This window comes from Massilia sp. 2TAF26 (assembly GCF_052115005.1).
In the GTDB taxonomy this organism is placed as follows: domain Bacteria; phylum Pseudomonadota; class Gammaproteobacteria; order Burkholderiales; family Burkholderiaceae_D; genus Telluria.
In genome coordinates, this window is record NZ_JBFRFV010000007.1 from 112,952 (window position 1) to 225,293 (window position 112,342).

A 112,342-nucleotide genomic window follows, 5' to 3' on the forward strand; every position below is an offset into this window, starting at 1 on the left:
ATGGTCTCGACGCCGCCGCGTCCCGGCAGCGCGTCCGCCGGGCGCTGCACCGGCAGGGTCTTCTCGCCGTCGAGCTGGAGCAGGGTTGCCTGCAGGGTGCGCACCGGCACCGCCACGCCCACCTGCTGGCGGATGCGGATGCGGTCCTGCGCCCCTTCTCCGCCGTTGGCGTCGACCTCCCACTGCAGGGCTTTGGCGCCGGCCTGCACGCTCCAGTTCCAGCCCAGCTCGCGGGCCTCGCCCGGCGCCAGGGTCACGCTCAGGGGCGCCAGCGACTGGCCCTTGCCCGCATCCGCGCCCACGCTCGCCCCCAGGCGCACCGTCAGCTCGCGCTGCGAGGCATTGCGCACCGTGAAGCCGGCGCGGAAGCTGTCGCCCTCGCGCACGCTGGCGGGGAGCCCCGACAGCAGCATCAGGTCCTGGGTGGTGCGGATGTCGGCCGAGCCGGTGCCGAACAGGCCGGCCCCGCCGCTGGCCACGGCGACGATGCGGAAGCTGCCCAGGGTGTCGTTGAGCGGCACCTGCACGCTGGCTTCGCCGTTGGCGTCGACCGCCACCTTGCCCTTCCACAGCAGCAGGGTCTCGAACAATTCGCGGGTCGCGCTGCGCCCGCCGCCGCCGCCGTGCGGGAAGGCCTTGCGGCCGAAGTGGCGCTTGCCGATCACCTGCATCTGCGCGGTCGCCGTCTCGACCTGCAGGTTCCGTTCGCGCATCATGGTCTCCAGCAGGTTCCAGCTGGTGTTCGGCATCAGCTCCAGCAGGCCGGCGTCGACCGCCGCCAGCGCCACCTCGGTCCCGGCCGGCAGCCTGCCGCCGCCGGGCGCCTCGACCTTCAGCGTCACCTTCGCCTGCTCGCGCACCTTGTAGACGCTGCGTTCCGGCATCACCTTCACCTTCAGCTCGTGCCCGGCCCAGCCGACGCGCAGCGGCGCGTAACCGAGCTTGTAGGCCGGCTTGCCGAGATCGACCAGCGCGGTGGGCTGCACGCCGCCCACGCGTCCGCGCACCACCAGGGCCGACACGAAGACGTTCGGCGCATAGCTGTCCTTGACCGGGATGCCGACCGACTGGTCGCGACCGGACAGCTGGCGCACATAGGCGTCGAGGATGCCTTCGCGCTCCACCGTCACCAGCACGCTGGCCTTGCGGAAGGGGCTGCGCACCTGCAGGGTCGCGGTCTCGCCGGGTTCGTAGCGCTTCGTCGACGGCAGCAGGTCGATGCGGTCATGGTCGCCGGCGGCAAACCACTGTTCCTCGGCGCCGCCGATCCAGATCTCGCGCCGGGTCGCGGCCACCCTTCCCTGCGGGTCGCTGGCGCGGGCACGCAGGATCAGGTCGCCCTCGGCCGGAGCGGACACCTCGCAGGCCAGCAGGCCCTGCGCATCGGTCTTGCCGCCGCAGGCCTCGCCCAGGCGTTTGATCTCGCTGCTGTGCTCATACGCGTAGAAGCCGCCGACCAGGCGCCGGCGGTGCGAGGTGGTCCGGCGCACGAAGAAGTCGACGCCGACCGCGACGCCGGACACGGGCTTGCCGGCGGCGTCCAGCACCACGGCCTGGAACTTGACCGCATCTTTGGTCTGCATCCAGCCGTTCGGCCTGATGCCGACCACGTAGGCCGAGGGCCACAGCGGCACCCGCGCCGCCACGGTCGAGGTCTCGCCGTTCGGATCCTGGAAGGACAGTTCCGCCAGCAGGCTTTTCGGCTTGTCGAGCGGCGGCAGCCTGTCCACAGCGATGCGCGCGCCGCCGGCACGGTCCAGGGTCAGCGACTGGGTGCGCGCGGCTTCGAGCTGCCCGTCTCCTTCCTCGCTGCCGGCGTCCTCCTCCTCGTCGCCGCCGCCCATCGCCACCACGCCTTCCTTGACGTCGCCCAGCCCCAGGCCGAATTCCTCATAACCGGGGAACTGCACGCCGGTCTCCTGCACCACGCTGCGCAGCTTGACCGGGACCTGGGCCGCCGGACCGCCGAACAGATAACCCACCTGGGCATCGAAGGTAACCGCGTTCGGCGCCACCTGGGCCTGGTCCGGCGATTTCAGCACCGCTTTCATGGTCGGCACGCGGAACTGCTCGACGCGGAAGGAGCCGGACACCTGGCCGCCGACCAGCACTTCGTACACGCCCAGTTTGGCGTCCTGCGGGATCTTCCACTCGCCCTGGGCCGCGCCGCCGGCATCCCAGTCGAGCGCGAATCCGGTCTTCTCGCCGCTGCCCTGGTGGACGATGAAACCGCGGACCGGGTACGCGGTCTTGTCGACGCCGAGTTCCTGGGCGCGCCAGTCCTGGTTCGAAGCCGGCGGCCTGTCATTCACCTTGACCATGGCGAAGCCGGCGCTCGTGTGGCGGCGCAGGAAGTGCTTCATGTGCACGGTCTCGCCGGCGCGCAGCAGGGTGCGGTCGAAAACGGTGGCGGCGATGCGGCTGTCCTCGAAGCGGCCGCCGGTCGGCAGGTTGAAACGCCAGTTCTCGATGCCCTCATGCCAGTCCGACAGCGTGAAGCTGAAGTCCTCGCCGCGGCGCGCGCTGACGAAGTAGCCGTCCATGCCCTTGCAGCGCGATGCCGGCAGTTCCTTGCGGATGCGGGCGATGCCCTGCGCATCGCTGGTCCCGCTCCACAGCAGGCGCGCCGCGCAATCGCGCACCTCGACCCGGGCGCCGCCCACCGGCCTGCCCTGGTCGAGCGAGGTCACCCATACCAGCGAGGATTGCGCGCCCAGCTTGAAGTGGGCCGCCATATTCGTGACCAGGGCGCTGCTGCGGACCCAGGCGCTGCGCCCTTTCGGATTCAGGGCCGCACCCAGGCGCGGGCTTTCCAGCTCCACCACATAAAAGCCCGGCTCGCGCAGCGGAATGCCGATGACTTCGAAGGCGCGCCGTCCGTTCGGCTTGGGCAGGATGAAGCGCTGCAGGGTATCCGGCCTGGCCCCGGCAAATACCGACGTCTCGAGCTGCTTGCCGGAGGGCTGGTCCGGCGTCCAGCCGGTGCCCGGCCGGGACAGCTTGCGCAGCCAGGCGATGATGTCCTGCTCGCGGCCGCCCTTCAGCTGCAGGGTGGCGCCACTGCCGTGCAGCTTGCCCGCCAGCCTGGGTTCGACGTTGCGCACCGTGACCGGCAGCATGCGGTCCCCTTTCGCTTCGAGGATGCCGAAAGGCGCCGCGAACTTCACCAGCGGCGGCGCCTCGCCGGTGCGGATCGGCAGCGGGAAGCGCGCACGGTTCACCAGCGGCCGGCCGGCATCGTCCTTCAGGCCGTCCGGAAGGTGCAGGCTCAGGCGCGCCTGTTCCGGGAAGGGCCCGGGCAGGCTGACCATGCTCACCGTGGCGCCGCGCTCTTCGTCCTTGCCGAAGGCCACCGGATGGCGCTTGCCGTTCGCCTCTTCCAGGTAGATGCCGCGCGCATCGGCCACGGCGATCGGCGCGCTGAATTCCAGGCGCATCGGCAGGAAGGGAATGCACTGGGCCCGCGCGCTGACCCGGTCGCAGCGCAGCCTGGCGCTGAAGTCGGGCCGGGTCTTGTAGGCCAGCATGTGGTCGGCGCTGGTGGCGGCGCCGTTGGCGGCGGCGATACCCTTGCCCCAGACCAGGGCCACCTTGGTATCGGCCGGCAGGGTGCGCTGGCATTGCAGCACCAGCAGGCGATCGAGCTTGCCCGCGCGTTCGTCGGCGCGCAGCCGGGCCGGCGTATAGGGCTTGCCGCGTTCCTGCCCGCCATCGCCATCGCTGCGCAGGGTGTTCTGGACCATCCAGCGGCTCGCCAGCAGCGCCTGTTCGCGCGCCTCGCCGCCCAGGATGCTCACGCCGATCTTCTCGGCGATGCCGTCGGCCTGGCACCAGGCATGGCCGCTGACGGACGGCGCCGTGGCGGGGGCCGACAGCGCCAGCACGAAGGCCTGGTGCTCGTCGATCGCGCTGCTGCCGTCGTAGGGCGCGGCGTGGAGGACGGCCGGCCCGCCGGTGGCGAGCACGAATTCGCGCCGGCCCGCCTGCGCCTGCCCTGCCAGGTCGCGCAGGTCGGCGCGCAGCTGGAAGCGGCAGCGCACGGCGCCGGGCAGGTCGCGTTCGAAGTCGTAGGCCCAGGTGCGGTCGTCGACCCAGCGTCCCTTGCCGGGCACCGGACAGTCGACCTCGAAAGGCGCCGGCGCGCGCAGGTCGCCGAAGGGCACCATGGGGACGGAGAAGCGCGCCGTGGCCTGGCGCACCTGGCTGACGGTCCCTTCCGGAGAAAACATCTCGATGCCGGGCGGCGCCGTCTGCGCCAGCGCGGCGGTGGCGGGCCACCAGCACAGCCCCCCCAGGTACAGCCCCCTCAGCAAGCTCACGCCGCGCATCTTTTTCCTCCTGTCCGAAGCCAGCCGATCTTGCCATAAAGGCTAACCCTGTCAACAACATTTACAACCGTAAAAAAAGACAGCCTATGCACGCTATGCATGAATGGCTATAAAATGCGTCTGTTATATTTCCTGTACGCATATACGACGACAGGCATCCACCGAAGACACCATGCACATCCAATTGATCCTGAACCTGGCCATTGCCCTCGCCGTCTGCGCCCTGCTGTTCTTCATGCAGCAGCGCCATGTCTCCTTCACCAAGCGGGTGTTCACCGGCCTCGGCCTCGGCATCGTGCTGGGCGCAGGCTTCCAGGCCGTGTACGGGCTCGGTTCGCCGGTCATCGCCGATACCGATGCCTGGCTCGACGTGCTCGGCACCGGCTACGTCAAGCTGCTGCAGATGATCATCATCCCGCTGATCATGGTCTCCATCATCCAGGCCATCCTGAAGCTGCGCGACGCCTCCTCGCTCGGCAAGATCAGCGCGCTGACGATCGGCACCCTGATGATCACCACCGCCATCGCCGCCGGCATCGGCATCCTGATGGCCAAGCTGTTCGGCCTGTCCGCGGTCGGCCTGACCTCGAGCGCGGCCGAAGTCGCGCGCGGCGCCTACCTCGAAGGCAAGCTGGCCACCGCCCAGCAGCTGTCGGTGCCGAACACCATCCTCTCCTTCCTGCCGGAGAACCCCTTCCTCGACATGACCGGCGCGCGCAAGACCTCGACCATCGCCGTGGTCCTGTTCTCGATCTTCATCGGCGTATCAAGCACCGGCATCGCAGGCAAGAAGCCGGACGTGTTCGAGTCCTTCAGCCACTTCGTGCACGTCGCCCACGTGATCGTGATGCGCATGGTGACCCTGGTGCTGCGCCTGACGCCCTTCGGCGTGTTCGCCCTGATCACCCAGGTGCTGGCCAGCTCCAGCCTCCAGGACATCCTCAACCTGATCGGCTTCGTGATGGCCTCGTACAGCGCCCTGATCCTGATGTTCTGCGTGCATCTGCTGATCGTCGGCGGCGTCGGCCTGAACCCGGTGCGCTACGTGAAGAAGATCTTCCCGGTGCTGGCCTTCGCCTTCACCTCGCGCACCTCGGCCGGCAGCATCCCGATGAGCGTGCAGACCCAGACCGCGCGCCTCGGCACGCCCGAGGGCATCGCCAACTTCGCCGCCTCCTTCGGCTCGATGATGGGCCAGAACGGCTGCGCCGGCATCTACCCGGCCATGCTGGCGGTGATGATCGCGCCGACCGTCGGCATCGACCCGTTCACCAGCAGCTTCCTCCTGCCGCTGATCGGCATCGTCACCATCGGCTCGGTGGGCGTTGCCGGGGTCGGCGGCGGCGCCACCTTCGCCGCGCTGATCGTGCTGTCGGCGATGAACCTGCCGGTGGCGCTGGCCGGCCTGCTGATCTCGATCGAGCCGCTGATCGACATGGGCCGCACCGCCCTCAACGTGAGCGGCTCCATCACGGCCGGCACCCTGGCCAGCCGCGTGCTCGGCCAGACCGACATGCGCGTCTTCAACAGCGACGCCGCGGTCAATCTCGACGGCGACGAACAGGTCGCCTGACCCCGCCTCCCCCGCATGCCGGCCGGCCGCCGGCATGCGCGGCCTCGGCTTTCCCGAAGCAAAACCGTTTTCCTGGCGTGCACTTGTTGACAGCAAACCTCCTGTCGACGGGCCTCCGCACGCGACGTTTTCGGGCGGAATCGTGCGCGAAGGTCCCGACGAATCCGTCTATGATGCCCACATGTCAAAATCACAAATAGGTTGGTGATGGACCAAAAGTGGCCTCAGGAAATCTGGCTGGTCAGGCATGGGCAGAGTGCGGGCAACGTCGCGCGCGATGCCGCCGAAGCCGCGGCCGGACTGCACATCGACATCGCCGAGCGCGATGTCGACGTGCCGCTCTCCGAGCTCGGCCGGCAGCAGTCGGAAGCGCTGGGCGCCTGGTTCGCGGCCCTGCCTCCGCACGAGCAGCCCAGCGTCGTGCTGCACTCGCCCTATGTGCGCGCGGTGCAGACGGCCGCCATCCTGATGCAGCGCCTGGACCGCGACGAACTGCTCGCGGTGCACGCCGACGAACGCCTGCGCGAAAAGGAATTCGGCATCCTCGACCGCCTGACCGTGCTCGGCATCAAGGAGCAATATCCCGACCTGTATGAACAGCGCCGCCACGTCGGCAAGTTCTATTTCCGACCGCCCGGCGGCGAGAGCTGGTGCGACGTCATCCTGCGCCTGCGCAGCGTGCTCGACACCCTCACCCGCGAATACTGCCGCGAGCGCGTGCTGATCGTCGGCCACCAGGTCATCGTCAACTGCTTCCGCTATCTGCTGGAGCGCATGGACGAAGCCGCCATCCTCGAACAGGATCGCGCCGGCGACGTGCCGAACTGCTCGGTCACCTCCTATTCCTTCGACCCGTCGCTGGGCAAGCGCGGCAAGCTCGCCGTGCGGCTGGTCAATTTTGTCGCGCCGCTCGAAGCTACCGGAACCCCCGTCACCACCGGCAAGGATGTGCCGACGGCGGCCAAGGCTTAAGGCGACCTCCACCATGACGCTGCACACCCATGCCCGGCCGCGCGACCTCGATGCAAGCCTGCTGCGCAGCTGGCCGCTGCCGATGCCGTCTTTCGATGCCGACAAGGAGGAGCGCGGCCACGTGCTGATCCTCGGCGGCTCGCGCGAGATGCCGGGCGCCGTCATCCTGGCCGCCGTCGCCGCCCTGCGCGCCGGCGCCGGCAAGCTGACGGTCGCCACCGGCAACAGCGTGGCCCAGCTGGTCGCGCTGGCGATTCCCGAATCCCGCGTGCTGGGGCTGGCCGAGAACGAAGCCGGCGGCTTCACGGTCGAAGCCGTGGCCGCCCTCGATCCGCTGGCCGACCGCATCAACGCCATCCTGATCGGTCCCGGCATGCAGGACGAGGCCGCCACCGCGCGCCTGGTGCATGCCCTGCTGCCGCGCCTGCAAGGCACGGAAACCAGCATCATCCTCGACGCCGATGCGATGGGCGCGATCCTGCATCCGCCGTCCGGCGCCAACCCGCCCTTCCGCTTCGGCGTTCCTGTCCTGGTGACGCCGCACGCGGGCGAGATGGCGCACCTGACCGGCATCCCGAAGGAAAGAATCGCCGACGGCGACGACCGGCTCGCCCTGGAGATGGCGCTGCGCTGGAACGCGGTGGTCACGCTGAAGGGTGCGCGCACCGTGATCGCCACGCCGCAGGGCGAGCGCTGGCAGCACGAAGGCGGCAACGCCGGGCTCGGCACCTCGGGCTCGGGCGACGTCCTGGCCGGCATCATCGCCGGACTGGCGGCACGCGGCGCCGAGCTCGCCCAGGCGGCGGGCTGGGGCGTGGTCCTGCATGCGCGCGCCGGCGACCGGCTCGCGGCGCGCCTGGGCAGGCTCGGTTATCTGGCGCGGGAACTGGCGGACGAAGTCCCCGCGCTGCTCGAACAAGCCGCCGGCGATGCTGCCGACGCGGCATCACGGCCATCCGGCAGTTTCGCCGGGGGGAAGGGCTGAACCCTGACGGTTCGGCTCTTATCTGAAAGAAGTGTGCAATTCGGCGCACCGGCAGAACCATGCAGGGAAGCCGGAGTCGAATTCGTACACCACACGGGGCCGCGTATTGCGTCGGCTCCCTGAGGTTCCCTGACGGGACTAAAAGTTCCGCTGGAAACCAAACTGGCGTCGTCGACCCTCCAGCGCCTCACCCTGGAGACGGCGGCAAAAAAAGTAGACGTGAACGAGGAGTAAAACAAATGAAAGCTCTTAGCAACGCATCGAAGATTCTGTTTGCCGCAGCCCTGATGGCAAGCCTGGCGGCTTGCAAGAAAAACGACACCACCAGCACGACCGGCACCGGCGACACGTCGGCCACCGCGCCGAGCAGCACTTCGGGCACCAGCGGCACCGGCAGCACCGGCGCAGCAGGTAGCACCGGCACCGGCGCAACCGGCACCATGGGCGATACCGGCACCGGCGCAACCGGCACCGGCACCACCGGCACCGGCACCACGCCGCCGGTCGACAGCACCGGCACCGGCACGGGCACAACCGGCACGGGCACCACGGGCACCGGCACCACCGGCACCGGTACGACGGGCACCGGCACCAGCGGCCACTAATCGGCCATTGAGCGGCCACCCAGGCGGCGGAGGCAAAGCGGCTCGAGTGCCAGCCGTCCGCCGGACACGACGAAAAAAGGCCTGCGCGAGCAGGCCTTTTGCATTGAGACACGACGCTTGCGCCGGCGAACCGGCGCAGCGGATCAGGCAGCCACCGGACCGCGGCGGCCGGTCGCGAAGCGTCCCACCTTGACGATCATGCGGAACACGAAGCGCACCAGCACGATGGTCAGGATCGCTTCGACGAAGGTCATCACGAAGGCCGGCAGCGCCGAGAAGCGCGCCACGCGGCGGTGGAACTTGGCGCCCATGCGGTCGCGGGCGATCTCGATGCTGTCGTAGAAGGTCGGCACGACCAGCAGGGTCAGCATCGTCGAGGTGATGGTGCCGCCGATGATGGAGATCGCCAGCGGCTGGTAGAACTCGCCCGAGTCGCCGAGGGCGAGCGCCACCGGCAGCATGCCGGCGATCAGCGCGAAGGTGGTCATCAGGATCGGCCGCAGGCGGGCGCGGCCGGCGGCCATCAGGGCCTCCTCGCGGTCCATGCCTTCGGCTTCACGGGAACGCGCCGCATCCAGCAGCAGGATCGCGTTCTTGGCCACCAGTCCCATCAGCATGATGATGCCGATGAAGCTCATCATGTTCAGGGTGCCGCCGGTCAGGATCAGCGCCAGGACCACCCCGATCAGCGACAGCGGCAGCGACATCATCACGCCCAGCGGCGCGGTGAATGAGCCGAACTGCATCACCAGGATCAGGTACATGAGGCCGATGCCGGAGATCAGGCCGATGCCCAGGTTGGTGAACACCTCGTTCATGATCTTGCTCTGGCCGCCCACCGCCAGGCCGTAGCCCGGCGGGAAGTCCATGGTCTTGGCCAGCTTCATCGCGTCCTGCATCACTTCGCCATTCGAGCGGCCCTGGGCGTTGGCGGTGACCGTGACCACGCGCTTGCCGTCACGGTGCGAGATCGAGGCCGGACCCTTGCCCATCGTGATCTTCGCGATCTGGTCGAGCGGCACCATCATATTCGTGCCGGCCACCGGGATCGGCAGGCGCTCGATGTTGTCGGTGCCGACGCGGTCGCTCGGGTGCAGGCGCACCGCCACGTCGCGGCTCTGGCCGGTCGGGTCGACCCAGTCGCCGACCTCGATGCCGGCGAAGGCCACGCGCAGTGCGCTGGCGGCGTCGCCCACCGAGATGCCCATCGAGTTGGCCAGGCCGCGGTCCATTTCGATCTGCAGCTCGTCCTTCGGATCCTGCTGGGACAGGGTGACGTCGACCGCACCCGGTATCTGGCGCAGCTTCTCCATGTAGCGGGAGGTCAGTTCCATCAGCTTGCGCGAATCGGGACCGGTGAAGTCGAGCGACACCGGCTTGCCGTTGCCGGACAGGTCGTCCATCACGACATACTCGGCGCCCACCAGGCGGCTGACCTTGTCGCGCAGGGCCGTCGCAACCTCGGACGCGCTGCGCTTGCGTTCGCGGCGCTTGCCGATGTCGACGTAGATCGAGCCGCCGTTCACGTTGATCGAGCTGTTGGTATCCTTGGTTTCCGGCAGGGTGCGGGCGATCGCGGCCGCCTCTTCCATCTTCAGGCGCGCATACTCGACCGAGGACGAGGCCGGGGTGCGGACTTCGATCTTGATCTGGCCCTGGTCCATCTTCGGCTGGAAGGCCACGCCGCCCTTCCACATGTGCAAACCGATGGCGGCCGCCAGCGACAGCAGCGCGATCACGGCCATCGAGCGGCGGTGATGCAGGGCCCAGGCGATGACGTTGCCGTAGCGGTCAGCCTGGTGGTCGAACCAGGTATTGAATTTCGCCAGGTATTTTTCCAGGCCGCGCTTCGGCGCATGGTGGTGGCCCGGCGGGTCGCCCCAGAAGGCCGACATCATCGGGTCCAGCGTGAACGAGATCAGCAGCGACACGGCAACCGAGCAGGTCACGGTCAGGGCGAAGGGACGGAACCATTCGCCGGCGATGCCGCCCATGAAGGCGACCGGAATGAACACGGCCATGATCGAGAAGGTGGTCGAGGCCACGGCCATGCCGATCTCGGCGGTGCCGTTCAGGGCCGCGGTACGGCGGTCCTCGCCGTTCTCCATGTGCCGCACGATGTTTTCCCGCACCACGATCGCGTCGTCGATCAGCACGCCGATCGCCAGCGACAGCCCGAGCAGGGTCATGAAGTTGAGCGTGAAGCCGCACAGCCAGACCGCGATGAAGGCCGCCAGCACCGAGGTCGGCAGCGACAGCGCGGTGATCAGGGTCGAGCGCCAGGAGTTCAGGAAAGCGTACACCACGAAGATGGTCAGCACGGCGCCGAATACCAGCGACTCGATGACGTTGTTCAGGCTGTCCTGGGCCGACTTGCCGCCGTCCCAGGTGACTTCCAGCTTAGTGCCGGGCGGCAACTCCTTCTGCACCTCTTCGATCATCGCGTTGACCTTCTTGGCGATGGTCACCGTGGACGCTTCGCGGGAGCGCACGATGTAGATGCCGACGTCGGGCTTGCCGCTGCGGATCGACAGATTGTCGACGTCGGCGAAGCCGTCCTTGATGTCGGCCACCTGGTTCAGGCGCACCACGGTATCGCCGTTGCGCTTGACCACGACCTGCGAGAAGTCCTCGGGCCGGTCGATGCGGCCGACCAGGCGGATGCCCTTCTCGTCCAGCGGACCGCGCACCTTGCCGACCGGCGCATTGGTGTTCTGGCGTCCCAGCGCATTCGTGACATCGGTCACCGAAACATTGAATTCACGCAGCTTTTGCGCATGCAGCAGCACCGACAGTTCGCGCTTGAGCGAACCGCCGACCTGCACGTCGGCCACGCCGTCGATGCCGCGGAAGCGGTCGGCCAGCACGTCCTCGGCCAGGCGCGACAGTTCGGCGTGGCTCTGGGTGGTCGAGGTCAGCGACAGGTTCATGATCGGCTGGGCCGAGGGATCGACCCGGCGCAGCACCGGCTCGCGCATCTCGATCGGCAGCTTGTAGCGCACCGCGGCGATCGCGTTGCGCACGTCGTCCGCCGCCTCGATCAGGTTACGCTTGAAGTCGAACTGCAGCACGATGGTGGCGCTGCCCTCGTTGGCGTAGGCGCGCGCTTCGGTCACGCCGCTGACGGCCTGCATCTGCTTCTCGAGGCGGTTGACGATCTCGCGTTCGCTGGTCTCGGGCGAGGCGCCCGGATACGGGACGGTCACGACCAGGATCGGAATCTGCACGTCCGGCTCGTTGTTCACGCGCAGCTTGGACAGGGCGTACAGGCCCATGCACATCATCGCGATGATGAGCACGATCGTGGCGACCGGCTTCTTGACGCTGAAATTGGAAAGGAACATGGAGGCTTATCCTTATTGTTTCCCTTGGGCCTGGCCGTTGCCGGCGCTCGCAAGCGCTTGCGCCTTGGCGGCCGCCAGCTCGATCTTCTGGCCGTCCTTCAGGCTGGCGCTCGGGTGGCGCAGCACGGCATCGCCGGCCGCCAGGCCGCCCTTGATCTCGAAGTCGCCGGTGCGCGGATCGCGCGTGCCCACCGTCAGGTCGGCCCTGGCCAGGGCATTGCCCTTGAGCTTCCAGGCATAGGTCTTGTCGCCGGCCTTGACCATCGCCGATTCCGGCAGGGTCAGGGCGTCGCTCATTTCGGCGTCGACGCGGCCTTCGGCGTACAGGCCGGCCACGCTCGGCTGCTTGCCGCCGTTGAAGCCGACCAGCACCTCGACCTGGCGGGTGACGTCGTTGGCGGACGGGTCGATGCGCTTGACGATGCCGCTGAACTGTTGCTCACCATAGCCGTTGACGCGGAACATGACCGGCTGGCCGACTTTCACGGCGGCGATCTTGTCGGCCGAGACGCGGCCTTCGAAGCGCATCGAGGTCGGGTCGATGACTTTCAGCAGTTCCTTGCCGATGGCGGCCGTGTCGCCGGCCGACACCTTGCGGTCGGACACGATGCCGTCGAAGGGTGCGCGGACCACGGTGCGGCCGACCTGCTGGCGGGCCGTCGCCACGCGCGCGCGCGCGGCCGAGACTTCGCTCTGGGCGGTGTTGCGGCGCACTTCGGCGTCGTCCAGGGCCTGGGCCGAGGTCATGCCGGAGGCGCGCAGGGTCTTCAGGCGGTCCAGTGCGCGGGTCGACTGCTCGAAAGCCTGGTCGGCCGCGCGTGCGGAGGCTTCGGCCGACATCAGGGTGTCGCGGATCGAGGTCTCGTCGAGCTTGACCAGTACGTCGCCGCGCTTGACCGGCTCGCCGTTTTCCTTCAGCACCTGCAGCACGACGGCCGAGACTTCCGCGCGCAGGTCGGCCTTGCGTTCCGGCTGGATCGAGCCGGTGATCACGGGTCCCGAAGCGAGCGCATTGCTCTGCACCGTCAGCACGTCTTCCGGCGACACCAGCAGCTGCACGGCCTTGCCATCCTTCTTGGCATCGGCCTGCGCAGTCGCGGTTTCCGGCTTGGCGGGTTCCTTGGGACCTTTACCGCAGGCGGCGAGCGCCGAGGCAATGGCAAGGACGAGTAGGGTTTTGCGCAGCATTTCGTGGATCTCCCGGGTGGACTCGTACGCTGTAAATATAAGAATATGAAAAACCAGCGCGCAGTATCCGTGAGGCGGTTTGGGCCGTCAATCGGGGATCGGCAGAGCGTGGTTTTCGTGGGATGAACTGCGTATTCGTGCGACGAACTGCAGTTGGCAGAGATGAAATGCGTCCGGAAGTGGACAGTGGGCGGACAGGCGGACGTCCGGGTGAAACGTTGCGGAAGCTCGACGAACTTGGGTCCCCGCCTTCGCGGGGACGACGGCTCGAGCATTGTCGTCCCCGCGAAGGCGGAAGAGTGTCCCCGGCACTCTTCCGCCAAGTTGACTCTAAGCTTTTATTTCACAAACAAGTGATAAACCACATTCCCCATCAAAACCCCGGTAACGATCCCGCCCCCGATCTCGACCAGGGTATGCCCCATGCGCTCGCGAAGCGTACGGTGGCCGCTGTCCCCGCTCCCTGCGGCCAGGCGGTTGATGGCGGCGGCCTGGCGGCCGACGTGCTGGCGCAGGCTGTTGGCGTCGATCATCACGATGAAGCACAGGGTGACCGCCACGCCGAAGGCCGGGTGGCCGATGCCCTCGCGCAGGGCGATCAGGGTCGCCATGCTGGTCACGGTGGCGCTGTGGTTGCTCGGGAAGCCGCCGTTGCCGACCAGGTTGAAGGCCCAGCGCCGCTGGCGCGCGCTATTGATCAGGAATTTGATCGGTCCGACCACCAGCCAGGTCAACAGCGGGGTCAGCAGGTAAGTGAAATCCATGTGAGTTCCGAAGGTTAGTACAAAAATAATGCCGGGCAACATTATCGCAGAAGCTATGCGCCTGCCACAGTGAGAAACTTGTAATATCCTGTCCAGTGTGGTTTATCAGACAACGCAGCATACAGGGAGAACTCGATGCAACATTTCAAGCTGTCATTCGTGGTGACGGTCGTCCTGCTGGCGCTGGCCGCCTGGTGGGGCTACAGCCACGGCGGCACCGGCGGTCTGCTGCAGGCCTTGTGGATCGCGGCGGTGCTGGGCGTGCTTGAAGTCTCGCTTTCCTTCGACAACGCGGTGGTGAATGCCTCCGTGCTGCGCAACTGGAACGCATTCTGGCAAAAACTTTTCCTGACGGCCGGCATCCTGGTGGCCGTATTCGGCATGCGCCTGCTGTTCCCGCTGCTGATCGTCTCGGTGGCGACCGGCCTCGGCCTGATCGACGTCTGGCACATGGCCACCAGAACACCCGACGAGTACGCGCGCATCCTGACCGCCCAGCACGCCGAGGTGGCGGCCTTCGGCGGCGCCTTCCTGCTGCTGGTCTTCCTCAACTTCCTGTTCGACGAGGAAAAGGAACTCCACTGGCTGGGCTGGATCGAAGAAAAAGTCGGCCAGTTCGGCAGCGAAGGCCTGGCCGTCCTGCTGACCCTGCTGGCCGTGTTCGGCTGCATGAGCCTGATGCCCCAGCAAGCCAAGCTGCCGGTGCTGATCGCCGGCGTGGTCGGCGTCATCGTCTACGTGGGCGTGAACTGGTTCAGCGGCCTGCTCGAAGAGGAGGAATCGGACCCGGCGGTGGGCAAGCTGATTTCGCAGGGCAGCATCGGCGGCTTCCTCTACCTCGAGGTGCTGGATGCCTCGTTCAGCTTCGACGGCGTGATCGGCGCCTTCGCCATCACCAACGACGTCGTCATCATCATGCTGGGCCTGGCGATCGGCGCGATGTTCGTGCGTTCGCTTACCGTGTTCCTGGTGCACAAGGGCACGCTGGAAGAATTCGTCTACCTCGAGCACGGCGCCCACTACGCGATCGGCATCCTGGCCCTGATCATGTTCGCCAGCGTCGAATACGAGATTCCGGAATGGTTCACCGGACTGTCCGGCATCGCCTTCATCCTGGTCTCGCTGTGGTCCTCGATCCGCTACAAGCGGCGCGAGGAACTCGGATCGGCCTGAATTCAACCCAAAACGAAAGGAAACCATATGGCGATCAGTCTGCAAAAAGGCGGCAACGTCAACCTGTCCAAGGAAGACCCGACCCTCAAGAAAGTCATCATCGGCCTGGGCTGGGATCCGCGCGCCAGCGACGGCGCCACCTTCGACCTCGACGGCAGCGCCTTCCTGCTGCGCGGCGACGGCAAGGTGCGCGGCGATGCCGACTTCATCTTCTACAACAACCTGCAGTCCACCGACGGCTCGGTCAAGCACACCGGCGACAACCGCACCGGCCAGGGCGAAGGCGACGACGAACGCCTGCTGGTCGACCTGACCCGGGTGCCGCCGGAGATCGAGAAGATCGCCTTCTCCGTGACCATCCACGAAGCCGACCAGCGCCGCCAGAACTTCGGCCAGGTGGGGCGCGCCTTCATCCGCTGCCTGAACGCCGAGGGCGAGCGCGAGATCGCGCGTTACGACCTGTCCGAAGACAGCTCGACCGAGACCGCGATGATCTTTGGCGAACTCTACCGCTACGGCAGCGAATGGAAGTTCCGCGCCGTCGGCCAGGGCTATAACGGCGGCCTGGGTCCGCTGGCACGCTCCTTCGGCGTCAACGTCTGAGCTTCAGGGTCTGAAACACCGTCCGGCACGCCTGCCGGACATGAGCTTTTGACAATTCGCGCGCTCATCGTCAGAATGGGCGCCGGATTCACTTACCCTCACGACCATGCCATCGACCTTCCCGCGCCGCACCAGCGTCCTCCTCGCCTCCGTCGTCGTTGCCGCCATCGTGCTGTTCGCGCTCTACATGGCGATCGTGCTGCACTGGTCGTATTCCGAAGGCGAACGCGCCGGCTACCTGCAGAAACTGTCGCGCAAGGGCTGGCTGTGCAAGACCTGGGAGGGCGAGATCCTGCTGTCCAGCATGCCGGGCGCCATCCCCGAGCGCTTCGCCTTCACGGTGCGCGACGAAAACGTGGTCAAGCAGTTGCAGGCGGCCATGGGCCAGCGCGTCCAGCTCAGCTATGCCCAGCACGTCGGCCTCCCGACCAGCTGCTTCGGCGAAACCAGCTATTTCGTCGAGAAAGCCGTGGTCGGCGGCCAAAATCCGGTATCGCCGAACCCCGGCAGCTGATACGAAAAAAGAATCACAGAGCCATCTTCCCAAGCTTTTCGATATATCTGTGGCAACGCGGCAAGCAAGAGGGCGCAGGATGAAAGAGTGGGCTGCGGGAATGGCGCTGGCATGGGCGGCGATGGATGCGGCGCAGGCCTCCACCATCGTCGACTACGCGCTGCTGCGTCCAGAAGGACGGCGCCACTACCTCGTGGTCGAACCCGACCGGCTGGCGCGCGACAACCGCCCCACCGTCATCCTGCTGCACGGACATGGTGCCTCGGCCGCCTTCATGGTCGGCCTCGCTTCCTTCGGCACCTATCGCTCCCAGGACTGGATCCGGCTCGCCGAACGCGAGCGCGTGATGCTGATCGCGCCGGACGGCATCAAGGGCAGCGACGGCAAGCAGGCCTGGAACGATTGCCGCCTCGATGCCGCCAGCAACGCCACCAGCGACGACGTCGGCTTCATCGCCGCCCTGATCGACACCGCGGTCAACGAGCTCGGCGCCGATCCCGAGCGCATCTACGTGTACGGCAGCTCGAACGGCGGCGGCATGGCCTACCGCCTCGGCATCGAACTGGCGCCGCGGCTGGCGGCGATCGGCGTGCAGAGCGCCCTGATGGCGATGCAGACGCGCTGCCGGGCGCCCGCGCATCCGATCTCGGTGTTCGCCTCGCACGGCACCGCCGACGAGATCGCGCCCTACAATGGCGGCCGGGTCGGCCACTGGCTGCTGCGCGACCGCGGCAGCGGCATCAGCGCCGAGGAATCGGTGGCCGTGTGGCGCCGCCTGGCCGGCCTGCCGGAGACGCCGCTCAGCTTCCGCATGCCGCACCTGCAATCGTCCGACCCGACCTCGGCCACGCGCTATGTCTGGGGCAACGATCCGGCGCGCGTGCAGATCCAGTTCATGCGTATCGACGGCGGCGGCCACACGGCTTCGTCCAAGGTCGAGGAACTGCCGTGGATCCTGCGCAAGATCGTCGGCAATATGAACCACGACGTCGATACGGCCGAAGAGGCCTGGAACTTCTTCAAGGACAAACGGGTCAACGGCCCCCGCTGACCGGCATCCTCAGCTCGCAGGCGAAGCTGCCGTCGGCCTCCATGCGCCAGTTGCGCGGATAGTATTCCACGCAGGGCCTTGTGTCGCAGGTATAGCCGCTGGCCGGCAGCCATTCGCGCAACAGGGTCTGCCAGGCGGCCGGGATCTCCCAGGCCTGGCCGGCGAACTGCGCCACCGCATAGGTCCCGCCCGGCAGCACCGTGAGCGCGGTCCCGGCCGGGGCGGCATAGTCCTCGCCGACCTCGACGCCGGCATCGTAGCGGCAGTCCTGCGGCGGGGTGGTAGTGGGATCGTCGAGGGCGATGCCATAGGTGGGCTCGCCCAGCAGGCCCTGCCGCTCCAGCCAAGGGGTGACGGTCTCGCCCCAGAAGCGGCCGATCTCCGGGCCGTAGGGGCCGATCTTGCGCAGGGTGGCGATCCGCACCGGCGGCAGGGTGACGATGGCGACGTCCATTCCGGTTCTCCTCGTTCGTGTGAAAACCGCGATTCTAGGTCAGGACCTGTTCCGCCTGAACTGGAAGATCCGACAGGTAGGTAGGGGCACCCCGTGCCCACCCTACGCGCACTCAGCTCTCGCCGCGCTGCTTGGCGACCGCCTCGGCCAGCCGCGCCGCCGCCTGCTGGGCCGACGGCAGTTGCGAGAAGCGTCCCAGCACTTCGCGCGCCAGGTCGGCCGATTCGGCGCGCTGCTTGGCCTCGGCCTGGCGGGCGTCGATCTGTTCGCGCAGCGCGCCCAGTTCCGCCACCTGCTCTTCCTGGCGCACCGATTCCAGTTCCACCAGGCGGCGCTTGGCATCGGCCATTTCCTGGGTCGCCTGCAGCGACTTGCGCTGCATGTCGGCGGCCTGCTGGGCGTGTTCCAGCAATGCGCGCTGGGCGTCGCGCTTGTCCATCGCGGCGCGGGCGGCGGCCTGCTCGGCCTGCTCGCGGGTCTGCGCCAGTTGGGCCCGTTCTTCCTCGGCCTTGGCGCGCGCCTCGGCAGCAAGCACGGCCGCGTGTTCGGACGCCAGGCGGGCCGCGGCGGCCTCGTTGGCGCGGGCGTCGGCAGCGGCCTGGTGGCGCTGGGCCGACAGCTTCTGTTCCAGCAGCAGCAGGGCTTCGCGGGCGGCGTCGGCCCCCGCCTGCTCGGCGGCCAGCAGCTCCTCGGCCAGGGCCTGCTGGCGGGCTTCGTGTTCGGCGCGTTCGGCCTGGGCCCGTGCCAGCTCGGCGGCGCGCTCCATCCGCAGGTGCTCGGCAGCGGCGGCCGCTTCCTCATGCGCGGCCTGCTGTTCGGCATGGAGTGCCGCCTGGCGCTGGGCTTCCACCGCCGCCTGGCGGGCCGCCAGCGTACCTTGTTCGGATTCAAGCTGGGCGCGCAGCAGCGCCGCTTCTTCCTGTTCGGCGGCAATGCGCGCCTGGGCGGCGGCGGCCAGTGCGCGTTCCGCTTCCTGGCGCTCGTTCAGGGCGGCCAGCGCTTCTTCCTCGACCCGCAGGCGTTCGCGCTCGGCGCCGGCCAGCGCCTCGGCTTCCAGGGCGCGGCGCTCGGCCAGGCGGGCCGCTTCGCGCTGCAGCGCGGCCTGTTCGGCTTCATGCGCCAGGCGGGCCTGTTCGGCGCCGTTTTCCGCCGCGCGCGCCTCGGCCGCGGCGCGCGATGCCGCTGCGCGCTCATCCAGCAGCGCGCGTTCGCGTTCCTGCTGTTCGGCTTCCAGTGCGGCCGCCTCGACCGCCCGGCGGTCGACCTCGGCCCGCAAGCGCGCCTGTTCGGCGGCCGCGCGTTCGGCATCCAGGCGGGCCTGGGCCTGGGTTGCTTCGTCCTCCTCGGCCTGGGCGCGCGCGAGCGCCGTCTCGCGCAGCTTGCGGTCGGCTTCGATGCGCGCTTCGGTGGCGGCCAGGATCCGGCTTTCCGCATCGCGCCGCGCCGCCAGCGCGGCCAGCGCCATCTCTTCCATGCGCTCGCGGTGCACGGCGGCGTCGCGCAATTCCTTCTCGGTCTGCAGGCGCATGCGCAGCGACTGCGCGGCGGTGCGCTCGTACTCGGCCTGGGCCTGGGCGATAGCCTCGCGCTCCTGTTCGATGTGGGCCAGGGCGCGCGCTTCTTCCAGCGCCCTCGCCTCGGCGGCGGCGCGCGCGAAGCTGGACGCCAGCGCGACCTGGTCGGCGCGCTCGCGCTGCAGGGCCAGCTCGAGCGCCTCGGCTTCGGCTTCGGCCAGCTTTTCCGCGGTCTGGCGCGCGGCCTTCTCGGCGCGCTCGCGTTCGCGCGCCAGGATCGCCACGCGCGCATCGGCGCTGGCGCTGTGGCTGACTTCTTCGCGCGCGGCGTGCACGGCGGCGACCCGCTCGGCGGCCTGCAGGCGCGCCTGTTCGGACTGCAGCGCCAGCTCTTCGGCTTGACGCGCCACGCGCTCGGCGATCTCGGCGTCGGCCCGGGCCTGTTCCTCGGCGCGGCGGCGTGCCTCTTCCTGGGCCCGCGCGCGCGACTCGGCGTCGAGGCGGATCTGGGTATCGGCTTCGACGCGGGCGCGCAGCTCGGCGGTTTCCTGGCGCATCGCGTCGAGGCGCTCGGCGGCGGCCCTGGCGGCGGCGCGCAGGGTGTCGATGCGGTCGCGGTTGGCCTCGATCGCCTCTTCCGAGGCCTGGACATTCGCCAGCGCGGCGGCGGCGGCTTCGGCGTCGATCGCGGCGCGCTCCTCGGCCAGGCTGCGGGCGCGGGCTTCGGCATGGGCGCGGTTCTCGGCCGCCACCGCCGCCTTGGCCTCGGCCTCGACCCGCGCGATGCCCTCCTGGATGGCGCGCTTCTCGAGCTGTTCGCGCTGCGGCTCGACGCCGGGTGCGGCGTGCTCCTGGGACGCGGGCATCAGGTCGATCGTGAAATCGGCATCGTCGTGGTGGTCGGGGTGATCGGTCATGGGCTGCTCATCGGTGCGGGCGGACTGGGGCTCAGCGTGATTATGCGTCATGGCTGGAAAACGCGTCACGCCGAACTGAAGCGTGAAACCGCTGCAATTCAGCGGATTGTTTCAAACAGGCCAGAGCGGCGGCTCGTCCATCAGCGCAACCTGCTCGCGCAGCTCGAGGATGCGGTCCTGCCAGTAGCGCTGGGTATTGAACCAGGGGAAGGCGGCGGGAAAGGCGGGGTCGTCCCAGCGCATCGCCAGCCAGGCCGAATAATGGATCAGGCGCAGGGTGCGCAAGGCTTCCACCAGGTAGAGCTGGCGCGGGTCGAATTCGCAGAAGTCTTCGTAGCCGGCCAGCACGTCGGCGAGCTGCCCCACCATCTCCTGGCGCTCTCCCGACAGCAGCATCCACAGGTCCTGCACGGGCGGGCCCATGCGGCTGTCGTCGAAGTCGACGAAATGGGGACCGTCGGCGGTCCACAGCACGTTGCCGGCGTGGCAATCGCCGTGCAGGCGGACCGTCGCGACCTCGCCGGCCCGGTCGAAGCAGCGCGCGACGCCGTCCAGCGCCTGGTCGATCACGCTGGCGTAGGCGGTCAGCAGCTCGTCCGGAATGAAGCCGTGTCCAATCAGCCAGGCGCGCGGTTCGCGTCCGAAGGTGTCGAGGTTCAGCGCCGGACGCTCCATGAAGGGCTTGCGCGCACCCACCGCATGGATGCGCCCGATGAAGCGGCCGATCCACTCAAGCACCTTGGGGTCCGACAGCTCGGGCGCGCGGCCGCCGCGGCTGGGGAAGACGGCAAAACGGAAGCCGCCGAAGTGGTGCAGCGTGCGCCCGTCCAGCACGGTCGCCGGCACCACCGGTACTTCCTGTTCGGCGAGTTCCTCGGTAAAAGCGTGCTCTTCGAGGATGGCGGCATCGCTCCAGCGCTCCGGCCGGTAGAACTTGACCACCACCGGCTGGCCCTCTTCCAGGCCGACGCGGTAGACCCGGTTTTCGTAGCTGTTCAGGGCCAGCAGGCGGCCGTCGCCGTGCAGGCCGACGCTCTCGACCGCGTCCAGCACCATCAGCGGATCGAGCCGCGAGAAGGGGTGAGTTTCCGATTCATATTCCATGCCGCCATTGTAAGGCCGGCAGCACACCGGCGCACCCCTCGCCCATGATTTTGCCGAATTTATGCACCAGCACGCTTCATGACAGCAAATCTTTTCTGCAGAGAATCGAATCCCATGAAAATTTGCCGACTTTATGAATGATGATCATCGCAATGTGTGTGTGGATGCACCGAGCCCCTGATCGGTCAGGCTTACCATGGGCTAAGCGGGCATTAAGCCTGCGCTCGACAATAGCGGGCAACATGGACCTGGTTTTCCGTTTGCGCCGGACGGCATGAGCAGCTGTCCGGCGCTTTTTTCCGCCGGTCCGGGGCCGCAGGCGTTACACTGGCGGCTTCAACGAAACAGAATCACCCTGGACCACACATGCAACTCGAACAGCCCCTCACCGACAAAGAATTCGACGATCTCGACAACTTCCTGCTGTCCGACCGCAGCCCGGAAGGCGCGATGACGATGGACACCCTGCACGGCTACCTGACCGCCATCGCGATCGGCCCGGAATCCATCATGCCGGCCGAGTGGCTGCCGCGCGTGTGGGGCGAGGAAGGCGCCGCGCCCAAGTGGAAGAACCCGAAGGAAGAGCAGCGCATCGTCAACCTGATCATGCGCTTCATGAACGAAGTGCTGATCACCTTCGAGGTCGCGCCCAAGGAATTCGAGCCGCTCTACGTCGAGCACGAAGTCGAGGGCGAAACCCTGATCGACGCCGAAGCCTGGTGCTGGGGCTTCTGGGAAGGCATGGACTTGCGTCCCGGCTCCTGGGACGAGATCTGGGACTCGGAAGCCGGTCCGCTGATGCGCCCGATTTACCTGCTGGGCGCCGACGAGATCGAGGAAAGCGAGCTGGCCGAGGTCGAGGATCCGCGCCTGGCCCACAAGCTGGCCCTGGACATCGAAGCCAACCTGCCCGGCATCCACCGCTACTGGCTGCCGCGCCGCAAGGCCGCCGTCGAGACCGTGCGCCGCGAGGAGCCGAAGGTCGGCCGCAACGACGACTGCCCCTGCGGCAGCGGCAAGAAATTCAAGAAGTGCTGCGGGGCCGAGCAGGCCTGAGCGCTTTCCCCTCAGCTTCCACCTCCACCCGCCCCGTCATCACGGGGTGCAGGCTGCAGAGGTAATCGAAGGATACTCCCCGGCGCACCGTGTGGCGCCAGCTCTGCCCCGGCTTCAGGTCGCCCGACTTGATGCCGGCGGCCGCCGCGGTGACGTTGTGGACGAAGATGTCCTTGTTCACCCAGGTGATGGTGTCGCCGGGCTGCACGGCCACCACCTTCGGCGTGAAGGCCATGCCCTCGATGACCACACGATGATCAGCCGCGCCGGCGGCCGCGGCCCAGGCCATCAGGCCCAGCGCCACCACCACGGATTTCATTTCAGTTCCGCCTGGATGTGCTTCGCATGCTCCAGGTGGGCCACGAAGGCCGGCCGCACCTTGGCCAGCAGCGCCTTCAGCTCGGCATTGGACGCGTTCGGGATCAGGGTCTTGTCGAGCGCATCCAGCACCGTCTCGTGGTAGCTCACCTCGTTGTCGACATAGGCCTTGTCGAAGTCGTGGCCCGACATGCCTTTCAGGCGGTCGCGCGTGGTTTCTCCGCCCTGAGTCAGGGATTTGCTGGTGTCGTTCGCTTCCGGCGTCACGTGCAGTTTCTTGACCAGCGCCACCGCCTGCTTGTTGACGCCCGAATGGTCGGCCACCATCCGTTGGGCAAAGGCGCGCACGTCCTTGTTCCTGGTCTTCGATTCGGCCAGCTTGCCGGCATCGATGTCGACCGTATTGGCGGCAACCACGATGGCGGCGATCTGCGCATCGTTGGGATTGGCGGCGTGGGCGAGCGGCATCAGGGGCAACAGCAGCAGCGGAAGTAACTGGGCGAGCATCGTCTTCATGGCAGTCTCCATTGATATTGGGAAGTGGAACATGCCATTCGATGCAGCAAACCCGCGCCGCGTTCCCGGAATCTTCAGCTCACTGCGTCCTCGCCCAGCCGGCGCATGACGCTGGCGACGATGCGGTCGCAGCGTTCGCCGTCGAAGCCGAAGGCATCGTCGAGCGCGAAGTCGAGCTCCCGCGCCAGCGCCTCGCGCAGCATGGCCCGCGCGCGGAAGTAGCGGCTGCGCACGGTGGCTTCGGGAATGCCGAGCAGCTGTCCGGTTTCGTCGACGCTGAGTTCCTCGACCGCGCGCAGCACGAACACGGTGCGGAAGGCTTCCGGCAGCGCATCGATCTTGGCTTCGATCAGGCCCCGGGCCTGGGCGCGCAGCGCGGCCTGCTCCGGCTGCCCGGGCTCGCCCGCTTCGCGCGCGGCGCAGAACGCGTCCATGGCCGGCTCGGCGCCCAGTTCGATGACCTCGGCCATCCGGCCCGCGCTGCGGCGGCGCATCAGGGCGGCGTTCATCACGATGCGGGTCAGCCAGGTGGCGAGCGAGGACTCGCCGCGGAAGTCCGGCAAGGCGCGGTATGCCTGGATATAGGCGTCCTGCAGCGCATCCTCGGCCTCGGCATCGTCGCGCAGGATGCTGCGCGCCACGCGGTAGAGCCGCCGGTTATGGCGCCGCATCAGGCGCGCGAAGGCGGCCTGCTCCCCATCCACCACGCGCTGCCGGATGGCGGCGTCCGAATCGTCGTCGACTGCTGGCTGCATGGCGTTCTCCCTGACGTGATGCCGATTAAGAAGCAAAGTGCTGCCGATTGGATGCAGGCCGCTGCCGCGGCGTTCCCGTGTTTCCGTTCAGGCCGGGGCGGTCAGGCGGCTTTCGTACATTGCCGCCAGCATATCCGACTGGCTGACGATGCCGGCAAAGACGCCGCGTCCGTCCACCACCGGGATATGGTGCAGGCCCTGGTTGGTCATCAGCGGCACCAGCTCGGCGATCGGTTCGTCGATGCCGACCGTCTTCACCTGGCGGTGCATGATCTCGACCACCTTGCCCGGCCGGCTGCGCACGCCCAGCAGGTGGTTGAACAGGCCGCGCAGGCGTTCGCCGAGGGTCTGGTAATCGTCCAGGCCCGCATGATGCAGGAAATCGTTCTGGCCGACCATGCCGACCACGCGCTGCGCCTTGTCCAGCACCGGCAGCGCATGCAGGCCGTGCTGTCGCAGCAGGCGCCAGGCTTCGGCCAGCGGCATGCCGGGGCGGACCGTCACCGCGTCCTTCGACATGATCGCGCCGCAGGTGACGACGCCGAAGCGCCGGCCGTAGGCCTGGACTTCGGTCTCGAGCAGGATCTCTTCGAGGTCGTCGCGGCTGATGTCCAGCACCTGGCCGTAGCGCGCCAGCGCGGCGTCCAGGTCTTCTTTCGTGAAGCCGAGGCGCGCGGTCGGCACCGGGTCGCGGGTCGCGTGCACGTTCTTCAGCATCGACTGCTGGGTGTGCGGATAGCGGCGCCCGGTCAGGTTGTTGAAGACCAGCGCGACCAGCACGATCAGGGTCGAGTTCAGGCACACCGGCACGAAGGCGAAGCCGAAGCCGGCCGCGTGCACGGCCGGGCCGCCCAGCACCGTGGTCAGCGCCACCGCGCCGCTGGGCGGATGCAGGCAGCGCAGCAGGAACATCACGAGGATCGCCAGCGAACCCGCCAGCGGCGCCGCCAGCAGCGGATTGCCGATCGCCTTGGCGCAGGCGATGCCGACCAGGGCCGAGATGGTATTGCCGCCGATGACGGACCAAGGCTGGGCCAGCGGACTGGCCGGCACGCAGAACAGCAGCACGGCCGAGGCGCCCATCGGCGCCACCAGGGCCGCCGGCAGGGTGGCGCTGCCGAGCAGTTGCATGCTGAGCCCGGCGGTGAGCAGCAGGCCGATCAGGGCGCCTGCCACGGAGCGCATCCTTTCGGGACGCGGTACGGAATTACGTTGCGGCACGAAGGCGCGCATCCATTGCAAAGTCTGGTCCAAGATAAAACTTCTACAAAAAAAACATCACAATATGATATATTATTCGGCTTCTCCTTGCCACGCCCCCTTCAGTGAAAGCAGTGAAAGCTCCCCCCTCCCCGCTTGCCAAGTCCGACTTCGCCGCGCTCTCCGAATTCCGCTACCAGATGCGGCGCTACGAGCACTTCTCCGAAAACGCCGTCCAGGCCGAGGGCATCACGCCCCTGCAATACCTGCTGCTCCTGCACATCAAGGGCTTCAAGGGACGCGAATGGGCGACCGTCGGCGAGCTGGCCGAGCGCCTGCAGGCCAAGCCGCACGGGGTGGTGGCGCTGGTCTCGCGCTGCGAAGCCGGCGGCCTGGTCGAACGGCGCGCGAACGCCGACGACCGCCGCCGCGTCGAAGTGCACCTGCTGCCGCACGGCGAAGCCATCCTGACGCGCCTGGCCGAGATCCACCGCGCCGAACTGCGCGCCCTGCAAGGCGTATTCACGATTCCCAACCTCGATTGAGTCCCACGATGTCCGCTCACCTTCATTTGCCCGACCGCCGCGACTTTTCCGGCGACCTGCGCCTGCTGCTGATCGCGGCGATCGCCGCCGTCATCGGCGGCCTCGCCGTGCTTGCCGCACACGTGCTGCTGCTCCTGATCCGCTTCTTCACCGACCTGTTCTTCTACCAGCGCTTCTCGCTGGCCGATCTCTCGCCCGCCAACCACGGCCTGGGCGCCTGGGTCATCATCGTGCCGGTCATCGGCGGTATCGTGATCGGCCTGATCGCGCGCTACGGCACCGAGCAGATCCGCGGGCACGGCATCCCCGAGGCGATCGAGGCGATCCTGTTCAAGGACAGCGCGATGTCGCCGAAGGTCGCAGTGCTGAAGCCGCTGGCCTCCGGCATCGCGATCGGCAGCGGCGGCCCCTTCGGCGCCGAAGGCCCGATCATCATGACCGGCGGCGCGATCGGCTCCCTGATCGCCCAGCACTTCCACCTGACCGGCGGCGAGCGCAAGTCGCTGCTGGTGGCCGGCGCCGTGTCCGGCATGACGGCGGTGTTCGGCACCCCGGTGGCGGCGGTGCTGATGGCGGTCGAGCTGCTGCTGTTCGAACTGCGTCCGCGCAGCCTGCTGCCGGTGGCGGTGGCCTGCGCGGTGGCCGGTTTCCTGCGCCCGCTGGCGATGGAAGCGGGGCCGCTGTTCCCGCTGCAGACCATGCCGGTGGCGCCGGTTGCGCTGCTGTCCTGCGTGGCGGCCGGCATCCTGTGCGGCGCACTGTCGTGGACCATGTCGACCATGCTGTACAAGGTCGAGGACTGGTTCCACCGTCTTCCGATCCACTGGATGTGGTGGCCGGCGCTGGGCGCCCTCGCGGTCGGCATCGGCGGCTACTTCCAGCCGCGCGCCCTGGGCGTGGGCTATGACGTGATCGGCGACCTGCTGCACAACCACCTGGCGCTGGGCGCGGTCCTGGCCCTGCTGGCCGTCAAGTTCGTGATCTGGCTGATCGCGCTGGCCTCCGGCACCTCGGGCGGCGTGCTGGCCCCGCTGCTGATGCTGGGCGCCGGCCTCGGTTCCCTGCTCTCGCCCTGGCTGCCGGGCGCCGAACCGGCCCTGTGGCCGCTGGTCTTCATGGCCGCCACCCTGGGCGGCATGATGCGCGCGCCGGTGATGGCGGTGGTGTTCGCCTTCGAGCTGACCCACGATTCGAATGCCCTGCTGCCGCTGCTGGCCGCCGCCGCCGGCGCCTACGGCTTCACGGTGCTGACCATGGGCCGCTCGATCCTGACCGAGAAGATCGCCCGCCGCGGCCACCACATCTACCGCGAATACGGTATCGACCCGCTCGAGCGCCACAGCGTGGCCGAAGTCATGACCAGCCAGGTCCAGAGCGTCGATGCCGATGCCACCGTGGCCGAGGTGCTGGCGTCCCACTTCGGCCCCGGCCAGAAGCACCGCGGCTTCCCGGTCACGCGCGCCGGCCAGCTGGTCGGCATGCTGGACCGTGATGCGCTCAACGGCCAGGCGCCTGACACCCCGGTGGGCCAGCTCTTCGGCATCAACAGGCCGCCGGTGGCGCTGGCCGGCGAGACCTGCCGCATCGTCGCCACCCGCCTGGCCGTGCACGGCATCGAACGCCTGCCGGTGGTGGCCAGCGCCGGCGAGCCGCGGCTGCTGGGCATCGTCAGCCGCAGCGACCTGATCAAGGCGACCGCCGGCCTGCATGCCGAGGAACACGAACGCCGTGTGCTGCGGCGTAATCCCTTGTCGCGGCGGCAAGCATAACGCGGAGCAATCATGTACGATAGGCAATACGCACACCGCGCCATTGCCTATCCATCTTGAGGACAAGAACTTGATGAAACCGCTCAAGCAGACCCTTTCCGCCATCGCTGCCGCCGCCGCGCTGGTGTCCGCCGCCCACGCTGCCGCGCCGATGGTCAAGACCCCGGCTCCCGGCTACTACCGCATCATGGTCGGCGACTTCGAAGTCACCCCGATCAATGACGGCACCTTCGACCTGCCGGTCGACCAGATCCTGCACCAGAAGCCGGAACTCACCCGCGCCGCGCTGGAAAAGAACCACCTGAAGTTGCCGCTGGAAACCTCGGACAATGCCTTCCTGATCAACACCGGCAGCAAGCTGGTGCTGGTCGACACTGGCGCCGGCGCCCTGTTCGGCCCGACCGTGGGCAAATTCCTGCAGAACCTGAAGGCCGCCGGCTACCAGCCGGAACAGATCGACGAGATCTATATCACCCACCTGCACGGCGACCACGTCGGCGGCCTGTCCCACGACGGCCAGCGCAACTTCCCGAACGCCGTGGTCCGCGCCGGCAAGCCCGATGCCGACCGCTGGCTGAGCCAGGCGAACATGGACAAGGCCCCGGCCGACGAGAAAGCCGACTACCAGGGCGCGATGGCCTCGCTGAACCCCTACGTCAAGGCCGGCAAGTTCAAGGCGATCGAGGCCGACGGCCAGCTGGTGCCTGGCGTATCGGCGCTGGCGGAACACGGCCACACCCCGGGCCACACGACCTATGTGGTCGAGAGCCGCGGCCAGAAGCTGGTGCTGATCGGCGACCTGATCCACGTGGCGGCCGTGCAGATGGACAATCCGCAAGTGACGGTCGCCTTCGACAGCGACGAGAAGGCGGCCTACGCCGCCCGCAAGAAGGTGTTCGACGACGCCGCGAAAAAAGCTTACCTGATCGGCGGCGCCCACCTGCAGTTCCCGGGTTTGGGCCACCTGCAGACCCAGGGCAAGGGCTACCGCTGGGTGCCAGTCAACTATACGCAGATGCGCTGATCAGGAGCCGGCCACGCCGGCCAGGATCGCTGCCAGCTTGTCGAGGTCGACCGGCTTGACCATGTGGTGGTCGAAGCCGGCTTCGAGGGCGGCGCGGCGGTCCTGTTCCTGGCCGTAGCCGGTCACCGCCACCAGCAGCATCGCGTGGGTGCGCGGATCGGCCCGCAGGCGGCGCGCCAGCTCGTTGCCGTCCATTTCCGGCAGGCCGATGTCCAGCAGGGCCACGTCCGGACACTCCCGCCACGCGCGCTCGAGGGCGCGCAGCGAATCGTTCTCCACCATCGCCTCGTAGCCGCAGGCTTCCAGCAGCATCGCCAGGGTGGCCGCGGCGTCGACGTTGTCGTCCACCACCAGCAGGCGCAGCGGCTGTCCCTGCTGCTGCGGCGCGGCGGCACCCGGCTCCTCGCTGTGCGCCGCGGACTGCATCAGCGGCAGGGTCACGACGAAGCTGCTGCCGCGGCCCGGTCCGGCGCTCGCGCATTCGACGGTGCCTCCATGCAGCTCAACCAGGTGCTTGACCAGCGCCAGGCCCAGCCCCAGTCCGCCCTGCGAGCGGTCGGCCGAACGCTGGCCCTGGGCGAACAGCTCGAACACGCGGTCGCCCAGTCCCGCTTCCATGCCGATCCCCTCGTCGCGCACCTCCAGCTCGAGGTGCTCGCCACGGGTCCGGGCCTCGACGTCGATGCGGCGCTCCTCCGGCGTGTACTTGGCCGCGTTGTTGAGCAGGTTGGCCAGCACCTGCACCAGGCGTGCCTTGTCGCCGAGGACCGTGGCCTCGGGATCGTCGAGCCGCACCGACAGGGCCTGGCGGCGGGCCTCGAACAGCGGGCGCACCTGCTCGATCGCTTCGTCGACGATGGTGTGCGCCGCCACCGGCGCCCGCGCCAGGGTCACCAGCCCGCGCGTGACGCGCGACACGTCCAGCAGGTCGTCCACCAGGCTGGTCATGTGCTTCACCTGGCGCCCGATGATGGCGCTGCTCTGGCGCACCCGGTTCTCGTCGAGGCGGCCGATCTTCAGCAGGTCGGCGGCGGCGCTGATCGGCGCCAGCGGGTTGCGCAGCTCGTGCGCCAGCATGGCCAGGAATTCGTCCTTGCGCTGGTCGGCCGCACGCAGCTTTTCCTCGGCCTTCTTGCGGTCGGTGATGTCGAGGAAAAAGCTGACGAGGCCGCCGTTGCTGGTCGGGTAGGCCCTCACCTCGTAGGTGCGCACCTCCCCTCCCGGCAAGCGATGCCGGTATTCGGCGCTGCCGGCAATGCGCTGGGACATGGCCCGGCGATACATGCGTCCGAGCTCGCTATCCACGGATTCGGGCCAGATCTCCCAGTGATTGCACCCGATCACCTGCTCGGCGGTGCGGCTGCCGAGACGCAGCCCCTCGGCGTTCATCTCGAGGACGGTCCAGTCAGATGAGAGCAGGCCAAAACCCTCGGCAATCGAATCGAGGATGATCTGGCTGCGGTCGCGCTCCGCGCGCAGGGCTTCGTGGGCGCGCGCCAGGTCGACCGCGGTCCACAGGCGCTCCGACAGGCTGCGCGCCAGCGCGATCTCGGACTCGCTCCAGCGGTGCGGATGCTTGTGGCCCAGCGCCAGGAAGGATACCAGGCGGCCCGACTTCACCAGCGGCACCAGCAGGCTGGCGGTCACGCCCATGGCCATCAGGTAGGCCTTCTGGTGGGCGGCGGTGCGCGGATCGATGCGCACGTCGGTAATGGCGATGATCTCGCCGGCGCGCCCTGCCCTGGCCACGTCTTCGCCGAAGGCGTCGATCGCGAAGGTATTGCCGGACAGGTTGGACCTGCCGTGGCGCGTCCAGTCGCGCGGCACGTAGAAGGTGTTGCGCTCGTCGTCGACCTCGCCGTACATCACCCGCTCCACGCCCAGCTCCTTGCCAAGCAAGGCGCTGGCGGTGGCGATCGCCTCCTCGCTGGAGCCCGGCGGCCGCAGCGCGTCGGACAGCGCCAGCTCGAAGGCGGCGCGGCGTTCGGCCTCGACGCGGGCGGTGGTCTCGATGCAGGTGCAGTACATGCCCATCACCCTGCCCTCGCCGTCGTGCAGGGGCGAATACGAGAAAGTGAAATAGGTCTGCTCGGTATAGCCCTTGCGCTCCATGGTCAGCGGCATGTCCTCGAGGAAGGAGGACTGGTCCGCCAGGGCGCGCCCGGCGATCGGTCCGAGGTCGTGCCAGATCTCCCACCACACACGGTGGAACGGCTCGCCGAAGGCGGACGGATGCTTGTTGCCGAGAACCGGGATATAGGCGTCGTTGTAGAGGAAGACCTGCTGCGCCCCCCAGGCCAGGAACATCGGAAAGGTCGAGCTGAGGACCATCGACACGGCCGTGGCGAGTTCGGGCGGCCAGGAATCCGGCGGGCCGAGCGGCGACGATTGCCAGTCGTGCGCGCCGAGCAGGCGCCGCGTCTCGCTGTCGCCCAGCCCGGCGGTAATGCGCAGAATGTCAGCCATGATCGATTATTCCATAATTCATGGCGAGACGATTCACGATTTCAACATTGTGTCATGCCCTCTGTGGGCGATTCACAACTTACAGCTTGATGAAGTGCTCGCGGTAGTAGCGCAGTTCTTCGATCGACTCGACGATGTCGGCCAGCGCGGTATGCTTTTGCGCCTTCTTGAAGCCCGATGCCAGTTCCGGCTTCCAGCGGCGGCACAGTTCCTTCAGGGTCGAGACGTCCAGGTTGCGGTAGTGGAAGAAGGCTTCCAGCTTCGGCATGCCGCGCGCCATGAAGCGGCGGTCCTGGCAGATCGAATTGCCGCACATCGGCGATTTATTGGCCGGCACCCACTGTTTCAGGAAGGCGATCAGCTGCTCTTCGGCCTGGGCTTCGTTCACGGTCGAGGCTTTCACGCGGTCGATCAGGCCCGACTTGCCATGGGTGCCCTTGTTCCAGGCGTCCATCTTGTCCAGCGTCTCGTCGCTCTGGTGGATGGCGAACACCGGGCCTTCGGCCAGGATGTTCAGCTCGGCGTCGGTGACGACCACCGCGACTTCGATGATGCGGTCGTTGTCCGGATCGAGGCCGGTCATTTCCATGTCGAGCCAGACGAGGTTCATGTCGTTCGGGCGCGGGGTAACGGTCGGGGTTTGGGTTTCCTTGGCTTGTGACATAATCTGTTCTTTGGTAGGTGACTCTAGTCAGTCGGGGTCAGAGCACAGGCGCTAAGTTCGTGCTCTGACCCCGAAAAACAGGATTTTCTCACAGGCACACGATGCTTTCATTCGCGTTTTCGGTTTTGTTCGTCATTTTTTTCATGCTGACCCTGGTGTTGCGGTATTGGCTGGCCAGCCGGCACGTCCGCCACGTCCTGCGTCACCGTGATCGGGTGCCGGCCGAATTTGCCGACCGCATCCCCCTGCACGCCCACCGCAAGGCCGCCGACTACACGGTCGCCAAGACCCGCTTCGGCCTGATCCACGCGGTCTGGAGCGGCCTGGTGCTGATCGGCTTCACCTTGCTGGGCGGGCTGCAAGCGCTGTCGACCGCGCTGCTGCACCTGCTGGGCCCGGGCATGGCGCACCAGATCGGCCTGGTCGTCGCCTACGCCGCCATCGCCGGCCTGCTCGACCTGCCCTTCACTTACTGGTTCCAGTTCGTGCTGGAGCAGCGCTTCGGCTTCAACAAGATGACGCTCAAGCTGTGGCTGGCGGACATGGTCAAGAGCACGCTGGTCGGCGCCGTTATCGGCCTGCCGCTGCTGTGGGTGGTGCTGTTCCTGATGGAGCGCACCGGCCCCCTGTGGTGGCTGTACGCCTGGCTGGTGTTCAGCGGCTTCCAGCTGCTGATGATGGTGATCTACCCGACCGTCATCGCGCCGCTCTTCAACAAGTTCACGCCGCTTGCCGACGACAGCCTGAAAAGCCGCATCGAAGGCCTGATGGCGCGCGTCGGCTTCGCCTCGAAAGGCCTGTTCGTGATGGACGGCAGCAAGCGCTCGGCGCACGGCAACGCCTACTTCTCCGGCTTCGGCGCCAACAAGCGCATCGTCTTCTTCGACACCCTGCTGGAACGCCTCGCACCCGCCGAGATCGAAGCCGTGCTGGCCCACGAACTGGGCCACTTCAAACTCAAGCACATCATCAAGCGCATCGTGGTCGCATTCGCGCTGTCGCTGGTCTTCCTGGCCCTGCTGGGCTGGCTGAAGACCCAGGTATGGTTCTACACCGGCCTGGGCGTCATTCCGCTGCTGGGCCAGAACAACGATGCGATGGCGCTGCTGCTGTTCATGCTGGTGCTGCCGGTATTCACCTTCCCGTTTGCGCCGCTGACCTCGATCACCTCGCGCAAGCACGAGTTCGAAGCCGATGCCTTCGCCGCCAGCCACAGCGATGCGCGCGACCTGGTCTCGGCCCTGGTCAAGATGTACGAGGACAATGCCTCGACCCTGACGCCGGACCCGCTGCACTCGGCCTTCTACGATTCGCATCCGCCGGCCTCGATCCGCATCCGGCACCTGGCTGAAGCGGGTGCGCTCTCCGGCACGGCCGGCATGGAGCCCGCATGAACAAGGCGCTGCCCCTGAACCAAGGCCACTGCATCCACGGCGCTGCGGCGCTGGACGATGCCGCCGCTGCCAGTTTGCTGGCGCAAGTGCCCGACTGGCATGTCGACGGCCACCGCCTGGTGCGCGAGTTCCTGTTCCGCGACTACCACGAGACCATCGAGTTCGTGAACGCGCTGGCCTTCATGGTGCATCGCGAAGACCACCATCCGGACCTGCAGGTGGGCTACCGCCGCTGCACGGTTTCCTGGACCACGCACTCCGCCGGCCACCGCCTCAGCGAAAACGACTTCATCTGCGCTGCGAAAGCCGACGCGCTGTACGCCGGACGGGCCGGCGCATGAGCAAGGGCATGAACAAAAACGAGGCCCTGACCGGCACCATCGTCGCGGCGCACGGCCGCCACTACCTGGCCGAGGTCGATGGAGAATTCCTGCAGTGCGTCACGCGCGGCAAGAAGACCAACGTCGCGGTCGGCGACATCGTGCATCTGAAGCGCACCTCGAACGACCAGGCGGTGATCGAGAAGATCGCCGAGCGCACCACCCTGCTCTACCGCTCCGACCAGTACAAGTCGAAGCTGCTGGCGGCGAACATCACGCGCCTCTTCATCGTCGTCGCCACCGAGCCGAGCTTCGCCGACGACCTGGTCTCGCGCGCCCTGGTGGCCTGCGAGGCGGCCGGCGTCGAGGCCCACCTCATCCTCAACAAGGTCGACGTCGAAGAGCTGCTGGCGCGCGCCCGCGAGCGCGCCGCGCTGTACGCCAATCTCGGCTACCCGCTGCACGAAGTCTCGGCCAAGGCCGATCCGGAAGGCACCGTGGCGACCTTGATGCCGCTGCTGCTGGGGGAGTCCTCGATCTTCATCGGCCAGTCCGGCATGGGCAAGTCCTCGATGATCAACCTGCTGGTGCCGGATGCGGACATCGCGGTGCGCGAGATCTCCGAAGCCCTGGACACCGGCAAGCACACGACGACGTTTACCCGGCTGTACCGCCTGCCCGGCGACAGCGGCGGCAACATCATCGACTCGCCCGGCTTCCAGGAATTCGGCCTGTATCACCTGACGGAAGGCATGCTGGAACGCGCCTTCGTCGAGTTCAAGCCCTTCCTGGGCGGTTGCAAATACTACAATTGCCGCCACCTGGCAGAGCCGCAATGCGCCATCCTCGGGGCGGTCGCGGAGGGCAAGATCGCGCCGATCCGCCACGCGCTGTATGCGCAATTACTACATGAGTCTGAACAGACCTTGTATTGATGGCATATAATTCAGAAGATCCCCGTATTCCCGACCTAACATGGCTGTCCAGACTCCCATCAAGCACTTCCTGCAATTCTCCGACTTCACCCGCGACGAGTTCGAGTACGTGATCGAGCGCGCGGCCGTCATCAAGCGCAAGTTCAAGGCCTACGAGGTCTACCACCCGCTGGTCGACCGCACCCTGGTGATGGTGTTCGAAAAGAGCTCGACCCGTACCCGCCTGAGCTTCGAAGCCGGCATGCACCAGCTGGGCGGCGCCGCGATCTACCTGAACACCCGCGACAGCCAGCTGGGCCGCGGCGAGCCGGTGGAAGACGCCGGCCAGGTCATGAGCCGCATGTGCGACATCATCATGGTGCGCACCTTCGGCCAGGACATCATCGAGCGCTTCGCCGCGAATTCGCGCGTGCCGGTGATCAACGGCCTGACCAACGAGCACCACCCCTGCCAGGTGCTGGCCGACGTGTTCACCTTCTTCGAGCACCGCGGTTCGATCACCGGCAAGACGGTGGCCTGGATCGGCGACGCCAACAACATGCTGTACTCGTGGCTGCAGGCGGCCGAGGTATTCGGCTTCCACCTGAACGTGTCGACCCCGAAGGGCTACGACATCGATCCTTCGCTGGTCACCACGAAGAACTTTACCTTCTTCGAGAACCCATCGGATGCCTGCCAGGGCGCGCACCTCGTGAACACCGACGTGTGGACCAGCATGGGCTACGAAAAGGAAAACGCCGAACGCCTGAAAGCCTTCGACGGCTTCATGGTGGACGGCGCCAAGATGGCGCGTGCCGCACCCGACGCGCTGTTCATGCACTGCCTGCCCGCCCACCGCGGGGAGGAAGTGGCGGCCGAAGTCATCGACGGCCCGCAATCGGTGGTGTGGGACGAAGCCGAGAACCGGCTGCACGTGCAGAAGGCGCTGATCGAGTACCTGCTGCTGGGCCGTATCGAGGACAAGTGATCCATCCACCAAGCTGATTTTTTACCGCAACGAAGTCTGATCGTCGGCGCGGGCCTGGTGCCCGAGCCGGCTGACCACAACATCCCTCCACGCCTCACATCACTGGAACTCCCATGAGCGACATTAAAAAAGTAGTCCTCGCCTACTCCGGCGGCCTCGATACCTCGGTCATCCTGAAATGGCTGCAGGATCACTACAACTGCGAAATCGTTACCTTCACCGCCGACCTGGGACAAGGTGAAGAGCTGGAACCGGCGCGCGCCAAGGCCATCAAGTTCGGCATCAAGCCGGAAAACATCTACATCGACGACGTGCGCGAAGAATTCGTGCGCGACTTCGTGTTCCCGATGTTCCGCGCGAACACCGTCTACGAAGGCGAATACCTGCTGGGCACCTCGATCGCGCGTCCGCTGATCGCGAAGCGCCTGATCGAGATCGCCAACGAAACCGGCGCCGACGCCATTTCGCACGGCGCCACCGGCAAGGGCAACGACCAGGTGCGCTTCGAGCTGGGCGCCTATGCGCTGAAGCCGGACGTCAAGATCATCGCCCCGTGGCGCGAATGGGACCTGCTGTCGCGCGAGAAGCTGCTGAAGTACGCGGAAGACGCCGGCATCGAGATCGACATGAAGCACAAGAACGGCGGCGCGCCCTACTCGATGGACGCCAACCTGCTGCACATCTCCTTCGAAGGCCGCCACCTGGAAAACCCGAGCGCGGAAGCCGAGGAATCGATGTGGCGCTGGACCGTGTCGCCGGAAGCGGCCCCCGACCAGCCGGAATACCTGGACATCGAATACGAGCGCGGCGACATCGTCGGCCTGAACGGCGTCAAGATGACTCCGGCGCAGGTGCTGACCGAGCTGAATCGCCTGGGCGGCAAGCACGGCATCGGCCGGCTCGACCTGGTTGAAAATCGCTACGTCGGCATGAAGTCGCGCGGCTGCTACGAAACCCCGGGCGGCGCCATCATGCTGAAAGCCCACCGCGCGATCGAATCGATCACCCTGGACCGCGAAGTGGCGCACCTGAAGGACGACCTGATGCCGCGCTACGCTTCGCTGATCTATAACGGCTACTGGTGGGCCCCGGAGCGCGTCGCGCTGCAGACCCTGATCGACCACACCCAGCAAAGCGTGAACGGCTGGGTCCGCGTCAAGCTCTACAAGGGCAACGTGATCGTCGTGTCGCGCGACTCGAAGACCGATTCGCTGTTCGACATGAACATCGCGACCTTCGACGAAGACGGCGGCGCCTACAACCAGGCGGATGCCGGTGGCTTCATCAAGCTGAACGCGCTGCGCATGCGGATCGCGGCCAAGGCTCGCGCCAAGCGCGGTCAGTAGTCCCCCGCCACCGTCGTCCCCGCGCAGGCGGGGATCCAAGTTCTGCGTGAGCAGTCGAAATGCAAGCAAACTTGGGTCCCCGCCTTCGCGGGACGACGGGCACTCGTCAGAAGTGGAAGTTGGCCGTCACACTCCCCCAACGCGGCGCCCCCGGCGTATACCGGTACCCGCTCTTGTTAATCGCCGCCACATAGCGCTTGTCGAACAGGTTGACCACGTTCACGCGTAACTCGATCCCGCGCTTGATCGCATACGACGCCATCGCATCCGCCACCCAGTAATCGTCGGTATAGGCCGGCGTGCCGACCGCGCCGTCGGTGCCGCGCAGCAGGCGGCCGGAATAGCGGACGCCGCCGCCGATCTTGAAGCCGGACGGGAAGCTGTAGGTGGTCCAGCTGGTGAAGGACGACTTCGGCGTATAGCTCAGGGCATTGCTGCCGATCGCCGTGACCAGCTTGCCGGATTCGACGCTGGTGTCCAGCCAGGCATAGCCGGCGCTGACCGACCAGTTGCGCGTGATCTCACCGATCGCGCTCAGCTCCACGCCCTGCACGCGCTTGCGGCCGGTCTGGTAGTACTTCAGGTCGACCGGGTCCTGCTCGACCTCGTTCTTCACCTCGGTGCGGAACACGGCCGCGTTCAGGCCAAGGCGCTTGTTCATCAGTTCCCATTTGGCGCCCAGCTCGGTAGTGGTGCTCACCTGCGGGTCGAAGATCGGGTTCGAGGCGCTGTTGGCGCCGGTGCTGAGCGCCAGGTTCGAGCCCGGCGGCTGCCTGGAGTTGGCCCACAGCGCGTACACGCTGGTGTTGGCAGTCGGCTTGTACAGCAGCGAGAGCTTGCCGCTCACCAGGCTGTCCGTCAGCTCGACATGGGTCAGGACCGGGGTGCCGACCGGCAGGGTCGGGTTCGCGGCCGCGGTCGACAAGGCGACCGCGTCATAGGTGGTATCGAAATGATCGACCCGCACCGAGGCGCCGAGCAGCCAGCGCTCGCCCAGCCGGATGGTGTCGAGCAGCCAGGCTGCGGCGGTCGCCGTCTCGCCCTGGGTGCGGGCGCCGCTGCGGACCAGGTTCAGCCCAGTCACCGGCGAGGCCGGATCCGGGTGATAGAGATTCGCCGGCAGCAAGGTGCCGCCACCCGTATGGCTCCAGTTGCTCTGCTTCTCGTTGGCGAGGTCGAGACCGCTCACCAGGGTGTGGTGCAGCCGGCCCGTGTCCAGCTCCGTGGTCAGGGTGGTCTGGTTGGCCAGCACCGTGTTTTCCTGGTCCTTGATGGTGCGCGTGGTGCGGGCCAAGGTCCAGCCGGAGGGGGCGGCCTGGACCGGCGTCACGATGTTCGCGGTGTTGCCCATGAAGGCGCTGAGAAGGTAGAACTGCCTGGTCTTGCCGTAGCGGCTGGTGTTCCGCAGGCGCATGCGCGGGCCGAACTCGTGCTCGACGATGGCGGTGAACATGTCGGCCCGCACCCGGTCGAAGTCCGACAGCGCACCGTAGAAGTTTTGCGGATCGACGGGGGCCGCCCCAGCCAGCCACGGACGCTTGGGATCCGGGCTGCCGTAGCCGGGCAGCCCGATGGTCGGCACGCCGCCGTCGGGGCGGTTGTCCTGCTTCACGTGCAGGTAGTCGAGATAGAGCCGGGTCGGGCCGCGCAGGCCGAAGGCGAGCGAAGGCGCGATCGCCCAGCGCTTGTCCTTGACCTCCTCACGCGCCGGGTTGCCGTTGTCCTGGTCGAGCAGGTTCAGGCGCATGGCGATGCCGCGGCGGCCGTCGAGCACGCGGTTGATGTCCGCGGTGCCGCGCAGGCGGTCCGCGCTGCCGGCGCTCAGGCTGGCGTCGCCGAAATTCCTGAGCAGCGGCTGCCTGGTGGCGAGGTTGATCGAACCGGTCGGCGCGCCGCGTCCGGTGTCGGTGCCGGCCGGGCCTTTCAGCACGTCGATCTGCTCGATGTTGAAGACGTCGCGCGAGATCGAGCCGATGTCGCGGATGCCGTCCACGAACACGCTGCCCGAGCTGTCGAAGCCGCGCATGTAGATGGCGTCGCCGGTGCTGGTATTGCCGTTCTCTCCGAGGAAGAAGGTGCCGACGCCCGGCGTGTTGCGCAGCGCCTCGGCCAGGGTGACGGCGCCCTGCTGCTCGATCAGCTCCTTCTTGATGACGACGACGGTCTGCGGCGTGTCCAGCAGCGGCTGGGTGTACTTGTCGGACGCAGCCTGGGCCGCCTTGAAGTCGTTCTCGCGTTCGCCGTGAACGTGGACGCGCTGGGGCGAGCGGCCCTCGTCGGCGGCGGCAGTGGCGGCGCCGTCCGCGGCCTGGGCGGCGAGCGGCAGCATCATCGCCAGGGCGGCGCTGGCGGCGGGGCGGAGGACGGAGGGATGCTTGCGGCTGGTGATCGGGCTCTTCATGGTCTTTGCTTGTTTTGCTATGGAAGGGGTGTTGGAACGCCAGGGACTTTAACAACAATTCCATTTTATGTAAACGCGAATCATTATCATTTGCGTTAACAAACCAAGATTCCACGAAGCGTTCCAGGACGCGGCGCGCGCGCTACCATTTGTGTTCAACCTCCGGCCGACATGAGCGATACGAGCGACACCCCTGCCTGGCCTGCATGGCCGGCACCAACGCAAGGGAACCGCGCTGCGCGGCCCTGCGCCAGTCCGGCGACGGCTCGTTTGCCTGCGGCGTCTACGAACAGCCCGATCCCTGCCGCGAGGTGCAGATCGGTGACGACAAGTGCCTGCAGGCGCGGCGCCGGCATGGTTTGCCGGCCTTGCCCTCGGACGCCGGTTTGTTGCGCTAGCGCACTTTTGTTTCCACCTGAGCTCGGCTAAATGTTACATTTGAGGCTGGGCCTTATTTTCTTGGAGATTCCGGCGTTCGCGACTTCGGGGTCAGAGCCCAACCGAGAGAACCGGGCTCTGCCCCCTACGGACCTCTAACCCCTGCGGATATGTTGCGAAACCTGAGCATCAAGAAAAAACTGACGATCGGCTTCGGCGCCATCGTCGCGATCATCCTGTTCCTGCTGATCCTGGCCTATAACAATTTCGCGCGGCTGTCCGAGGCGAATGCGTGGGACCGCCATACCCTCGAGGTGCTGCTGGAGACCAACCACATCGCGACCTCGGTGCTGCAGGTGCAGAGCGCGACCCGCGGCTATCTCCTGACCGGCAACGACAACCTGGTCGCGCCGATCCGCAGCGAGTACGAACGCGCCCGCAGCCACGTGCGCCGCGCGCTGGCGCTGACCGCCGACAATCCGGCCCAGAAAGAGCGCCTGCACCAGCTCGATCCCGTGCTGGTCGCCTGGATGGACAAGGCGATCGCGCCGCAGATCGAGTTGCGCCGCCGCGCCGCCGGCAACCCGGCGGCGGTCCAGGCGCAGACGGAAGCCGCGGTGCTGGCCGGCACCGCCAGCGTGGCCGGCATGCGCGAGATCCTTGACGATATCGCCGCCGAAGAGAACCGCCTGCTGGAGCAGCGCAGGGAAGACACGAGCGCGCTGCGCCAGTCGATGCGCGCGCTGCTGAGCGTGGGCGCGCTGATCTGCGTGCTGCTGGCGATCCTGATCGGCACCGTGCTGGTACGCGCCGTCTCGCGTCCGCTGGCGGCCCTGGCCGATGCCGCCCGCAGGCTGGGCGACGGTGTCCGCGGCGCGCGCGCCGAGGTGCTCTCGGGCGACGAACTGGGCCAGGTGGCCCTCGAATTCAACCGCATGGCCCAGTCCATCGAAGACAGCCACGCCAAGGAACTGGCCGACGGCCGCGAACTGCGCGCCAAGGTCGACGCCCTGCTCGGCGTGGTTTCGAAGGCCGCACGCGGCGACTTGACCGGCAACGTGGAGATCCGCGGCGAGGATGCCATCGGCCGCCTCGGCGAAGGCCTGGCGACCATGCTCGGCAACCTGCGCAGCCTGCTGACCAATGTGCAGCACGCCGGCATCCAGGTGGCCAGCTCGGCGACCCAGATCGCCGCTTCCGCTCGCCAGCAGGAAGCGACCGGCATCGAGCAGGCCCAGACCAGCGTCGAGGTGCTGGCCACCACCAAGGAAATGTCGGCCAACACCTCCCAGCTGCTGCGCACGATGGAGGAAGCGACCCAGGTGGCCGACTACACCACGAACGCCACCGCCGACGCCCAGGACAAGCTGAAGCACATGGACCACACCATGCAGCAGATGGTCAATGCCACCGATTCGATCGGCGCCAAGCTGGCCGCGCTGTCCGAGAAAGCCAGCAACATCAACAGCGTGCTGACCACCATCACCAAGGTGGCCGACCAGACCAATATCCTGTCGCTGAACGCCGCGATCGAGGCCGAGAAGGCCGGCGAGGCAGGCCGCGGCTTTTCGGTGGTGGCCACCGAGATCCGGCGCCTGGCCGACCAGACCTCGGTCTCGACCTGGGACATCGAGCAGATGCTGAAGGAGATGCAGTCGGCGGTGTCGGCCAGCGTGATGGGCATGGACAAGTTTGCCGAAGAGATCCGCCGCAACGTCGGCGAGGCGCGCCACGTGGCCGAACAGCTGTCCGGCATGATGGACCAGGTGCGCAAGCTGTCGCCGCGCTTCGACCTGGTGCTGCAGGGGATGCAGTCGCAGGCCGTCGGCGCCTCGCAGATCTCGGGCACCATGATGCAGCTGTCCGACGCCAGCCAGCAGACCGTCGAGTCGCTGAAGGCCACCAGCGAGGCCGTGCACCGGCTGCAGTACGCCGCCGGCGACCTGCAGCAGTCGGTCGCCACCTTCTCCGTGAATGACTGAGACCCGCGCATGAAGGTGCTGGCGTTTCACATCGGGCGCGAACGCTATGCCCTGCCCCTCACCGCCGTGCTGCGGGTGCTGCCGGTGGCGCGCCTGAAGGCGCTGCCGGGGGCGCCGCACTACGTGCCGGGCCTGCTGGACCTGCACGGCGAAGTCATCCCCGTGATCGACCTGTCGCGCCTGGCCGGCACGCCGCCCGATGCGGTGCGCTACGACACCCGCATCCTGCTGGTCGAGGTGGCGGCGGCCGGACGGCTGCGGCGCCTGGGCCTGAAGGCCGAGCGCGTGACCGGGGTGGCGGACATCGGCGCCGAACTGGGCGACGGCGGTGTGCTGGCCGCCCCCTGGCTCGGCGGGCTTGCGGCCGGCGGTACCGAACTATCCGGTCGCGCCGCCGGCATGCTGCAGCTGATCGATCCGGAGCGCCTGCTGGCGCCCGAGGTCGAAGCCCTGCTGTTCGGCGAGGCCTGCGCATGAATCTCGGCCAGCTGCTGAAGGACAGCACCGGCCTGGTGCTGCCGCCGGACGCCGTCGAACGCGCCGTACGCGAGCGCATGCTGCGCCTCGGCCTGGACGCGCGCCAGGACTATGCGCCGCTGCCCGGCACGCCGGAATTCGACGCCCTGGTCGACCTCGTGATCGTGCCCGAATCCTGGATGTTCCGCGATCCGGACGTGTTCGACACCGCGCTGCGCTTCGTCCGCCGCCGCCTGCTGAGCCATCCGGGCCGGCAGCTGCGCCTGCTGTCGATTCCCTGCGCCGGCGGCGAGGAGCCGTATTCGATGGCGATGACGCTGGCATCGAACGGCATCGCGCCCGCGCAGTGCCGGATCGACGCGGTCGACCTGTCGCGCGCATCGCTCGATCGCGCGCGCCTGGGCCGCTACACGCGCAACGCCTTCCGCAGCGCCGACCTGGCCTTCCGCGACCGCTGGTTCCGCCAGGACGGCGACGACTACCTGATCGACGATGCGCTGCGCCGCTACGTCCGTTTCAGCCAGGGCAACCTGCTGCGCCCGGCCACCCTGCCCGACGGCGGCGCACGCTACGACCTGGTGTTCTGCCGTAACCTGCTGATCTATTTCGACGATGGCGGCCGCGCCGCCGCGGCCGCCGTCATCGAGGCGCTGCTGGCCGACGACGGCCTGCTGCTGTCCGGCTTTGCCGAGGCCCCGGCCTTCTGCCGCCGGGGATTTTCTCCGCAATCGCTGCGCCATCCCTATGCCCTGCACAAGGAGAGCATGGCGACGGTGCGGCGGCGCCCGCGTCCCGCCACGCCGATGCCGCCTGCGCCTGCGCCGGCGCGGCAGACCACGGCGCCGGTGAGCCCGCCGGCGGCGACCTCCCTGGCGGCGCTGCTGGCCGAGGCCCGGCGCCTGGCCGACGCCGGCCGCCTGCCGGACGCGGAGCGGGCCTGCCAGGAAATCCTTGCCTTCCAGCCCGAGCTGGCCGAAGCCTGGTTCCTGCTCGGCCTGACCAGCGAATGCGCCGGCCAGCCGCGCGCGGCCGAACGCCACTGGCGCCGCTGCCTCTTCCTGCAGCCCGAGCACTACGAGGCGCTGTGCAGCCTGGCCCTGCTGATCGAGCAGCGCGGCGATGCGCATGACGCCGCCCTGCTGCGCCGGCGCGCCGCCCGCGTGCATGCGCGCCGGCGCGACCCGGGGGCACGGCGATGACGCAGCTGTCCATGCCCGGCGAGTCGTCCGCCGACTGCTGGCGCCGCATCGGCGTGTCCGGCGACCGCAGCTGCGCGGAGCTGGAGCGCCACGTCCACTGCCGCAATTGCCCGGTCTACGCGGAGGCGGCCCAGCGCAAGCTCCAGCGCGCGGTCGAACCGGATTACCGCGAGACCTGGGCGCGCGAACTGGCCCGGCCCGAACCGGCGCCCGCCGCCACCGATGCCGCCGCGATGGTGTTCCGCATCGGCGCCGAATGGCTGGCGGTGCCGATGGCGCTGGCCGCCACGGTGGCGCCGCCGGCGCCCGTGCACCGCCTGCCGCACCGCTCCGGCGGCGCCCTGCTCGGCGTGGTCAACGTCGGCGGACGGGTGCTGCCGGCGGTGTCGCTGGCGGCCCTGCTCGGCATCGACACCGCCGGGGTGCCGGCGCCGGCCGGCCGCCACAGTTTCGAGCGCCTGCTGGTGCTGGGCTTGCGCGGCCAGCGCGTCGCGGTGCCGGTCGCGGAGATGCACGGCATCCTGCGCCACGCATCCGCGGCCCTGCGCGCGCCGGCCGCCACCCTCGGCCACCTGCCGGCGGCGCTGGTCGCCGGCGTGATCGCCGACGGCGCCAGCGAGGCCGGCCTGCTGGACGCCGCCATGCTGGAACGTGAAGTATTGGGGACGCTGCGATGAGCATCGACCAGGGATTCGGCGACGACCTGAGCGGCTTTTCGATGCTCGAGCTGTTCCGCATGGAGGCCCAGGCCCAGGCGCGTGTACTCACCGACGGCCTGCTGCGCAGCGAGCGCGGCCAGGACCCCGCCACGCTGGAAGCGATGATGCGCGCCGCGCATTCGACCAAGGGTGCCGCCGCCATCGTCGGCATGGAGCCGATGGTGAAGCTGGCGCATGCGATGGAAGACGTGTTCATCGCCGCCCAGCAGGGCCGGCTGGCCCTCGATGCGGCCGGCGTCGACGTGCTGCTGGAGGCGGTCGACCTGATGCGCCATCTGGCGGCGCTGTCCGAGGCCGAACTGATCGACGCCGGCCCGCATCGCGGCCGGGTCGAGGCGGCACTTGCCGCACTCGACGCACTGCAGGCCGGCGCCCGGGAGGCACCCGCGGTCATGCCGCTGGCGCCGATCGCCGCGCAGGTGCCCGCCGCTGTGCCCGCCGCAGTTCCCACCGCTTCCGCTCCGGCACCGGCGCCATTGCCCGCCGCCGCGCCGCCCCTCGACCCCGGCAACGAACTCCTGACCCTGGCCGGCCAGGCGCGCCTGCACGCCGGCCAGCTGCGTCCCTGGATCGATGCCCTGCAGCGCCACAAGCGCCAGCAGCACGGCATGTTCGCCGCCCTCGAACAGCTGCGCGAAGCGATCGTGGCCGGCGGCGACCCGCGCCTGCTGGAACTCGCGCGCGTGGTCGACGAGCGCGCGCGTCCCCTGCGCGACAGCCTGCAGCGCAGCATCCTCGATGCCGAGCACTACGAGCGGCAGGCGACCGGCGTCGCCACCCGCCTGGTCGACGAAGTGCTCGAACTGCATATGTGCCGCTTCGGCGACGGCCTGCACGGCCTGCCGCGCATGGTGCGCGACCTCGCGCGCAGCCTGGGCAAGGACGTGCGCCTGGACGTCACCGGCGCCGACACCCTGGTCGATCGCGCCGTGCTGGTGCGCCTCGAAGCGCCGCTGGGGCAGCTGCTGCGCAATGCGGTCGACCACGGCATGGAGCCGCCTGCCGAACGCGCGGCCGCCGGCAAGCCCGCCACCGGCACCATCCGGCTTGAAGCGCGCCACCGCGGCGGCATGCTGTCGATCGAGGTGAGCGACGACGGCCGCGGCGTCGATCCCGAACGGATCCGCCGCGCCGCCGTCGCCCGCCGGCTGGCCGCTCCCGGCTTCGCCCAGGCGCTGTCGAGGCCGGAGCTGATGGAATTCCTGTTCCTGCCCGGCTTTTCGCTGAAGGAGGACGCCAACGAGATCTCCGGCCGCGGAGTCGGCCTGGACGTGGTGCACGAAGCGGTGCAGGCGCAGAACGGCACGGTGCGGGTGGAGTCCACGCTTGGCCGCGGCTTCCGCACCGCCATCGTGCTGCCGGTCACCCAGTCGATCGTGCGCGCGCTGGTGGTGGACGTGCTGGGCGAGCCCTATGCCCTGCCGATCGCGCGCGCCGAACGCGTGCTGCGGGTGCCGGCCGGCGCGGTGCAGACCCTGGCCGGCCGCCAGTACCTGGAGGTCGAGGGCGTCCACCTGGGCCTGGTGGCGGCCGGTCGCGTGCTCGAGCTGGGCGACGCCACGCCCGGCGCCGAGCTGGCGGTGGTGGTCATCGGCGGCGCGCGCGAGCGCTACGGCCTGGTGGTGGACGAAGTGCGCGGCGAGCAGAGCCTGACGGTGCAGCCGCTCGATCCGGTGTTCGGCAAGCTGCGCGACGTCGCCTCCTGCGCCCTGCTCGACGACGGCGCCCCGGTGCTGATCCTCGACGTGCCCGACATGCTGCTGTCGATCGCGCGCCTGCTGGAGACCGGCGAATCGCTGCAGCCGGTGCCGGCCGGCGCCGGCGCGCGCCAGGATGGACGCCAGGCCGCGCGCCGCATCCTGGTGGTCGACGATTCGCTCACCGTGCGCGAGATGCAGCGCAAGCTGCTGGCGGCGCGCGGCTACCGGGTCGACGTCGCCCTCGACGGCGTCGACGGCTGGAACAGCGTGCGCGCCGGCGCCTACGACCTCGTGATCACCGACATCGACATGCCGCGCATGGACGGCATCAGGCTGCTCGAACGGATCCGCCAGGACCCGCGCCTGCAGCGGCTGCCGGTGATGATCGTGTCCTACAAGGACCGCCCGGAAGACCGCGCGCGCGGACTCGAAGCCGGCGCCGATTACTACCTGGCCAAGGGCGCCTTCCACGACGCCACCCTGCTCGACGCCGTTCGCGATTTGATCGGCGGGCCCTTGCCGGGAGAAGGGTCATGAGGATCGGCATCGCCAACGACGTGCCGATTGCGGCCGAGGCGCTGCGCCGGGTACTGGCCGCCAGCGGCGAGCACCAGGTGGCCTGGATCGCGCGCACCGGCGTCGACGCCGTGCGCCTGTGCGCCGACCTGCGGCCCGACCTGGTGCTGATGGACCTCGAGATGCCGCTGCTCGACGGCGTCGAGGCGACCCGCCGCATCATGGCGAATGCGCCCTGCGCGATCCTGGTCGTCACCGCGCGGCCGCAGGACAATGTCGGCCAGGTGTTCCGCGCCCTCGGCGCCGGCGCCCTCGACGTGGTCGCGACCCCGGTGCTGCTCGGCCAGCCGGGCGGCGAGGCGGAGCTGCTGGCCAAGATCCGCACCATCGGCAAACTGGTCGCCGGCCGCCCCGCCCCGGTGCCGGCCGGGGTGCCGCACGTGGCGCACCTGGTGGCGATCGGCGCCTCGACCGGCGGACCGGCTGCGCTGGCGCGCCTGTTCTCGCTCTGGCAGCCGCCGCCCGACACCGCGGCGGTGGTGGTCCAGCACATCGACAGCAGCTTCGCCGCCCAGCTGGTGCGATGGCTGGGCGAGCAAAGCCCCGCGAAGATCGCGCCGATCGCCGACGGCGACCACCTCGAAGGCGGCATGGTGCAGGTGGCGACCACCGCCGACCACCTGCGCCTGGCACCCGGCAATCGCCTGCGCTACGACGCCGAGCCGCGCGACGAGATCCACCGCCCCTCGATCGACATCTTCTTCCATTCGGTGGCGCGGCACTGGGGACGCACGGCGGCCGGGATCCTGCTGACCGGCATGGGCCGCGACGGCGCCGCCGGCCTGTTCGCGATGCGCGCGGCCGGCCACACGACCATCGCCCAGGACGAAGCCAGCAGCGCGGTGTACGGCATGCCGCGCGCCGCCGCCGAGATGAACGCTGCCCAGAAAATTTTGCCGTTAGACAATATTTCAAAGTGGTTATCGGATAGAATTGGCGGCGCGTAATGACGCACGCATTTCCATCAATTCAAATTCAGCCGATGTCCGCAGTCAGTCCCATCCACACCGAGCCAGACCCCGCCAGCTACCAGATACGCGTGCTGCTGGTCGACGACCAGCTCATCATCGTCGAAGCCGTGCGGCGCATGCTCGCCGCCCATCCCGACATCGCCTTCCATTACGTCACCGACGCCCAGGCCGCGCACGCGGCCGCGCTGGCCCTGCGGCCGACCGTGATCCTGCAGGACCTGGTGATGCCGGGCGCCGACGGCTTCCAGCTGCTTGCCGGCTACCGCGCCGACGCATCCCTGCGCGAGGTGCCGGTGGCGGTGCTGTCGGCCAAGGAAGAAGCCAGGCTGAAAGCGCATGGCTTCGCGGTCGGCGCCAGCGACTACCTGGTCAAGCTGCCCGATGAGCTGGAACTGGTGGCGCGCATCCGTCACCACTCGCGCGGCTACATCAGCCTGCTGCAGCGCGACGCCGCCTACCGCTCGCTGCGCGCCAGCCAGGAAGAGCTGACGCACGCCAACTTCGAACTGCGGAAGCTGGCCGCGCTGGACGGCCTGACCGGCATCGCCAACCGCCGCCGCTTCGACGAAGCGATCGACACCGAATGGCAGCGCGCACGCCGCCGGCAGGCGCCGCTCGCGCTGCTGATGTGCGACGTCGACCACTTCAAGCACTACAACGACAGCCTCGGCCATCCGGCCGGCGACCTGTGCCTGAAGAAGACGGCCGCCGTGCTGACCGGGCAATTGAAGCGTCCGGCCGACCTGGTGGCGCGCTACGGTGGCGAGGAATTCGCGATCCTGCTGCCTGAAACCGGCCTGGAAGGCGCCCTCAAGCTGGCCGAGGACTGCCGCCGCCACCTCGAACAGCTGGCCCAGCCGCATCCGGCCGCCCCCTGCGGGACAGTGACGATGTCGATCGGGGTGGCCAGCGCCTTGCCGGGCGAAGGCGGCAGCATCGAGGCGCTGATCGCCGCCGCCGACGGCGCGCTGTACGAGGCCAAGCGGGCCGGGCGCAACCAGGTGGCGGCCGCCGGCTGAGCGAGGCGCGCGGCGCTTGGGCCGGCCCTTTGCTACCATCGCCCGGTGACCATCCGTGGAGCGACGCCATGCAGGACCTGAACAGCTTTCCGGTGACGCGCAAGTGGCCGGCGCGGCATCCGGACCGGCTGCAGCTGTATTCGATGCCGACGCCGAACGGCGTCAAGGCCGCCATCATGCTCGAGGAAACCGGCCTGCCCTACGAGGTGCACCGGGTGGGCTTCGAAAAACAGGAACAGACCTCGCCCGAATACCTGGCCCTGAACCCGAACAACAAGATCCCGGCGATCATCGACCCGAACGGCCCCGGCGGCCGGCCGCTGCCTTTATGGGAGTCGGGCGCCATCCTCCTCTACCTCGCGGACAAGACCGGCCAGCTGGTTCCGCTGGACGCCGCCGGCCGTTACGAAACCATCCAGTGGGTGATGTTCCAGAACGGCGGCATCGGGCCGATGTTCGGGCAACTGGGCTTCTTCCTGAAATTCGCCGGCAAGGACTGGGAAGACAAGCGTCCGCGCGACCGCTTCGTGGATGAGGCGAAGCGTCTGCTGGGCGTGCTCGACAAACGGCTCGACGGGCGCGACTGGATCATGGGCGAGCACTATACGATCGCCGACATCATGAGTTTTCCCTGGGTGAACGCCTTGCATTCCCTCGATGGCGCCCGCGAGCTGCTCGGCTTCGACAACTTCCGCCACGTCGGCCGCGTGCTGCAGGCCTTCCTGCGGCGCCCGGCGGTGGTCAAAGGGCTCAAGATACCGGCGGCGCCCCCGGCCTGACACACTCAGATCATCACCGGTTCCGGCTCCAGCAGCACCCCGAAGCGCTCCTGCACGTCCGCCTGGATCGCCCGCGCCAGCGCCAGCACTTCCTCGCCGCTGGCGCCGCCATTGTTGACCAGCACCAGCGCCTGCTTCGGATAGACGCCGGCGCGGCCCAGCGATCTGCCCTTCCAGCCGCATTGGTCGATCAGCCAGCCGGCCGCCAGCTTTTCGCTGCCGTCGGCCTGCAGGTGGTGGACCAGGTTCGGCCACTGTTCCAGCAGGCGGGCGCAATGCTCGCCCGGCACCACCGGGTTCTTGAAGAAGCTGCCGGCATTGCCGATCTCCGCCGGGTCGGGCAGCTTGCGGCGGCGGATCGCGATCACGGCCTCGGCCACCTGGCGCGGGCTCGGGCCGGTCACGCCGTCGAGTTCACGGGCCAGTTCGGCATAGCGCAGGTTCGGCGCCCAGGCTTTCGGCAGCGCGAAAGTCACGTCCAGCACCGCCAGGCTGCGGCCGTCCTCGTGCTTGAACACGCTGTCGCGGTAGGCGAAGCGGCAGGCCGCGGCATCCATCGTGCGCGTGCTGCCGGTCGCAAAATCGAAGGCGGTGAGCGAATGGAAAACGTCCTTGACCTCGGCTCCATAGGCGCCGATGTTCTGGATCGGCGAGGCGCCCACCGTGCCCGGGATCAGGGACATGTTCTCCAGGCCGCCCAGTCCCTGTTCCAGGGTCCATTGCACGAACCCATGCCAGTTCTCGCCGGCGCGGGCGCGCACCAGGACGGCGTCCGGCGTTTCGCCGACGATTTCCTTGCCCATCAGGGCCATGTGCAGCACCAGTTGCTCGATTTCGGCGCGGGTGATCAGCAGGTTGCTGCCGCCGCCCAGGACCAGGCGCGGCAAGGCGGCGAGTTCGGGGTCGGCGGCGAGCGCCGCCAGCTGGGCGGGGTCGATCACGCGCAGGTAGCGCCTGGCGCGGGCACCGATGCCGAAGGTGTTGAAGTGCTGGAGGGAGATGTCGTGTTCGATGGGCAATGCTTGCATGGCTGGGTCCGGAGTTGGCCCGCTGATTATAGTGGGAAACAGGCGCCCCGATGCCAACGGTCCGTTACAATATCGGCATTCGTCACCCGATAAAAAAAGGAACACACAATGCCATCGTTTGATGTGGTCTGCGAAGCAGACATGGTTGAAGTCAAGAACGCCGTCGAAAACTCGAGCAAGGAAATCGAGACGCGCTTCGACTTCAAGGGTACCTCGGCCAAGGTCGAGCAGAAAGACAAGGAAATCACCCTGTTCGGCGATTCCGACTTCCAGATCTCCCAGGTCAAGGACGTCCTGCTGAACAAGATGACCAAGCGCAAGGTCGACGTCCGATTCCTGGACGAAGGCAAGATCGAAAAGATCGGCGGCGACAAGGTCAAGCAGGTGCTGAAGGTGCGCAACGGCATCGAGTCCGAGGACGCCAAGAAGATCACCAAGCTGATCAAGGAAAGCAAGATGAAGGTCCAGGCCTCGATCCAGGGCGAATCCGTGCGCATCACCGGCAAGGATCGCGATACCCTGCAGGAAGCGATCGCCATGCTGCGCAAGGATGTGACCGACCTGCCGCTGGCCTTCAACAACTTCCGCGACTGACCCGGAAGACCGGGCCGTTACCGCACGACCGTGCGCTAAATGGCCCTCTGTAAAGCCCATCTCCTGCGGTAAAATGGCGGGCGATTAGTCTATGGTTGTTAAGGAATGCAATGAAACGTGTAGATGATTTCCGCCTGCGTTTGGGCAACAAGGAATACGTGCCCATCATGATCGGCGGAATGGGAGTCGATATCTCGACTTCCGAACTGGCGCTGGAGGCAGCGCGCCTCGGCGGCATTGGCCATATTTCCGACGCGATGGTCCCGGACGTTTCGGACCGCAAGTTCGATACGAGCTTCGTCAAGGAAAAGACCAAGCTCTACAAGTTCAACATCAACAACATGGACAAATCGGTGGTCCAGTTCGACCTGGACCGCCTGGCCGAGGCAACCCGTCTGCACGTGGGTGCAACCATGGACGCGAAGAAAGGCGATGGCCTGATCTTCGTGAACTGCATGGAAAAGCTGACCATGAACGCGCCGAAGGAAACCCTGCGCACCCGCCTGTCGGCGGCGCTCGACGCGGGCATCGACGGCATCACCATGTCGGCCGGCCTGCACCTCGGTTCGTTCGAACTGATCAAGGACCATCCACGCTTCCGCGACGCCAAGCTGGGCATCATCGTCTCGTCCGTGCGTGCGCTGCAATTGTTCCTGCGTAAGGTTTCGCGCCTCGACCGCCTGCCGGACTACGTGATCGTCGAAGGCCCGCTGGCCGGCGGCCACCTCGGCTTCGGCATCGACGACTGGCAGCAGTACGACCTGCACACCATCATGGACGAGATCCATGCCTTCATGCGCGCCGAACAGCTGAACATTCCGCTGATCGCCGCGGGCGGCATCTTCACCGGCAGCGATGCCGTGGGCTTCCTGGAAAAGGGCGCCGGCGGCGTGCAGGTGGCGACCCGCTTCACCGTCACCCACGAATGCGGCCTGCCCATTGATGTCAAGCAGGAATACTTCCGCGCCAGCGAAGAAGACATCATCGTCAACGGCGTCTCGCCGACCGGCTATCCGATGCGGATGCTGAAGCAGACCCCGGCGATCGGCTCCGGCATCCGCCCGGGTTGCGAGTCCTACGGCTACCTGCTGGACGCGACCGGCAACTGCGCCTACATCAACTCGTACAACCGCGAGGTGCAGGCGAATCCGGACTCGAAGAACATCCGCGTGTTCGACAAGACCTGCCTGTGCACCCACATGCGCAACTTCAACTGCTGGACTTGCGGCTCGACCACCTACCGCCTGAAGGACACCACCCACAAGCTGGGCGACGGTCACTACCAGATCCTGTCGGCCGAGCACGTGTTCAAGGATTACCAGTTCAGCGTCGACAACCAGGTCGCCCTGCCGGTGCGTGCCGAGGCCGCCGCCTGATATTCTGGGCGGAACGGTTCCCCGGCACGGCTGTCCAACGGCGGTTGGCCTTGCATGGGGAGCCGCATGTTCGATACCGATCCGCCCGCCCACGCCGTCTTGCTGACGGACGACGCGGGCAGTATCATCACCTGGAACCGGGGTTGCGAGACCCTGTTCGGCATGCCGGCCGCGAGCGTACTCGGCCGTCCCATCACCAGCCTGTTCGTCGCCAGCGCGCGTGACGCCTGGACCGCCGGCTGGGCCGCCCTGACCCAGCGTCCCGAAGGCGCCCAGCTGAATGCCGACCTGCGCTGCAGCGACAGCCGCATCTTCGCCGCCACCCTGGCGCTGGCCCCGCAAATCGACGCCGCCGGCCGGCCGCTCGGCTGTGCGGTCGCCGTCACCACCGAGGTCGAACGCGACGCGCCGGAGTCAGAACACGTCGCACGCACGCCGCTGTCGGCCGTGGTCGACCTGTTTCCCGGCACCTTCTATGCCCTCAACCGCGACGGCCGTTTCGTGCTCTGGAACCACAACCTGGAACGCCTGAGCGGCATGGCGCCGGAAGAACTGGCGGCCGCGCGCGCTTCCGACCTGCTCGACCTGCCGCAGCGCCCCCTCCTCACGGACGCCCTGCGCCGCGTGCTGGACGAAGGCGCCGAGATGAAACTCGAAGTCGACTACGTTGCCAAGAACGGCAAGGACATCCCGGTGCTGCTGTGCGGCACGCGGGTGCTCTGCAACGGCGGCGAGTACGTGTTCGGGGTCGGCATCGACATCGGCGAGCGGCGCCAGCGCGAGGAAAGGCTGCGCCTGCGCGAACGCGCGCTGCACGCGGCCAGCAACGGCATCGTGATCGCCCGCAGCGACGGTCCCGACAACCCGATCGAGTATGTCAATCCGGCCTTCGAGCGCATCAGCGGCTATAGCGCGGAGGAATCGCTCGGGCGCGATCCGCGCTTCATGGCCGCGCCCGGCATGGATGCGGGTGAACGGACCGAAGTGCGCGAGGCGATTGCGGCCTGCCGCCCGGTCAACGTGGTGCTGCGCAACCTGCGCAAGAACGGCGAGCTGTTCTGGAACGACCTGAGCATCACCCCGGTCCACGACGAGCATGGCACCGTGACCCATTTCATCGGCGTCATCAACGACGTCACCGCGGCCATGCAGCGCACCGCCCACCTCGAGCACGAGGTCAACCACGACCCGCTGACCGGGCTGGCCAACCGCAACCTGCTGTGGGACCGGCTGGACCAGGCGGTGCACGTGGCACAGCGCCAGAAGTCGCTGGTGGCGACCGTGCTGATCGACCTGAACAACTTCAAGACCATCAACGACACCCTCGGCCACGAAGCCGGCGACGTGGTGCTGAAGGTGGTGGCGCGGCGCCTGCAGGCCTCGGTGCGCGACAGCGACACGGTGGCGCGCATGTCGGGCGACGAATTCGTGCTGGTGCTGGCCAACCAGCCCTCGCTGCGCTTCACCCTGCGGATGGTCGAACGGCTGCGCCAGAGCTTCGCGATCCCGGTGTCCTTCAACGGCCGCGAGATCCCGGTCGGCGCCAGCGTCGGCGTGGCCCTCTATCCGCACGACGGCACCACCGCGACCGAGCTGGTGCGCGCGGCCGACGTCGCCATGTACCACGGCAAGGGCAACGGCCACAACGACGTGCACTTCTTCTCCGCCGATATGCGCTCGAGCAACGACGCCAAGCGCAAGATCGAGGAAGGCCTGCACCACGCCCTCGACAAGGACGAGCTGTTCCTGCTCTACCAGCCGCGCGTCTCGCTGCGCACCGGCCAGGTGATGGGCTTCGAGGCCCTGCTGCGCTGGAATCATCCGGACCATGGCGTGCTGCCGCCGGGACGCTTCCTGACCGAGGCCGAGGAGATCGGCGTCATCGTCCCGATCGGCCGGCGCGTGCTGGACCAGGCCTGCGCCTTCGCCGCCCAGCTGCGCCAGACCGGCGTGCGCAAGGTGCCGGTCACCGTCAACGTGTCCTACCGCGAGTACAGCCAGGGCGACTTCGTGGAGTGCCTGTGCGCCCTGCTCGCGCGCCACGACCTGCCGCCCGACAGCCTGCAGCTCGACCTGCCGATCGACGGCCTGCTGCGCAATCCCGGCCTCGGACGCGAGCTGTCACGCCAGCTGCGCGCGCTCGGCGTGGTCGTGTCGGTGGACGGCTTCGGCGCCGGCCTGTGCGACCTCGGCTACCTGCAGCAGCTCGAAGCCAGCCAGGTCAAGCTCTCGCGCACCACGGTGCACGGCATCGCCGAAGGCACCGGCGCGCTGGTGAAGAGCCTGATCGACATCGGGCACAACCTGAACATGGAAGTCGTGGGCGAGGCCGTGGAGACGCGGCCGCAGGCGGAATTCCTGAAGTCGCACGGCTGCGACGAGTTCCAGGGGCGGCTGTTCAGTGAGCCGCTGGGGGCGGAGGCGGCGCAGGAGATGTTGCGAAGTTACCAGCCGGCGTAAGCTCGTTCACGCAGCATCCGCTCGTCGTGCCGGGCATTGCCCGACCCGGCTCCCCGCAAAGGCGGGGACCCAAGTTCTGCAAGAGCTGTCGTAACGCTCGCAAACCTGGATTCCTCGTTCGACACCTGGGCAAGTTCCCGCATTCTCGTGCCCGCCTCCGCCRTATTCCAGCATCCGCATGCCGATAGTCGTGTTCGAGCTGCGGTTCAGGGTCGACTTGCACCCGATCTGCAGTCCACTCCCCTGTTCCTGCAGGCTGTCGCACGGGGCTGGCATTGGCGGCGGCAAGGAATTAATTTGCAACATCCCAACACTGATGCTGGGGCAAAAGCAGTTACACTCGCCAATTACCCTTAATCAAGAAGAGCTCCATGCAGACCCGGCGTTCGACCCAGCAGTATTTCTCCAATACCCTATCGTGGCTGTATCACGCATTCGATTCGGTCGCCACCTGGGTCACGCAGTTGTCGTGGTGGAAATTCTTCCTGTTCGCCGCGCTGATGCTGGTTGCCGGACAAATCCTGCAGGACGAGCTGTTCTCCGGCGGCGAGGAAGAAAACGTGCGCGCCGAGCGCAACGCGCGCAAGGCCGAACCCGCCATTACGATCGACGACAGCGGCATCCACATCAATCCTCGCACCAAGCGCAAGGGCAACGAGGAAACGCCGGACAAAGCCACCGAGCAGGCCGACAGGATTGCCGAAAACGCCCTCAAGCAGGCGGAAGAAGCCAGCAAGGCCGCCGCGGAGGCGGACAAGGCTGCGGCTGCGGCAGACAAGGCCGGCGAAGCCGTCCCACCGACGCCGCCCCAGCCGCCGGCGCCGGCCGGCCGAGGCAAGGGGGACAGCCGCTCGACCACAAAGCTGATCCGTGGTGCGAACGGCGAGGAAGTCCATATCGACCTGCCGCCGCAGATCGGCGAAGAGCTGTCCAACGCGATCGAGGCGGCCGTCGACGACGCCGCCGAAGCCAAGGCCAGGAGCTACCACAAGCAGGCCTCGACCTGGTTCACCAGCTTCGTCTGGCTGCTGGTGATGGCCCTGTTCGGCACCAAGGCCCTGATGGGCGGCAAGAAGCGCGCCGAGGCAGAAATGCAGAGCGCCACCGCGGTTGCCGAACGCGAATCGATGCAGCGCCAGCTGTCGGAAGCCCGGATGGCGGCCATGCAGGCCCAGGTCGAGCCGCACTTCCTGTTCAACACCCTGGCCTCGGTCGAGCACCTGATCGAGACCGATCCGCCGCGCGCCTCGGCCATGCAGCGCACCCTGATCCAGTACCTGCGCGCCGTGATCCCGCAGATGCGCGACGCCAACCTGACCACCAACCTCGGCCGCGAGGTCGACATGGTCACCTCCTACCTCGACCTGCTCAAGATGCGCATGGAAGAAAGGCTGACAGTCGACCTGCAGGTGCCGGAGGGCCTGCGCAGCGCGGCCTTCCCGCCGATGATGCTGCAGTCGATGGTCGAGAACGCGATCAAGCACGGACTGGAGTGCAAGCCCGAGGGCGGCCACCTGGCGGTGACGGCGGAAATCGTCGACAGCAAGCTGCGCGTGACGGTGGCCGACGACGGCGTCGGCTTCGGCGTGGTGCCGAGCAAGGGCACCGGGCTGGGCCTGTCGAACATCCGCGAGCGCCTCAAGCTGCTGCACGGCGAGGCCGGCCAGCTGCACATCGCCGCCAACATCCCGAGCGGGGTGATCGCCACCATCGAGGTGCCCTACCAGCTGGCATCAAAATGATTGCCTGCTACCCGATTTCGTTGAATAATCGTCACTCTGCCTTTACTTCTTTTTGCCATGCCTACAGCAATCATTGCCGATGACGAAAGACTGATGCGCGACCTCCTCCGTACCCGCCTGTCCCAGGTGTGGCCGGAACTGGAGATCGTCGGCGAGGCCAAGAACGGCGACGAAGCCGTTCAGCTCGTGTCCGCGCTCAAGCCGGACCTGACCTTCCTCGACATCCGCATGCCCGGCAAGTCGGGTATGGAAGCGGCACGCGACATCGGCGACGCCAGCCAGATCGTGTTCGTCACCGCCTACGACCAGTACGCGGTCGAGGCCTTCGAGCGCGGCGCCGTCGACTACGTGCTGAAGCCGCCCGAGCCGGAGCGCCTGAAGATCACGGCCGAACGCCTGAAGGAGCGCCTGTCGGCGCCCGCCAGCACCGGCGCCGCCGCCAGTGCCAACGTCAGCGATACCGTCACCGCCATGCTGTCGCAGCTGGCCGAGAAGATCGCCGCGCCGAAGCCGAAATACCTGCAATGGATCCAGGCCAGCATCGGCCAGGACCTGCGCATGATTCCGGTCGAGGAGATCCTGTTCTTCCGCTCCGACGAAAAATACACCTGCGTGCAGACCGAGAAGTTCGAGGCCCTGATCCGCAAGCCCGTGCGCGACCTCGCCGATGAACTGGACCCGTCCCTGTTCTGGCAGATCCACCGCGCGACCCTGGTGAACGTCAACGCGATCGAAGGCGTGACCCGCGACATCCGCGGCCGCCACCTGGTGCTGATCAAGGGCCGCCCCGACAAGCTCGAGGTCAGCCGCAGCTTCCTGCATCTGTTCAAGCAGATGTAAATCAAGCCGTACTCAAGCGCCGCCGCGTAAGGTAGATGCCGGGCCCGCATTTGCGGGCCGCTTTTTACGGGCATCCATGAAACGACAGCGCCTTTGCTCGGCCGCCTGGGCCCTCACCTGCTCCCTGGGCTGCTTCGTGAGCTGCTTCCTGACCGGGCTCGCGGCGGGCTACCGGCTGGGCTTCCAGTCTCACGAAGACCTCGATACCGTGCCGGCCGGCCGCCAGATCGTCCGCGACGCCAACGATGCCATCGTCTCCGTCGACGGCCGCTACCGCATCGTCATGGCCAATCCGGCCGCCGCCACCCTGTTCGGCACCACCGTCGGCAACATGGTCGGCACCCCGCTGGCGCGCTACGTCGAATCGGCCAGCGCCGACCCCGACGAACCGCTCGAGTACTTCCGTGCCGGCAGCGGCCGCGCCGGCCGCCGCGCCACCGACTATGCCGCCACCGGCCTGCGCGCCAACGGCGTGCGCTTCCCCATCGAGGGCTCGATCTCGCGCGCCAACGAAGGCGCGCCCTTCTACACCGTGGTCATGCGCGACGTCTCGGAGCGCAAGCGGGTCCAGGAAAAGCTGACCCGCTCGCACGACCAGCTGCGCCAGCTGTCGGCGGCCCTGCAGACCATCCGGGAAGAAGAGCGCACCCACATCGCGCGCGAGCTGCACGACGACCTCGGACAGATCCTGGCCTCGCTGCGCATGGACCTGAGCCTGCTGCAGCAGGCCGCCGGCACCCCGGCCGACAGCCTGCGCCTGATGGCCGGCATGGAACAGAACCTGCTGACGGCGATCGCCTCGCTGCGCCGCATCGCCACCAACCTGCGCCCGCGCGCCCTCGACGAAGGCGGCCTCTACTTTGCCCTGAAGGGCCTGTGCGAGGATTTCGTCGAGCGCTACTGCATCCCCTGCACCCTGCTGGCCGACGAAGCCGAGCTGCGCCTGGACGATACCGCCAGCACGGCGATCTTCCGCATCGTGCAGGAAGCGCTGACGAATATCGCGCGCCACGCCCAGGCCGGCGCCGTCACCATGAACCTGTTCCGTTCGAACAGCGAGCTGCTGGTCACCATCCACGACGATGGCCGCGGCATCCGTCCCGAGGACATGGAAAAGGCCGAATCGCTGGGCCTGATCGGCATGCGCGAGCGGGTCTGGGCCATGAACGGCGACATCAGCATCACCTCCGACGAGCCGCCCGGCACGCGGATCGACATCGTCCTGCCGGTCCACGATCACCTCGTATAATCTTTCATTCTGTCATCAAACCGACATATCTCTTCGATAAGATGCGACCCGTTTCGTCACCTGTTTCGTCATCTAACTGGAGAGTTCTGAATGCAAGTCAAACGCCTGGCAGCCGCCCTGGTAGCCCTCACCCCGCTGTTCGCAGCCGCCCAGACCAACGTGACCCTGTACGGTGTCCTCGACGCCGCCATCTCGTCGCAGGACACCGGTGGCCCGGAAGGCCGCACCACCGTGGTCAACTCGGGCAACCAGTCGAGCAGCCGCTTCGGCTTCCGCGGCACTGAAGACCTGGGCAATGGTCTGAAGGCCATGTTCAACCTCGAAGCCGGTACCTCGATCGACACCGGCGCCGGCGACTCCGCCCTGTTCGGCCGCCGCGCAGTGGTCGGTCTGGAAGGCGGCTTCGGCAGCCTGACCCTGGGCCGCGAATACTCGCCGATCGCCGCCATCGCCGCCGCCACCGACGCCTTCGGCCAGGGCTTCTACGGCAGCAACCTGTCGGCCTTCACCACCAACCGCCTGACCCGCCGCCTGGCGAACTCGGTCAACTACAAATCGCCGTCGTGGAATGGCCTGAAAGTCCTGGCCGCCTACTCGGCCGGCGAAGTGACCACCGCCAACACCCCGTCGGGCGACCTGAAAGGCGTCGGCGTCGAGTACACCCTGGGCGGCCTGTATGTGGGCGCGGCTTACCACGAGATCAACCGCCTGGCGATCGACAAGGACAAGGAATCGGCAATCGGCGCCGCCTACAAGTTCGACCAGCTGGGTGGTTTCGAAGTCAAGGCCAACTGGATGGAAGCGGACCGCGAAGGCGCCCCCGCCAAGTACAAGCAATACAACCTGGGCGGCTCGATGCCCTTCGGCGCGCACCGCGTCTACGCTAACTTCCAGCAGCAGAAGCAAGGCGCCGCCAAGGGCAACAGCTGGGCCCTGGCCTACACCTACTCGCTGTCGAAGCGCACCAACCTGTACGCCAGCTACGCCAGCCTGGACAACAACAACAGCGGCGTGTTCGGCCTGAGCTCGTCGTCGGTCACCATCGCCCCGGCCGCCACCGCGCTGGGCAAGGATCCGGACGTGTTCTCGCTGGGTCTGCGTCACAGCTTCTAAGCCGCCAGGGCTGACAAGGAACGCGGCGCGGGGAGCGATCCCTGCGCCGCGTTTTTTACGCTTTCAGAATGTCGCCGTCGACGCTGACCTCGACCTTGTCGGGATAAAAGCTGAACCAGCGCGGAATCATGAGCGCATCGCCCATCGGCGTGGTGAGATTCCAGGCCATATCCGCGATGTGCCTGCCGTCGACGTCGGCATGCCAGTGCTGGCCGTCGCCCTTGTAGGGGCACTGCGACACGGTCGCGCTTTTCACCAGCGCCACGCGCAGGGCATCGGGCGGAAGATAGAAGCGCGGCGCCATGGAGGTCTCGTACAGGATCGCCGGCGCCGAGGATTCGGCGAGCACGGTGCCGCCGGCGGACACCACGACGTGCTGCGAAGAGCGCTGCACGTCGAAGCGGTGATAGGGGTCGCGCGGGTGGGCATAGCCGAGGTCGTCGTCGAGATACCAGGCGTCCACCTTTTCCAGGTCGAACACCAGGTGATCCCGCAGGGGCGCGGCGGCGCCGGGCGGCGCCTCGAAGGACCTGGCGGCGGCTTTCACGTCGCCTTGGGCGCTGCGGATCGACCAGGAGCGGACCACGCCGAGCCTTGCGTCTTTCGATTCGCCCTCCTGGGAGAGAAGTTCCGTCCGCACGTCCGCACGGGGCAGGCACAGCTGCATCACGCGGCCGGTCTGGTGCAGGGCCAGGCATCTGCGGCTGTCCGCCACGATCTCTTTACCCTGCCGGATGCGCAAGCGCTTCGGAAATGGTTCCCAGAACAGCAGGGGCGTTGCGGGTGGTGTGACGTCGAAACGCCCTGCAGGCTCCCTGCCGAAGGGGCCGCTACCGATGGTAAGCGCCATGCCGATTCTCCACAGTTGATATCGGCATACAGTAATCCCGATCGCAAAAACCGGGAATACGATTCCTTACTTCAAGCGGCCGGTCAGCACCCAGAAATATTCCCAGCGCGCGATCCTGAGCGCCTTTACAGCAGTGCCCAGGCGCTTGCGCAGCGCGCTGTCGGTCGGGTAGCTCTTGGGACGCTCGATCCGGCTGCCGTCTTCGGTGGCGACCACCTCGTAGGTATTGCCCTGGGCATCGGTGCGGGCCACCGGATTGCTGGTCCCTTCGACATAGACGTCGTCCAGCAGCACCAGCAGCGCATCCTTGGCCGCCGCCTTGCGCAGCTTGCCCAGGAAGGCATCCTGCTCCTCGCGCTTCAGGCGCGACCAGCAGAATTCGGCCACCACCGCGGTATAGCCGGCGGCGCCCTCGGGCAGGGCCGGCACCTGGCCGTCCTCGCCGTTCAGTTCCAGCACCGTGTGGCCGGCCGTCAGCTCGGCCACCTGGTCGCGCACGTCGGCCAGGTCGGCGTCGCGGTCCGACATCTCGGCGTCTTCTTCGTCGTACTCTTCGTACGCTTCCTGGTCTTCCTGGTCTTCGTTGTCGTCGTGTTCTTCGTGATTCATGATTTACAGCTCGTAATTATCGGCGGTCCCGCGCATCGCCGACTCGACCATCTTGCGGTTGAGCGTCGGCGCGAGCAGCTCGATGAAGGTATAGATATAGCTGCGCAGATAGGCGCCCTGCTTCACCGCCACCCGCGAGACGTTCATCCCGAACAGCTGGCCGACCGGGATCGCGCGCAGGTTGCGGTCGCGCTCGGGATCGAAGGCCATGCCGGCGATGATGCCCACGCCCATGCCCAGTTCCACATAAGTCTTGATGACGTCGGCGTCGATCGCTTCCAGCAGCACGTCCGGTTTCAGGTTGCGCAGTTCGAAGGCGTGATCGATCTTGCTGCGGCCGGCGAAGGCGGCATCGTAGGTGATCAGCGGATAGCTGGCAATCTCTTCCAGCGAAATCGCCTTCGAGCGCGTCAGCGCGTGTTCGTGCGGCACCACCAGCACGTGCTCCCACTGGTAGCACGGCAAGGTGATCAGGCCGTCGACGGCGGCGATCGACTCGGTGGCGATGGCCATGTCGGCCTGGTCGTTCTTGACCATGTCGGCGATCTGGCGCGGATTGCCCTGCAGCAGGGACAGCCGCACTTTCGGGAACTTCAGCATGAAGGCCTGCACCACCTTCGGCAGCATGTAGCGCGCCTGGGTATGGGTGGTGGCGATGGTGAAGCTGCCGCTGTCCTGGGCCGCGTACTCCTTGCCGATCCGCTTCAGGCTGTCGATCTCCTGCATGATCAGCTCGACGGATTCCAGCACCAGCCGGCCCGGCTCGGTCAGGCCGCGGATGCGCTTGCCGTGGCGGGTGAAGATGTCGACCCCGAGCTCTTCTTCGAGTTCGATGATGGCCTTGGACACCCCGGGCTGGGACGTGAACAGCGCCTTGGCGGCGTCGGTCAGGTTGAAGTTTTGGCGGACCGCCTCGCGGACAAAGCGTAATTGGTGTAGGTTCATTGCCCTTTTTGTATTGATAAAAGCCGTAGACGCATTTTACAAGGATGCTTATGCCGCTGGCTCATATAAGCAAATAAATTCTCAGTAGTTTGGAATAAGACGCCATTTTATTAAGATTCCACATAGTCTACCGGGCCCCTCGTCATCCTTGAGGCGGGCGGCCGTAACCAGGATCCATGCCATGTACCGTTACGACCAATACGACCATCTCATCGTACGCGAGCGCATCGCCCAATACCGCGACCAGGTGAGGCGCCGCCTCAGCGATGAGCTGACCGAAGAAGAATTCCTGCCGCTGCGCCTGCAGAACGGCCTGTACATGCAGCGCCATGCCTACATGCTGCGCATTGCCGTGCCCTACGGCCTGCTGTCCACCAAGCAACTGCGCATGTTCGCCCACATCGCCCGCACCTACGACCGCGGCTACGGTCACTTCACGACGCGCCAGAACATCCAGTTCAACTGGATCGAGCTGGAGCAGACCCCGGACATCCTGACCGACCTGGCCTCGGTGGAAATGCATGCGATCCAGACCTCGGGCAATTGCATCCGCAACACGACCACCGACCAGTTCGCCGGCGTGGCCGCGGACGAGATCGTCGATCCGCGCCCCTTCGCGGAGATCATCCGCCAGTGGAGCACCTTCCACCCCGAGTTCGTCGCCCTGCCCCGCAAGTTCAAGATCGCCATCAACGGCGCCGTCGCCGACCGCGCCGCGATCGCCGTGCACGACATCGGCCTGACCGCGGTGCGCAATGCCGCCGGCGAAGTCGGCTTCAAGTTCATGGTTGGTGGCGGCCTCGGCCGTACGCCCATCATCGGCAGCACGATCAACGAATTCGTGCCCTGGCAGGACCTGCTGACCTATACGCAGGCGGTCATGCGCGTGTACAACCAGTTCGGCCGCCGCGACAACAAGTACAAGGCCCGCATCAAGATCCTGGTGAAAGCCGTCGGCGCCGAGGAATTCGCGCGCATGGTCGAGCAGGAATTTGCCGACCTCAAGGGTGGCCCGGAAACCCTGACCCGCGAGGAACTGGACCGCGTTGCCGCCTACTTCAACCCGCCGCCGTATGCCGCGCTGGACAACATCGACCCGCGCGCCGGCCATGAATCCAACCGCGCCTTCCAGAACTGGCTGCAGCGCAACGTCAAGCCGCACAAGATGGCGGGCTATGCCTCGGTCGTGCTGTCGCTGAAGAAGACCGGCGTGCCACCGGGCGACGCCACCGCCGAGCAGATGGATTTCGTCGCCGACCTGGCCGACCGCTACAGCTTCGGCGAACTGCGCGTGACCCACGAGCAGAACCTGGTACTGGCCGACGTCGAGCAAGCCAGGCTGTACGAGATCTGGGAACAGGCCAAGGCCAAGGGCCTGGCGACGCCGAACATCGGCCTGCTGACCGACATCATCTCCTGCCCGGGCGGCGACTACTGCTCGCTGGCGAACGCGAAATCGATCCCGATCGCGGCCGCCATCGCCCAGCGCTTCGACGACATCGACTACCAGCACGACATCGGCGACATCGAACTGAACATCTCGGGCTGCATCAACGCCTGCGGCCACCACCACGTCGGCCACATCGGCATCCTGGGCGTGGACAAGGACGGCGCCGAGTGGTACCAGGTGTCGATCGGCGGCGCCCAGGGCAATGCAGCGGCGCTCGGCAAGATCATCGGCCCCTCGTTCTCGGCGGCGCAGATGCCGGAAGTGGTCCAGCGTCTGCTCGACGTCTATGTGCGCGAGCGCGTCGAGGGCGAGCGCTTCGTCGACGTCGCCCAGCGTCTCGGTGTCAACCCGTTCAAGGAACATGTATATGCCACGCCGATCCCGGCCGGCGAACTGGCTGTCGGAGAAGATGAATATGCCTAAGCTGCAGCACCACGAACAGATCATCAAGGGCCGCGAAGTCGTCGCCGACGACTGGACCGTCCTGCGCCTCGACGAGGGCGAAACGCCCGAGAGCGTCGCGGTCCCGGACGGCAAGATCATCGTTCCCCTGGCGGTCTGGGAAGCCCAGCGCGCGACCCTGGCCGCGCGTCCGCAGCTCGGTCTCTGGTTCGCCCCCGACGAGCAGGCCCACAGCGTCAAGGACGAACTCGGCAAGTTCGCCGTGATCGCCGTCGACTTCCCGAAGTTCAGCGACGGCCGCGGCTATTCGATCGCCTTCAACCTGCGCAAGCGCCTGGGCTATACCGGCGAGCTGCGTGCGATCGGCGACGTGCTGCGCGACCAGCTGTTCCAGATGGTTCGCTGCGGCTTCGACGCCTATGCGACGCGCCAGGACCGCTCGATCCACGATGCGCTGAAGGGCCTGACCGTGTTCTCCGAAACCTACCAGGCATCGGTCGACCAGCCGCTGCCACTGTTCCGCCGCCACCAGCGCGATGTGCCGCCCGAGCACAGCGACGTCGGCGCCGGCATCTGAAGCACCAACAGGAAGACACCATGAGCGACCTGCACGCGCGCGTCACCGAAACCCGCGCCATCCTGGAACGCATCGCACGCGATTTTTCGCCGGCCGTATTCGCCTCCAGCCTGGCGGCCGAGGACATGGTCCTGACCGACCTGATCCTGAAGGCAGCTCTTCCGATCGGCATTTTTTCGCTGGAAACCGGCCGCCTGCACAAGGAAACCCTGGACGTGCTGGACAAGGTCAAGACCCATTATGGCGTCGAGATCGCCCTGTTCCGGCCGCAGCCGGAAGCGGTCGAGCAGTATGTGGCGCAGAACGGCCTGAACGCCTTCTACGATAGCGTCGAGATGCGCAAGGAATGCTGCCGCGTGCGCAAGGTCGAGCCGCTGGGGCGCGCCCTGAACGGAAAAAAAGCCTGGATCACCGGCCAGCGCCGCGCCCAGTCGACCACCCGCGCCGAGCTGGCCGTGCAGGAAGACGACGCCACCCACGGCATGGCCAAGTTCAACCCGCTGGCCGACTGGTCCGAGCAGGATGTGTGGGAATATATCCGCACCAACGACGTTCCCTACAACAGCCTGCATGACCGCGGCTACCCGTCGATCGGCTGCGAACCCTGCACCCGCGCGATCCAGCCGGGCGAAGATATCCGCGCCGGCCGCTGGTGGTGGGAGAATCCGGAATCGAAGGAATGCGGACTGCACCTGGTCGACGGCAAACTGATTCGTATCAAGTCAGTGGCCGCCTGAGCCGCAGACAAACACAAGACATTGAAAAGCACAGCCATCATGACGAATTTTATTGACATCTCGGGGGCGCCTAGCCCGGGAGCGCTCGGCGACGTGAATTCCCGCCACCTGGACGCCCTCGAATCGGAAGCGATCCACATCCTGCGCGAGGTTGCGGCCGAGTGCTCGAACCCGGCCCTGCTGTTCTCGGGCGGCAAGGATTCCGTGGTGCTGCTGCGCCTGGCCGAAAAGGCCTTCCGTCCGGGTAAATTCCCCTTCCCGCTGGTCCACATCGACACCGGCCACAACTTCGACGAAGTGATCGCCTTCCGCGACGCCCGCGTTGCCGAACTGGGCGAGCGCCTGATCGTCGGCTCGGTCGAGGACTCGATCAAGAAGGGCACGGTACGCCTGCGCAATCCGCAAACCGATTCGCGCAACGCGGCCCAGGCGGTCACGCTGCTGGAAACCATCGCCGAATACGGCTTCGACGCCTGCATCGGCGGCGCCCGCCGCGACGAGGAAAAGGCGCGCGCCAAGGAGCGCATCTTCTCCTTCCGCGACGAATTCGGCCAGTGGGACCCGAAGGCCCAGCGCCCCGAGCTGTGGGACCTGTATAACACCCGCGTCCACCCGGGCGAGAACATGCGCGTGTTCCCGATCTCGAACTGGACCGAGCTCGACGTCTGGCAGTACATCGCCCGCGAAAAGCTGGCACTGCCGCCGATCTATTACGCCCACGAGCGCCAGGTGATCCCGCGCAACGGCCTGCTTGTGCCGCTGACCCCGCTGACCCCGGCCCGCGAAGGCGAGCAGGTCGAGACCCAGACCGTGCGCTTCCGCACCGTCGGCGACATCTCCTGCACCTGCCCGGTGGCCTCGACCGCGGCCACCCCGGCCGACATCATCGCCGAAACCGCGATCACCCAGATCACCGAGCGCGGCGCTACCCGCATGGACGACCAGACCTCGGAAGCGTCGATGGAAAAGCGGAAAAAACAAGGATACTTCTGATGAACGCCCGTATTGTTTCACCTGCAAACCAAGAACTGAACCACGCCGCCGACCTGTCCGGCCAGGCCAGCCTGCTGCGCTTCATCACGGCCGGCTCCGTCGACGACGGCAAGAGCACCCTGATCGGCCGCCTGCTGTACGACAGCAAGGGCATCTTCGCCGACCAGCTGGCCGCCGTCTCGCGCTCGAAGCACAAGCGCACCGTCGGCGACACCATCGACCTGTCCCTGCTGACCGACGGCCTGGAGGCCGAGCGCGAACAGGGCATCACGATCGACGTCGCCTACCGTTACTTCGCCACCCCGAAGCGCAAGTTCATCATCGCGGACACGCCCGGCCACGAGCAGTACACCCGCAATATGGTGACCGGCGCCTCGACCGCGGATGCCGTGATCATCCTGGTCGACGTCTCGAAGGTGAAGCTGGGCGACGATGGCAGCGTCGAGCTGCTGACGCAAACGAAACGCCACTCGACCATCGCCAAGCTGCTGCAGATCGAGCACGTGATCGTGGCCGTCAACAAGATGGACCTGGTGAACTACGACCGCAGCGTCTACGACCGCATCGTCGGCGCCTACACCGAATTCGCCAACAGCCTCGGCCTGCAGGACATCACCGCGATCCCGCTGTCGGCGCTGGCCGGCGACAACGTGGTCGAGAAGACCGACAACATGCCGTGGTACGAAGGCCCGACCCTGATCGAGCTGCTGGAATCGATCAGCGTCTACGACGAAACCCACGACGCTCCCTTCCGCTTCCCGGTGCAGCTGGTGGCGCGCCACAACGGCCACGAAGCCAACGACTTCCGCGGCTACATGGGCCGCATCGAGTCGGGCAAGGTCTCGGTGGGCGACAAGCTGGTGGTGCAGCCGTCTGGCGTCGAAGCCACGGTCAAGGAGATCCAGACCTTCGACGGCGGCCTGAAGACCGCGGTGGCCGGCCAGTCGATCACCCTGCTGCTGAACGAATACGTGGACATCTCGCGCGGCGACGTGCTGGCCGGGGCCGCACAACCGGCCACCCTGCTCAAGCAGGTGAAAGCCGACGTCTGCTGGATGGCCGACGAGCCGCTGGACGTGCGCCGCAAATACTGGATCAAGCACGGCACCCGCCAGACCATGGCCAAGGTGAAGGCAATCGAGAACATCCTCGACGTGAACACCCAGCAGCGTCATGCGGCGGAAGGCTTGAAGCTGAACGACATCGCCCGCATCGAGCTGGCCGTGCAGCAGCCGCTGGCTGCGGATGCGTATGAGGATATTCGTGCGACCGGGGCTTTCATCCTGATCGATGAAGTGACCCATCAGACGGTGGCTGCGGGTATGATTCGCTTGAGCGAATAATTTGCAACGACGGCTACCAACTGGAACCAAGAGAAAACATGGCAGTGCTGGGAAAGGTATATCTGATCGGAGCCGGTCCCGGCGCGGCTGACCTCATCACCGTACGCGGCGCACGCCTGCTGGCCCAGGCCGACGTCGTGCTGTACGACGCCCTCGTCACGCCCGAGATGCTGGAACTGTGCGCCGAGGCCGAGAAGATCTCGGTCGGCAAGCGTTCCGGCCAGCGCTCCACCGCCCAGGTCCATATCAACGAACAGCTGGTCGAATGCGCGCGGCGCTACCGGATGGTGGTGCGCCTGAAGGGTGGCGATCCGATGCTGTTCGGGCGCGCCGACGAGGAGTTGCGCGCCCTCGAGGAAGCCGGCATCGAAGTCGAGGTCGTCCCCGGCATCACCACGGCGGTGGCGGCGGCGGCGGCCACCCGGCAGCCGCTCACCAAGCGCGGGGTGGCGCGCAGCGTCGCCTTCTTCACCTCGAGCACCGCGCCCGACCAGCCGGAACATGCCGCCCTTCCCGAGACCGACACCATGGTGCAGTACATGGGCGGACGCGAAGCCGCCGCCACCGCCGAGCGCCTGCTCGGCCAGGGGCGCCGCCCCGACCTGCCGGTGGTCGTGATCGAAAACTGCAGCCGCCCCGACCAGCGCATCCTGCGCCTGACCCTGTCCGACCTGGCCCACGGCCTGGACATGGCCCACGGCCCGGTGCTGGTGATGATCGGCGAAACCCTGCAACGCCGGCCCCACCAATCCCCAGATTAAAAACTGCCAGGGCAAGGCGCATTCGCCGCAGCGGCGGACCGCGAAGACAATACGCTAGCACGGCGAGCCAAATGCAACGCCACCATACAAGTCCCCCCGACTAAAAACTCCCAGGGCAAGGCGCATTTGGCGAGGACAGTACGCTAGTACGACGAGCCAAATGCAACGCCGCCATGGGAGTTTTTAGCCGTGCCAGGGCGTGTAGTCGATGCCGTTCTGGATAGCGCCGATCACCTGCGCCTGGTTCTCCGCGCTCTCGCTGAAGTCGACCAGCACCTGGGCGCGCGATACGAGCTGGATCGAATGCAGCCAGAAATCGTAGCCGGCGGCGTCCGGCGTGCGGTGCAGCACGTTCGCATACAGCGCTTCCACGTATTGGGCATCGTTCGGGTTGGCGCCGTATTTATCGTGGAATTCGGCGCTCTCGATGAAGCTGTTCGCCACCTGCATCAGGGTATGGCCGCCGTCCATCGAATCGATCCAGTAGCCCAGGCCACCCTTGTCCGGCGTGCGGTTGAAGGCGGCCTGGTAGAGGCGATAGGCCTCGCCGGCATTGCCCTGGATGTCCAGCGCCAGGGTCTTGTCGCTGAACTGCACGCGCTCGACATTGGCCAGCATGGTCGTGCTGCCGTTCACGTAGTCGTACACCGAGACATTCGCACCGTCGGTCCACAGCTTGTAGTTGGTGCGCGTGTTGGCGAAGACCGCCGTGTCGATGCCTTCCTTGCCGTCCAGCAGACCGCCGCCGCCGCTTGCCGCCAGCATGTTGTTGCCGGCCGTGCCGGTCAGGTTCGATGCCGCCGGCAGGCTCGGCGTGATCGCCACCGGCGTACCCGGGGTGGTCGCGGCCGGCGCGCTGGGGACGGTCACGACCGGGGCAGGTGCCGGCGGCGTGCTCACCACCGGCGTCGCCGGGATCACCGGCGTGGTGACTGTCGATGCCGGGTCGCCGGCGGTGTCGCCGGCATGCGAATTCTGTGCGCTGTCCTGCACCGGCGCGGCCGGCGTCCCCGAGTAGACGCGCGCTTCGACCGACACGCCGCCCGCCTGGCTGTCGACCCAGGCCGCGGCAAAGCCGCCGTTGGCCAGCGCCACCAGGTCCGGACTGGTCTGGTCGCCGGCGCGCATCTGGTTGATCCCGAATTCCTGGACGTCGACCGGGCTGCCGTCGGCGCCGAAGCGGCGGCCGAAGATGCCGCTGCCGTCGTAGTCGCCGCTCTGCGACTGCCAGGCGACCACGAAGCCGCCGTCGGGCAGCGCGGTCACCGCGGCGTCGTAGCGGCCGCCGCCGGACTGCATGTTCGCCTGCGTCGCCGCGCCCAGCGCGTGGCCGGTGCTGTCGTAGACCTTGAAGAAGATGTCGCTCATCGAGTAGCCGAGCGGCTCGTTGACATAGCTGTCCCAGGCCACCACGAAGTTGCCGTTTGCGAGCGTGGTCAGGTGCGGCAGCGGGGCCGCGGTCGCCAGGCTGGCCGCGTAGCCGTCGCCGTTGACGACGAAGGCCTGGTTCGAGGCGCTGGTGGCGGCGTACACATTGCCGTCGTTGATCTCGCCCCAGGACACCACATAGCCGCCCTGCTTCAGCGCCGACAGGCTCGGGCTGAAGGCCGAGGACAGCGCGCCGTAGTCTTTCTGCGCGCCGGCCAGGGAACCGCCGGCGGCGGCCAACTGCACGTGGACTGCGCCGCCGCTGCGCCAGCCGACCGCGAAGGAACCGTCGGCGAGGGTGGTCAGCGCCGGCATGGCGGCATCAAAGCTGGCGCTCCCGTCCAGCACGTGTTCGGCGCCGGCGCTGCCGTTGGCCTCGATCACGCGGTAGGCGATGCGGGTGGCGCTGCCGTCGTTCACGGAATAGGCGACCACGAAGCGGCCGTTGCCGAGCGCCGTCACCGCCGGCTCGCCTTCGAGTTTGGCGTCGCCGCTCGGCGTCAGCGCGAAGGCCGCACCGGTGGCGGCGCCGCTGGCATCGCGCATCTGCGCCCACAGGCCGGCCCCCAGACCGCCCGCCACCGGAGCGCCGGCCGCGGTGTCACCGCCCTGCCAGACGGCGACGAAGCCGCCGTTCGACAGTGTCGCCAGCGACGGATTGGCGGCCCAGGCATTGCTGGCCGCGCCGAGTTTCAGGTCGTTGCCGAAGCCCGTCAGGTCCTGCGTAATGCCATCCTGCACGGTATAGCTCAGGATGCTGGCGACGCCCTCGCCCGCTTTCGGATTGCCGTTGGCGTCGAGCTGGTAGCGGTCGTAGTAATGCACCGTCACCGTCGCCGACAGGCCGGTGGCCGGGAGCTGGGCGGCATCGGCGATCACCAGGCGCGCCGAGGAGTCGGTGGCCGGGTTGTAGGCGATCGAGAACAGGCCGGGAGTCGACTGGCTGTCGATCACCCAGCGTCCGCCGGTCGGCGAACCGGTGTCGATCGGGGACAGCTGGTCGACCACCGCGCCGGCCTGCATGGTCGAGAACATCGTGTCGTTTTCGCCGGTGAGGCCACCGGGCGCATTGTCGACGATGACCGTGTTGTCGCTCGAGACCACGCTGCCGTCAGCCAGCTTGTAGTGGGCGCTGAAGGTGTTCGACGAGGTCGTGTCGGTGCTGCCGTCGAGGAAGCGCCACAGGGTGCCGCTCGCCTGGACATAGCTGCCCTGGCCGTCGACCGGCAGCGTGTACGGGTTCCAGGTCTTGCCGTTGTCGTAGCTGTACTGGAGCTGGCCGCGCGACAGCTGCTGCCCGGCGGCGCTGGCGATATCGAATGCAACCGCCGTCACGGCGGAAGACGATGCGCCCGATGCCACGGTGGTGCCGGCATAGGTCCAGGCAGGGCTGCCCCAGGTCGGGCGGACGTAGATGGTGGTCGAGGGGGAGGTCATGGGAATCAGGAGCGGGGCGATATCCGCTATGATTCCCTACGGCAAATTTAAATTCAATGAGGAAATTGTTTTCCGTGCGGGAAGTTCACCGAAAACCAACGAAAGATTAGCCTGGAAACAACTCAGTTAGCGAAAAAGATTGCATCGACTACAAGTCAGTTAACGAACAGCATAGATGGATCAACCAGGAAGGGCGCCCACGCAATAGGCCGCCATGGCCGCCAGCACGTCCGGGTCTTCGCCGACCGCGGGCACTGTCGAAAAGCTTACGTCGGGATGGGCGGCGCGCAGTTCCTCGACCAGGCGCGGGAGGTCGCGCAGCAGGTGGCCGCCCTGCCCCAGGAAGATTGGAACGATGGTGATCTCGCGTATGCCGCGCGCGGTGAGCAGCGCCGCCTCTTCCGGCAGGCTGGGCGTCATCAGCTCGAGGAAGGCCAGCGAGACCGCGACGTCGGGCCGCTGCCCGGCGGTGAGCTCGCGCAGCCGCTGGAAAGGCGCGGCCCAGGAAGCGGCGCGGGCGCCGTGGGCGAACAGGATCAGGGCACGATCGGAATGCGGTTCCACGATGGTCTCCCTAACGCCGCTCGACCCAGCGCAGGGCGCCCAGCGCGAGCAGCAGGAACAGCAGGCTGGGCGCGACCGCCGTCATGAAGGCCGGCCAGGTCGACAGCATGCCGATGTGCGAGAACAGGTTGTCGATCAACATGAAGCTCACGCCGATCATGATGCCGACGAAGATCTTGAAGCTGACCCCGCCGCTGCGCACCTGCAGGTAGCCGAAGGGCAGCGCCAGCGCCATCATCACGAAGATCGACAGCGGGCCGATCAGCTTGCGCCAGAAGGCGATCTTGAAGCGCTCGGTTTCCTGGCGGTTCTCGGCCAGGTGGCGCGTGTAGACGGCCAGTTCGTTGGCCGACATGCGCTCCGGATCGGAACGCGACACCGACAGGATCTTCGGCGTGATCTCCGATTCCAGGTCGAGGGTCGGGATCTTGCGCGTGGAAACGGCGGCGGTGTCCTGGCCGAAGCTGTTCTGGATGGTCTGGCCGTTCGGCAGCGGCGCGCCCGGTGCGGGCAGCGTGCGGCTGTTGGTGAACTGGGTCTCGGTCACGTTCTGCAGGCGCCAGGTGTGGTTGCCGCCGAAGACGGCACTGGCGGCCGTGATCAGCGCACGCATGCGCATATTGTTATCGAACTCGTAGAGGCGCACGTCCTGCAGCTGGCCGTCCGGGAGGATCTGGCGCGCGTTGAAGAAACGCGAACCGGTCACCGGGCCCTTCGGTCCGCCCTCGTGGATGGTGTCCTTGGTCCACATGCCGGAGCGGAATTCGGCCGACACGGTGGCGCCCTTGGCCGACAGGCGCAGGCGCTCGGCCAGCGGCGCCGTGCGCGGCGTGACCAGCTCGCCGAAGATGAAGGTGACGACCACGAACACGACGCCGATCTTGAACAGGATCCAGGCCGTCATCCGGGTCGACATCGATGAGGCGCGCATGATCGTGAATTCCGAGGTCTGGGCGAACTGCGCCATCGTGTAGATGGTGCCCAGCAGGGCCGCGATCGGCATCACGCGGTACATATTACCGGGCACCAGCATCAGCACGTAGAGCAGCGCGTGCTGGATCATGTAGCCGCCCTTGCCCACCGCCGGCAGTTCGCCGGTCAGGTCCATGAAGGCGGCCAGGGCCAGGAAGGCCACCAGCACGAAGGCCACGGCCTGGGCGATGTTGACGAAGAAGTAGCGCTCGAGGATCTTCATTTCGCGCCCTCCTTCGCGACGCCGCTCTGCAGGAGGCGGCGGCGCTTCCAGGCGTTCGCCAGCAGCAGCGGATGCCAGCGGTGGTGGATGTTGAGGCGCCAGGCGAACAGCCCCAGCGCGGCCAGCAGCACCAGCGCATGCAGCGGCCACCAGCCCATGCCGAAGGCGAGCTTGGCCTGCTTGACGGCCTGCTCGGCGGCCTTGGTCAGGTTCAGGTAGGTGAAGAAAATCAGCAGCGCCAGGATCAGGTTGGTCGAGGCGCCGGCGCGCGGGTTGACGAAGCCGAGCGGGATCGCCAGCAGCATCAGCACCAGGCACATGATCGGCGCGGTGATGCGGTACTGGAGTTCGGCATCGGCGTACTGGTTGCGCGGCATCGCCATCAGGGCCGGCGTCGACAGGCTCTCGACCTTGAGGTCGCCCATCACCGGGGCCTGGCTCGAGACCCGCATCCGGTAGCGTTCGAATTCCATCGACTGGAAGTCCGGCTTGCCGGGCGTGCCCTGGTAGCGCCGGCCGTTCTTCAGCACCAGGTACTGGCCGCCCTTGCCGTCCGGTTCGATCTGGCCTTCCTTGGCGACCACAGTGGTGTTCACACCCTGGTCGATGGTATTGACGAACACGTTCTGCACCACGGTCGAGGAACGCCCCGCGGAGCTTTCGACGAAGAACACGCGGTCGGCGGCGACCGATTCGCGGAACTGGCCGGGCGCGACGCGCTGCAGGTCTTCGCGCTTTTCGAAGCGTTCGGTGAACTCGTTGCTCTTGAGCTGGGCCCAGGGCATGGCGACCAGCGACAGTCCCGCCACCAGGATCGCGACCGGCAGGCCGAAGATCAGCACCGGCGCGATCCAGCGCGTGAGCGACTGGCCGGAGGCGAACCAGACGACCATTTCGGAGTCGCGGTAGCTGCGCGTGATCACGACCAGCACCGAAATAAAGCTGGTGAGGATCAGGATTGTTGGCAGATAATTCAGCACCGCAAAAGCGATCAGCGCAAGCACGTCGCCCGATGCGACCTTGCCTCCCGCGGCCCGGCCGAGGATGGTGATCAGGGTCCAGGTGACGAGGATGGAAAACAGGACGGTGAAGGTTGCGCCGGCGACGCTGGCCAATTCACGCTGTAGGGCGCGTCGGAAGATCATTCGATAGTTATAATTGCAGGTTAGGCACTGACGCGCGCATCGCCGATTCGCATGCCGCGGCCTCGAATAGACAAACGGAGAACCAAATGGACTTTAGCATAAAAGCATTCGACACAAAAAACACGCTGGCCGCAGCCAAATCCGGCTGCGTCGCAGTCGCAGTGTTCGAAAACAAGAAACTGTCGGAGGCCGCCAAAGCCCTCGACCTGAACGGCGAGATCGCTGCCGCCGTCAAGTCGGGTGATATCTCCGGCAAAGCCGGCACCACCCTTCTGCTGCGCGGCGTTGCCGGCGTTACCGCGGCCCGCGTGCTGCTGGTCGGCATGGGCGCCGACGAAGCCGTGAGCGAGAAGAGCTTCACCGGCGCCGTCAGCGCCGCCCTGAAGACCTTCGCCACGCTGGGCGCGCAGGATGCCATTATCGCATTCCCACTGGAGAATGTGAAAGACCGCGACCTGGCATGGGCAATCCGCAGCATCGTGGTTGCCGCCAACGAGGCCGAATTCCGCACCGACGCGCAAAAGAGCAAGAAGGATCCCCTGCCTTCCGGCGTGCGCAAGCTGGCCATCGCCGCCCCGCAGGCGAACGCGCAGCTGAAGACCGTGCTGGCCCAGGCCCAGGCGATCGCCAACGGCATGAACCTGACCAAGGAACTGGGCAACCTGTCGCCGAACGTCTGCACCCCGACCTACCTGGCCAACACCGCCAAGAAGCTGGCCGCCGACCACGGCTTCGACATCGAAGTCCTGGAGCGCAAGCAGCTCGAGGCGCTCAAGATGGGCAGCTTCCTGTCGGTCACCCGCGGCAGCGACGAAGCGCCCAAGTTCATCGTCCTGAAGCACAACGGCGGCAAGAAGAACGAGGCGCCGGTGGTCCTGGTCGGCAAGGGCATCACCTTCGACACCGGCGGCATCTCGCTGAAGCCGGGTCCGAACATGGACGAAATGAAGTACGACATGTGCGGCGCCGGCTCGGTGCTGGGTACCTTCCGCGCGATCGGCGAGATGGGTCTGAAGCTGAACGTGGTCGGCATCGTGGCCGCCTGCGAGAACATGCCGTCGGGTCACGCCACCAAGCCGGGCGACATCGTCACCGCGATGAACGGCACCACCATCGAGATCCTGAATACCGATGCCGAAGGCCGCCTGATCCTGTGCGACGCCCTGACCTACGCCGAGCGCTTCAAGCCGGCCGCCGTGATCGACATCGCGACCCTGACCGGCGCCGTGATCGTCTCGCTGGGCCACCACACCTCGGGCCTGTTCACCCGCGACGATGATCAGCACAACGCCCTGGCCGACGAGCTGATGGACGCCGGCAAGCAGACCGGCGACACCGCCTGGCGCCTGCCGATCGGCGAGCAGTACAACGAGCAGCTGAAGTCGAACTTCGCCGACCTGGCCAATATCGGCACCCCGGGCGGCGCCTCGATCACCGCGGCCTGCTTCCTGGAGAACTTCACCCGCAACTACACCTGGGCTCACCTGGACATCGCCGGCACCGCCTGGAAGTCGGGCGCGGCGAAAGGCGCCACCGGACGTCCGGTGCCGCTGCTGACGACTTTCCTGTTGAACCGCGTGTAATTGCTACGCCGCCCCACGCGACGTCGCCCCCCGCGCAGGCGGGGGCCCAAGTTCGTAGTGCCCTGGTTACGTTTGAAGCTGGCGGTATGCGTATAAACTTGGATCCCCGCCTGCGCGGGGACGACGCACTTTCTCAGAAAATGGGCGTAGCGGAATCCCCCACCCCATGCTCCCCTTCGCCAGGCTTAGCCGGGCGCATGAACACCGTCAGGGTGGGAGCATAGGCGTAGTTGTTCTCGACATAGTCGCGCAGGCCCGCGGTAAAGAGGATGTTGCCGACCAGGCGGTTGGCCTTGTAGTGGGCGCCCCACCACTCATCGGCGCTGCCGACGCCGTCGCGCTTGCAGTAGACGGCCAGCGGCTTGCTGCTGCGGGTCACCGTCACCCGTCCGGGCGCGACCACGAACCAGCGGCCGATGTCGTTCGCCAGCAGGCAGCCGACGCCGGTCACTTCGCGATGATCGAGAATGGCGTGCACCTCCACCTGCTGCTCGGGGGAGTCGCCGTTGATGCCGCCGCTGCCCACGCAGCCCGCCAGGCAGGCGCCCAGCGCAAGCAATGAAACTTTCTTCATGTACCGTCCGCGGCAAAGCGCGGCAGGCGCACGCCGTCGACCTCGACCGTTTCGAAAAAGACGTGCTTCGGCCGGACCCAGGTCCTGCCGTCCTCGCCACGGTAGACGATCACCGGCGTATGATCCGCCTCGAGCACGGCCTCGCAGACCAGCTCGTAGACCCCGCCCTTGTAGTGGCGGTAGCGCATCAGGCCTGTTCTGCGACCTGGCGGCTCTGGTTCTGGCTCTGGCTCTTTTTCTTCAGGCTCTGGATGACCCGCACGATGCCTTCGACGCCGGCACTCTCGTCGAGCGCACTGAAGGCATCCAGGACCTCGTTCAGCACGCGGTTGCGCACCGCGGCCTCGTCGGCCAGCATGACCGGGGCCTTGTCCTCGGCCGGCGCGAATTTCTGCACCTGCTGGGCCTGCTGCGCCTCGAGGGCCTTGCTGCCGTGCGTCAGCGCGGCCTGCCAGATCAACCAGCGGCGCTGGGTTTCATATACCAGGTACTCTTCCGGCTTATCCTCACGGCGCCGGACAATGTGGCCATCGCGTTGGGCCCATGCTTCGAATGCTTGACGCATTGCTGTCCTTTACAAAAGCTGTGTGCAAATCCTGCTTGCGGATCCGCGATCGTTACACACCTGCCAGTGGCCGGAGCGGTTCCGGCCCGGGCAACCCTAACAAAGCAATGAATTGCCAGGAGATACTTGACTTCAAAGAAATGTGCAAATACTACACTAAAATTGGCCTACTGCAACTTTTTCTTCCCGAATGAAAAAAGATACGAAATCGTTCCGCGTCTTGCCCCGATTGTTACATCTTGTCACAGTCAGGCCGTGTTTGCCAGACCTGTCATATGTTTTTCTTATCGAGCAATGATTTTACGTCATCACCATTGCATTTTCTACAAATTATTGCAATTGCGCATGGTTTCAAAAGGAAACCCTCCACAAATACAACAGGTAGCTGAAATTGCCTTACCGTCTCGCAACCGAGGTAAAGCAACATTCATTCCTCCTTGAAGAAATTTCATAAAATCAAATAGTTAGCGTTTTCCCTTTAAAGGATTTCCGCTGTCCTGTAAGTAATTCCGACAGGCATCGACTAAAGACGTTCTCATAAGCCGGTTGAGCTATTAAGATGCAGGTCTGTTTGATCTTTCGACGCCCACATTAATGAAAATTGCCACCTGGAACGTAAACTCCCTCAAAGTGCGCCTGCCGCACCTGCTGCAATGGCTTGCCGCCAATCCGGTCGACGTGCTCTGCATCCAGGAAACCAAGCTCACCGACGACAAATTCCCCGTCGCAGAGATCAACGCCTCCGGCTACGAGGTCGCCTTCACCGGCCAGAAGACGTATAACGGGGTTGCCATCCTCTCCCGCCATCCGCTGAGCGACGTGGTGCGCAACAACCCGCACTTCCCGGACGAGCAGCAGCGCCTGATCGCCGCCACCGTGCAGGGCGTGCGCATCATCTGCGCCTATGTGGTGAACGGCCAGGCGGTCGGCTCCGACAAGTACGCCTACAAGATGGCCTGGCTGTCCGCCCTGCGCGAGTGGGTGAAGGAAGAGATGGCGGCGCATCCGGACTTCGCGATCCTGGGCGACTACAACATCGCGCCGGACGACCGCGACGTCCACGATCCGGCCGAGTGGGAAGGCCAGATCCACTGCTCCGAACCGGAGCGCGAAGCCCTGCGCGCGCTGTTCGGCCTGGGGCTGACGGACGCCTTCCGGCTGTTCGAACAGCCGGAAAAGCAGTACAGCTGGTGGGACTACCGGATGATGGCCTTCCGCCGCAACCGCGGCCTGCGCATCGACCACATCCTGCTGTCGCCGGGCCTGGCGCAGCGCTGCACCGCCTGCACGATCGACCGCGAACCGCGCAAGTGGGAGCAGCCTTCGGACCACACCCCGGTCATCGCAACGCTCGACTGAACAGCGGCGGTATCTCCTCGGCGGCGGCCGGCTTCGCGAACAGGTAGCCCTGAAGATAAGCGCAGCCGTGCTGGCGCAGCAGGTCCATCTGGCCCTCGGTCTCCACGCCTTCGGCCACCACCGACAGCTGCAGGCTGCCGGCCAGCGCCATGATGGCGGCGACGATCGCCTGGTCTTCGCTGCTCGATTCCAGGTCGCGCACGAAGGCGCGGTCGATCTTGATCTTGTGGACCGGGAAGCGCTTCAGGTAGGCCAGGCTCGAATAGCCGGTGCCGAAGTCGTCGATCGACAGGCGGATGCCCATCTTCGAGATCTGCCCCAGCGTCTCCAGGGTCTGCTGGCCGTGCTGCATCAGCGCGGTCTCGGTGATCTCGAATTCGAGCAGGCTCGGGTCGATGCCGGTATCAATGAGGATGCGGCGGATCGATTCGATCAGGCCGCGCTGCATGAACTGGCGCGCCGACAGGTTGATCGCCAGCGGCACCGCCGGCAGCCCCGTGCGCTGCCACGCCACCGCCTGTTCGCAGGCGGCGCGGATCACCCACTCCCCCACCGGCACGATCAGACCGTTCTCCTCCAGCATCGGGATGAAATCGTCGGGCGCGACCAGGCCGTGGCCGGGACGGTGCCAGCGCAGCAGCACTTCCAGGCCTCTCACGCTGCGCTCCCGCATGCAGACGATGGGCTGGTAGAACAGCGTGAATTCATGGCGTTCGAGGGCCCCGCGCAGGCTGGTCTCGAGTTCGAAATGGCGCGCCGCCGCCACGTTCATGCGCTCTGCGAAGAACTGGTAGTTGTTGCGGCCCGAGGCCTTGGCGTGGTACATCGCGGCGTCCGCCTTGCGCATCAGGGTCTCGACGTCTTCGCCGTCGTCCGGGCACAGGCAGATGCCGATCGAGGGCGAGATATGCAGGCTGCGGCCTTCGAAGCGCACCGGCTCGGCCAGCGCGCCGATGATCTTCTCGCCGACCAGCGCGCATTCCTCGGCCGCGCGCACGCCCGGCACCAGCACCACGAATTCGTCGCCGCCCAGGCGCGCCACGGTGTCGACCGCGCGCACCACCTTGCACAGGCGGTTCGCGACTTCCTTCAGCAGGTGGTCGCCGGTCAGGTGGCCGAGCGAATCGTTGATTGTCTTGAAGCGGTCCAGGTCGATGAACATCACGGCCAGCTTGCGGCCCTCGCGGCGCGCCGCCAGCATCGCCCGGTCCAGGCGTTCGGAGAGGAGCGCGCGGTTCGGCAGCCCGGTCAGGGCGTCATGATAGGCCATGTGGTGGACCCGTGCCTCGGCCTGGCGGCGCTCGACGATCTCGGCCTGCAGCAGCCGGTTTGCGCCGGCCAGTTCGGCGGTACGCTCGTGGACCCTCACTTCGAGTTCGTCGCGCGCGCGGCGCAGGGCGTCGGCCGCCTCGCGCTGGTCGGTGACGTCGTCGATCAGCCAGACGCTGCGGCCGCTGCTCTCGGCCAGGTCGAAAGGCCGGCCCGACAGGCGCGCCCAGAAGCGCGTGCCGTCACGCCGCATCAGCTGGTATTCGGCCATGTGCACACGCCCGGCCGCGAAGTCGGAGCGGGTCTGGCGACGCGCCTCGTCCCAGCTGGCGGCGTCCGGATAGAGCGCGCGCACCGAGGTGCCCTCGATCGCGGCGCCGGGATAGCGGAACAGCTCTTCCATCTTGCGATTGCAGCGCAGCGTGCGCCCGTGCTCGACCACCGCGATACCCAGCACCGCGTTGTCGAGGATGGCCTGGTTTTCCAGCAGGGCGTTGCGCAGCGATTCCTCGTCGCACTTCTGGCGGGTGCGGTCCTCGATCATCCAGATCGTACCCTTGGCCGGCTCCTCACGGTTGATCGCATAGCCGATCAGCCTGGCCCACATCGGCGTGCCGTCCTTGCGCACCATGGTGCTCTCGGCCTCGAAGGGCTTGCCCTGCCCGAGCACGCTGTAGGCCGCCACGCCCAGCGCGTCGAAAGACTGGTCGTCGGCATACAGGATCCGCGTCAGCCGTTCCAGGGTTTCGCCCTCCCGGTAGCCGAACATGCGGTCGAAGCTGCTGTTGGCGCGCGTGATGACGCGTTCGCGGGTGAAGAAGATGCCGATCGAGGCGTTGGTCATGATCGCCTGCACCTCGATCAGGGCCTGGTGCGCCTCGGTGACGTCTTCCAGGATCCAGATCGTGCCGGCCTCGCGCGAGGTCATGTCGACCGCCTTGGCGCGGATGCGGCACCAGATCAGCGAGCCGTCGCGGCGGCGCAGCTGGATCTCGGCCTGTTCGAACAGCTCGCCGGCGGCCAGGACCTGGATCGCCTTCTCCATGAAGGCTGCGTACTGCGTCCGCGAGAAGAAGAACTCGACCGGGTCGCGTCCGACCAGCTCGCAGGCATCGTAGCCCAGCATCTGGGCCATGCGCGGATTGCAGGACTTGACCATATGCGGCAGGGTGACGACGATGCCGACCGGGGCGTGTTCGAGCACCGCGGCCTGCTCCAGGCGGGCGCGCTGGTCGGCCTGGCCAGTGCCGGGCAGTTCGCCGAACACGAAGGTGGCGCCGGCAATGCCGGCGTCCGGCGGCAGCGGCCGCGCCCTCACCTCGACCGGCACTTCGCGCGCGCCGGCAGCCATCACGCCGCTCCAGCGCCGTTCGCCGCCCGGCGCCAGGGCGGTCTCGTGCAGCGCCTGCGGGACGCTGCGCTCGCAGAACAGCGCCGGCAGCGTGCGGCCCTCGATCGGCGCACCGAGCAGCCGCTCGAGCGCCTCGTTGACCGCCCAAATCATCCCCTGCGCGTCGCAGGCGCATGCCGGCGCCGCGAGCAGCGCCAGCGCTTCGGCCACCAGGGCCGGTTTGCTCGTTACACGATCCATCCCTTGTTCCAGTCTCCGGGTCCGTCCATGGGACCTCTATTTCCCATGGGAATCATAAACCACAAATCACCGGAAATATCAAACTGGCAAAAAAAAGGCCCGCCGTGTTGTACGGCGGGCTCATCGGCTGAATGCGCTCCTGGAGTCGCTCTTAGAAAGCGTCGCCGGGGATGCGTACCCAGCCCTCCATCAGCACACGGGCGCTGCGGCTCATCACGGCCTTTTTGACGACCCAGTCGCCATCCACCTGCCCGGCCTGGGCGCCGACGCGCAGGGTGCCGGACGGGTGGCCGAAACGCACGGCCTCGTGCGCACGGCCGCCGGCGGCCAGGCTGACCAGGGTGCCGGGAATCGCCGCCGCGGTGCCGATCGCCACCGCCGCCGTGCCCATCATCGCGTGGTGCAGCTTGCCCATCGAGAGCGCACGCACCAGCAGGTCGATGTCGTCCGCTTTCACCTGCTTGCCGCTCGACGCCGTGTAATCGGCGGGCGGCGCGACGAAGGCGACCTTCGGCGTGTGCTGGCGGCGCGCGGCTTCCTCCACGTGCGCGATAAGGCCCATGCGCATGGCGCCGTGGGCGCGGATCGATTCGAACATCGCCAGCGCCTTCGGGTCGCCGTTGATGTCGTCCTGCAGCTCGGTGCCCTTGTAGCCGACATCCAGAGCGTTCACGAAGATGGTGGGAATGCCGGCGTTGATCATCGTGGCTCTCAGGGTGCCGACACCGGGCACCTCCAGCTCGTCGACCAGGTTCCCGGTCGGGAACATCGAATTGCTCCCCCCTTCGCCGCCCTCGCCCTCCTCGGCCGCCGGGTCCATGAACTCGAGCTGCACTTCGGCCGCCGGGAAGGTCACGCCGTCCAGCTCGAAGTCGCCGGTTTCCTGGACCTGGCCATTGGTGACCGGCACGTGGGCGACGATGGTTTTCTGGATATTGGCCTGCCAGATGCGGATGGTGACGCTACCGTTTTCCGGAATGCGACCGGCGTCGATGAAACCGTTGGCGATGGCATAGGGGCCGATCGCCGCCGACAGGTTGCCGCAGTTGCCGCTCCAGTCGACGAAGGGCTTGTCGATCGAGACCTGGCCGAACAGGTAGTCGACGTCGTGGTCCGGGCGCGTGGCCTTGCCGACGATGACGGTCTTGCTGGTGCTGGAAGTGGCGCCGCCCATGCCGTCGATCTGCTTGCCGTAGGGGTCGGGGCTGCCGATCACGCGCATCAAGAGCTTGTCGCGCGCCTCGCCGGGGACTTGCGCCGCTTCGGGCAGGTCCTGGAGGCGGAAGAAGACGCCCTTGCTGGTGCCGCCACGCATGTAGGTGGCGGGGATTTTAATCTGTGGGACTTGGGCCATATGTGTTAGCTCCAAAACCGTCATTCCCGGCATTGCCGGGAATGACGGGTTCAATATCATGCAGCGACTTTGGTGGTCGCCAAAAAGTCCTGCGCAAACCGCTGCAGCACGCCGCCGGCCTCGTAGATCGACACCTCTTCCGCCGTATCCAGGCGGCAGATCACCGGCACCTCGACCGTCTCGCCGTTCTTGCGATGGATGACCAGCGTAAGCGTCGCGCGCGGCGTGCGCTCGCCCACCACGTCATAGGTCTCGGTACCGTCCAGGCCCAGGGTCAGGCGGGTGGTGCCCGGCTGGAATTCCAGCGGCAGCACGCCCATGCCGACCAGGTTCGTGCGGTGGATGCGCTCGAAGCCTTCGGCCACGATGGCTTCCACGCCCGCCAGGCGCACGCCCTTGGCCGCCCAGTCGCGCGAGGAGCCCTGGCCATAGTCGGCACCGGCCACCACGATCAGCGGCTGCTTGCGTTCCATATAGGTCTCGATCGCTTCCCACATGCGCGTGACCTGCCCTTCCGGCTCGATGCGGGCCAGCGAGCCGGCGCGCACGCTGCCGTCGGCATTGCGCACCATTTCGTTCTTCAGCGTTGGATTGGCGAAGGTTGCGCGCTGGGCCGTCAGGTGGTCGCCGCGGTGGGTCGCGTAGGAGTTGAAGTCCTCTTCCGGCAGGCCCATCTTGTGCAGGTATTCGCCGGCCGCGGAGTTCATCATGATGGCGTTCGACGGCGACAGGTGGTCGGTGGTGATGTTATCGCCCAGCACCGCCAGTGCGCGCATGCCTTTCATGGTGCGCTCGCCGGCCAGCGCGCCTTCCCAGTACGGCGGACGGCGGATATAGGTGCTCATCGGGCGCCAGTCGTACAGCGGCGACACGGCTTCTTCCGTCGTCTCCTGGCGCGCGAACATCACGTCGTACACATTGCGGAACTGCTGCGGCTTGACCGACTGCTCGACCACGGCGTCGATCTCGGCATCGCTCGGCCAGATGTCGGCCAGCCTGATCTCGCGGCCGGAGGCATCGACGCCCAGCACGTCCTTCTCGATGTCGAAGCGGATCGTGCCGGCGATCGCATAAGCCACCACCAGCGCCGGCGAAGCCAGGAAGGCTTGCTTGGCATAGGGGTGGATTCGGCCGTCGAAGTTGCGGTTGCCGGACAGGACGGCGGTCGCGTACAGGTCGCGCTCGACCACTTCTTTTTGAATGACCGGGTCCAGCGCGCCCGACATGCCGTTGCAGGTGGTGCAGGCAAAGGCGACGATGCCGAAGCCCAGCTTTTCCAGTTCCGGCAGCAGGCCCGCCTCTTCCAGGTAGAGCGCCACGGCCTTCGAGCCTGGCGCCAGCGACGATTTCACCCAGGGCTTGCACAGCAGTCCGAGCCTGTTTGCGTTGCGGGCAATGAGACCGGCGGCGATCATATTGCGGGGGTTGTTGGTGTTGGTGCAGCTGGTGATGGCGGCGATGATCACGGCGCCGTCCGGCATCAGGCCCGGCTCATTCTCGACCTTGCCGGCGATGCCCCGGGCCGCCAGTTCCGAAGTCGGCACGCGATTGTGGGGGTTGGAGGGTCCGGCGATGTTGCGCACCACGGTCGACAGGTCGAAATGCAGGGTGCGTTCGTACTCGACGTTCGCCAGGGTGTCGGACCACAGGCCCGCTTCCTTCGCATAGGTCTCGACCAGCTTCACCAGTTCGTCGTCGCGGCCGGTGAGCTTCAGGTACTTGATGGTCTGCTCGTCGATCGAGAACATGGCGGCGGTGGCGCCGTATTCGGGGGCCATGTTCGAGATCGTGGCGCGGTCGCCCAGGGTCAGGTTCGCCGAACCCTCGCCGAAGAATTCAAGGTAGGCGGAGACGACTTTCGACTTGCGCAGGAATTCGGTCAGCGCCAGCACGATGTCGGTGGCGGTGATGCCGGGCTGCGGTTTCCCGGTCAGCTCGACACCGACGATGTCCGGCAGGCGCATATAGGAAGCACGGCCCAGCATGACGCTCTCCGCTTCCAGGCCACCGACGCCGATCGCGATCACGCCCAGCGCATCGACCATCGGGGTATGCGAGTCGGTGCCGACCAGGGTGTCCGGGAAGGCCACGCCATCCTTTACCTGGACCACGGGGCTCATGCGCTCGAGGTTGATCTGGTGCAGGATGCCGTTCCCCGGCGGGATCACGTCGACGTTCTGGAAGGCCTTCTTGGTCCACTCGATGAAGTCGAAGCGGTCTTCGTTGCGGCGGTCTTCGATGGCACGGTTCTTGGCGAAAGCGTCCGGATCGAAGCCGCCGCACTCGACCGCCAGCGAGTGGTCGACCACCAGCTGGGTCGGCACCACCGGATTGACCAGGGCCGGATTACCGCCTTGCAGGGCGATGGCGTCGCGTAGGCCGGCCAGGTCGACCAGGGCGGTCTGGCCCAGGATATCGTGGCAGACCACGCGCGCCGGGAACCATGGGAAATCGAGGTCCCGCTTGCGTTCGATGAGCTGCTTCAGCGAAGGCACCAGGGCCTGCGGCTCGCAGCGGCGTACCAGGTTTTCGGCCAGCACACGCGAGGTGTAAGGCAGGCCGTCCCAGGCGCCCGGCTGGATTTCCTCGACTGCGGCCTTGGCGTCGAAGTAGTGCAGATTGGTCTGGGCGGCATCCTGTCCGCGCAGGGGTTTGCGATATTGGCTGTTCATGATGGATCAGGTGAAACCAGAGATAAGAGCAGGTGCTGCGTGGCGCAGTACCGGCCTTCGTGAAAGATGGCATCCGGCTGGACGCCGAATTGCTGGAAGCCGAGGCTGTCGTACAGGCGACGGGCCGGCGCGTTGTCCTCGTTGACCACCAGCGTGAGCTGCCGGATGTGGCCGAGCGAGCGGGCAAAGGCGATCAGATGCGCCGTCAGCAGTCGCCCGATGCCGGCGCCCTGATGCTCGCGCCCGACCATCAGGCTGTTCAGGCTGGCGACGTGACGCAGCCGCCTGCCCTCCTTGGCGCGCAGGCAGATGGCGCCGACCAGAAGTTCACGGTCGAAAGCGCCGAACCAGTGGTAGTCCGGCCTGGCAAGGCGCTCCGCATGCCAGGCGAGGGATTTGCCGAGCGCTTCTTCGTAGTCGGGACCGTGCGCGAACTGGAACTCGCGCAGGCTGGCCAGGCGCAGCTCGCGGTAGGCGGCTGTGTCGCTTGGGGTGAGTCGGCGGATAGTCGGATCGTTCATGTCATCCTTCGTCATCCCCACGAAAGCGGGGATGACGGCAGTGGTTTACTTACGCTCCGCCAGCGGCACGAACCTCAGATCCTCCGGACCGACATAGTTCGCGCTCGGACGAATGATCTTGTTGTCGATACGCTGCTCGATGATGTGTGCCGACCAGCCCGAGGTACGCGCGATCACGAACAGCGGCGTGAACATCGCGGTCGGCACGCCCATCATGTGGTAGGACACCGCCGAGAACCAGTCCAGGTTCGGGAACATCTTCTTCACTTCCCACATGACCGTTTCCAGGCGCTCGGCGATGTCGAACATCTTCATCGAACCGGCGCTCGCCGACAGATCGCGGGCTACTTCCTTGATCACCTTGTTGCGCGGGTCCGAGATCGTGTACACCGGGTGGCCGAAGCCGATCACGACTTCCTTGTTGGCGACGCGGTTGCGGATGTCGGCTTCGGCTTCGTCCGGGTTCTCGTAGCGCTTCTGGATCTCGAAGGCGACTTCGTTGGCGCCGCCGTGCTTCGGACCGCGCAGCGCGCCGATCGCGCCGGTGATGGCCGAGTAGATGTCGGAACCGGTGCCGGCGATCACGCGGCCGGTGAAGGTCGAGGCATTGAACTCGTGCTCGGCGTACAGGATCAGCGAAGTGTGCATCGCTTTCACCCACTCATCGGATGGCTTCTGGCCGTGCAGCAGGTGCAGGAAGTGACCGCCGATCGAGTCGTCGTCGGTCTCGACTTCGATGCGCTTGCCGTTATGGCTGAAGTGGTACCAGTACAGCAGCATCGAACCCGTTGACGCCATCAGGCGGTCGGCGATGTCGCGCGCGCCCGGGATGTTGTGGTCGTCCTTTTCCGGCAGGGTGCAGCCCAGCACCGAGACGCCGGTGCGCATCACGTCCATCGGGTGCGAGGCGGCCGGCAGGGCTTCCAGCGCGCTCTTCACCGCTTGCGGCAGGCCGCGCAACATCTTCAGCTTGGCCTTGTAGCCTTTCAGTTCGGCGGCGGTCGGCAGCTTGCCGTGCACCAGCAGGTAGGCGATCTCTTCGAATTCGGATGTGTCGGCCACGTCCAGGATGTCGTAGCCGCGGTAGTGCAGGTCGTTGCCGGAGCGGCCCACCGAGCACAGCGCGGTGTTACCGGCGGCGACGCCGGACAGGGCGACCGACTTCTTGGGTTTGAAAGTCGGGGTCTCGGTTTGGCTGGTCTGATCGGTCATGGTCTTGATATCTCCGTATTCGATGAATTATTTGGCTTTGTTCTGGGCAAACAGGGCATCGAGCTTCTGCTCGAAGCTATGGTAATCGATGCGGTCGTACAGTTCGGCGCGGGTCTGCATGGTGTCGACCACGCTCTTCTGGGTGCCTTCGCGGCGGATGGTCTCGTAGACGTTCTCGGCGGCCTTGTTCATGGCGCGGAAAGCCGACAGCGGATACAGCACGATGTCGACGTCGGCACCTTTCAACTCTTCGACGCTGAACAGCGGGGTCGCGCCGAATTCGGTGATGTTCGCGAGGATCGGCACCTTGACCGCCTTCTTGAACTGGGCGTACATCTCCAGGCTGGTGATCGCTTCCGGGAAGATCATGTCGGCGCCGGCTTCGACGCAGGCGACCGCGCGCTCCACGGCCTTGTCCAGGCCCTCGACGGCCAGCGCATCGGTGCGCGCCATGATGACGAAGTTGTCGTCGGTACGGGCGTCGACGGCGGCTTTCACGCGGTCGACCATCTCGCCCTGGCTGACGATCTCCTTGCCCGGCCGGTGGCCGCAGCGCTTGGCGCCGACCTGGTCTTCGATATGGCAGGCGCCGGCGCCGGCCTTGATCAGCGAGCGCACGGTGCGGGCCACGTTGAAGGCGGACGAGCCGAAGCCGGTGTCGATGTCGACCAGCAGCGGCAGGTCGCAGACGTCGGTGATGCGGCGCACGTCGATCAGCACGTCTTCCAGGCCCGAGATGCCGAGGTCGGGCAGGCCCAGGGAGCCGGCAGCCACGCCGCCGCCCGACAGGTAGATCGCGCGGTAGCCGGCGCGCTTGGCCAGCAGGGCGTGGTTGGCGTTGATCGCGCCGATCACCTGCAGCGGATGTTCTTCCTGCACGGCCTGGCGGAATTTGGCGCCTGCGGAGAGTTGGCTCATGTCCTCTTACCTTTCAATGATGCGTTGACGGGAATATGCCCTCACTAATGCAAACGGCGTGCCAAGCCAATCGCTGGCGCCTTGCCCCGTGTTTTCAAGCACTTGCGCCGTTTCGCCCTGCGTGTTTCGGCATCGATGTTTCACGAACGTTTCATTTTGAAACATCGTTGCGCAACACGCAAGCCTGGATCCTGTTCGCACAGCTGAGTTGCTCAGGCGTAGAATCCCCTGCGCAATTCCTTTTTGACAAAAACAACCAAGAGGATCTATGTGCGACATTCGTAAGGCCGGCCTGCTCGCCGGCATCGCCCTGCTCTGCTTCGGCGCCCATGCCGAACCGGTCGACGCCAACACCATCAACCGCATCGCCGACGAAGGCTATAACCGTGGCCAGGTCGTGAACCTGGCCGCCTACCTGAGCGACCGCATCGGCGGCCGCATGACCAATTCGCCGTCGATGCGCCAGGCGGAAAAGTGGACCCAGCAGATGTTCACGAGCTGGGGCCTGAAGAATGTCCACGCCGAAGGCTACGATTTCGGGCGCGGCTGGTGGATCGAATCCTCGAGCGTGCGCATGGTGGCGCCGCGGCCGCTGGCCCTGACCGCGATCCCGGTGGCCTGGACACCGGCGACCCGTGGCACCGTGAGCGCGACTATCGTGGTGGCGCCGGTCCGCAACGTGCGCGACCTGGCCCAGTACAAGGGCAAGGTGAAAGGCAGGATCGTGCTGGTCAGCTATCCGGAGGTGCCGAAGGACGACACCAGCGCCACCTTCAAGCGCTACGACGAGGCCGAACTGGGCAAGTTGTCGACCTACGACCAGCCGCACTACGATCCGGACCAGTCGTTCGACCTGTACAAGAAATACTTCGAGCAGGCGCGCGAGATCGACCGCTTCATGGCGGCGGAAGGAGCGGTCGCGCTGGTCAAGATGTCCTACCGTAACGGCGGCCTGGTGCAGGGCGAAGGCTACTTCCACCGCAAGGGCGACACCGTCTCCCTGCCCGAAGTCGAGATGGCGGCCGAAGACTACCGCCGCCTGGCGCGCCTGGCCAAGGTCGGCGAAGTGAAGCTCGAACTGAACAGCAATGTCCACTTCGACGACCGCGACACGAACGCCTACAACATCCTGGCCGAGATCCCGGGCAGCGATCCCCAGGCCGGCTACGTGATGGCCGGCGCCCACCTCGACAGCTGGGTGGCCGGCGACGGCGCCGCCGACAACGGCGCCGGCTCGGTGGTGGTGATGGAAGCGGCGCGCATCCTCTCGCAGCTGGGCGTGAAACCCAAGCGCACCATCCGCTTTGCGCTGTGGTCGGGCGAGGAACAAGGCCTGCTGGGCTCCCTCGCCTATATCAAAAATCACATCGCGACCCGCCCGCGCCCGAGCAATCCGGAGCACGCCAAACTGCCCGAATTCATGTGGGAGACCTACCCGGTCACGCCGCTGCCCGGCTATGACGAGATGGCCGCCTACTTCAACCTCGACAACGGCTCGGGCAAGATCCGTGGTATCTATGCCGAGGGTAACTTCGCGGCGATACCTGTGCTGAAGAACTGGCTCGCTCCCTTCGACAGCCTGGGTGCGAACAAGGTCGTGGCCAAGAAGACCGGCGGCACCGACCACCAGATCATGGCCGGCATGGGCCTGCCCGCCTTCCAGTTCATCCAGGACCCGCTCGACTACGGTTCGCGCGTGCACCATTCGAACCTCGACACCTTCGACCACCTGCGCACCGAAGACCTGCGCCAGGCCGCGGTGATCATGGCCACCGTGCTGCTGCAGGCGGCCGAGAGCGACACACCGATGCCGCGCAACGTGCTGCCGAAGCAGCCGACGCCGACCGATCCCTTCCACTACCGCGATCCGGCCAAGGAATGAGGATGAGGCGCGCATACGCATCGCTTGCCTGCGCGCTGCTGCTGACCGGTCCGGGTGCGAACGCCCGGGCCGACGGCATCGCCAGCCGCGCCGAGGCGGTGAAGATCGTCGCCGACATGCGCCGCATCGTCACCCCGCAGGGCATCGAAAGGAATCAGGCGGTCAGGATCGGCGGCATCGAGCAGTGGATCAGTGTGCGCGGCGCCGACCGCCGCAACCCGGTGCTGCTGATGCTGCACGGCGGCCCGGGCTATGTGGCGATGCCGACCAGCTGGTACTTCCAGCGCGGCTGGGAAGAGTATTTCACGGTCGTGCAATGGGACCAGCGCGGCGCCGGCAAGACCTATGCCGCCAACGATCCGGGCAAGGTAGCGCCGACCATGACCCGCGCCCGCATGCTGGCCGACGCCGAGGAGATGGTGGCCTGGCTGCGCAAGGAATTCGGCAAGCAGCGCATCTACGTGATGGGGCACTCATGGGGCAGCTCGCTCGGTATCGAACTGGCGCAGCGCCATCCTGACTGGCTGCACGCCTATATCGGCATCGGCCAGATCACGGATGCGCCGGAAAGCGAGCGGCGCGGCTGGCGCTTCGCGATGGATGCGGCGAAGAAGGAGAACAATCTCGAGGCGGTGCGCGAGCTGGAATCGATCGCGCCCTACGCCCAGCCGGGCAAGCAGGTAGCACTGAAGGACCTCTACCTGCAGCGCAAATGGCTGGGCCGCTACGGCGGCGCGGTGTATGGCAGGACCGGCTTCGACGCCGAGGCGGCCGCGGTGAAGCTGTCGCCGGAATACACGGATGCGGATTTGAAGACCATCTGGGACGCCACCGAATTCTCGTCCAGCCGCCTGCTGGCGGAGACGATCTCGATGGACTTCAGCGGCTACACGACATTCCGCTGCCCGATCCTGATCTTCAACGGACGGCACGACTACAACGTGTCCTCATCGGCCACCGCGGAATGGTTCGGGAAGGTGAAGGCGCCGTCGAAGCGGCTGGTGTGGTTCGAGCATTCGGCCCACGAGATCTTCAACGAGGAGCCGGGGAAGACCCTGGTGTCGCTGGTGCGCCATGCGCGGCCGTTTGCGGAGAAGGCGGGCGACGTCGCGCCCTGACGCAGCTTCAGCGGCGCTGCTGGAAGACCAGCGTGTTTCCGCTCGGGTCGTCGACGTAGAATTCGCGGGTGCCCCAGGTCTGCTCGAGCGGGCCGGCGTGCACCGGCGACTCCGGCCGGGTGGGCGGATTCAATCCGCGCGCGACGAAGCCTGAAAACAGGGCATCCACGTCCTCGCACAGGACGATGACGCTGGAATGGCCGAAGCGGCCTTCCCCGGGCGTCAGGTTCAGGTGCAGCTCTTCCTTGCCCCTGGCCAGGCCCGCGTAGCACGCGGATTCCCCGGGCCAGCTGAAGCGCAGCTCGAAATCGAGCACGCGCGTATAGAAGGCGATGGCTTCCTGGATGTCGCGCACGACCAGTATCGGTATCATCTTCCCCGCCCCTTCCCAAATAAAGAACCCGAAGGCCGGAAACCGGCTTTCGGGTTCAGTGTACAGCAGCGGCGGATCAGTGTGCCGATGCGGCGGCGGCGCCGATACCAGTCTCCGAACGCACTTCCTGCGCCTCGAAACCAGCCTTGTCGATCGCCGCGCGCGGGCTCTTGTCGGTGATCGAGAACAGCCACACGCCCACGAAGCCGACGATCATCGAGAACAGGGCCGGCGAGGTGTACGGGAAGATCTCGGTCTTGTTGTGGAAGACGTCGACCCACACCGATTTCGACAGCACGGTCAGGCCCACGGCCGTGATCAGGCCCAGGAAGCCGCCGATGGTGGCGCCGCGGGTGGTGCACTTGCTCCACAGGACCGACATGAACAGCACCGGGAAGTTGGCCGAGGCGGCGATCGCGAAGGCCAGCGACACCATGAAGGCGACGTTCACGGTTTCGAACACATAGCCCAGGCCCACGGCGATGATGCCGAGGATGATGGTGGTGATCTTCGAGACGCGCAGTTCGCTGCCCGGGGCCGGCTGGCCCTTCTTGATGACGGTGGCGTAGATGTCGTGCGAGACGGCCGAGGCGCCCGACAGGGTCAGGCCGGCCACCACCGCGAGGATGGTCGCGAAGGCCACGGCCGAAATGAAGCCGAGGAAGACGTCGCCGCCGACCGCGTTCGCCAGGTGCACGGCCGCCATGTTGTTACCGCCCAGGAGCTTGCCTGCCGCATCCTTGAAGGCCGGGTTGGTACCGACCAGCACGATCGCGCCGAAGCCGATGATGAAGGTCAGGATGTAGAAGTAGCCGATCCAGGTGGTGGCCCACAGCACCGACTTGCGCGCTTCCTTGGCGCTCGGGACGGTGAAGAAGCGCATCAGGATGTGCGGCAGCCCGGCGGTGCCGAACATCAGCGCCATGCCGAAGGAGATGCCGGAGATCGGGTCCTTGATGAAGTTACCCGGGCCCATGATCGAGTCCTTCTTGGCGTGCACTTCGACGGCCTTGGCGAACAGCGCTTCCGGGCTGAAGTTGTACATGGCCAGCACCGAGAACGCCATGAAGGAGGCGCCCGCCAGCAGCATCACGGCCTTGATGATCTGGACCCAGGTGGTGGCGGTCATGCCGCCGAACAGCACGTACACCATCATCAGGATACCGACCAGCACCACGGCGATGCTGTAGTCCAGGCCGAACAGCAGCTTGATCAGCTGGCCGGCGCCGACCATCTGGGCGATCAGGTAGAACAGCACGGTGACCAGGGTGCCCGAGGCGGCGAACATGCGCACCGGTTTCTGGGCGAAGCGGTAGGCGGCGACGTCGGCGAAGGTGAAACGGCCCAGGTTGCGCAGGCGCTCGGCCATCAGGAAGGTGATGACGGGCCAGCCGACCAGGAAGCCGATCGCATAGATCAGGCCATCGAAGCCGTTGGCGAACACCGCGGCCGAGATGCCCAGAAAAGAAGCGGCCGACATGAAGTCGCCGGCGATGGCGAGACCGTTCTGGAAGCCGGTGATGCCGCCGCCCGCAGTGTAGAAGTCGGACGCCGAGCGGGTGCGCTTGGCGGCCCACTTGGTGATGAACAGGGTCAGGATGACGAACACGGCGAACATCGTGATCGCGGTCCAGTTGGTGGCCTGCTTGGTGGCCTGGCCCAGGTCGGGCGCGGCGATGGCGGCGTTGGCGGCCGCCAGGACGGCCAGCGCGCTGGCGTTACGGATCAGGTTCTTCATGCTGCGCGCACCTTGTTCGGCTGGTTGGTCTGTGCGGGCTGGCCGGCGGCGGCATTGCGCTGGATGGCGTCGGTCAGGGCGTCGAATTCCTTGTTCGCGCGGCGCACGTAGATGCCGGTGACGACGACCGTGAACAGGATCACGAACAGGCCCAGGGGCACGCCCCAGGACATCACGCCCGCACCGATGCGGGAACCCATGAATTCCTTGTCGAAGGCGTTCAGCAGGGTGAAGCCGTAATACACGACCATCACGGCCCAGGTCAGCATCCAGCCGTAGCGGGAGCGGGTCTTGACCAGCTTCTGGTAATTCGGGTCGTTCTTGACCCGTTGAACAATGTCTTGATCCACTTTTGTCTCCAATACTTTTAGTGATGCCTTTTATGCAGGCTGTTTGCGATCCTACGGGCCGGTCCTTACCCGATTCTTACGGCATGGGTCGGATTCCACTACACTTGCGATATGAGTCATCCCACCCGCACCCTGCACGAGGGCCTCGACAAGCCTGTGATCTGGACCGTTTCCGTGTCCCGCCTGTCCGATCTGTTCCGCGACATCACCCTCGAATACGACCACCTGGCCCAGATCGAGCCGCTGCACCTGGGCTTCGACGACGCCGCGCGCCATATCCGCGAACGCATGGCGCTTGAGCACTGCGACGTCGTGATCGCGGCCGGCTCCAACGCCGCCTACCTGAAGGGACGGGTCTCGGTGCCGGTGGTGGCGGCGAAGGCCAGCGGCAGCGACGTGATGCAGGCGCTGGCGCGGGCGCGCCGCCTGTCGCCGCGGGTCGCGGTGATCAGCTACCAGCAGCCGATGCCGGAATTGGCGGAGTTCGCCGCCACCTTCGGCCTGTCCATCGTCCAGCGCACCTATGTGACCGAGGAGGATGCGCGCGCCGCCATCGACGAGCTGAAAGCGGACGGGATCGGGGCGATTGTCGGCGCCGGCCTGATTACCGACCTGGCCGAGGAAGCCGGCCTGAAGGCGGTGTTCGTGTATTCGGCGGCCTCGATCCGCCAGGCCTTCGACGATGCGCTGGAGATGGCGCGCCTGACCCGCCTGGAAGCGGGGCGCGGACGGCGCGGCAGCCCCGATCCGCGGCGCGCGCGGCGCGGCCTGAACGACCTGCGCGGCGACTCGCCGGCGATGGAGAGGCTGCGCCAGGCCGTGGTGCTGTACGCACGTTCGCCGGCCACGGTGCTGATCCAGGGCGAGACCGGCAGCGGCAAGGAGCTGGTGGCCCAGGCCATCCACCGCGAGAGTCCGCGCCGCGGCGCCCTGCGTCCCTTCGTCGCCGTGAACTGCGGCGCGATCGCCGAGTCGCTGCTGGAATCCGAGCTGTTCGGGCACGAGGAAGGCGCCTTCACCGGTGCGCGGCGCGGCGGGCGCGCCGGCCTGTTTGAAGCGGCCAACGGCGGCACCCTGTTCCTGGACGAGATCGGCGAGATGCCCCTTAGCCTGCAGACCCGCCTGCTGCGCGTGCTGGAAGAACGCGAAGTGATGCGGGTGGGCGGCACGCGGCCGGTGCCGATCGACGTGCGGGTGATCAGCGCCACCCACTGCGACCTCGACGCCCGCGTGCGCGAGGGACGCTTCCGCGCCGACCTGTTCTACCGCCTGGCGGTACTGCGCCTGGCGCTGCCGCCCCTGCGCGAGCGCCGCGCCGACATCCCGCAGCTGGCCGAATGGTCGCTGAAGAACGCAATGGCGGCCCTCAGCGCTCGTCCGCATCCGAACCAGGCCGCCGAGATCGCCGCCTGTGCGCCGCTCCTGCAGGCCTATGCCTGGCCGGGCAATGTGCGCGAGCTGCGCAACCTGATGGAGAGGCTGGCGCTGTTCCTGGCGGCCGAACCGCTGCAGGCCCTGACGCCGGCCTTCCTGCTGTCGGTAGCGCCGGAGCTGGGCCAGGCCCTGCCCTCGCCGGCTCCGGCCCCGTCCGCTCCCCCGCCCGCCGCGGCCGTTCTTCCATCGCCGCATGAAAGCGTGGCCGAGGTGCTGGCCCGTTTCGGCGGCCAGCGCGACGCCGCAGCCCGCCACCTGGGGATCAGCCGGACCACGCTGTGGCGGCGCCTGAAATCCGGCGCCTGACTTTCCTCAAAAGAGTTAATCTTCCCCAAGCCGGGACGCCAACAGGCGTCCTATGCTCGTCTTTTTTTGACGACCTGGCCACCTTGGAGGAGATATGGAAACCGCGCAACCCGCGTCATCCGCTGCAATCTTTTCGCTGATCGGCAACACCCCGCTGGTCGAGGTCACCCGGATGGACACCGGCCCCTGCCAGTTATTTCTCAAGCTGGAGTCCCAGAATCCCGGCGGTTCCATCAAGGACCGCATCGGCCGCGCCATGATCGAGGCCGCGGAAAAGGATGGCCGCCTGCAGCCGGGCGGCACGGTGGTCGAGGCCACCGCCGGCAATACCGGCCTCGGCCTGGCCCTGGTGGCCCGCATCAAGGGCTACCGCGTGGTGCTGGTGGTGCCGGACAAGATGGCGGCCGAAAAAGTCCTGCACCTGAAGGCCCTCGGCGCCGAGATCCACCTGACCCGCTCGGACGTCGGCAAGGGCCATCCCGAGTACTACCAGGACTATGCCGCGCGCCTGGCCCGCGAGATTCCCGGCGCCTGGTTCGCCGACCAGTTCAACAATCCGGCCAACCCCTGGGCCCACGAGACCACCACCGGTCCCGAGATCTGGGAACAGATGCGGCATGAGGTGGACGCCATCGTGGTCGGGGTCGGTTCTTCCGGCACCCTCACCGGCCTGTCGCGCTACTTCGAGAAGGTGCAGCCGGCGCTCGAATTCGTGCTGGCCGACCCCGAGGGTTCGATCCTGGCCGAGTACGTGCGTACCGGGCGCGTGTCCGAGGTGTCGGGCTCGTGGGCGGTCGAGGGCATCGGCGAGGATTTCATTCCGGCGATCGCCGACCTGTCGCGGGTGCGCCGCGCCTACTCCATCGGCGACGAGGAAAGCTTCAACACCGCGCGCGCCCTGCTGCGCCAGGAAGGCTTGCTGGCCGGTTCCTCGACCGGCACCCTGCTGGCGGCCGCCCTGCGCTACTGCCGCGAGCAGACCACGCCGAAGCGCGTGGTCACCTTCGTGTGCGACACCGGCACCCGCTACCTCACCAAGGTCTACAGCGACGGCTGGATGGTCGACCAGGGCCTGCTGCACCGGCCGCGTACCGGCGACCTGCGCGACCTGATCGGGCGCCGCTTTGACGACGGCGAAGTCGTCACCGTGTCCCCGACCGACCCGCTGCTGACCGCCTTCAACCGCATGCGAAGCGCCGACCTGGCCCAGCTGCCGGTCATCGACAAGGGCCGCCTGGTCGGACTGATCGACGAATCCGACCTGCTGCTGCACGTGACGCAAGACCAGCAACACTTCCAGGCCCCGGTATCCGGCACCATGACTTCCGAGCTGCAGACCCTGCCGCCTTCGGCCGGCATGCAGCAGTTGCGCGAGATTCTCGACCGCGGCCTGACCGCCGTGATCGCGGAAGGCGATCATTTCTACGGGCTGATCACGCGCTTCGACCTCCTCAACCACCTGCGCAGAACATTGAAATGAAATGAGTGAAATGAACGATAGAGAAAGCAAGCGCCATCTGGCCACCCGCGTCATCCACGGCGGCCAGGCGCCCGACCCCGCCACCGGCGCGGTGATGCCGCCCATCTACGCGACCTCGACCTTTGCCCAGGAAAGCCCGGGCGTGCACAAGGGCCTCGACTACGGCCGCTCGCACAACCCGACCCGCTGGGCGCTGGAACGCTGCGTGGCCGACATCGAAAGCGGCGGCGCGGCCTTCGCCTTCGCGTCCGGCCTGGCCGCCATCTCCGCGGTGCTGGAACTGCTGCCCGCCGGCTCCCACATCGTGGCCGGCGACGACATGTACGGCGGCACCTACCGCCTGTTCGAAAGGGTGCGCCGCCACAGCGCCGGCCACGATTTCACCTACGTCGACCTGACCGATCCGCTGGCCGTCGCCAATGCCCTGCGTCCGGAAACAAAGATGGTGTGGGTGGAGACGCCGACCAACCCGATGCTGAAGCTGGCCGACCTGCACGCCATCGCCACCCTGTGCCGCGAGCGCGGCGTCCTCAGCGTGTGCGACAACACTTTCGCCAGCCCCATCGTCCAGCGTCCGCTGGAGCACGGCATCGACATCGTGGTGCACTCGACCACCAAGTACATGAACGGCCATTCGGACGTGATCGGCGGCGTCGCCGTGGTGGGCCTTGAGCCGCGCCACCAGCAGCTGCGCGAGCGCCTCGGCTTCATCCAGAACGCGGTGGGCGCGATCCAGGGACCGTTCGACAGCTTCCTGGTGCTGCGCGGGATCAAGACCCTGGCGCTGCGGGTCGAGCGCAGCTCGGCGAATGCGCTGGAACTGGCGGGCTGGCTGGAAAGCCAGCGCAAGGTCAGCCGGGTGTTCTATCCCGGCCTGGCCTCGCATCCCCAGCACGAGCTGGCGCGGCGCCAGATGCACGGCTACGGCGGCATCATCTCGATCGACCTCGATACCGACCTGGCCGGGGCGCGCCGCTTTCTGGAACATTGCGAGATCTTCACCCTGGCCGAGAGCCTGGGCGGGGTCGAGAGCCTGATCGAGCACCCGGCCATCATGACCCATGCGACCATCCCGCCGGAGCAGCGGGCGCTGCTCGGCATCGGCGACGGCCTGATCCGGCTGTCTGTCGGCATCGAGCACATCGACGACCAGCGCGCCGATCTGGCGCGGGCGCTGGCCGCCGTTTGAGCACTCAATGAGTGCTCAATGAGCGCTCAGCGCTTCAGGGCCGGAATCGCCGCCGGTTTCAACGGCTTCACCGGCTCTTCCTTCATCTTCTTCTCCAGCAGCTCGAGGGCCACCTCGAGCTGGCGGTCGCGCCCGTTGAAGGTCTCGAAAGGCAGGTTGTCGACCTCGACATCCGGGGTCACGCCGACGCCTTCGATCAGCCACTCGCCATCGGTCGAGAACTGGCCGTTCTCGGCGACCCGCGCCATGCCGTTATCGAGCAGGCCGTTGCCGTCGCTGAGCCAGACGCCGGCGCCGGCGGTGCGCTTGCCGACCAGCGGGCCGAGCTTCAGGGCCTTGACGCCGGCGGCGAAGGTCTCGCCGTCCGAATAGGTCAGCTCGTCCGTCAGCACCACCAGGTGGCCGCGGAAGGTGTTCTGCATGTTCGAGTAGGGCTGCTTGCCGTTCGAAGACCAGAAGGCCCAGGCGCGCCGCAGCAGCTTTTCGATGATCCAGCTGTCGATGTTGCCGCCGTTATTGCGGCGCACGTCGATGATCAGGCCATCCTTGTTGATGTTGGCGTAGAAGTCGCGCGCGAAGGCGTTGATGTCGCGCGCCACCATCGCCCGCAGGTGCAGGTAGCCGATCTTGCCTTTCGAGGCGCTGTCGACCTGCTGGGCCCTGCCCTGCTCCCAGTCGGCGTAGCGCAGGCTGGCATGGGTCGCCATCGTGACCGGGGTGACGATGACGGCGCGCAGTTCAGCTTTACCCCGCGCATCCTTGGCGCCCGGGCTCTTCACGTTCAGCAGCACCTGCTTGCCGGCGGTGTCCAGCAGCAGGTCGGAAATGTCGCGCGCTTCCAGCAGCGACTTGCCGTTGACGGCCGTGATGATGTCGCCTTCCCTGACCTGGACGTCCGGCGCGGCCAGCGGACCGGCCTCGGACGGCAGCTCCGGCTCGCTGCGGTAGACGTGGTCGACGCGGTAACCGTCGGCCACCCGGGTCAGCACCGCGCCCAGGCTGGCGGGCGTGCCCTCGGCGGGCGCGCGGCGCACGTCGCCCGGACGGATCTGCGAGTGCAGCGCGCCGACCTCGCCGATCATCATGCCCAGCACGTCGTCCAGTTCGGCGCGGTCGGTCACGCGCTCGACCAGCGGCGCATAGCGCGTACGCGCGGCGTTCCAGTCGATGCCGCGCATGTTGGCGTCGTACAGGAAGTCGCGGTGCATGCGCCAGGCGTCGTTGAACATCTGCTTCCATTCCATGCGCGGGTTCGAGCTGACCGCCCAGTCGTCGACCTTGACCTTGGACTTCGTGAGATCCGCGGGCGCCTTGGCGGCGGCGTCGACAATCAGCATGTCGCCCGGCGCGCCCTTGGCGAAAGTCCGGTAGAAGACGTGCTTGCGGTCGGTGGACAGGCCGAATTCGCGCACATTGGCGGCGAAGGTTTCGGGTTGCGGGCTGCTGCGCGAAATGGCGAGGGTCTTGAGGGTGCCCTTGGCGCGCTCGTCGTCGCCGGCGTCCAGCAGGTAGAGACGCTTGTCGTCGACGGCGAGGGCGCTGTAGTTGCCCGGTGCGAGCGGCACTTCGTACAGGCGCTCGCGCAGGCCCTCGTACACGATCGGAGGCAGCGGCGCCGCCGGTTTGTCGGCACCCGCCCTGGCTTCCGCCGCCGCTGCGGCGGCGGCGACTGCCGCGCTCTTGGCGGCATCCGCCTCGTCCGCGCCGGGCGACTTCACGGCCGCCTTGGCCGCCGCCTCCGGCGACTTCTCTTCCGGCTTGGTCAGCTCGTCTTCCGGCTTGAACGGGAAGCGCACCCCGGGCTGCAGCGCCAGCGCATACACGCCCACGCGCTTGTCGAACACCGGGCCCATATTGCGGTCGCCCCAGGGCGAGGCATTGCCCAGGTTGAAGTGGCGCGCGGAGAGGAAGTACAGCCACTTACCGTCCGGCGAGAAGGCCGGCGAGCTGGCTTCGTAGCGGTCGGTGGTGACGAAGCTGAGCTTGCGGCTGGCCAGGTTCAGCATGCCGATCTGGCTGCGCCGTTCGCTGCTGCCGTCGCGCACGAAGGCCAGGTTGCGGCTGTCCGGCGACCAGACCACCTGGTCCGGACGCTCGAGGCCGGCCTGGCCGGCATCGTCGATGATGACGTTGGCCTTGCTGGCCAGGTCGAGCAGCCAGGTGCGGCCCTTCTTGTCGGTGTGCGCCAGCCATTTGCCGTCCGGGGACGGGTAAAGGCCCAGGCGGTGGCTGGCGCCGTCCGTGGTCAGGCGTTCGCCGTGGCCGGAACCGTCGGCCGCATAGCGCCAGATCTCGTTCTCGCCGCTGGTGTCGGCGATGGCATAGATCCACTTGTCGTCGTGGCTGAAGACGGCGCCGCGGGCACGCGCGCCTTCCGGCACCGCGATCTCGACGCGGCGATGGCTGCCGGTGCCGGCGATCGTCACCCTGCCGCGGGCGGTGAGGACGATGCGATCAAGCTTGCTGGCGACCTCGATGCCGGTCAGGGCGTCGAGCGGCGACTTCACGCGGCGCAGGCGCTGCTGGTCGAAGTCGGACACCAGGCTGGCGTGGACCAGCGAATCGCGCCCGCTCGCGATATCGAACACGTGCAGGTCGGCGCCCAGCTGGTAGGCGATGCGTCCATCGCCGAGCGAGGCGGTGCGCACGTCCCATTCCTTGTGCTGCGTGAGCTGGCGGCGGTCGCTGCCGTCCGGGAGCGAGGTCCACAGATTGTCGGCGCCGTTCGCATCGCTGATGAAGTACAGGCGGCCGTTCCACCACATGGCGTGGCGGTTGTTGGCCCGATTGTCAAGAGATTCGCCCTTGAACAGCGGCTCGGCCTCGGTCTTCGAACCCAGGTCGAAGCGCCACAGCCGGGCATGGGCGCCGCCGCGGTAGGATTTCACGTTGTCGCGGGTCTCGGACAGGCCCATGCGCGTGAAGTAGACGGTGCGCCCCAGATCGTCCAGCACGGCGTCGTTGGCGTCGGCGAGCGGCAGCACGCGGCGCGTGAGCTTGACCGGATCGAGCACGGCGACCACGCGGCGCTTGCTCGGGCCGACCGGGTTGTCGATGGCGACCAGGACTTCGCCCTGGGCCGTCCAGCCGAGCACGCTCACGCCGCCATTCTCGAAGGTGATGCGCTTCGGCAGTCCGCCTTCGATCGGCATCACATAGGCTTCCTGGGCGCCCTCGTAGGAAGCGACGAAGGCGACCAACTTGCCGTCCTGGGAAATGGCGGCATGGGTTTCGCTCGACGGGTGGGTGGTCAGGCGGGTCGCCTTGCCGCCGGCGATGGATGTGCGCCAGAGGTCGCCTTCGGCGGTGAACACGATGGTATCGCCGCGCACGGCGGGGAATCGGACATAGGGATCGGCGGCGACCGCCTGCTGGCCGATGAGGGCCAGCGACATTGCGAGGAGGGTGCGGGACACGTTCATGTTCACTAGGCAAGTTTGCTAAAGAACATGAGTTTGCCATAGCGAAACGCTTAGTTGGCGTGCATACGTGCAAAAAAGAGTGGCGTTGACCTCAGGCCGGCAACAGCCGCGCCTCCCTGCCCTGCTCCCTCACCTTGAAGGTCGAGACCACGCCGGTCAGCTGCTCGGCCTGGGCGCGCATGGTGCCGGCGGCGGCCGCGGCCTGCTCGACCATCGCCGCGTTCTGGCGGGTCGCCTCGTCCATCTCCGCGATCGTGCGGCGCACCTGGGCGATGCCCTCGGCCTGCTCGGAGCTGGCGGCATCGATGGCGGCCAGCAGGTCGGCCACCTGCTGCACGCGCTCGAGGATCTGGCGCATCGTCAGGCCGGCCGCGCCGGCAATCCCGGCGCCCGATTCGATGGCGCCGAGCGATTCCGCGATCAAGCTCTTGATTTCCTTGGCGGCCGCGGCCGAATGCTGGGCCAGGCTGCGCACCTCGTTCGCCACCACGGCAAAGCCGCGGCCTTCGGCGCCGGCGCGCGCCGCCTCCACCGCCGCGTTCAGGGCCAGGATATTGGTCTGGAAGGCGATCCCGTCGATCATCGCGGTGATGTCGCCGATCCTGGCGGCCGACTGGCGGATCGTCGCCATGCGCTCGACCATCTGCTCGACCGCGCCCGCGCCTTCGCGCGCCACGCCGGATGCCGCCAGGGCCAGTTCGCTGGCATCGTGGGCGTTCACGTGATTCTGCTGCACCGCCTCGGTCAGCTCGGCCATCGAGCGCACGGTGGCATGCAGGCTGCTGGCCTGCTGCTCGGTGCGCTGCGACAGGTCGCGGTTGCCGGCGGCGAGGTCGGCCGAGGCGTCGTCGATCATGCGCGCGCTGTCGAGCACTTTGACGACGGTGGCGGAGACGCCGCCGGTCATGTGGTTGAGGGCGTCGAACAGGCGCCCGATCTCGTCGCCGCGCGCGTGGCGGATGGTGGCGCTGAGGTCGCCGCGGGCGACCCGTTCGGCCAGCCGCACGGCGTCCTGCAGCGGCGCGACGATGCTGCGCGTGAGCAGCCAGCCGGCCAGGCCGCCGAGCAGCAGCGCGGCGCCGCCGACGCCCAGCAGCAGGACGCGGCTGAACAGCGAGGCGCTTTCCGATGCCGCGGCCAGCGCGTGGGCCTGGCGGGTCTGGTGGGCCAGCAGCGCCCCCAGCGCCCGGGTATAGGCATCGAAGGTGGCGGAGAGGCTGGTGGATGCGAGCTGTTCGACCTCGACGGTCTTGCCGAGGTCCTTGGCCTGGAAGACCTGTTGGCGCACCTTCATGTAGGCGGCCTTGTCGGCGGCGGCCTGCTGCTGCAGCTTGCGCTCGTCCGCGCTGGTGGCCAGCGCCGCGATGCGCGATTCGAGTCTGGTGGCCTCCTGCTCGCCCTGGCCGAGCTGGGCCTGGAAATAGTCGCCGACTTCGAGGCTGTCGCTGCGGGCGATGGCGACGGCGCGCATGCCGTTCAGGCGCGCCACGCCGAGCAGTTCGGAACTCAGCTGCTGGCCGGCCAGGCGGTTGTTGACGAGATCGCTGGTCAGGGCATCGGCGGCCTGCATGCGCCACAGGGCGACGGCGCAGATGACGGCGATGGCGGCAGAGACGACGGCGAAAGCGCCGAGGATCTTGGTACCGGTCTGGAGCTTGGCAAGTCGCATGGGAGCAATGCTGGTTAAATTGCCGCCCAGTATAGGATTGCATTATGACAATCCGATGACGAAAAAAAAAGCCCGCACGCGGCGGGCTTCCTGTGGCGGGGCGAACCCCGCGCACATTGTTACGTACTCGTTACTCGATCTCGACCGTTTCGACCGGCTCCGGCGGCGGCGGGACGTCGCCTTCCGGGAACTCGAGGAAGACGTCGTCCTTCTCGTTCAGGTCCACCGTCACGCGTCCGCCGTTGACCAGGCGGCCGAACAGCAGCTCGTCGGCCAGCGCCTTGCGGATCATGTCCTGGATCAGGCGCGACATCGGACGGGCGCCCATCTGCGGATCGAAGCCCTTCTTCGCGAGGAACTTGCGCAGCTTCTCGCTGAAGATGGCTTCCACCTTCTTCTCGTGCAGCTGCTCTTCCAGCTGCATCAGGAACTTGTCCACGACGCGCAGGATGATTTCCTCGTCCAGCGCGCGGAAGCTGATGATGGCATCCAGGCGGTTGCGGAACTCCGGCGTGAACATGCGCTTGATGTCGGCCATCTCGTCGCCTGCCGCCTTCGAATCCACGAAGCCCACCGAGCGCTTGGTCAGGCTCTCGGCGCCCGCATTCGTGGTCATGATGATGATCACGTTGCGGAAGTCCGCCTTGCGGCCGTTGTTGTCGGTCAGCGTGCCATGGTCCATCACCTGCAGCAGGATGTTGAAGATGTCCGGATGGGCCTTCTCGATCTCGTCCAGCAGCAGCACCGCGTGCGGCTTCTTGGTGATGGCCTCGGTCAGCAGGCCGCCCTGGTCGAAGCCGACATAGCCCGGCGGCGCACCGATCAGGCGCGACACCGCATGGCGTTCCATGTACTCCGACATGTCGAAGCGCACCAGCTCGATGCCGAGGATGAAGGCCAGCTGCTTGGCCACCTCCGTCTTGCCGACGCCGGTCGGTCCGGAGAACAGGAAGGAGCCGATCGGCTTGTCCTGTTTGCCCAGGCCCGCGCGGGCCATCTTGATCGCGGCCGACAGCGCCTCGATCGCCGGATCCTGCCCGAACACGACGTTGCGCAGGTCGCGGTCGATGGTCTGCAGCTTGCTGCGGTCGTCCTGGTTGACGGTCTGCGGTGGAATCCGCGCAATCTTCGCGATGATGTCCTCGATCTCGGTCTTGCCGATGGTCTTCTTCTGCTTCGACTTCGGCAGGATGCGCTGGGCCGCGCCCGCTTCGTCGATCACGTCGATCGCCTTGTCCGGCAGGTGACGGTCATTGATGAAGCGCGCCGCCAGTTCCGCCGCGGTGGAGAGTGCCGACGACGAGTACTTCACGCCGTGGTGCTCCTCGAAGCGCGACTTCAGGCCGCGCAGGATCTGCACGGTCTGCTCGACCGAAGGCTCGTTGACGTCGACCTTCTGGAAGCGGCGGCTGAGCGCATGGTCTTTCTCGAACACGCCGCGGAATTCCGTGAACGTCGTCGCGCCGATGCACTTCAGCTGGCCGTTCGCCAGGGCCGGCTTCAGCAGGTTCGAAGCGTCGAGCGTGCCGCCCGAAGCCGAACCGGCGCCGATGATCGTGTGGATCTCGTCGATGAAGAGGATGCCGTTCGGCATATCCTTCAGCTGCTTGAGCACCGCTTTCAGACGCTGCTCGAAGTCGCCGCGGTACTTGGTGCCGGCCAGCAGCGCGCCCATGTCCAGCGAATACACGACGGCATTCTGCAGGATGTCGGGCACGTCTTCCTGGACGATGCGCCATGCCAGGCCTTCCGCGATCGCGGTCTTGCCGACCCCGGCCTCGCCCACCAGCAGCGGGTTGTTCTTGCGGCGGCGGCACAGGATCTGGATCACGCGATCCACTTCCTCTTCGCGGCCGATCAGCGGATCGATGCGGCCATCGGCGGCAGCCTTGTTCAGGTTCTGGGTGAACTGGTCCAGCGGGCTTTCCTTGGCCTGGCCTTCGACCTGGGCCTCTTCCACGCCTTCCGACGCCTTCTGGCTGTCGATCTGCTGGTCCTTGCGCACGCCGTGCGAGATGAAATTGACCACGTCGAGACGGGTCACGCCCTGCTGGTGCAGGTAGTAGACGGCATGCGAGTCCTTCTCGCCGAAGATCGCCACCAGCACATTCGCGCCGGTCACTTCCTTCTTGCCGTTCGAGGCGGATTGCACGTGCATGATCGCACGCTGGATCACGCGCTGGAAGCCAAGGGTCGGCTGGGTATCGACCTCGCCCGTGCCCGGCACGGTCGGGGTATTGTCGCCGATGAAATTCGTCAAGGTCTTACGCAGGTCTTCGATGTTGACCGCGCATGCACGCAGGACTTCAGCGGCCGACGGGTTGTCGAGCAGCGCCAGCAGCAGGTGTTCGACCGTGATGAACTCGTGACGAGCCTGCCGCGCTTCGACAAAGGCCATATGTAAAGAGACTTCTAATTCCTGCGCAATCATACTTCCTCCATCACGCACTGCAGGGGGTGACCTGCCTTACGCGCATGCGTTAATACAAACTCCACTTTGGTACACGCTATATCTTTGGAAAACACGCCGCACACCCCTTTACCATGGCGATGTACGGAAAGCATGATCTGCGTCGCCGTCTCGCGATCCTTGTTGAAGTACTCCTGGATGATGGCGACCACGAATTCCATCGGCGTGTAGTCGTCATTCAGCAGCGCCACCTGATACAGGGGGGGTGGCTTTACGGTCTGCCGCTCCAGCAGCTGTTCGGTATCGTGCTTGGTTGCCATAAGAGTATTCTAAGATGCTTTCGCTGTTCGTGCGTACGTTAACAATCAGGGACAATTGAGGGAATCCCCCTATGCAATCCCATGTGCTTTCCATCTTACGCGTTTTCCCAACTGAGCGCAGATGGCGGTCCGATTGTAAAAATCAAGAGCTTGTTGCAAAGCAGTAGTGAATGTTTTTACAACACCCGTTCAAAAGCGCTTGACTTACAAGATTATTGCACCAACAATGCAAACATTGACATGTACTTATGTACTTGTTGATAAGAAGTGAGCAGGCTGAGGAGGGGGCAAGAAGCTTCTTGCTTTTATGGCTCGTGTGATTAGTTTTTATTTGAAAGTTTTTTATGGCAACTGGTACTGTTAAATGGTTCAATGATTCCAAGGGTTTTGGCTTCATCACTCCTGATGACGGCGGCGAGGATCTGTTCGCGCACTTCTCCGCAATCAATATGGCCGGTTTCAAGACCCTCAAAGAAGGTCAGAAAGTCCAATTCGAAGTCACGCAAGGCCCTAAAGGCAAGCAAGCTTCCAATATCCAGGGCGTGTAATCTCCCTCGGAAGCCAGAAAGCCCCGCTGCGGCGGGGCTTTTTTTCTTGGGCGCAGTCTCTCAGCCGCTGCGCCCCGCTCCCCAGGCGCAACCCTCCACCAGCGCCGCAAGCAGTTCCGGCGTGCCTCGCAGAATCTCCTCGACCTCAGGCCCATCCAGCGCCGCCTTCTCGTCCATGCGTTTGATGAAGGTCTCGTAGCGCTCAGCCAGCTGCCTGGCGCTGGACGCCATAGATCAGCTTGCCGATCCGTTCGTAAAAAGGTAGGTCGGCCATGCCGCGTCTCAACCCATGTAGTCGATCATGACCTCGCCGAAGCCCGAGCAGGAGACCTGGGTCGCGCCCTCCATCAGGCGCGCGAAGTCGTAGGTGACGCGCTTCGACATGATCGCCTTCTCCATCGAGCTGATGAGCAGGTCGGCCGCCTCGGTCCAGCCCATGTGACGCAGCATCATCTCGGCCGACAGGATCAGCGAACCCGGGTTCACATAATCCTTGCCCGCATACTTGGGCGCGGTGCCGTGGGTCGCTTCGAACATCGCCACCGAATCCGACATATTGGCGCCTGGCGCGATACCGATGCCGCCGACCTGGGCCGCCAATGCGTCCGAAATATAGTCGCCGTTCAGATTCAGGGTCGCGATCACGCTGTACTCGGCCGGGCGCAGCAGGATCTGCTGCAGGAAGGCGTCGGCGATCGAATCCTTGACGACGATGTCGCGGCCGGTCTTCGGGTTCTTGAACTTGCACCACGGACCGCCATCGACCAGCTCGGCGCCGAATTCGCGCTGGGCCAGCGCATAGCCCCAGTCGCGGAAGCCGCCTTCCGTGTACTTCATGATATTACCCTTGTGGACCAGGGTCACCGAAGGCTTGTCGTGGTCGATCGCATACTGGATCGCCTTGCGCACCAGGCGCTCGGTGCCTTCGCGCGAGACCGGCTTGACGCCGATGCCCGAGGTCTGCGGGAAGCGGATCTTCCTGACGCCCATCTCGTTGACGAGGAAGTCGATGATCTTCTTCGCGCCCTCCGACTCGGCGGCCCACTCGATGCCGGCGTAGATGTCTTCCGAATTTTCCCTGAAGATGACCATGTCGGTCTTCTGCGGCTCCTTCAGCGGCGAAGGCACGCCGGTGAAGTAGCGCACCGGGCGCAGGCAGACGTAGAGGTCCAGCTCCTGGCGCAGCGCCACGTTCAGCGAGCGGATGCCGCCGCCGACCGGGGTCGTCAGCGGGCCCTTGATCGACACCACATATTCTTTCACCGCATCGAGGGTCTCCGGCGGCAGCCAGACGTCGGGGCCGTAGATCCGGGTCGACTTCTCGCCGGCGAAGATCTCCATCCAGCTGATCTTGCGCCGCCCGCCATAGGCCTTCGCCACCGCCGCGTCGACCACCTTCAGCATCACCGGAGTGATGTCGACGCCCGTGCCGTCACCCTCGATGTAGGGGATGACCGGCTGGTCCGGGACGTCCAGGGAAAAGTCGGGCTTGACGGCGATCTTCTGGCCTTCGGTGGGTACTTTAATATGTTCGTACATCGTGTTCTCCGTAGGGGCGCGCTGGGCTGCGATAATCACAATATTGATGACGATTGCTATTTTGCTCTAAAAACCGATTACATGTCCCTCATCTTATTCAACAAGCCATTCCAGGTACTCTGCCAGTTCAGCGCCGAGCCGGGCCGCGCCTCGCTGGCCGATTACATCGATATCCCGAATATCTACCCGGCCGGCCGCCTCGACGCCGACAGCGAAGGCCTGATGCTGCTCACCGACGACGGCCGCCTGCAGCACCGCATCGCCCATCCGGACCAGAAGGAAGCCAAGACCTATATCGTGCAGGTGGAAGGCGCGGCCGACGCCGAACTGCTGGCGCGCCTGCAGGCGCCGCTCGACCTGGGCGACTTCGTGACCAAGCCCTGCCGCGCGGTGCAGATCGCCGAACCCGAATGGCTGTGGCCGCGCAATCCGCCGATCCGCGTGCGCCATGACAAGCCGACCAGCTGGATCGCCATCACGCTCGAGGAAGGAAAGAATCGCCAGGTGCGGCGCATGACGGCCGCGGTCGGACTGCCGACCTTGCGCCTGGTGCGCACCAGCATCGGCCCGTTCTCGCTGGCCAGCCATCCGCTGATGCCGGGCGACTGGATGGAAGTGCCGGCGGAGGCCGTCGGTGCCGGAAAGGCGAAGAAAGGCTGAGGGTTGACTTGCCTCAAGGGCAAGACCCTCATCCCGAAAGGAATGCCTGCCGTTAACGAGCCAGATTCACGTCGTGGATCGATTTCTTAACGAAAAGGAACCCGAAATGTCCAAACTCATCGCTGGACTGTTTGCTTCGCTGTTCGCCGTTTCCGTGTTCGCCGCCATCCCGGCAGCCGCGCCCGCAGCCGCACCGGCCGCGTCGCCGGCGGAGCCGGCCGCCGTCGCACCGAAGAAAGCCAAGAAGATGAAAAAGACCAGGAAAACCGCAGCCCCCGCGATGCCATCCGAACCGGCCAGGTAAGCACCGGCGCCGGACAAGCAAGGCAGGCCGCGGCCTGCCTTTTTTCAAATTCGGGGTCAGAGCACTTTTTTTGGCAAGATCCTCACGGCATCCCTGCTGGGCGATTAGTCGCGATGGAAGGCTGGACCTGCCCTATCCCAGCGCTGAAGCATGCGCCTGGGCAGTTGCCCAAAAAAGTGCTCTGACCCCGAAGTTGGCAAACGAAAAAACCCGCCGGACCGGGGTCGGGCGGGTCTTTCATCCTTCGGAACTGCGCGCCCGAAGGCGCGGCAGGTGTCGCTATCAGGCCGACAGGGCCTTGATGGCGGCAGCCAGGCGGCTCTTGTGGCGAGCGGCCTTGTTCTTGTGGATGATTTTCTTGTCAGCGATGCTGTCGATGGTCGACACGGATTGCTGGAAGATGGTGGTCGCAGCGGCCTTGTCGCCAGCCTGGATGGCCTTCTTGACAGCCTTGATCGCGGTGCGCAGGGTCGAGCGCTGTGCCGAGTTGTGAGCGTTTTGCTTAACTGCTTGACGAGCGCGCTTGCGCGCCTGTGCGGTATTTGCCATGGAAATTCCTAATCGGTGTAAGTTGCGTCCGCAAACACCTCAAACGATTAGTGTCTGCCAACTGAATTCAATACAGCCCTCGATTATAGCGAAGGTTTCATCGCAGGGCAATTCCCAATTCATATTCCTGTCCGCTTTACCCCGCAAAAAGCGACGCCACGGAGGTTTCCTGGGGCTATTGCCCAGCTATAATCGCGGCCTATGAACCTACTCCGAACCCTGGCGGCCATCTCGAGCATGACGATGGTTTCCCGCATCACCGGCCTGCTGCGCGACAGCCTGTTTGCCCGCGCCTTCGGCGCCTCGCCCTACACCGACGCCTTCTATATAGCGTTCCGCCTGCCCAACCTGCTGCGCCGCCTGTTCGGCGAAGGCGCCTTTTCGCAAGCCTTCGTGCCCATCCTGGCCGAATACAAGACCCAGAAGGGCGAAGCCGCCACCCACAGCCTGGTCGACCACGTCGCCACCACCCTGGTCTGGGCGACCGTGCTGGTCAGCGTGCTCGGCGTTATCGGCTCGCCGCTGATCCTGATGGCCATCGCCAGCGGCCTGGACGGCGACGGCTTCGACAAGGGGGTTGTGATGACCCGCCTGATGTTCCCCTACATCGCCTGCATGTCCTTCGTGGTGCTGTCCGGCGCCGTGCTCAACACCTGGCGCGAGTTCAAGATCCCGGCCTTCACGCCGGTGCTGTGGAACCTGTCCTCGATCATCTTCTCGCTATTCCTGGTGAAGTACTTCGAGGTGCCGATCTATTCGATGGCGGTGGCGGTGATGGTCGGCGGCGTGGCCCAGATCGCGATCCAGATCCCGGCCCTGAAGCGCATCGGCATGCTGCCGCGCCTGTCCTTCAACCCGCTCTCGGGCCTCAAGGACCCCGGCGTGCGTCGCATCCTCAAGAAGATGGGCCCGGCGGTGTTCGCCGTCTCCGCCGCCCAGATCAGTCTGCTCATCAACACCAACTACGCCTCGAACATGGGCGGCGGCGCGGTCTCCGTGCTGCAGTATGCCGACCGCCTGATGGAATTCCCGACCGGGATGCTGGGCGTGGCCCTCGGCACCATCCTGCTGCCCAGCCTGTCCAAGGCCAATTCGGACGGCGACGTTGCCGAATACTCGGCCCTGCTCGACTGGGGCCTGCGCCTGACCCTGCTGCTGGCCCTGCCCGCCGCGGTCGGCCTGGCAGCCCTGTCGACGCCGCTGATTGCCGCCCTGTTCAACTACGGCGAATTCAACGCCGCCAACGTGGCCGCCGCCACCGCGCCGCTGATGGCCTATGCCGCCGGCCTGCTGGGCATCATCCTGGTCAAGATCCTGGCGCCGGCCTTCTATGCGCGCCAGGACATCCGCACCCCGGTGCGGATCGCCATCGGCGTGCTGATCGCGACCCAGGCGATGAACCTGGTCTTCGTGCCGCTGCTGGGCGTGGCCGGGCTGGCGCTGTCGATCGGCATGGGCGCCTGCATCAACGCGCTCTTCCTGTTCATCGGCCTGCGCAAGCGACGCATCTACACGCCGCATGCCGGCTGGCTGGGCTTCTTCCTGAAGGTGGTGGCCGCCGTCGTCGTGATGGGCATGGCGGCCTGGTTCAGCCAGGCGCAGCTCGACTGGGCTGCGTTGCGCTCCCATCCCTTCCTGCGCATCGGCGCCCTGCTCCTGATCATCGGCTTCAGCGCCGCCGTCTACTTTGCCGTGCTGTTCGCGCTGGGCTTCCGTCCGCGCGACTTCATGCGCCGCGCGAAGTAAGACGGTCCTTCGCGTCCTTCGCGTCCTTCTCGTCCTTCTCGTCCTTCTCGTCGTCGCCGGAACCCGAGGCTTCCGACGGCGGCGGCGGTTCGGCCGGTTCCGGCGGTGCCGCATGTTCCGCCGGCGGCGGTTTTACATTCTCCGGATCGCCGCGTCCCGGGAACAGCGACGGCGGCTCGGACGGCGCGGCGCCGGGCGGCTGGCCGGCGGGCGGCTGGCCGGCAGCGGGCTGGCCCGGCTGGCCGAACAACCCCGGCTGCCCCGGCTGACCCGGCGGCTGCCCCGGCTGTCCCTGCGCCACCCCCTGCCCGGTCGCCGCAAACTTCCAGTCCGAGATGTGCTCGCGCCCCTCCAGGTTCTGGAAGCGCGCATCGAAGTTCGCCTGCTTCAGCGGCTTAGCCTGCGACAGGCTGTACACCGCCACCACCCCGCTGCCCTTGCCGTCGATGCCGCCTCCCTTGTTCAGCCAGACGATGCCCCACTCGGCCTTGCCGCTGACCGGGTCGACGAAGATCTTGCGCAGGTGACGGCGGGTGCCGGGAAAGCGCGGATCCTTCAGCAATTCTTCCAGCGAGGGCGGCTGCGGCGGCTGGCCGCGCGGGGTGGCCTCCGCATAGCTGGTCAGCGCGGCGCCGAAGGCGGCACCGATCTCCAGCAGCTCCTGCTCGGCGGCGGCGCGGCGCAGCAGGGCGTCGGCCTTCAGGGTCGCGGCGCCCACCAGGCCGATGATCGTGACCAGCACGATCAGACCGACATAGGTGAAGCCGGCCTCGCGGCGCAGCCGCATGCAAGGCCCGCGCGCTACCATTCCGAATACGGCTTGCCGTTATGGCCCTTGCCCTCGGCGCCGCTGCGGATGTCGTACACGTTGCCGCGCGACGGATCCTCGGGCGGCACGACGATCCAGCTGGCGTCGCTGTCCGCCACCGGATCGAAGGGCAGGCGCGGCAGGTATTTTTTATCGACCAGCTGCTCCAGCGATTCCGGATAGCGTCCGGTATCGGCATGGAACTGGTCGATCACTGCGCGCATGGTGCGCAGGTTCTCGGCCAGGATGGTCTCCTTCGTCCTGTCGACGCTCGGGAAAAAGCGCGGCACGGCCAGGGTCAGCAGCAGGGCCACGATACCCAGCACCACCAGCAGTTCGATCAGGGTGAATCCGCGGTTCGTCTTCATGCGTTCACCACCTGCCGTAGGGGATGCCGTTCAGGCCCACCCGGCCGGACAGCGAATACACGTCGTACACGTCGTCGCCCTCCTTCGGTTCTTTGGCCTCGCTGGCATAGCTGCGCTTGCCCCAGGTCTGGGCATCGTCCAGCGCCGGGTCGGCGGCGAAGGGATCGCGCGGCAGGCGGCGCAGGAAGTAGATCTTCGCCTTCTTCGGGCTGCGCTGGTCGACCACGCCGTCGGCCAGCAGCTGCAGCCTGGGCGGATAGCCGGTCGCGCCCACGGCCTTGGCGATGCGGCCTTCGTCGCTGGCCTTCTTGTAGGCGTCGATGGCCTGGCGGATCTCGCGCAGGGCCAGGCGCAGGTCCTGCTCGTGGCGGCGCTGCGCGGCCATGCTGGCGGCTGGCACCACCATGGCCCCGAGCAGGGCCAGGATGGCGAGCGTGACCAGCAGCTCGATCAGCGTGAAGCCGCGCGCGCGACGCATCATTGGCGGGACGGCACCGGCGTCACGTCGGGCTGGGGCAGCGGCACGGCCTGCACCTCGGGCGTCGGCGGCAGCGCGGTGGCAGGACTCGAGGGCGGCGCGGATGGCGGCGGACCGCCCATGTTGACGCTGGTGGCCGGCACCATCGCCGCCGGCGCAAGCGCAGGTGCAGGCGCGGGCACCGGCGCCGGTGCAGCGACGGGCGAGGCCGGCGCGGACAGCTGCGGACGGCCCGGCAGCGTGGCCGGCAGGCGCACCGCCTGGTCCGGACGGCGCCGGAAGCTGGCCTCGGTGCCGGCATTGAATTCGGCGGCGCCGGCGGCCGGACGCTGGATGTTGCGCACCAGGTGGGGCGTGATCGACAGCACCACCTCGGTCTTGTCCCGGGTGTCCTGGCGGCTGCCGAACAGGCGGCCGACTAGCGGCAGGTCGCCCAGGCCCGGCAGGTGGGTGGCGCTGCTGCGCTCGTCGTTCTTGATCAGGCCCGCCAGCACCTGGTTCTCGCCATCCTTCAGCTGCAGCATGGTGGCGGCCGAGCGCGTGCCGATGCGGTAGGCGGTGGTGCCGGTCTTGGTCTGGATGGTGTCGACCAGGGTGCTGGCCTCGAGCGAGATGCGGATGCCGATCTCG

The 112,342-nt window shown here is 66.7% G+C and carries 95 protein-coding genes and 1 pseudogene (2 of these 96 cut by a window edge); 50 read left to right on the top strand and 46 right to left on the bottom strand.

Annotation, left to right across the window (positions count from 1 at the left end; translation table 11 throughout):
• A protein-coding gene (locus tag AB4Z32_RS09665; protein ID WP_442121627.1) for an alpha-2-macroglobulin family protein crosses the window boundary here: on the bottom strand, positions 1-4,328 show its 5' portion. It extends 1,414 nt beyond the left edge of the window; only the first 4,328 of its 5,742 coding nucleotides appear in the window; the start codon lies at positions 4,326-4,328; the stop codon falls past the left edge of the window.
• A gap of 172 nt (positions 4,329-4,500) precedes the next feature.
• Here AB4Z32_RS09665 and AB4Z32_RS09670 point away from each other — a divergent pair, with 172 nt between their 5' ends.
• The 4 genes from AB4Z32_RS09670 to AB4Z32_RS09685 all read left to right on the top strand — a co-directional run bounded on the left by AB4Z32_RS09670 (position 4,501) and on the right by AB4Z32_RS09685 (position 8,463).
• Positions 4,501-5,901, top strand: coding sequence for an L-cystine transporter (locus AB4Z32_RS09670; RefSeq protein ID WP_442121628.1), 1,401 nt, complete (start codon positions 4,501-4,503; stop codon positions 5,899-5,901).
• A 207-nt stretch (positions 5,902-6,108) separates the two neighbouring features.
• On the top strand, positions 6,109-6,873 hold the full coding sequence (locus AB4Z32_RS09675; protein ID WP_442121629.1) for a histidine phosphatase family protein: 765 nt from the start codon (positions 6,109-6,111) through the stop codon (positions 6,871-6,873).
• Between the two features lie 13 nt (positions 6,874-6,886).
• Complete coding sequence (locus AB4Z32_RS09680) at positions 6,887-7,858, top strand: NAD(P)H-hydrate dehydratase (RefSeq protein WP_442121630.1); 972 nt, start codon at positions 6,887-6,889, stop codon at positions 7,856-7,858.
• Positions 7,859-8,097: 239 nt separating this feature from the next.
• A complete protein-coding gene (locus AB4Z32_RS09685; protein WP_442121631.1) occupies positions 8,098-8,463 on the top strand; it encodes a hypothetical protein in 366 nt (121 codons plus the stop codon).
• Positions 8,464-8,606: 143 nt separating this feature from the next.
• Here the strand turns inward: AB4Z32_RS09685 and AB4Z32_RS09690 are convergent, their stop codons facing one another.
• The 3 genes from AB4Z32_RS09690 to AB4Z32_RS09700 all read right to left on the bottom strand — a co-directional run bounded on the left by AB4Z32_RS09690 (position 8,607) and on the right by AB4Z32_RS09700 (position 13,759).
• Positions 8,607-11,807 (bottom strand): efflux RND transporter permease subunit, encoded by a 3,201-nt coding sequence (locus AB4Z32_RS09690; protein WP_442121632.1) that lies wholly within the window; start codon positions 11,805-11,807, stop codon positions 8,607-8,609.
• 12 nt (positions 11,808-11,819) lie between these two features.
• Positions 11,820-12,995 (bottom strand): efflux RND transporter periplasmic adaptor subunit, encoded by a 1,176-nt coding sequence (locus AB4Z32_RS09695; RefSeq protein ID WP_442121633.1) that lies wholly within the window; start codon positions 12,993-12,995, stop codon positions 11,820-11,822.
• Between the two features lie 338 nt (positions 12,996-13,333).
• Positions 13,334-13,759: a divergent PAP2 family protein gene (locus tag AB4Z32_RS09700; RefSeq protein WP_442121634.1), complete on the bottom strand. Its 426-nt coding sequence runs from the start codon at positions 13,757-13,759 to the stop codon at positions 13,334-13,336.
• Between the two features lie 135 nt (positions 13,760-13,894).
• Between AB4Z32_RS09700 and AB4Z32_RS09705 the strand changes: the two genes are divergently transcribed.
• From AB4Z32_RS09705 to AB4Z32_RS09720, 4 genes are all read left to right on the top strand, one after another.
• Positions 13,895-14,932, top strand: coding sequence for a DUF475 domain-containing protein (locus AB4Z32_RS09705; protein WP_442121635.1), 1,038 nt, complete (start codon positions 13,895-13,897; stop codon positions 14,930-14,932).
• Positions 14,933-14,959: 27 nt separating this feature from the next.
• Positions 14,960-15,535 carry a TerD family protein gene (locus tag AB4Z32_RS09710; protein WP_442121636.1) on the top strand — a complete coding sequence of 192 codons (576 nt, stop codon included), beginning with the start codon at positions 14,960-14,962 and terminating at the stop codon, positions 15,533-15,535.
• Positions 15,536-15,641: 106 nt separating this feature from the next.
• Positions 15,642-16,049 carry a hypothetical protein gene (locus AB4Z32_RS09715; RefSeq protein WP_442121637.1) on the top strand — a complete coding sequence of 136 codons (408 nt, stop codon included), beginning with the start codon at positions 15,642-15,644 and terminating at the stop codon, positions 16,047-16,049.
• Between the two features lie 79 nt (positions 16,050-16,128).
• Complete coding sequence (locus tag AB4Z32_RS09720) at positions 16,129-17,100, top strand: alpha/beta hydrolase family esterase (RefSeq protein WP_442121638.1); 972 nt, start codon at positions 16,129-16,131, stop codon at positions 17,098-17,100.
• Here the strand turns inward: AB4Z32_RS09720 and AB4Z32_RS09725 are convergent.
• The 3 genes from AB4Z32_RS09725 to AB4Z32_RS09735 all read right to left on the bottom strand — a co-directional run bounded on the left by AB4Z32_RS09725 (position 17,084) and on the right by AB4Z32_RS09735 (position 21,089).
• Positions 17,084-17,554 (bottom strand): AraC family transcriptional regulator, encoded by a 471-nt coding sequence (locus tag AB4Z32_RS09725; RefSeq protein WP_442121639.1) that lies wholly within the window; start codon positions 17,552-17,554, stop codon positions 17,084-17,086. The genes AB4Z32_RS09720 and AB4Z32_RS09725 overlap by 17 nt on opposite strands.
• A gap of 112 nt (positions 17,555-17,666) precedes the next feature.
• Positions 17,667-19,985, bottom strand: coding sequence for a hypothetical protein (locus AB4Z32_RS09730; protein ID WP_442121640.1), 2,319 nt, complete (start codon positions 19,983-19,985; stop codon positions 17,667-17,669).
• Positions 19,986-20,096: 111 nt separating this feature from the next.
• Positions 20,097-21,089 (bottom strand): serine/threonine protein kinase, encoded by a 993-nt coding sequence (locus AB4Z32_RS09735; protein WP_442121641.1) that lies wholly within the window; start codon positions 21,087-21,089, stop codon positions 20,097-20,099.
• A 366-nt stretch (positions 21,090-21,455) separates the two neighbouring features.
• Between AB4Z32_RS09735 and AB4Z32_RS09740 the strand changes: the two genes are divergently transcribed.
• The gene (locus AB4Z32_RS09740) at positions 21,456-22,145 is read left to right on the top strand and encodes a UPF0149 family protein (protein WP_442121642.1); all 690 of its coding nucleotides are present in this window, start codon (positions 21,456-21,458) and stop codon (positions 22,143-22,145) included.
• Here the strand turns inward: AB4Z32_RS09740 and AB4Z32_RS09745 are convergent.
• The 4 genes from AB4Z32_RS09745 to AB4Z32_RS09760 form a co-directional block, all read right to left on the bottom strand.
• Positions 22,114-22,464 carry a cupredoxin domain-containing protein gene (locus AB4Z32_RS09745; RefSeq protein ID WP_442121643.1) on the bottom strand — a complete coding sequence of 117 codons (351 nt, stop codon included), beginning with the start codon at positions 22,462-22,464 and terminating at the stop codon, positions 22,114-22,116. The genes AB4Z32_RS09740 and AB4Z32_RS09745 overlap by 32 nt on opposite strands.
• Entirely contained in the window at positions 22,461-22,979 is a 519-nt protein-coding gene (locus AB4Z32_RS09750) for a DUF4142 domain-containing protein (protein WP_442121644.1), read from the bottom strand. The genes AB4Z32_RS09745 and AB4Z32_RS09750 overlap by 4 nt, the downstream gene beginning before the upstream one ends.
• 74 nt (positions 22,980-23,053) lie before the next feature.
• On the bottom strand, positions 23,054-23,734 hold the full coding sequence (locus tag AB4Z32_RS09755; RefSeq protein ID WP_442121645.1) for an RNA polymerase sigma factor: 681 nt from the start codon (positions 23,732-23,734) through the stop codon (positions 23,054-23,056).
• A gap of 87 nt (positions 23,735-23,821) precedes the next feature.
• Entirely contained in the window at positions 23,822-24,988 is a 1,167-nt protein-coding gene (locus tag AB4Z32_RS09760; protein ID WP_442121646.1) for an HPP family protein, read from the bottom strand.
• 146 nt (positions 24,989-25,134) lie between these two features.
• On the opposite strand from AB4Z32_RS09760, the gene AB4Z32_RS09765 reads away from it, so the two are divergent.
• From AB4Z32_RS09765 to AB4Z32_RS09775, 3 genes are all read left to right on the top strand, one after another.
• Positions 25,135-25,479 carry a MarR family winged helix-turn-helix transcriptional regulator gene (locus AB4Z32_RS09765; protein WP_442121742.1) on the top strand — a complete coding sequence of 115 codons (345 nt, stop codon included), beginning with the start codon at positions 25,135-25,137 and terminating at the stop codon, positions 25,477-25,479.
• Between the two features lie 8 nt (positions 25,480-25,487).
• Entirely contained in the window at positions 25,488-27,248 is a 1,761-nt protein-coding gene (locus AB4Z32_RS09770) for a chloride channel protein (protein ID WP_442121647.1), read from the top strand.
• A gap of 73 nt (positions 27,249-27,321) precedes the next feature.
• The gene (locus tag AB4Z32_RS09775) at positions 27,322-28,272 is read left to right on the top strand and encodes an MBL fold metallo-hydrolase (RefSeq protein ID WP_442121648.1); all 951 of its coding nucleotides are present in this window, start codon (positions 27,322-27,324) and stop codon (positions 28,270-28,272) included.
• Here AB4Z32_RS09775 and AB4Z32_RS09780 read toward each other — a convergent pair whose 3' ends face one another.
• Together AB4Z32_RS09780 and orn are read right to left on the bottom strand one after the other, a co-directional pair.
• Positions 28,273-30,738 (bottom strand): ATP-binding protein, encoded by a 2,466-nt coding sequence (locus AB4Z32_RS09780; RefSeq protein WP_442121649.1) that lies wholly within the window; start codon positions 30,736-30,738, stop codon positions 28,273-28,275.
• Between the two features lie 79 nt (positions 30,739-30,817).
• Complete coding sequence (gene orn / locus AB4Z32_RS09785) at positions 30,818-31,402, bottom strand: oligoribonuclease (RefSeq protein WP_442121650.1); 585 nt, start codon at positions 31,400-31,402, stop codon at positions 30,818-30,820.
• A 101-nt stretch (positions 31,403-31,503) separates the two neighbouring features.
• Here orn and AB4Z32_RS09790 point away from each other — a divergent pair, with 101 nt between their 5' ends.
• The 5 genes from AB4Z32_RS09790 (at position 31,504) to AB4Z32_RS09810 (ending at position 36,364) form a co-directional block, all read left to right on the top strand.
• Positions 31,504-32,796 carry a M48 family metallopeptidase gene (locus AB4Z32_RS09790; protein ID WP_442121651.1) on the top strand — a complete coding sequence of 431 codons (1,293 nt, stop codon included), beginning with the start codon at positions 31,504-31,506 and terminating at the stop codon, positions 32,794-32,796.
• Positions 32,793-33,137, top strand: a complete 345-nt coding sequence (locus AB4Z32_RS09795) for a 4a-hydroxytetrahydrobiopterin dehydratase (protein WP_442121652.1) — start codon at positions 32,793-32,795, stop codon at positions 33,135-33,137. The genes AB4Z32_RS09790 and AB4Z32_RS09795 overlap by 4 nt, the downstream gene beginning before the upstream one ends.
• 8 nt (positions 33,138-33,145) lie before the next feature.
• A complete protein-coding gene (rsgA, locus tag AB4Z32_RS09800; protein ID WP_442121653.1) occupies positions 33,146-34,051 on the top strand; it encodes a ribosome small subunit-dependent GTPase A in 906 nt (301 codons plus the stop codon).
• Positions 34,052-34,091: 40 nt separating this feature from the next.
• Complete coding sequence (argF, locus tag AB4Z32_RS09805; RefSeq protein ID WP_442121654.1) at positions 34,092-35,018, top strand: ornithine carbamoyltransferase; 927 nt, start codon at positions 34,092-34,094, stop codon at positions 35,016-35,018.
• Positions 35,019-35,131: 113 nt separating this feature from the next.
• Positions 35,132-36,364: an argininosuccinate synthase gene (locus AB4Z32_RS09810; RefSeq protein ID WP_442121655.1), complete on the top strand. Its 1,233-nt coding sequence runs from the start codon at positions 35,132-35,134 to the stop codon at positions 36,362-36,364.
• A 106-nt stretch (positions 36,365-36,470) separates the two neighbouring features.
• Here AB4Z32_RS09810 and AB4Z32_RS09815 read toward each other — a convergent pair whose 3' ends face one another.
• Positions 36,471-38,765, bottom strand: coding sequence for a catecholate siderophore receptor Fiu (locus AB4Z32_RS09815; RefSeq protein WP_442121656.1), 2,295 nt, complete (start codon positions 38,763-38,765; stop codon positions 36,471-36,473).
• Positions 38,766-38,971: 206 nt separating this feature from the next.
• Here AB4Z32_RS09815 and AB4Z32_RS09820 point away from each other — a divergent pair, with 206 nt between their 5' ends.
• The 9 genes from AB4Z32_RS09820 (at position 38,972) to AB4Z32_RS09860 (ending at position 48,565) form a co-directional block, all read left to right on the top strand.
• On the top strand, positions 38,972-39,163 hold the full coding sequence (locus AB4Z32_RS09820) for a hypothetical protein (RefSeq protein ID WP_442121657.1): 192 nt from the start codon (positions 38,972-38,974) through the stop codon (positions 39,161-39,163).
• A 150-nt stretch (positions 39,164-39,313) separates the two neighbouring features.
• Positions 39,314-41,125 (top strand): methyl-accepting chemotaxis protein, encoded by a 1,812-nt coding sequence (locus tag AB4Z32_RS09825; protein WP_442121658.1) that lies wholly within the window; start codon positions 39,314-39,316, stop codon positions 41,123-41,125.
• A gap of 9 nt (positions 41,126-41,134) precedes the next feature.
• Positions 41,135-41,602: a chemotaxis protein CheW gene (locus AB4Z32_RS09830; protein WP_442121659.1), complete on the top strand. Its 468-nt coding sequence runs from the start codon at positions 41,135-41,137 to the stop codon at positions 41,600-41,602.
• The gene (locus AB4Z32_RS09835; protein WP_442121660.1) at positions 41,599-42,801 is read left to right on the top strand and encodes a CheR family methyltransferase; all 1,203 of its coding nucleotides are present in this window, start codon (positions 41,599-41,601) and stop codon (positions 42,799-42,801) included. The genes AB4Z32_RS09830 and AB4Z32_RS09835 overlap by 4 nt, the downstream gene beginning before the upstream one ends.
• The gene (locus tag AB4Z32_RS09840; protein ID WP_442121661.1) at positions 42,798-43,478 is read left to right on the top strand and encodes a chemotaxis protein CheW; all 681 of its coding nucleotides are present in this window, start codon (positions 42,798-42,800) and stop codon (positions 43,476-43,478) included. Before AB4Z32_RS09835 ends, AB4Z32_RS09840 begins: the two co-directional genes overlap by 4 nt.
• A complete protein-coding gene (locus tag AB4Z32_RS09845) occupies positions 43,475-45,757 on the top strand; it encodes a hybrid sensor histidine kinase/response regulator (protein ID WP_442121662.1) in 2,283 nt (760 codons plus the stop codon). Before AB4Z32_RS09840 ends, AB4Z32_RS09845 begins: the two co-directional genes overlap by 4 nt.
• Positions 45,754-46,743 (top strand): chemotaxis-specific protein-glutamate methyltransferase CheB, encoded by a 990-nt coding sequence (gene cheB / locus AB4Z32_RS09850; protein WP_442121663.1) that lies wholly within the window; start codon positions 45,754-45,756, stop codon positions 46,741-46,743. The genes AB4Z32_RS09845 and cheB overlap by 4 nt, the downstream gene beginning before the upstream one ends.
• A 35-nt stretch (positions 46,744-46,778) precedes the next feature.
• Positions 46,779-47,786: a diguanylate cyclase gene (locus AB4Z32_RS09855; RefSeq protein ID WP_442121664.1), complete on the top strand. Its 1,008-nt coding sequence runs from the start codon at positions 46,779-46,781 to the stop codon at positions 47,784-47,786.
• Between the two features lie 68 nt (positions 47,787-47,854).
• Positions 47,855-48,565 (top strand): glutathione S-transferase family protein, encoded by a 711-nt coding sequence (locus tag AB4Z32_RS09860; protein ID WP_442121665.1) that lies wholly within the window; start codon positions 47,855-47,857, stop codon positions 48,563-48,565.
• A 5-nt stretch (positions 48,566-48,570) separates the two neighbouring features.
• Here AB4Z32_RS09860 and murB read toward each other — a convergent pair whose 3' ends face one another.
• Complete coding sequence (murB, locus tag AB4Z32_RS09865) at positions 48,571-49,593, bottom strand: UDP-N-acetylmuramate dehydrogenase (RefSeq protein WP_442121666.1); 1,023 nt, start codon at positions 49,591-49,593, stop codon at positions 48,571-48,573.
• Between the two features lie 108 nt (positions 49,594-49,701).
• On the opposite strand from murB, the gene AB4Z32_RS09870 reads away from it, so the two are divergent.
• The 3 genes from AB4Z32_RS09870 (at position 49,702) to AB4Z32_RS09880 (ending at position 54,023) form a co-directional block, all read left to right on the top strand.
• Positions 49,702-50,187 carry a YajQ family cyclic di-GMP-binding protein gene (locus AB4Z32_RS09870; RefSeq protein WP_442121667.1) on the top strand — a complete coding sequence of 162 codons (486 nt, stop codon included), beginning with the start codon at positions 49,702-49,704 and terminating at the stop codon, positions 50,185-50,187.
• A 110-nt stretch (positions 50,188-50,297) separates the two neighbouring features.
• Positions 50,298-51,563: a nitronate monooxygenase gene (locus AB4Z32_RS09875; protein WP_442121668.1), complete on the top strand. Its 1,266-nt coding sequence runs from the start codon at positions 50,298-50,300 to the stop codon at positions 51,561-51,563.
• Positions 51,564-51,629: 66 nt separating this feature from the next.
• Positions 51,630-54,023: a sensor domain-containing protein gene (locus AB4Z32_RS09880; RefSeq protein ID WP_442121669.1), complete on the top strand. Its 2,394-nt coding sequence runs from the start codon at positions 51,630-51,632 to the stop codon at positions 54,021-54,023.
• Between the two features lie 6 nt (positions 54,024-54,029).
• On the opposite strand, the pseudogene AB4Z32_RS09885 reads toward AB4Z32_RS09880, so the two are convergent.
• Positions 54,030-54,242, bottom strand: a pseudogene (locus tag AB4Z32_RS09885) (hypothetical protein); the annotation flags it as partial.
• A gap of 152 nt (positions 54,243-54,394) precedes the next feature.
• Between AB4Z32_RS09885 and AB4Z32_RS09890 the strand changes: the two are divergent.
• From AB4Z32_RS09890 to AB4Z32_RS09905, 4 genes are all read left to right on the top strand, one after another.
• The gene (locus AB4Z32_RS09890; RefSeq protein WP_442121670.1) at positions 54,395-55,765 is read left to right on the top strand and encodes a sensor histidine kinase; all 1,371 of its coding nucleotides are present in this window, start codon (positions 54,395-54,397) and stop codon (positions 55,763-55,765) included.
• A 57-nt stretch (positions 55,766-55,822) separates the two neighbouring features.
• Entirely contained in the window at positions 55,823-56,605 is a 783-nt protein-coding gene (locus AB4Z32_RS09895; protein ID WP_442121671.1) for a LytR/AlgR family response regulator transcription factor, read from the top strand.
• 76 nt (positions 56,606-56,681) lie between these two features.
• On the top strand, positions 56,682-57,854 hold the full coding sequence (locus tag AB4Z32_RS09900; RefSeq protein WP_442121672.1) for a PAS domain-containing sensor histidine kinase: 1,173 nt from the start codon (positions 56,682-56,684) through the stop codon (positions 57,852-57,854).
• A gap of 90 nt (positions 57,855-57,944) precedes the next feature.
• On the top strand, positions 57,945-58,967 hold the full coding sequence (locus AB4Z32_RS09905) for a porin (RefSeq protein WP_442121673.1): 1,023 nt from the start codon (positions 57,945-57,947) through the stop codon (positions 58,965-58,967).
• Between the two features lie 55 nt (positions 58,968-59,022).
• On the opposite strand, the gene AB4Z32_RS09910 is transcribed toward AB4Z32_RS09905, so the two are convergent.
• The 3 genes from AB4Z32_RS09910 to AB4Z32_RS09920 form a co-directional block, all read right to left on the bottom strand.
• Positions 59,023-59,817: a DUF427 domain-containing protein gene (locus AB4Z32_RS09910; protein WP_442121674.1), complete on the bottom strand. Its 795-nt coding sequence runs from the start codon at positions 59,815-59,817 to the stop codon at positions 59,023-59,025.
• Between the two features lie 66 nt (positions 59,818-59,883).
• Positions 59,884-60,426: a class I SAM-dependent methyltransferase gene (locus AB4Z32_RS09915; protein ID WP_442121675.1), complete on the bottom strand. Its 543-nt coding sequence runs from the start codon at positions 60,424-60,426 to the stop codon at positions 59,884-59,886.
• A gap of 3 nt (positions 60,427-60,429) precedes the next feature.
• Positions 60,430-61,371 (bottom strand): CysB family HTH-type transcriptional regulator, encoded by a 942-nt coding sequence (locus AB4Z32_RS09920; protein ID WP_442121676.1) that lies wholly within the window; start codon positions 61,369-61,371, stop codon positions 60,430-60,432.
• A gap of 181 nt (positions 61,372-61,552) precedes the next feature.
• On the opposite strand from AB4Z32_RS09920, the gene AB4Z32_RS09925 reads away from it, so the two are divergent.
• The 6 genes from AB4Z32_RS09925 to cobA are packed head-to-tail and all read left to right on the top strand — an operon-like array spanning position 61,553 to position 67,634.
• Positions 61,553-63,244, top strand: a complete 1,692-nt coding sequence (locus AB4Z32_RS09925; RefSeq protein ID WP_442121677.1) for a nitrite/sulfite reductase — start codon at positions 61,553-61,555, stop codon at positions 63,242-63,244.
• A complete protein-coding gene (locus tag AB4Z32_RS09930; protein ID WP_442121678.1) occupies positions 63,237-63,800 on the top strand; it encodes a DUF934 domain-containing protein in 564 nt (187 codons plus the stop codon). Before AB4Z32_RS09925 ends, AB4Z32_RS09930 begins: the two co-directional genes overlap by 8 nt.
• A complete protein-coding gene (locus AB4Z32_RS09935) occupies positions 63,797-64,537 on the top strand; it encodes a phosphoadenylyl-sulfate reductase (RefSeq protein WP_442121743.1) in 741 nt (246 codons plus the stop codon). The genes AB4Z32_RS09930 and AB4Z32_RS09935 overlap by 4 nt, the downstream gene beginning before the upstream one ends.
• Positions 64,538-64,576: 39 nt before the next feature.
• A complete protein-coding gene (cysD, locus tag AB4Z32_RS09940; protein WP_442121679.1) occupies positions 64,577-65,530 on the top strand; it encodes a sulfate adenylyltransferase subunit CysD in 954 nt (317 codons plus the stop codon).
• Positions 65,530-66,873 carry a sulfate adenylyltransferase subunit 1 gene (locus AB4Z32_RS09945; protein WP_442121680.1) on the top strand — a complete coding sequence of 448 codons (1,344 nt, stop codon included), beginning with the start codon at positions 65,530-65,532 and terminating at the stop codon, positions 66,871-66,873. The genes cysD and AB4Z32_RS09945 overlap by 1 nt, the downstream gene beginning before the upstream one ends.
• A gap of 38 nt (positions 66,874-66,911) precedes the next feature.
• Complete coding sequence (gene cobA, locus AB4Z32_RS09950) at positions 66,912-67,634, top strand: uroporphyrinogen-III C-methyltransferase (RefSeq protein WP_442121681.1); 723 nt, start codon at positions 66,912-66,914, stop codon at positions 67,632-67,634.
• Positions 67,635-67,817: 183 nt separating this feature from the next.
• Here cobA and AB4Z32_RS09955 read toward each other — a convergent pair whose 3' ends face one another.
• From AB4Z32_RS09955 to lptF, 4 genes are all read right to left on the bottom strand, one after another.
• The gene (locus tag AB4Z32_RS09955; protein WP_442121682.1) at positions 67,818-70,499 is read right to left on the bottom strand and encodes a DUF4214 domain-containing protein; all 2,682 of its coding nucleotides are present in this window, start codon (positions 70,497-70,499) and stop codon (positions 67,818-67,820) included.
• A gap of 180 nt (positions 70,500-70,679) precedes the next feature.
• Positions 70,680-71,063 (bottom strand): sirohydrochlorin chelatase, encoded by a 384-nt coding sequence (locus AB4Z32_RS09960; protein ID WP_442121683.1) that lies wholly within the window; start codon positions 71,061-71,063, stop codon positions 70,680-70,682.
• 10 nt (positions 71,064-71,073) lie between these two features.
• Positions 71,074-72,258 (bottom strand): LPS export ABC transporter permease LptG, encoded by a 1,185-nt coding sequence (gene lptG / locus AB4Z32_RS09965; RefSeq protein WP_442121684.1) that lies wholly within the window; start codon positions 72,256-72,258, stop codon positions 71,074-71,076.
• Positions 72,255-73,403 carry an LPS export ABC transporter permease LptF gene (lptF, locus tag AB4Z32_RS09970; protein ID WP_442121685.1) on the bottom strand — a complete coding sequence of 383 codons (1,149 nt, stop codon included), beginning with the start codon at positions 73,401-73,403 and terminating at the stop codon, positions 72,255-72,257. Before lptF ends, lptG begins: the two co-directional genes overlap by 4 nt.
• Before the next feature lie 86 nt (positions 73,404-73,489).
• On the opposite strand from lptF, the gene AB4Z32_RS09975 reads away from it, so the two are divergent.
• The gene (locus AB4Z32_RS09975; RefSeq protein ID WP_442121686.1) at positions 73,490-74,986 is read left to right on the top strand and encodes a leucyl aminopeptidase; all 1,497 of its coding nucleotides are present in this window, start codon (positions 73,490-73,492) and stop codon (positions 74,984-74,986) included.
• Positions 74,987-75,119: 133 nt separating this feature from the next.
• Here AB4Z32_RS09975 and AB4Z32_RS09980 read toward each other — a convergent pair whose 3' ends face one another.
• From AB4Z32_RS09980 to AB4Z32_RS09990, 3 genes are read right to left on the bottom strand one after another with little or no spacing between them, the layout of a single operon-like run.
• The gene (locus AB4Z32_RS09980; RefSeq protein WP_442121687.1) at positions 75,120-75,560 is read right to left on the bottom strand and encodes a hypothetical protein; all 441 of its coding nucleotides are present in this window, start codon (positions 75,558-75,560) and stop codon (positions 75,120-75,122) included.
• Positions 75,557-75,748 (bottom strand): DUF1653 domain-containing protein, encoded by a 192-nt coding sequence (locus AB4Z32_RS09985; RefSeq protein ID WP_442121688.1) that lies wholly within the window; start codon positions 75,746-75,748, stop codon positions 75,557-75,559. Before AB4Z32_RS09985 ends, AB4Z32_RS09980 begins: the two co-directional genes overlap by 4 nt.
• Entirely contained in the window at positions 75,748-76,125 is a 378-nt protein-coding gene (locus AB4Z32_RS09990) for a hypothetical protein (protein WP_442121689.1), read from the bottom strand. The genes AB4Z32_RS09985 and AB4Z32_RS09990 overlap by 1 nt, the downstream gene beginning before the upstream one ends.
• 594 nt (positions 76,126-76,719) lie before the next feature.
• Between AB4Z32_RS09990 and xth the strand changes: the two genes are divergently transcribed.
• On the top strand, positions 76,720-77,484 hold the full coding sequence (xth, locus tag AB4Z32_RS09995) for an exodeoxyribonuclease III (RefSeq protein ID WP_442121690.1): 765 nt from the start codon (positions 76,720-76,722) through the stop codon (positions 77,482-77,484).
• Here the strand turns inward: xth and AB4Z32_RS10000 are convergent.
• From AB4Z32_RS10000 to prpB, 6 genes are all read right to left on the bottom strand, one after another.
• Positions 77,465-80,344 carry an EAL domain-containing protein gene (locus tag AB4Z32_RS10000; RefSeq protein ID WP_442121691.1) on the bottom strand — a complete coding sequence of 960 codons (2,880 nt, stop codon included), beginning with the start codon at positions 80,342-80,344 and terminating at the stop codon, positions 77,465-77,467. The two genes, xth and AB4Z32_RS10000, sit on opposite strands and share 20 nt — an antisense overlap.
• 151 nt (positions 80,345-80,495) lie before the next feature.
• Positions 80,496-81,698, bottom strand: coding sequence for a 2-methylaconitate cis-trans isomerase PrpF (gene prpF, locus AB4Z32_RS10005; RefSeq protein WP_442121692.1), 1,203 nt, complete (start codon positions 81,696-81,698; stop codon positions 80,496-80,498).
• A gap of 56 nt (positions 81,699-81,754) precedes the next feature.
• Entirely contained in the window at positions 81,755-84,370 is a 2,616-nt protein-coding gene (acnD, locus tag AB4Z32_RS10010; RefSeq protein WP_442121693.1) for a Fe/S-dependent 2-methylisocitrate dehydratase AcnD, read from the bottom strand.
• Positions 84,367-84,891: a GNAT family N-acetyltransferase gene (locus AB4Z32_RS10015; protein ID WP_442121694.1), complete on the bottom strand. Its 525-nt coding sequence runs from the start codon at positions 84,889-84,891 to the stop codon at positions 84,367-84,369. The genes acnD and AB4Z32_RS10015 overlap by 4 nt, the downstream gene beginning before the upstream one ends.
• A 45-nt stretch (positions 84,892-84,936) precedes the next feature.
• Positions 84,937-86,103: a bifunctional 2-methylcitrate synthase/citrate synthase gene (prpC, locus tag AB4Z32_RS10020; RefSeq protein WP_442121695.1), complete on the bottom strand. Its 1,167-nt coding sequence runs from the start codon at positions 86,101-86,103 to the stop codon at positions 84,937-84,939.
• Between the two features lie 27 nt (positions 86,104-86,130).
• Positions 86,131-87,021: a methylisocitrate lyase gene (gene prpB, locus AB4Z32_RS10025; protein WP_442121696.1), complete on the bottom strand. Its 891-nt coding sequence runs from the start codon at positions 87,019-87,021 to the stop codon at positions 86,131-86,133.
• A gap of 268 nt (positions 87,022-87,289) precedes the next feature.
• Between prpB and AB4Z32_RS10030 the strand changes: the two genes are divergently transcribed.
• Entirely contained in the window at positions 87,290-88,903 is a 1,614-nt protein-coding gene (locus AB4Z32_RS10030) for a M20/M25/M40 family metallo-hydrolase (RefSeq protein WP_442121697.1), read from the top strand.
• 2 nt (positions 88,904-88,905) lie between these two features.
• Complete coding sequence (locus AB4Z32_RS10035) at positions 88,906-90,021, top strand: alpha/beta fold hydrolase (RefSeq protein ID WP_442121698.1); 1,116 nt, start codon at positions 88,906-88,908, stop codon at positions 90,019-90,021.
• A gap of 7 nt (positions 90,022-90,028) precedes the next feature.
• Here AB4Z32_RS10035 and AB4Z32_RS10040 read toward each other — a convergent pair whose 3' ends face one another.
• From AB4Z32_RS10040 to AB4Z32_RS10050, 3 genes are all read right to left on the bottom strand, one after another.
• Positions 90,029-90,394, bottom strand: a complete 366-nt coding sequence (locus AB4Z32_RS10040) for a VOC family protein (protein ID WP_442121699.1) — start codon at positions 90,392-90,394, stop codon at positions 90,029-90,031.
• Between the two features lie 76 nt (positions 90,395-90,470).
• Positions 90,471-92,132: a cation acetate symporter gene (locus AB4Z32_RS10045; RefSeq protein WP_442121700.1), complete on the bottom strand. Its 1,662-nt coding sequence runs from the start codon at positions 92,130-92,132 to the stop codon at positions 90,471-90,473.
• Positions 92,129-92,482, bottom strand: a complete 354-nt coding sequence (locus tag AB4Z32_RS10050) for a DUF485 domain-containing protein (RefSeq protein WP_442121701.1) — start codon at positions 92,480-92,482, stop codon at positions 92,129-92,131. Before AB4Z32_RS10050 ends, AB4Z32_RS10045 begins: the two co-directional genes overlap by 4 nt.
• A gap of 111 nt (positions 92,483-92,593) precedes the next feature.
• On the opposite strand from AB4Z32_RS10050, the gene prpR reads away from it, so the two are divergent.
• The 3 genes from prpR to AB4Z32_RS10065 all read left to right on the top strand — a co-directional run bounded on the left by prpR (position 92,594) and on the right by AB4Z32_RS10065 (position 96,891).
• On the top strand, positions 92,594-94,222 hold the full coding sequence (gene prpR / locus AB4Z32_RS10055; RefSeq protein ID WP_442121702.1) for a propionate catabolism operon regulatory protein PrpR: 1,629 nt from the start codon (positions 92,594-92,596) through the stop codon (positions 94,220-94,222).
• 94 nt (positions 94,223-94,316) lie between these two features.
• Positions 94,317-95,702: a pyridoxal-phosphate dependent enzyme gene (locus tag AB4Z32_RS10060; RefSeq protein WP_442121703.1), complete on the top strand. Its 1,386-nt coding sequence runs from the start codon at positions 94,317-94,319 to the stop codon at positions 95,700-95,702.
• A gap of 10 nt (positions 95,703-95,712) precedes the next feature.
• On the top strand, positions 95,713-96,891 hold the full coding sequence (locus AB4Z32_RS10065; protein WP_442121704.1) for a trans-sulfuration enzyme family protein: 1,179 nt from the start codon (positions 95,713-95,715) through the stop codon (positions 96,889-96,891).
• Positions 96,892-96,917: 26 nt separating this feature from the next.
• Here the strand turns inward: AB4Z32_RS10065 and AB4Z32_RS10070 are convergent, their stop codons facing one another.
• The 4 genes from AB4Z32_RS10070 to clpS form a co-directional block, all read right to left on the bottom strand.
• Entirely contained in the window at positions 96,918-100,313 is a 3,396-nt protein-coding gene (locus AB4Z32_RS10070) for a S41 family peptidase (RefSeq protein ID WP_442121705.1), read from the bottom strand.
• A gap of 91 nt (positions 100,314-100,404) precedes the next feature.
• A complete protein-coding gene (locus AB4Z32_RS10075; protein WP_442121706.1) occupies positions 100,405-101,982 on the bottom strand; it encodes a methyl-accepting chemotaxis protein in 1,578 nt (525 codons plus the stop codon).
• Positions 101,983-102,112: 130 nt separating this feature from the next.
• The gene (clpA, locus tag AB4Z32_RS10080; protein WP_442121707.1) at positions 102,113-104,413 is read right to left on the bottom strand and encodes an ATP-dependent Clp protease ATP-binding subunit ClpA; all 2,301 of its coding nucleotides are present in this window, start codon (positions 104,411-104,413) and stop codon (positions 102,113-102,115) included.
• Complete coding sequence (gene clpS / locus AB4Z32_RS10085) at positions 104,410-104,712, bottom strand: ATP-dependent Clp protease adapter ClpS (protein WP_027864722.1); 303 nt, start codon at positions 104,710-104,712, stop codon at positions 104,410-104,412. Before clpS ends, clpA begins: the two co-directional genes overlap by 4 nt.
• Positions 104,713-105,056: 344 nt before the next feature.
• On the opposite strand from clpS, the gene AB4Z32_RS10090 reads away from it, so the two are divergent.
• Positions 105,057-105,260, top strand: a complete 204-nt coding sequence (locus tag AB4Z32_RS10090; protein WP_060566744.1) for a cold-shock protein — start codon at positions 105,057-105,059, stop codon at positions 105,258-105,260.
• 60 nt (positions 105,261-105,320) lie between these two features.
• On the opposite strand, the gene AB4Z32_RS10095 is transcribed toward AB4Z32_RS10090, so the two are convergent.
• Together AB4Z32_RS10095 and icd are read right to left on the bottom strand one after the other, a co-directional pair.
• Positions 105,321-105,491: a hypothetical protein gene (locus AB4Z32_RS10095; RefSeq protein ID WP_442121708.1), complete on the bottom strand. Its 171-nt coding sequence runs from the start codon at positions 105,489-105,491 to the stop codon at positions 105,321-105,323.
• Between the two features lie 51 nt (positions 105,492-105,542).
• Positions 105,543-106,799 carry an NADP-dependent isocitrate dehydrogenase gene (gene icd, locus AB4Z32_RS10100; protein WP_442121709.1) on the bottom strand — a complete coding sequence of 419 codons (1,257 nt, stop codon included), beginning with the start codon at positions 106,797-106,799 and terminating at the stop codon, positions 105,543-105,545.
• Positions 106,800-106,880: 81 nt separating this feature from the next.
• Between icd and AB4Z32_RS10105 the strand changes: the two genes are divergently transcribed.
• Positions 106,881-107,459: a pseudouridine synthase gene (locus AB4Z32_RS10105; RefSeq protein ID WP_442121710.1), complete on the top strand. Its 579-nt coding sequence runs from the start codon at positions 106,881-106,883 to the stop codon at positions 107,457-107,459.
• 106 nt (positions 107,460-107,565) lie between these two features.
• Complete coding sequence (locus tag AB4Z32_RS10110; protein ID WP_442121711.1) at positions 107,566-107,763, top strand: hypothetical protein; 198 nt, start codon at positions 107,566-107,568, stop codon at positions 107,761-107,763.
• A 282-nt stretch (positions 107,764-108,045) separates the two neighbouring features.
• Here the strand turns inward: AB4Z32_RS10110 and rpsT are convergent, their stop codons facing one another.
• Positions 108,046-108,312, bottom strand: a complete 267-nt coding sequence (gene rpsT, locus AB4Z32_RS10115; RefSeq protein WP_047823157.1) for a 30S ribosomal protein S20 — start codon at positions 108,310-108,312, stop codon at positions 108,046-108,048.
• A gap of 201 nt (positions 108,313-108,513) precedes the next feature.
• Here rpsT and murJ point away from each other — a divergent pair, with 201 nt between their 5' ends.
• Positions 108,514-110,058, top strand: coding sequence for a murein biosynthesis integral membrane protein MurJ (murJ, locus tag AB4Z32_RS10120; RefSeq protein WP_442121712.1), 1,545 nt, complete (start codon positions 108,514-108,516; stop codon positions 110,056-110,058).
• Here the strand turns inward: murJ and AB4Z32_RS10125 are convergent.
• The 4 genes in view from AB4Z32_RS10125 to AB4Z32_RS10140 are tightly spaced (at most 14 nt apart) and all read right to left on the bottom strand, a layout consistent with a single transcriptional unit that may run on beyond the window.
• Positions 110,039-110,845 carry a type II secretion system protein gene (locus AB4Z32_RS10125; RefSeq protein ID WP_442121713.1) on the bottom strand — a complete coding sequence of 269 codons (807 nt, stop codon included), beginning with the start codon at positions 110,843-110,845 and terminating at the stop codon, positions 110,039-110,041. The two genes, murJ and AB4Z32_RS10125, sit on opposite strands and share 20 nt — an antisense overlap.
• Positions 110,846-110,859: 14 nt before the next feature.
• Positions 110,860-111,234, bottom strand: a complete 375-nt coding sequence (locus AB4Z32_RS10130; RefSeq protein WP_442121714.1) for a type II secretion system protein — start codon at positions 111,232-111,234, stop codon at positions 110,860-110,862.
• 4 nt (positions 111,235-111,238) lie between these two features.
• Positions 111,239-111,715: a type II secretion system protein gene (locus AB4Z32_RS10135; RefSeq protein WP_442121715.1), complete on the bottom strand. Its 477-nt coding sequence runs from the start codon at positions 111,713-111,715 to the stop codon at positions 111,239-111,241.
• A protein-coding gene (locus AB4Z32_RS10140; RefSeq protein ID WP_442121716.1) for a secretin N-terminal domain-containing protein crosses the window boundary here: on the bottom strand, positions 111,712-112,342 show its end. 1,385 nt of this gene lie beyond the right edge of the window; only the last 631 of its 2,016 coding nucleotides appear in the window; the start codon falls outside the window, past its right edge — the gene reads right to left on this strand; its stop codon occupies positions 111,712-111,714. The genes AB4Z32_RS10135 and AB4Z32_RS10140 overlap by 4 nt, the downstream gene beginning before the upstream one ends.

What these genes read in the sequence shown, in the direction of transcription:
- AB4Z32_RS09670 (WP_442121628.1), top strand. Translation starts at nt 4,501, where the DNA reads ATGCACATCCAATTGATCCTGAACCTGGCCATTGCCCTCGCCGTCTGC.
- AB4Z32_RS09675 (WP_442121629.1), top strand. Translation starts at nt 6,109, where the DNA reads ATGGACCAAAAGTGGCCTCAGGAAATCTGGCTGGTCAGGCATGGGCAG.
- AB4Z32_RS09680 (WP_442121630.1), top strand. Translation starts at nt 6,887, where the DNA reads ATGACGCTGCACACCCATGCCCGGCCGCGCGACCTCGATGCAAGCCTG.
- AB4Z32_RS09685 (WP_442121631.1), top strand. Translation starts at nt 8,098, where the DNA reads ATGAAAGCTCTTAGCAACGCATCGAAGATTCTGTTTGCCGCAGCCCTG.
- AB4Z32_RS09690 (WP_442121632.1), bottom strand. Translation starts at nt 11,807, where the DNA reads ATGTTCCTTTCCAATTTCAGCGTCAAGAAGCCGGTCGCCACGATCGTG.
- AB4Z32_RS09695 (WP_442121633.1), bottom strand. Translation starts at nt 12,995, where the DNA reads ATGCTGCGCAAAACCCTACTCGTCCTTGCCATTGCCTCGGCGCTCGCC.
- AB4Z32_RS09700 (WP_442121634.1), bottom strand. Translation starts at nt 13,759, where the DNA reads ATGGATTTCACTTACCTGCTGACCCCGCTGTTGACCTGGCTGGTGGTC.
- AB4Z32_RS09705 (WP_442121635.1), top strand. Translation starts at nt 13,895, where the DNA reads ATGCAACATTTCAAGCTGTCATTCGTGGTGACGGTCGTCCTGCTGGCG.
- AB4Z32_RS09710 (WP_442121636.1), top strand. Translation starts at nt 14,960, where the DNA reads ATGGCGATCAGTCTGCAAAAAGGCGGCAACGTCAACCTGTCCAAGGAA.
- AB4Z32_RS09715 (WP_442121637.1), top strand. Translation starts at nt 15,642, where the DNA reads ATGCCATCGACCTTCCCGCGCCGCACCAGCGTCCTCCTCGCCTCCGTC.
- AB4Z32_RS09720 (WP_442121638.1), top strand. Translation starts at nt 16,129, where the DNA reads ATGAAAGAGTGGGCTGCGGGAATGGCGCTGGCATGGGCGGCGATGGAT.
- AB4Z32_RS09725 (WP_442121639.1), bottom strand. Translation starts at nt 17,554, where the DNA reads ATGGACGTCGCCATCGTCACCCTGCCGCCGGTGCGGATCGCCACCCTG.
- AB4Z32_RS09730 (WP_442121640.1), bottom strand. Translation starts at nt 19,985, where the DNA reads ATGACCGATCACCCCGACCACCACGACGATGCCGATTTCACGATCGAC.
- AB4Z32_RS09735 (WP_442121641.1), bottom strand. Translation starts at nt 21,089, where the DNA reads ATGGAATATGAATCGGAAACTCACCCCTTCTCGCGGCTCGATCCGCTG.
- AB4Z32_RS09740 (WP_442121642.1), top strand. Translation starts at nt 21,456, where the DNA reads ATGCAACTCGAACAGCCCCTCACCGACAAAGAATTCGACGATCTCGAC.
- AB4Z32_RS09745 (WP_442121643.1), bottom strand. Translation starts at nt 22,464, where the DNA reads ATGAAATCCGTGGTGGTGGCGCTGGGCCTGATGGCCTGGGCCGCGGCC.
- AB4Z32_RS09750 (WP_442121644.1), bottom strand. Translation starts at nt 22,979, where the DNA reads ATGAAGACGATGCTCGCCCAGTTACTTCCGCTGCTGCTGTTGCCCCTG.
- AB4Z32_RS09755 (WP_442121645.1), bottom strand. Translation starts at nt 23,734, where the DNA reads ATGCAGCCAGCAGTCGACGACGATTCGGACGCCGCCATCCGGCAGCGC.
- AB4Z32_RS09765 (WP_442121742.1), top strand. Translation starts at nt 25,135, where the DNA reads ATGCGGCGCTACGAGCACTTCTCCGAAAACGCCGTCCAGGCCGAGGGC.
- AB4Z32_RS09770 (WP_442121647.1), top strand. Translation starts at nt 25,488, where the DNA reads ATGTCCGCTCACCTTCATTTGCCCGACCGCCGCGACTTTTCCGGCGAC.
- AB4Z32_RS09775 (WP_442121648.1), top strand. Translation starts at nt 27,322, where the DNA reads ATGAAACCGCTCAAGCAGACCCTTTCCGCCATCGCTGCCGCCGCCGCG.
- AB4Z32_RS09780 (WP_442121649.1), bottom strand. Translation starts at nt 30,738, where the DNA reads ATGGCTGACATTCTGCGCATTACCGCCGGGCTGGGCGACAGCGAGACG.
- orn (WP_442121650.1), bottom strand. Translation starts at nt 31,402, where the DNA reads ATGTCACAAGCCAAGGAAACCCAAACCCCGACCGTTACCCCGCGCCCG.
- AB4Z32_RS09790 (WP_442121651.1), top strand. Translation starts at nt 31,504, where the DNA reads ATGCTTTCATTCGCGTTTTCGGTTTTGTTCGTCATTTTTTTCATGCTG.
- AB4Z32_RS09795 (WP_442121652.1), top strand. Translation starts at nt 32,793, where the DNA reads ATGAACAAGGCGCTGCCCCTGAACCAAGGCCACTGCATCCACGGCGCT.
- rsgA (WP_442121653.1), top strand. Translation starts at nt 33,146, where the DNA reads ATGAACAAAAACGAGGCCCTGACCGGCACCATCGTCGCGGCGCACGGC.
- argF (WP_442121654.1), top strand. Translation starts at nt 34,092, where the DNA reads ATGGCTGTCCAGACTCCCATCAAGCACTTCCTGCAATTCTCCGACTTC.
- AB4Z32_RS09810 (WP_442121655.1), top strand. Translation starts at nt 35,132, where the DNA reads ATGAGCGACATTAAAAAAGTAGTCCTCGCCTACTCCGGCGGCCTCGAT.
- AB4Z32_RS09815 (WP_442121656.1), bottom strand. Translation starts at nt 38,765, where the DNA reads ATGAAGAGCCCGATCACCAGCCGCAAGCATCCCTCCGTCCTCCGCCCC.
- AB4Z32_RS09820 (WP_442121657.1), top strand. Translation starts at nt 38,972, where the DNA reads ATGGCCGGCACCAACGCAAGGGAACCGCGCTGCGCGGCCCTGCGCCAG.
- AB4Z32_RS09825 (WP_442121658.1), top strand. Translation starts at nt 39,314, where the DNA reads ATGTTGCGAAACCTGAGCATCAAGAAAAAACTGACGATCGGCTTCGGC.
- AB4Z32_RS09830 (WP_442121659.1), top strand. Translation starts at nt 41,135, where the DNA reads ATGAAGGTGCTGGCGTTTCACATCGGGCGCGAACGCTATGCCCTGCCC.
- AB4Z32_RS09835 (WP_442121660.1), top strand. Translation starts at nt 41,599, where the DNA reads ATGAATCTCGGCCAGCTGCTGAAGGACAGCACCGGCCTGGTGCTGCCG.
- AB4Z32_RS09840 (WP_442121661.1), top strand. Translation starts at nt 42,798, where the DNA reads ATGACGCAGCTGTCCATGCCCGGCGAGTCGTCCGCCGACTGCTGGCGC.
- AB4Z32_RS09845 (WP_442121662.1), top strand. Translation starts at nt 43,475, where the DNA reads ATGAGCATCGACCAGGGATTCGGCGACGACCTGAGCGGCTTTTCGATG.
- cheB (WP_442121663.1), top strand. Translation starts at nt 45,754, where the DNA reads ATGAGGATCGGCATCGCCAACGACGTGCCGATTGCGGCCGAGGCGCTG.
- AB4Z32_RS09855 (WP_442121664.1), top strand. Translation starts at nt 46,779, where the DNA reads ATGTCCGCAGTCAGTCCCATCCACACCGAGCCAGACCCCGCCAGCTAC.
- AB4Z32_RS09860 (WP_442121665.1), top strand. Translation starts at nt 47,855, where the DNA reads ATGCAGGACCTGAACAGCTTTCCGGTGACGCGCAAGTGGCCGGCGCGG.
- murB (WP_442121666.1), bottom strand. Translation starts at nt 49,593, where the DNA reads ATGCAAGCATTGCCCATCGAACACGACATCTCCCTCCAGCACTTCAAC.
- AB4Z32_RS09870 (WP_442121667.1), top strand. Translation starts at nt 49,702, where the DNA reads ATGCCATCGTTTGATGTGGTCTGCGAAGCAGACATGGTTGAAGTCAAG.
- AB4Z32_RS09875 (WP_442121668.1), top strand. Translation starts at nt 50,298, where the DNA reads ATGAAACGTGTAGATGATTTCCGCCTGCGTTTGGGCAACAAGGAATAC.
- AB4Z32_RS09880 (WP_442121669.1), top strand. Translation starts at nt 51,630, where the DNA reads ATGTTCGATACCGATCCGCCCGCCCACGCCGTCTTGCTGACGGACGAC.
- AB4Z32_RS09890 (WP_442121670.1), top strand. Translation starts at nt 54,395, where the DNA reads ATGCAGACCCGGCGTTCGACCCAGCAGTATTTCTCCAATACCCTATCG.
- AB4Z32_RS09895 (WP_442121671.1), top strand. Translation starts at nt 55,823, where the DNA reads ATGCCTACAGCAATCATTGCCGATGACGAAAGACTGATGCGCGACCTC.
- AB4Z32_RS09900 (WP_442121672.1), top strand. Translation starts at nt 56,682, where the DNA reads ATGAAACGACAGCGCCTTTGCTCGGCCGCCTGGGCCCTCACCTGCTCC.
- AB4Z32_RS09905 (WP_442121673.1), top strand. Translation starts at nt 57,945, where the DNA reads ATGCAAGTCAAACGCCTGGCAGCCGCCCTGGTAGCCCTCACCCCGCTG.
- AB4Z32_RS09910 (WP_442121674.1), bottom strand. Translation starts at nt 59,817, where the DNA reads ATGGCGCTTACCATCGGTAGCGGCCCCTTCGGCAGGGAGCCTGCAGGG.
- AB4Z32_RS09915 (WP_442121675.1), bottom strand. Translation starts at nt 60,426, where the DNA reads ATGAATCACGAAGAACACGACGACAACGAAGACCAGGAAGACCAGGAA.
- AB4Z32_RS09920 (WP_442121676.1), bottom strand. Translation starts at nt 61,371, where the DNA reads ATGAACCTACACCAATTACGCTTTGTCCGCGAGGCGGTCCGCCAAAAC.
- AB4Z32_RS09925 (WP_442121677.1), top strand. Translation starts at nt 61,553, where the DNA reads ATGTACCGTTACGACCAATACGACCATCTCATCGTACGCGAGCGCATC.
- AB4Z32_RS09930 (WP_442121678.1), top strand. Translation starts at nt 63,237, where the DNA reads ATGCCTAAGCTGCAGCACCACGAACAGATCATCAAGGGCCGCGAAGTC.
- cysD (WP_442121679.1), top strand. Translation starts at nt 64,577, where the DNA reads ATGACGAATTTTATTGACATCTCGGGGGCGCCTAGCCCGGGAGCGCTC.
- AB4Z32_RS09945 (WP_442121680.1), top strand. Translation starts at nt 65,530, where the DNA reads ATGAACGCCCGTATTGTTTCACCTGCAAACCAAGAACTGAACCACGCC.
- cobA (WP_442121681.1), top strand. Translation starts at nt 66,912, where the DNA reads ATGGCAGTGCTGGGAAAGGTATATCTGATCGGAGCCGGTCCCGGCGCG.
- AB4Z32_RS09955 (WP_442121682.1), bottom strand. Translation starts at nt 70,499, where the DNA reads ATGACCTCCCCCTCGACCACCATCTACGTCCGCCCGACCTGGGGCAGC.
- lptG (WP_442121684.1), bottom strand. Translation starts at nt 72,258, where the DNA reads ATGAAGATCCTCGAGCGCTACTTCTTCGTCAACATCGCCCAGGCCGTG.
- lptF (WP_442121685.1), bottom strand. Translation starts at nt 73,403, where the DNA reads ATGATCTTCCGACGCGCCCTACAGCGTGAATTGGCCAGCGTCGCCGGC.
- AB4Z32_RS09975 (WP_442121686.1), top strand. Translation starts at nt 73,490, where the DNA reads ATGGACTTTAGCATAAAAGCATTCGACACAAAAAACACGCTGGCCGCA.
- AB4Z32_RS09980 (WP_442121687.1), bottom strand. Translation starts at nt 75,560, where the DNA reads ATGAAGAAAGTTTCATTGCTTGCGCTGGGCGCCTGCCTGGCGGGCTGC.
- AB4Z32_RS09985 (WP_442121688.1), bottom strand. Translation starts at nt 75,748, where the DNA reads ATGCGCTACCGCCACTACAAGGGCGGGGTCTACGAGCTGGTCTGCGAG.
- AB4Z32_RS09990 (WP_442121689.1), bottom strand. Translation starts at nt 76,125, where the DNA reads ATGCGTCAAGCATTCGAAGCATGGGCCCAACGCGATGGCCACATTGTC.
- xth (WP_442121690.1), top strand. Translation starts at nt 76,720, where the DNA reads ATGAAAATTGCCACCTGGAACGTAAACTCCCTCAAAGTGCGCCTGCCG.
- AB4Z32_RS10000 (WP_442121691.1), bottom strand. Translation starts at nt 80,344, where the DNA reads ATGGATCGTGTAACGAGCAAACCGGCCCTGGTGGCCGAAGCGCTGGCG.
- prpF (WP_442121692.1), bottom strand. Translation starts at nt 81,698, where the DNA reads ATGGCCCAAGTCCCACAGATTAAAATCCCCGCCACCTACATGCGTGGC.
- acnD (WP_442121693.1), bottom strand. Translation starts at nt 84,370, where the DNA reads ATGAACAGCCAATATCGCAAACCCCTGCGCGGACAGGATGCCGCCCAG.
- AB4Z32_RS10015 (WP_442121694.1), bottom strand. Translation starts at nt 84,891, where the DNA reads ATGAACGATCCGACTATCCGCCGACTCACCCCAAGCGACACAGCCGCC.
- prpC (WP_442121695.1), bottom strand. Translation starts at nt 86,103, where the DNA reads ATGACCGATCAGACCAGCCAAACCGAGACCCCGACTTTCAAACCCAAG.
- prpB (WP_442121696.1), bottom strand. Translation starts at nt 87,021, where the DNA reads ATGAGCCAACTCTCCGCAGGCGCCAAATTCCGCCAGGCCGTGCAGGAA.
- AB4Z32_RS10030 (WP_442121697.1), top strand. Translation starts at nt 87,290, where the DNA reads ATGTGCGACATTCGTAAGGCCGGCCTGCTCGCCGGCATCGCCCTGCTC.
- AB4Z32_RS10035 (WP_442121698.1), top strand. Translation starts at nt 88,906, where the DNA reads ATGAGGCGCGCATACGCATCGCTTGCCTGCGCGCTGCTGCTGACCGGT.
- AB4Z32_RS10040 (WP_442121699.1), bottom strand. Translation starts at nt 90,394, where the DNA reads ATGATACCGATACTGGTCGTGCGCGACATCCAGGAAGCCATCGCCTTC.
- AB4Z32_RS10045 (WP_442121700.1), bottom strand. Translation starts at nt 92,132, where the DNA reads ATGAAGAACCTGATCCGTAACGCCAGCGCGCTGGCCGTCCTGGCGGCC.
- prpR (WP_442121702.1), top strand. Translation starts at nt 92,594, where the DNA reads ATGAGTCATCCCACCCGCACCCTGCACGAGGGCCTCGACAAGCCTGTG.
- AB4Z32_RS10060 (WP_442121703.1), top strand. Translation starts at nt 94,317, where the DNA reads ATGGAAACCGCGCAACCCGCGTCATCCGCTGCAATCTTTTCGCTGATC.
- AB4Z32_RS10065 (WP_442121704.1), top strand. Translation starts at nt 95,713, where the DNA reads ATGAACGATAGAGAAAGCAAGCGCCATCTGGCCACCCGCGTCATCCAC.
- AB4Z32_RS10070 (WP_442121705.1), bottom strand. Translation starts at nt 100,313, where the DNA reads ATGAACGTGTCCCGCACCCTCCTCGCAATGTCGCTGGCCCTCATCGGC.
- AB4Z32_RS10075 (WP_442121706.1), bottom strand. Translation starts at nt 101,982, where the DNA reads ATGCGACTTGCCAAGCTCCAGACCGGTACCAAGATCCTCGGCGCTTTC.
- clpA (WP_442121707.1), bottom strand. Translation starts at nt 104,413, where the DNA reads ATGATTGCGCAGGAATTAGAAGTCTCTTTACATATGGCCTTTGTCGAA.
- clpS (WP_027864722.1), bottom strand. Translation starts at nt 104,712, where the DNA reads ATGGCAACCAAGCACGATACCGAACAGCTGCTGGAGCGGCAGACCGTA.
- AB4Z32_RS10090 (WP_060566744.1), top strand. Translation starts at nt 105,057, where the DNA reads ATGGCAACTGGTACTGTTAAATGGTTCAATGATTCCAAGGGTTTTGGC.
- AB4Z32_RS10095 (WP_442121708.1), bottom strand. Translation starts at nt 105,491, where the DNA reads ATGGCGTCCAGCGCCAGGCAGCTGGCTGAGCGCTACGAGACCTTCATC.
- icd (WP_442121709.1), bottom strand. Translation starts at nt 106,799, where the DNA reads ATGTACGAACATATTAAAGTACCCACCGAAGGCCAGAAGATCGCCGTC.
- AB4Z32_RS10105 (WP_442121710.1), top strand. Translation starts at nt 106,881, where the DNA reads ATGTCCCTCATCTTATTCAACAAGCCATTCCAGGTACTCTGCCAGTTC.
- AB4Z32_RS10110 (WP_442121711.1), top strand. Translation starts at nt 107,566, where the DNA reads ATGTCCAAACTCATCGCTGGACTGTTTGCTTCGCTGTTCGCCGTTTCC.
- rpsT (WP_047823157.1), bottom strand. Translation starts at nt 108,312, where the DNA reads ATGGCAAATACCGCACAGGCGCGCAAGCGCGCTCGTCAAGCAGTTAAG.
- murJ (WP_442121712.1), top strand. Translation starts at nt 108,514, where the DNA reads ATGAACCTACTCCGAACCCTGGCGGCCATCTCGAGCATGACGATGGTT.
- AB4Z32_RS10125 (WP_442121713.1), bottom strand. Translation starts at nt 110,845, where the DNA reads ATGCGGCTGCGCCGCGAGGCCGGCTTCACCTATGTCGGTCTGATCGTG.
- AB4Z32_RS10130 (WP_442121714.1), bottom strand. Translation starts at nt 111,234, where the DNA reads ATGAAGACGAACCGCGGATTCACCCTGATCGAACTGCTGGTGGTGCTG.
- AB4Z32_RS10135 (WP_442121715.1), bottom strand. Translation starts at nt 111,715, where the DNA reads ATGATGCGTCGCGCGCGCGGCTTCACGCTGATCGAGCTGCTGGTCACG.